At 65.6% G+C, this 113,695-nt stretch carries 103 protein-coding genes and 3 tRNA genes (1 of these 106 cut by a window edge); 47 read left to right on the forward strand and 59 right to left on the reverse strand.

Annotated features, from left to right (window positions below):
• Positions 1 to 266 precede the first annotated feature (266 nt).
• Entirely contained in the window at positions 267 to 2,402 is a 2,136-nt protein-coding gene (locus tag ASE63_RS08195; RefSeq protein WP_056799370.1) for a helicase-related protein, read from the reverse strand.
• A complete protein-coding gene (locus tag ASE63_RS08200) occupies positions 2,399 to 3,988 on the reverse strand; it encodes a dsDNA nuclease domain-containing protein (RefSeq protein WP_082609759.1) in 1,590 nt (529 codons plus the stop codon). Before ASE63_RS08200 ends, ASE63_RS08195 begins: the two co-directional genes overlap by 4 nt.
• Positions 3,989 to 4,135: 147 nt before the next feature.
• On the opposite strand from ASE63_RS08200, the gene ASE63_RS08205 reads away from it, so the two are divergent.
• Positions 4,136 to 4,609: a hypothetical protein gene (locus ASE63_RS08205; protein ID WP_056799377.1), complete on the forward strand. Its 474-nt coding sequence runs from the start codon at positions 4,136 to 4,138 to the stop codon at positions 4,607 to 4,609.
• A 42-nt stretch (positions 4,610 to 4,651) separates the two neighbouring features.
• Here the strand turns inward: ASE63_RS08205 and ASE63_RS08210 are convergent, their stop codons facing one another.
• The 6 genes from ASE63_RS08210 to ASE63_RS08230 all read right to left on the reverse strand — a co-directional run bounded on the left by ASE63_RS08210 (position 4,652) and on the right by ASE63_RS08230 (position 10,969).
• Positions 4,652 to 4,897 (reverse strand): hypothetical protein, encoded by a 246-nt coding sequence (locus tag ASE63_RS08210; protein WP_056799379.1) that lies wholly within the window; start codon positions 4,895 to 4,897, stop codon positions 4,652 to 4,654.
• A gap of 38 nt (positions 4,898 to 4,935) precedes the next feature.
• Entirely contained in the window at positions 4,936 to 5,271 is a 336-nt protein-coding gene (locus ASE63_RS08215) for a hypothetical protein (protein ID WP_056799382.1), read from the reverse strand.
• Complete coding sequence (locus tag ASE63_RS26460; protein WP_082609770.1) at positions 5,268 to 5,414, reverse strand: DUF4113 domain-containing protein; 147 nt, start codon at positions 5,412 to 5,414, stop codon at positions 5,268 to 5,270. Before ASE63_RS26460 ends, ASE63_RS08215 begins: the two co-directional genes overlap by 4 nt.
• Before the next feature lie 89 nt (positions 5,415 to 5,503).
• Positions 5,504 to 8,773, reverse strand: a complete 3,270-nt coding sequence (locus tag ASE63_RS08220; RefSeq protein ID WP_056799385.1) for an error-prone DNA polymerase — start codon at positions 8,771 to 8,773, stop codon at positions 5,504 to 5,506.
• The gene (locus ASE63_RS08225; RefSeq protein ID WP_056799388.1) at positions 8,770 to 10,293 is read right to left on the reverse strand and encodes a DUF6504 family protein; all 1,524 of its coding nucleotides are present in this window, start codon (positions 10,291 to 10,293) and stop codon (positions 8,770 to 8,772) included. The genes ASE63_RS08220 and ASE63_RS08225 overlap by 4 nt, the downstream gene beginning before the upstream one ends.
• Complete coding sequence (locus tag ASE63_RS08230; RefSeq protein WP_244491342.1) at positions 10,208 to 10,969, reverse strand: damage-inducible protein; 762 nt, start codon at positions 10,967 to 10,969, stop codon at positions 10,208 to 10,210. The genes ASE63_RS08225 and ASE63_RS08230 overlap by 86 nt, the downstream gene beginning before the upstream one ends.
• A gap of 208 nt (positions 10,970 to 11,177) precedes the next feature.
• Here ASE63_RS08230 and xth point away from each other — a divergent pair, with 208 nt between their 5' ends.
• A complete protein-coding gene (gene xth, locus ASE63_RS08235) occupies positions 11,178 to 11,987 on the forward strand; it encodes an exodeoxyribonuclease III (protein WP_056799394.1) in 810 nt (269 codons plus the stop codon).
• A gap of 237 nt (positions 11,988 to 12,224) precedes the next feature.
• Here the strand turns inward: xth and ASE63_RS08240 are convergent, their stop codons facing one another.
• From ASE63_RS08240 to ASE63_RS27125, 10 genes are all read right to left on the reverse strand, one after another.
• The gene (locus ASE63_RS08240; protein WP_056799696.1) at positions 12,225 to 12,758 is read right to left on the reverse strand and encodes a hypothetical protein; all 534 of its coding nucleotides are present in this window, start codon (positions 12,756 to 12,758) and stop codon (positions 12,225 to 12,227) included.
• 36 nt (positions 12,759 to 12,794) lie between these two features.
• Positions 12,795 to 13,094, reverse strand: coding sequence for a hypothetical protein (locus tag ASE63_RS08245; RefSeq protein ID WP_056799699.1), 300 nt, complete (start codon positions 13,092 to 13,094; stop codon positions 12,795 to 12,797).
• 289 nt (positions 13,095 to 13,383) lie between these two features.
• On the reverse strand, positions 13,384 to 13,575 hold the full coding sequence (locus ASE63_RS08250; protein WP_056799397.1) for a CsbD family protein: 192 nt from the start codon (positions 13,573 to 13,575) through the stop codon (positions 13,384 to 13,386).
• Positions 13,576 to 13,651: 76 nt separating this feature from the next.
• Entirely contained in the window at positions 13,652 to 14,485 is an 834-nt protein-coding gene (locus tag ASE63_RS08255) for a transglutaminase family protein (RefSeq protein ID WP_056799400.1), read from the reverse strand.
• Positions 14,486 to 14,616: 131 nt separating this feature from the next.
• Entirely contained in the window at positions 14,617 to 15,507 is an 891-nt protein-coding gene (locus ASE63_RS08260) for a hypothetical protein (RefSeq protein WP_056799402.1), read from the reverse strand.
• 53 nt (positions 15,508 to 15,560) lie between these two features.
• Positions 15,561 to 16,187, reverse strand: a complete 627-nt coding sequence (locus ASE63_RS08265; protein WP_056799405.1) for a dienelactone hydrolase family protein — start codon at positions 16,185 to 16,187, stop codon at positions 15,561 to 15,563.
• A gap of 38 nt (positions 16,188 to 16,225) precedes the next feature.
• Positions 16,226 to 16,465, reverse strand: coding sequence for a DUF2171 domain-containing protein (locus ASE63_RS08270; protein WP_056799408.1), 240 nt, complete (start codon positions 16,463 to 16,465; stop codon positions 16,226 to 16,228).
• Between the two features lie 328 nt (positions 16,466 to 16,793).
• Complete coding sequence (locus ASE63_RS08275) at positions 16,794 to 17,138, reverse strand: antibiotic biosynthesis monooxygenase (protein WP_082609761.1); 345 nt, start codon at positions 17,136 to 17,138, stop codon at positions 16,794 to 16,796.
• Entirely contained in the window at positions 17,138 to 17,437 is a 300-nt protein-coding gene (locus ASE63_RS08280) for a hypothetical protein (protein ID WP_156410253.1), read from the reverse strand. The genes ASE63_RS08275 and ASE63_RS08280 overlap by 1 nt, the downstream gene beginning before the upstream one ends.
• A 418-nt stretch (positions 17,438 to 17,855) precedes the next feature.
• Entirely contained in the window at positions 17,856 to 18,134 is a 279-nt protein-coding gene (locus ASE63_RS27125) for a hypothetical protein (protein ID WP_156410254.1), read from the reverse strand.
• Between the two features lie 180 nt (positions 18,135 to 18,314).
• On the opposite strand from ASE63_RS27125, the gene ASE63_RS08285 reads away from it, so the two are divergent.
• The 3 genes from ASE63_RS08285 (at position 18,315) to ASE63_RS08295 (ending at position 21,411) form a co-directional block, all read left to right on the forward strand.
• Complete coding sequence (locus ASE63_RS08285) at positions 18,315 to 18,926, forward strand: hypothetical protein (RefSeq protein ID WP_056799414.1); 612 nt, start codon at positions 18,315 to 18,317, stop codon at positions 18,924 to 18,926.
• A gap of 512 nt (positions 18,927 to 19,438) precedes the next feature.
• Entirely contained in the window at positions 19,439 to 20,611 is a 1,173-nt protein-coding gene (locus ASE63_RS08290; RefSeq protein WP_056799418.1) for a zinc-dependent alcohol dehydrogenase, read from the forward strand.
• A 14-nt stretch (positions 20,612 to 20,625) separates the two neighbouring features.
• On the forward strand, positions 20,626 to 21,411 hold the full coding sequence (locus ASE63_RS08295) for an SDR family NAD(P)-dependent oxidoreductase (RefSeq protein WP_056799703.1): 786 nt from the start codon (positions 20,626 to 20,628) through the stop codon (positions 21,409 to 21,411).
• 57 nt (positions 21,412 to 21,468) lie between these two features.
• Here ASE63_RS08295 and ASE63_RS08300 read toward each other — a convergent pair whose 3' ends face one another.
• The 3 genes from ASE63_RS08300 to ASE63_RS08310 all read right to left on the reverse strand — a co-directional run bounded on the left by ASE63_RS08300 (position 21,469) and on the right by ASE63_RS08310 (position 24,641).
• Entirely contained in the window at positions 21,469 to 22,053 is a 585-nt protein-coding gene (locus tag ASE63_RS08300) for a DNA-3-methyladenine glycosylase (protein WP_244491333.1), read from the reverse strand.
• Positions 22,054 to 22,123: 70 nt separating this feature from the next.
• Positions 22,124 to 22,768: a DUF6766 family protein gene (locus ASE63_RS08305; RefSeq protein ID WP_244491334.1), complete on the reverse strand. Its 645-nt coding sequence runs from the start codon at positions 22,766 to 22,768 to the stop codon at positions 22,124 to 22,126.
• A 79-nt stretch (positions 22,769 to 22,847) separates the two neighbouring features.
• A complete protein-coding gene (locus ASE63_RS08310; protein WP_056799420.1) occupies positions 22,848 to 24,641 on the reverse strand; it encodes a thiamine pyrophosphate-requiring protein in 1,794 nt (597 codons plus the stop codon).
• Positions 24,642 to 24,975: 334 nt separating this feature from the next.
• Between ASE63_RS08310 and ASE63_RS08315 the strand changes: the two genes are divergently transcribed.
• Positions 24,976 to 25,836, forward strand: coding sequence for an SDR family oxidoreductase (locus ASE63_RS08315; protein WP_056799423.1), 861 nt, complete (start codon positions 24,976 to 24,978; stop codon positions 25,834 to 25,836).
• 15 nt (positions 25,837 to 25,851) lie between these two features.
• A complete protein-coding gene (locus ASE63_RS08320) occupies positions 25,852 to 26,139 on the forward strand; it encodes a SemiSWEET transporter (RefSeq protein ID WP_056799711.1) in 288 nt (95 codons plus the stop codon).
• 81 nt (positions 26,140 to 26,220) lie between these two features.
• Here the strand turns inward: ASE63_RS08320 and ASE63_RS08325 are convergent, their stop codons facing one another.
• The 12 genes from ASE63_RS08325 to ASE63_RS28305 form a co-directional block, all read right to left on the reverse strand.
• Complete coding sequence (locus ASE63_RS08325) at positions 26,221 to 27,069, reverse strand: glycosyltransferase (RefSeq protein ID WP_244491335.1); 849 nt, start codon at positions 27,067 to 27,069, stop codon at positions 26,221 to 26,223.
• A complete protein-coding gene (locus ASE63_RS08330; protein WP_056799429.1) occupies positions 27,066 to 27,656 on the reverse strand; it encodes a class I SAM-dependent methyltransferase in 591 nt (196 codons plus the stop codon). The genes ASE63_RS08325 and ASE63_RS08330 overlap by 4 nt, the downstream gene beginning before the upstream one ends.
• A complete protein-coding gene (locus tag ASE63_RS08335; protein ID WP_082609771.1) occupies positions 27,628 to 28,308 on the reverse strand; it encodes a PIG-L family deacetylase in 681 nt (226 codons plus the stop codon). The genes ASE63_RS08330 and ASE63_RS08335 overlap by 29 nt, the downstream gene beginning before the upstream one ends.
• A 38-nt stretch (positions 28,309 to 28,346) precedes the next feature.
• On the reverse strand, positions 28,347 to 29,453 hold the full coding sequence (locus tag ASE63_RS08340; RefSeq protein WP_056799433.1) for an acyl-CoA dehydrogenase family protein: 1,107 nt from the start codon (positions 29,451 to 29,453) through the stop codon (positions 28,347 to 28,349).
• Positions 29,454 to 29,484: 31 nt separating this feature from the next.
• Positions 29,485 to 30,234: a glycosyltransferase gene (locus ASE63_RS08345; protein WP_348271347.1), complete on the reverse strand. Its 750-nt coding sequence runs from the start codon at positions 30,232 to 30,234 to the stop codon at positions 29,485 to 29,487.
• 305 nt (positions 30,235 to 30,539) lie between these two features.
• On the reverse strand, positions 30,540 to 31,586 hold the full coding sequence (locus ASE63_RS08350; RefSeq protein WP_082609762.1) for a glycosyltransferase: 1,047 nt from the start codon (positions 31,584 to 31,586) through the stop codon (positions 30,540 to 30,542).
• Complete coding sequence (locus ASE63_RS08355; RefSeq protein WP_056799439.1) at positions 31,550 to 33,646, reverse strand: catalase; 2,097 nt, start codon at positions 33,644 to 33,646, stop codon at positions 31,550 to 31,552. The genes ASE63_RS08350 and ASE63_RS08355 overlap by 37 nt, the downstream gene beginning before the upstream one ends.
• 30 nt (positions 33,647 to 33,676) lie before the next feature.
• Positions 33,677 to 34,753 carry a glycosyltransferase family 4 protein gene (locus tag ASE63_RS08360; RefSeq protein WP_056799442.1) on the reverse strand — a complete coding sequence of 359 codons (1,077 nt, stop codon included), beginning with the start codon at positions 34,751 to 34,753 and terminating at the stop codon, positions 33,677 to 33,679.
• Between the two features lie 301 nt (positions 34,754 to 35,054).
• On the reverse strand, positions 35,055 to 36,827 hold the full coding sequence (locus tag ASE63_RS08365; protein ID WP_082609763.1) for an ABC transporter ATP-binding protein/permease: 1,773 nt from the start codon (positions 36,825 to 36,827) through the stop codon (positions 35,055 to 35,057).
• Between the two features lie 134 nt (positions 36,828 to 36,961).
• Positions 36,962 to 38,047, reverse strand: coding sequence for a PHB depolymerase family esterase (locus ASE63_RS08370; RefSeq protein ID WP_056799449.1), 1,086 nt, complete (start codon positions 38,045 to 38,047; stop codon positions 36,962 to 36,964).
• Positions 38,048 to 38,064: 17 nt separating this feature from the next.
• Positions 38,065 to 38,457 (reverse strand): CopG family transcriptional regulator, encoded by a 393-nt coding sequence (locus tag ASE63_RS08375; protein ID WP_244491336.1) that lies wholly within the window; start codon positions 38,455 to 38,457, stop codon positions 38,065 to 38,067.
• A 194-nt stretch (positions 38,458 to 38,651) separates the two neighbouring features.
• Positions 38,652 to 39,146 (reverse strand): hypothetical protein, encoded by a 495-nt coding sequence (locus tag ASE63_RS28305; protein ID WP_244491337.1) that lies wholly within the window; start codon positions 39,144 to 39,146, stop codon positions 38,652 to 38,654.
• A 21-nt stretch (positions 39,147 to 39,167) separates the two neighbouring features.
• On the opposite strand from ASE63_RS28305, the gene ASE63_RS28310 reads away from it, so the two are divergent.
• Positions 39,168 to 39,698, forward strand: coding sequence for a sensor histidine kinase (locus ASE63_RS28310; protein WP_244491338.1), 531 nt, complete (start codon positions 39,168 to 39,170; stop codon positions 39,696 to 39,698).
• On the opposite strand, the gene ASE63_RS08385 is transcribed toward ASE63_RS28310, so the two are convergent.
• The 3 genes from ASE63_RS08385 to ASE63_RS08395 all read right to left on the reverse strand — a co-directional run bounded on the left by ASE63_RS08385 (position 39,699) and on the right by ASE63_RS08395 (position 41,620).
• Positions 39,699 to 40,055, reverse strand: coding sequence for a response regulator (locus ASE63_RS08385; protein WP_056799459.1), 357 nt, complete (start codon positions 40,053 to 40,055; stop codon positions 39,699 to 39,701). It abuts the gene before it with no gap.
• 109 nt (positions 40,056 to 40,164) lie between these two features.
• A complete protein-coding gene (locus tag ASE63_RS08390; protein ID WP_056799462.1) occupies positions 40,165 to 40,677 on the reverse strand; it encodes a ferritin-like domain-containing protein in 513 nt (170 codons plus the stop codon).
• A 37-nt stretch (positions 40,678 to 40,714) separates the two neighbouring features.
• Entirely contained in the window at positions 40,715 to 41,620 is a 906-nt protein-coding gene (locus tag ASE63_RS08395; RefSeq protein ID WP_056799464.1) for a hypothetical protein, read from the reverse strand.
• A 130-nt stretch (positions 41,621 to 41,750) separates the two neighbouring features.
• Here ASE63_RS08395 and ASE63_RS27130 point away from each other — a divergent pair, with 130 nt between their 5' ends.
• Together ASE63_RS27130 and ASE63_RS08405 are read left to right on the forward strand one after the other, a co-directional pair.
• Positions 41,751 to 42,083, forward strand: coding sequence for a hypothetical protein (locus tag ASE63_RS27130; RefSeq protein WP_156410255.1), 333 nt, complete (start codon positions 41,751 to 41,753; stop codon positions 42,081 to 42,083).
• Between the two features lie 69 nt (positions 42,084 to 42,152).
• Positions 42,153 to 44,072, forward strand: coding sequence for an AAA family ATPase (locus tag ASE63_RS08405; protein ID WP_056799471.1), 1,920 nt, complete (start codon positions 42,153 to 42,155; stop codon positions 44,070 to 44,072).
• A gap of 468 nt (positions 44,073 to 44,540) precedes the next feature.
• On the opposite strand, the gene ASE63_RS08410 is transcribed toward ASE63_RS08405, so the two are convergent.
• On the reverse strand, positions 44,541 to 48,263 hold the full coding sequence (locus ASE63_RS08410; RefSeq protein WP_056799474.1) for a vitamin B12-dependent ribonucleotide reductase: 3,723 nt from the start codon (positions 48,261 to 48,263) through the stop codon (positions 44,541 to 44,543).
• Positions 48,264 to 49,004: 741 nt separating this feature from the next.
• Between ASE63_RS08410 and ASE63_RS08415 the strand changes: the two genes are divergently transcribed.
• Positions 49,005 to 49,415 carry an NADH:ubiquinone oxidoreductase subunit NDUFA12 gene (locus ASE63_RS08415; protein WP_056799477.1) on the forward strand — a complete coding sequence of 137 codons (411 nt, stop codon included), beginning with the start codon at positions 49,005 to 49,007 and terminating at the stop codon, positions 49,413 to 49,415.
• 176 nt (positions 49,416 to 49,591) lie between these two features.
• The gene (locus ASE63_RS08420; RefSeq protein WP_082609772.1) at positions 49,592 to 50,164 is read left to right on the forward strand and encodes a DUF2155 domain-containing protein; all 573 of its coding nucleotides are present in this window, start codon (positions 49,592 to 49,594) and stop codon (positions 50,162 to 50,164) included.
• A 22-nt stretch (positions 50,165 to 50,186) separates the two neighbouring features.
• Here ASE63_RS08420 and aat read toward each other — a convergent pair whose 3' ends face one another.
• The 5 genes from aat to ASE63_RS08445 all read right to left on the reverse strand — a co-directional run bounded on the left by aat (position 50,187) and on the right by ASE63_RS08445 (position 54,387).
• Complete coding sequence (gene aat / locus ASE63_RS08425; protein WP_056799483.1) at positions 50,187 to 50,867, reverse strand: leucyl/phenylalanyl-tRNA--protein transferase; 681 nt, start codon at positions 50,865 to 50,867, stop codon at positions 50,187 to 50,189.
• Positions 50,868 to 51,063: 196 nt separating this feature from the next.
• Positions 51,064 to 52,428, reverse strand: coding sequence for an acetyl-CoA carboxylase biotin carboxylase subunit (gene accC, locus ASE63_RS08430; protein WP_056799485.1), 1,365 nt, complete (start codon positions 52,426 to 52,428; stop codon positions 51,064 to 51,066).
• 26 nt (positions 52,429 to 52,454) lie between these two features.
• Complete coding sequence (gene accB, locus ASE63_RS08435; RefSeq protein WP_056799488.1) at positions 52,455 to 52,913, reverse strand: acetyl-CoA carboxylase biotin carboxyl carrier protein; 459 nt, start codon at positions 52,911 to 52,913, stop codon at positions 52,455 to 52,457.
• Between the two features lie 70 nt (positions 52,914 to 52,983).
• The gene (aroQ, locus tag ASE63_RS08440) at positions 52,984 to 53,442 is read right to left on the reverse strand and encodes a type II 3-dehydroquinate dehydratase (protein WP_056799490.1); all 459 of its coding nucleotides are present in this window, start codon (positions 53,440 to 53,442) and stop codon (positions 52,984 to 52,986) included.
• 114 nt (positions 53,443 to 53,556) lie between these two features.
• Positions 53,557 to 54,387, reverse strand: coding sequence for a DsbA family protein (locus tag ASE63_RS08445; RefSeq protein ID WP_244491339.1), 831 nt, complete (start codon positions 54,385 to 54,387; stop codon positions 53,557 to 53,559).
• Between the two features lie 203 nt (positions 54,388 to 54,590).
• On the opposite strand from ASE63_RS08445, the gene ASE63_RS08450 reads away from it, so the two are divergent.
• Positions 54,591 to 55,793 (forward strand): aminotransferase class I/II-fold pyridoxal phosphate-dependent enzyme, encoded by a 1,203-nt coding sequence (locus ASE63_RS08450; protein WP_056799493.1) that lies wholly within the window; start codon positions 54,591 to 54,593, stop codon positions 55,791 to 55,793.
• A 218-nt stretch (positions 55,794 to 56,011) separates the two neighbouring features.
• The gene (locus ASE63_RS08455; RefSeq protein ID WP_056799496.1) at positions 56,012 to 58,171 is read left to right on the forward strand and encodes a mechanosensitive ion channel domain-containing protein; all 2,160 of its coding nucleotides are present in this window, start codon (positions 56,012 to 56,014) and stop codon (positions 58,169 to 58,171) included.
• 9 nt (positions 58,172 to 58,180) lie between these two features.
• Here ASE63_RS08455 and ASE63_RS08460 read toward each other — a convergent pair whose 3' ends face one another.
• Positions 58,181 to 58,534 carry a hypothetical protein gene (locus tag ASE63_RS08460; RefSeq protein ID WP_056799499.1) on the reverse strand — a complete coding sequence of 118 codons (354 nt, stop codon included), beginning with the start codon at positions 58,532 to 58,534 and terminating at the stop codon, positions 58,181 to 58,183.
• Between the two features lie 59 nt (positions 58,535 to 58,593).
• Positions 58,594 to 61,434 carry a ribonuclease E/G gene (locus ASE63_RS08465; protein WP_056799502.1) on the reverse strand — a complete coding sequence of 947 codons (2,841 nt, stop codon included), beginning with the start codon at positions 61,432 to 61,434 and terminating at the stop codon, positions 58,594 to 58,596.
• A gap of 698 nt (positions 61,435 to 62,132) precedes the next feature.
• On the opposite strand from ASE63_RS08465, the gene ASE63_RS08470 reads away from it, so the two are divergent.
• The 7 genes from ASE63_RS08470 (at position 62,133) to ppx (ending at position 73,206) form a co-directional block, all read left to right on the forward strand.
• Positions 62,133 to 63,335, forward strand: coding sequence for an N-acetylmuramoyl-L-alanine amidase (locus tag ASE63_RS08470; RefSeq protein ID WP_056799505.1), 1,203 nt, complete (start codon positions 62,133 to 62,135; stop codon positions 63,333 to 63,335).
• A gap of 140 nt (positions 63,336 to 63,475) precedes the next feature.
• Positions 63,476 to 65,923, forward strand: a complete 2,448-nt coding sequence (locus tag ASE63_RS08475) for a penicillin-binding protein 1A (protein ID WP_056799508.1) — start codon at positions 63,476 to 63,478, stop codon at positions 65,921 to 65,923.
• 181 nt (positions 65,924 to 66,104) lie between these two features.
• Positions 66,105 to 67,233 (forward strand): peptide chain release factor 2 gene (gene prfB / locus ASE63_RS08485; protein WP_156410256.1). Its coding sequence is split into 2 segments (ribosomal slippage): positions 66,105 to 66,173 and positions 66,175 to 67,233, totalling 1,128 coding nucleotides; the frame shifts between segments, so codons are not numbered across the junction.
• 330 nt (positions 67,234 to 67,563) lie between these two features.
• Positions 67,564 to 68,673, forward strand: a complete 1,110-nt coding sequence (locus tag ASE63_RS08490; protein WP_056799518.1) for an AI-2E family transporter — start codon at positions 67,564 to 67,566, stop codon at positions 68,671 to 68,673.
• Positions 68,666 to 69,358 carry a hypothetical protein gene (locus tag ASE63_RS08495; RefSeq protein WP_056799523.1) on the forward strand — a complete coding sequence of 231 codons (693 nt, stop codon included), beginning with the start codon at positions 68,666 to 68,668 and terminating at the stop codon, positions 69,356 to 69,358. The genes ASE63_RS08490 and ASE63_RS08495 overlap by 8 nt, the downstream gene beginning before the upstream one ends.
• Positions 69,359 to 69,497: 139 nt before the next feature.
• Positions 69,498 to 71,693, forward strand: coding sequence for an RNA degradosome polyphosphate kinase (locus ASE63_RS08500; protein ID WP_056799527.1), 2,196 nt, complete (start codon positions 69,498 to 69,500; stop codon positions 71,691 to 71,693).
• Complete coding sequence (gene ppx / locus ASE63_RS08505; RefSeq protein WP_280137441.1) at positions 71,629 to 73,206, forward strand: exopolyphosphatase; 1,578 nt, start codon at positions 71,629 to 71,631, stop codon at positions 73,204 to 73,206. The genes ASE63_RS08500 and ppx overlap by 65 nt, the downstream gene beginning before the upstream one ends.
• Positions 73,207 to 73,376: 170 nt before the next feature.
• Here ppx and rnd read toward each other — a convergent pair whose 3' ends face one another.
• Positions 73,377 to 74,516, reverse strand: coding sequence for a ribonuclease D (rnd, locus tag ASE63_RS08510; protein WP_056799530.1), 1,140 nt, complete (start codon positions 74,514 to 74,516; stop codon positions 73,377 to 73,379).
• Between the two features lie 154 nt (positions 74,517 to 74,670).
• Between rnd and aspS the strand changes: the two genes are divergently transcribed.
• The 3 genes from aspS to ASE63_RS08525 all read left to right on the forward strand — a co-directional run bounded on the left by aspS (position 74,671) and on the right by ASE63_RS08525 (position 78,073).
• Positions 74,671 to 76,449 carry an aspartate--tRNA ligase gene (aspS, locus tag ASE63_RS08515; RefSeq protein WP_056799725.1) on the forward strand — a complete coding sequence of 593 codons (1,779 nt, stop codon included), beginning with the start codon at positions 74,671 to 74,673 and terminating at the stop codon, positions 76,447 to 76,449.
• Between the two features lie 7 nt (positions 76,450 to 76,456).
• Positions 76,457 to 76,828: a hypothetical protein gene (locus ASE63_RS08520; RefSeq protein ID WP_056799533.1), complete on the forward strand. Its 372-nt coding sequence runs from the start codon at positions 76,457 to 76,459 to the stop codon at positions 76,826 to 76,828.
• 360 nt (positions 76,829 to 77,188) lie between these two features.
• Entirely contained in the window at positions 77,189 to 78,073 is an 885-nt protein-coding gene (locus ASE63_RS08525; RefSeq protein ID WP_056799536.1) for a glycosyltransferase family 2 protein, read from the forward strand.
• A gap of 18 nt (positions 78,074 to 78,091) precedes the next feature.
• Here ASE63_RS08525 and ASE63_RS28315 read toward each other — a convergent pair whose 3' ends face one another.
• Together ASE63_RS28315 and ASE63_RS08535 are read right to left on the reverse strand one after the other, a co-directional pair.
• Complete coding sequence (locus ASE63_RS28315) at positions 78,092 to 78,715, reverse strand: CatB-related O-acetyltransferase (RefSeq protein ID WP_244491344.1); 624 nt, start codon at positions 78,713 to 78,715, stop codon at positions 78,092 to 78,094.
• A gap of 92 nt (positions 78,716 to 78,807) precedes the next feature.
• Positions 78,808 to 80,640, reverse strand: a complete 1,833-nt coding sequence (locus ASE63_RS08535) for a hypothetical protein (protein WP_156410257.1) — start codon at positions 80,638 to 80,640, stop codon at positions 78,808 to 78,810.
• A gap of 291 nt (positions 80,641 to 80,931) precedes the next feature.
• Between ASE63_RS08535 and ASE63_RS08540 the strand changes: the two genes are divergently transcribed.
• From ASE63_RS08540 to ASE63_RS08570, 7 genes are all read left to right on the forward strand, one after another.
• Positions 80,932 to 81,342 carry a DUF192 domain-containing protein gene (locus tag ASE63_RS08540; RefSeq protein ID WP_244491345.1) on the forward strand — a complete coding sequence of 137 codons (411 nt, stop codon included), beginning with the start codon at positions 80,932 to 80,934 and terminating at the stop codon, positions 81,340 to 81,342.
• 156 nt (positions 81,343 to 81,498) lie between these two features.
• Positions 81,499 to 81,575: transfer RNA gene (locus tag ASE63_RS08545), tRNA-Pro, on the forward strand.
• A gap of 95 nt (positions 81,576 to 81,670) precedes the next feature.
• Positions 81,671 to 81,976 carry an ETC complex I subunit gene (locus ASE63_RS08550; RefSeq protein ID WP_056799546.1) on the forward strand — a complete coding sequence of 102 codons (306 nt, stop codon included), beginning with the start codon at positions 81,671 to 81,673 and terminating at the stop codon, positions 81,974 to 81,976.
• 96 nt (positions 81,977 to 82,072) lie between these two features.
• Positions 82,073 to 82,149 (forward strand) — tRNA-Arg (locus tag ASE63_RS08555).
• A gap of 344 nt (positions 82,150 to 82,493) precedes the next feature.
• Positions 82,494 to 84,182 (forward strand): glycosyltransferase family 39 protein, encoded by a 1,689-nt coding sequence (locus ASE63_RS08560; RefSeq protein WP_056799549.1) that lies wholly within the window; start codon positions 82,494 to 82,496, stop codon positions 84,180 to 84,182.
• A 76-nt stretch (positions 84,183 to 84,258) separates the two neighbouring features.
• Positions 84,259 to 85,023, forward strand: coding sequence for a glycosyltransferase family 2 protein (locus ASE63_RS08565; RefSeq protein WP_056799552.1), 765 nt, complete (start codon positions 84,259 to 84,261; stop codon positions 85,021 to 85,023).
• Entirely contained in the window at positions 85,023 to 85,367 is a 345-nt protein-coding gene (locus ASE63_RS08570; RefSeq protein ID WP_056799554.1) for a lipid-A-disaccharide synthase N-terminal domain-containing protein, read from the forward strand. The genes ASE63_RS08565 and ASE63_RS08570 overlap by 1 nt, the downstream gene beginning before the upstream one ends.
• A 23-nt stretch (positions 85,368 to 85,390) precedes the next feature.
• Here the strand turns inward: ASE63_RS08570 and metC are convergent, their stop codons facing one another.
• Positions 85,391 to 86,581 carry a cystathionine beta-lyase gene (gene metC / locus ASE63_RS08575; protein WP_056799556.1) on the reverse strand — a complete coding sequence of 397 codons (1,191 nt, stop codon included), beginning with the start codon at positions 86,579 to 86,581 and terminating at the stop codon, positions 85,391 to 85,393.
• 260 nt (positions 86,582 to 86,841) lie between these two features.
• Here metC and ASE63_RS08580 point away from each other — a divergent pair, with 260 nt between their 5' ends.
• The 6 genes from ASE63_RS08580 to ASE63_RS27135 all read left to right on the forward strand — a co-directional run bounded on the left by ASE63_RS08580 (position 86,842) and on the right by ASE63_RS27135 (position 93,068).
• Positions 86,842 to 87,867 carry an amino acid ABC transporter substrate-binding protein gene (locus ASE63_RS08580; protein ID WP_056799559.1) on the forward strand — a complete coding sequence of 342 codons (1,026 nt, stop codon included), beginning with the start codon at positions 86,842 to 86,844 and terminating at the stop codon, positions 87,865 to 87,867.
• Between the two features lie 160 nt (positions 87,868 to 88,027).
• Positions 88,028 to 89,050, forward strand: a complete 1,023-nt coding sequence (locus tag ASE63_RS08585) for an amino acid ABC transporter substrate-binding protein (RefSeq protein ID WP_056799562.1) — start codon at positions 88,028 to 88,030, stop codon at positions 89,048 to 89,050.
• A 135-nt stretch (positions 89,051 to 89,185) separates the two neighbouring features.
• On the forward strand, positions 89,186 to 90,370 hold the full coding sequence (locus ASE63_RS08590) for an amino acid ABC transporter permease (protein ID WP_244491346.1): 1,185 nt from the start codon (positions 89,186 to 89,188) through the stop codon (positions 90,368 to 90,370).
• A 10-nt stretch (positions 90,371 to 90,380) separates the two neighbouring features.
• Positions 90,381 to 91,760 carry an amino acid ABC transporter permease gene (locus tag ASE63_RS08595; protein WP_056799568.1) on the forward strand — a complete coding sequence of 460 codons (1,380 nt, stop codon included), beginning with the start codon at positions 90,381 to 90,383 and terminating at the stop codon, positions 91,758 to 91,760.
• Positions 91,761 to 91,779: 19 nt separating this feature from the next.
• Positions 91,780 to 92,574, forward strand: coding sequence for an amino acid ABC transporter ATP-binding protein (locus tag ASE63_RS08600; protein ID WP_056799571.1), 795 nt, complete (start codon positions 91,780 to 91,782; stop codon positions 92,572 to 92,574).
• 221 nt (positions 92,575 to 92,795) lie between these two features.
• Positions 92,796 to 93,068, forward strand: coding sequence for a hypothetical protein (locus ASE63_RS27135; protein ID WP_156410258.1), 273 nt, complete (start codon positions 92,796 to 92,798; stop codon positions 93,066 to 93,068).
• 85 nt (positions 93,069 to 93,153) lie between these two features.
• On the opposite strand, the gene ASE63_RS08605 is transcribed toward ASE63_RS27135, so the two are convergent.
• Together ASE63_RS08605 and ASE63_RS27885 are read right to left on the reverse strand one after the other, a co-directional pair.
• A complete protein-coding gene (locus ASE63_RS08605; protein ID WP_056799574.1) occupies positions 93,154 to 94,326 on the reverse strand; it encodes a glycerophosphodiester phosphodiesterase in 1,173 nt (390 codons plus the stop codon).
• Between the two features lie 105 nt (positions 94,327 to 94,431).
• The gene (locus tag ASE63_RS27885; RefSeq protein ID WP_200962541.1) at positions 94,432 to 94,575 is read right to left on the reverse strand and encodes a hypothetical protein; all 144 of its coding nucleotides are present in this window, start codon (positions 94,573 to 94,575) and stop codon (positions 94,432 to 94,434) included.
• Between the two features lie 252 nt (positions 94,576 to 94,827).
• On the opposite strand from ASE63_RS27885, the gene ASE63_RS08610 reads away from it, so the two are divergent.
• Positions 94,828 to 96,126, forward strand: coding sequence for an RsmB/NOP family class I SAM-dependent RNA methyltransferase (locus tag ASE63_RS08610; RefSeq protein WP_056799731.1), 1,299 nt, complete (start codon positions 94,828 to 94,830; stop codon positions 96,124 to 96,126).
• A 49-nt stretch (positions 96,127 to 96,175) separates the two neighbouring features.
• The gene (gene guaA / locus ASE63_RS08615; RefSeq protein WP_056799576.1) at positions 96,176 to 97,744 is read left to right on the forward strand and encodes a glutamine-hydrolyzing GMP synthase; all 1,569 of its coding nucleotides are present in this window, start codon (positions 96,176 to 96,178) and stop codon (positions 97,742 to 97,744) included.
• 162 nt (positions 97,745 to 97,906) lie between these two features.
• On the opposite strand, the gene ASE63_RS08620 is transcribed toward guaA, so the two are convergent.
• Positions 97,907 to 97,996: transfer RNA gene (locus tag ASE63_RS08620), tRNA-Ser, on the reverse strand.
• Between the two features lie 429 nt (positions 97,997 to 98,425).
• On the opposite strand from ASE63_RS08620, the gene ASE63_RS08625 reads away from it, so the two are divergent.
• The 7 genes from ASE63_RS08625 to ASE63_RS08655 all read left to right on the forward strand — a co-directional run bounded on the left by ASE63_RS08625 (position 98,426) and on the right by ASE63_RS08655 (position 105,909).
• The gene (locus ASE63_RS08625) at positions 98,426 to 99,562 is read left to right on the forward strand and encodes a septal ring lytic transglycosylase RlpA family protein (RefSeq protein ID WP_348271348.1); all 1,137 of its coding nucleotides are present in this window, start codon (positions 98,426 to 98,428) and stop codon (positions 99,560 to 99,562) included.
• A 48-nt stretch (positions 99,563 to 99,610) separates the two neighbouring features.
• Positions 99,611 to 100,852, forward strand: a complete 1,242-nt coding sequence (locus ASE63_RS08630; protein WP_082609767.1) for a D-alanyl-D-alanine carboxypeptidase family protein — start codon at positions 99,611 to 99,613, stop codon at positions 100,850 to 100,852.
• A gap of 8 nt (positions 100,853 to 100,860) precedes the next feature.
• On the forward strand, positions 100,861 to 101,511 hold the full coding sequence (gene tmk / locus ASE63_RS08635) for a dTMP kinase (RefSeq protein ID WP_244491340.1): 651 nt from the start codon (positions 100,861 to 100,863) through the stop codon (positions 101,509 to 101,511).
• Between the two features lie 86 nt (positions 101,512 to 101,597).
• Complete coding sequence (locus ASE63_RS08640) at positions 101,598 to 102,668, forward strand: DNA polymerase III subunit delta' (RefSeq protein WP_056799585.1); 1,071 nt, start codon at positions 101,598 to 101,600, stop codon at positions 102,666 to 102,668.
• Between the two features lie 20 nt (positions 102,669 to 102,688).
• Positions 102,689 to 104,248 (forward strand): methionine--tRNA ligase, encoded by a 1,560-nt coding sequence (gene metG / locus ASE63_RS08645; RefSeq protein ID WP_056799587.1) that lies wholly within the window; start codon positions 102,689 to 102,691, stop codon positions 104,246 to 104,248.
• A complete protein-coding gene (locus ASE63_RS08650; protein WP_056799588.1) occupies positions 104,248 to 105,048 on the forward strand; it encodes a TatD family hydrolase in 801 nt (266 codons plus the stop codon). The genes metG and ASE63_RS08650 overlap by 1 nt, the downstream gene beginning before the upstream one ends.
• A 12-nt stretch (positions 105,049 to 105,060) precedes the next feature.
• Entirely contained in the window at positions 105,061 to 105,909 is an 849-nt protein-coding gene (locus ASE63_RS08655; RefSeq protein ID WP_056799591.1) for an MBL fold metallo-hydrolase, read from the forward strand.
• Positions 105,910 to 105,965: 56 nt separating this feature from the next.
• Here the strand turns inward: ASE63_RS08655 and ASE63_RS08660 are convergent, their stop codons facing one another.
• The 6 genes from ASE63_RS08660 to ASE63_RS08685 all read right to left on the reverse strand — a co-directional run bounded on the left by ASE63_RS08660 (position 105,966) and on the right by ASE63_RS08685 (position 111,753).
• Positions 105,966 to 106,781, reverse strand: a complete 816-nt coding sequence (locus ASE63_RS08660) for an ABC transporter permease (RefSeq protein ID WP_056799595.1) — start codon at positions 106,779 to 106,781, stop codon at positions 105,966 to 105,968.
• The gene (locus ASE63_RS08665) at positions 106,778 to 107,734 is read right to left on the reverse strand and encodes an ABC transporter permease (protein WP_056799598.1); all 957 of its coding nucleotides are present in this window, start codon (positions 107,732 to 107,734) and stop codon (positions 106,778 to 106,780) included. The genes ASE63_RS08660 and ASE63_RS08665 overlap by 4 nt, the downstream gene beginning before the upstream one ends.
• 12 nt (positions 107,735 to 107,746) lie before the next feature.
• Positions 107,747 to 109,276 (reverse strand): ABC transporter substrate-binding protein, encoded by a 1,530-nt coding sequence (locus ASE63_RS08670; protein WP_056799601.1) that lies wholly within the window; start codon positions 109,274 to 109,276, stop codon positions 107,747 to 107,749.
• Positions 109,277 to 109,384: 108 nt separating this feature from the next.
• Entirely contained in the window at positions 109,385 to 109,822 is a 438-nt protein-coding gene (nikR, locus tag ASE63_RS08675) for a nickel-responsive transcriptional regulator NikR (protein WP_056799737.1), read from the reverse strand.
• Positions 109,823 to 109,918: 96 nt separating this feature from the next.
• Positions 109,919 to 111,151, reverse strand: a complete 1,233-nt coding sequence (locus ASE63_RS08680) for an MFS transporter (protein WP_056799603.1) — start codon at positions 111,149 to 111,151, stop codon at positions 109,919 to 109,921.
• Positions 111,152 to 111,261: 110 nt separating this feature from the next.
• A complete protein-coding gene (locus ASE63_RS08685) occupies positions 111,262 to 111,753 on the reverse strand; it encodes a class I SAM-dependent methyltransferase (protein ID WP_056799606.1) in 492 nt (163 codons plus the stop codon).
• Between the two features lie 206 nt (positions 111,754 to 111,959).
• Here ASE63_RS08685 and ASE63_RS08690 point away from each other — a divergent pair, with 206 nt between their 5' ends.
• The gene (locus ASE63_RS08690; protein WP_056799616.1) at positions 111,960 to 112,949 is read left to right on the forward strand and encodes a tripartite tricarboxylate transporter substrate binding protein; all 990 of its coding nucleotides are present in this window, start codon (positions 111,960 to 111,962) and stop codon (positions 112,947 to 112,949) included.
• A 27-nt stretch (positions 112,950 to 112,976) separates the two neighbouring features.
• On the opposite strand, the gene ASE63_RS08695 is transcribed toward ASE63_RS08690, so the two are convergent.
• Together ASE63_RS08695 and arfB are read right to left on the reverse strand one after the other, a co-directional pair.
• Positions 112,977 to 113,543, reverse strand: coding sequence for a regulatory protein RecX (locus tag ASE63_RS08695; RefSeq protein WP_056799619.1), 567 nt, complete (start codon positions 113,541 to 113,543; stop codon positions 112,977 to 112,979).
• On the reverse strand, positions 113,543 to 113,695 hold the 3' portion of the coding sequence (gene arfB, locus ASE63_RS08700; protein WP_056799621.1) for an alternative ribosome rescue aminoacyl-tRNA hydrolase ArfB. Its footprint extends 267 nt past the window's final position; the window shows 153 of its 420 coding nt (coding positions 268-420); its start codon lies off the right edge, out of view — the gene reads right to left on this strand; it ends in the stop codon at positions 113,543 to 113,545. The genes ASE63_RS08695 and arfB overlap by 1 nt, the downstream gene beginning before the upstream one ends.

Here is a 113,695-nt window from a genome sequence, read left to right on the forward strand (position 1 = left end):
ACCAGCTCCGCCGCGCCGCCTCCTGCCACCTCAGCTCATCAAGGGGTCAAGATTGGACGCCGATCGGGGGGCAATATTGCGTGCCGTTTGACACGTCGGCGGACAGTGATCGGTGCCGCGCCTGCCGCGAAACGTCGCAATCGGGCGCATCACCCGCCTGTGAATGATGGTCGACAATAATCGCCGTGGAGGTGATTTGCACCAGGCTCGGAACCGACTGAATGGACGAGGCGATCGGCTCGAGACGCTCGGCGACGCATCCGGTGTCAGATGGCGAGCTGCGTATCGACCAGCCAGTCCCGCTCGAATTGCGTCAGATCGAGCTCGCCGCTGTCCAATCGCTTCAGCCGTGTCAGGACCCCGTCGAAATCCTCGTGAGGCGCCAGCGCGTTCGCGATCTTGCGCACGATCTGAAGTGGCAATCCGTACTCCTCTAACGCGTTCAGGGAGGCGGGCATGAACAGGTTCTCGGCGTGCTCCGCATAGAGCCCGTAGTTCCCCGGGGCGACGCCCAGCCGCAGCGCAACGTCACGCTGGATTCTGTCGATCACCATCAAGTCCTGCGAGAACTGATAGCAGACGACCCTGCGGACGAACCTCAGCACCACCTCGATCCGCGATCCGAGCGTGCTGTTGGGGTATTCCTCCTTCACGAACGCGTCGAGGAAGGACTTGAATCCATCGTACTCGAGTTGACGCAGCTTGAACGCGAGTTGCGATCCCGAAAAGACCCGGTGTTCGGCCAAGCCACCCGGAGCCCGTATGTGCCCGACAATCAGCTCGCAGGCGGCGGCGAGCTGCGGGTGGCTGCACCGCAACCCACTCCAACCATACAATTCCGAACCCTGCTTCAGCCGGTGTTCGATCTCCCGGGCGATGTCGTTCTGGATCTCGACCGAGACCGAGGCGTTGGCTCGGATCGTCTCCTCGGCGAGGAGGCTGCGGCTGAGCTCGTTCTTGATGCGCTCGGACGAATCCTCCGTGAGGTCCTCCTCCGGCAACTGGAGGAGGAGTTCCATCGGCGTCTCGTCGTCCTGGCGGCCGATCTCGTATTCCACGACGAAGGGTTCCTCCGCGGGCGGCTTCTCCAGCACATGAACCTTGCCGATGAAGTAGCGCCCCATCCGCCCGGCTCGCCCCTGTATGTTCTTGTAGGTGAAGAAATCGAAGGTGCTTCGCTTCCTGCGATCGAAGATGATCACTGTCTCGGCCGCCGTGTTCACGCCCTCGATCAATGTCGAGGTGCAAACCAGCAATCTGATCGCACCGCTGTTGAAGAGCCGCACCATCAGTTGCTGAACCGATCTCGGTAGCGCGCCGTGATGGATCCCGATCCCTGCCCGCACCGCCTTCGCCACGATCCATTCGGCGTGGAAATTCTCCGACAACCACTCGGCGGTCGGGATCGTGGCCGCGGGCGGTTCGACGATCTCGTTGCCGATCAGATGCTCGGCGATCGTCGCGGCCGAAGCCGCCGACTGGCAATAGATCAGTGTCGGCCCCGTCTTGCCGCCGAGGATCTCGACCAGCCGCTCCAGCCTCTCCGGTTTCGAGATCGACATGTCGTGATGGACGATGTCGACGGCCACCGTTGCGAAACCCGAGGGAATGAAATGCACCTCGTGCCGGTCCAATCCCCGGATCGAGTGGATGTTGGGTCCGAGCAGGTAGAACTGCGCACCCCTCGTCGCCAGCTTGTGAAAGCACAGGTTCAGTTCGATCGCCCGACGCTCGTCGTCGTCCCCCTTGCGGATGTCGAGCTTGTAGAACTCGTCGATCACGAAGAAATCGACATCGTCCAAGTCGTCGCGCTTGCGGGCACGCTCCTGCGTCAGGACGTAGACGGACTTCGCCCCAGCCGCCGCCTGTTGGGAGGGCTGGGTGATGATCTGGCGCCGCCGTCCGAACCGCCCGGTCAGGCGACGCCGGATCTCGTCGATCAGCGCGAGCGTCGGGAGGATGATGACGACTTTCCTGAATTTCCCCGACGCGATCATGGCATCGATCAGCAGACTCTTGCCTGCGCTCGTCGACGCGCTCAGCACCACATTCGATCCCGACATGAGCAGGTCGTAGATCCTCGCCTGCAAGCCATGGAAGACGACGTCGAGCTCGGCCATGTAATGGAACTGGTAGGCGAGCAGGTCGTCGTCCTCCGCGACCGCGAGCTGCTCCTTCATGTAGGGGAACAGCCCGACGGTGCGAACGAGCGAGATCAGGATCCGGCGCTCGAATTCGCCGCAGAGCGAAACCTTCGACAGGAGGCGAATGACGATGTCGCGGCCTTCGCCCAGCGTCGCCGGATTGTTCGCCAGACGCGCGGCGCCCCGGAGCGCCGCGAACATGCGGTCCGCTCCGAAGTCCGCAGCGTCAAGCTCCGCCCTGATGAGATCGTAGCTCACGTCATGCCCGCCGCCGCCTCGAAGTCCCGCGTCAGCGCATCGAGTGACTCGACCGGCACCAGCAGGAGATGGACCTGGATTTCCTCGACGCTGCTGGGAAGCCGTGCATGGTAGGCATTCCCGTGTCCGGTCAACTCGGCGACGAGCCGGGTCCGGTAATCATCACAGTGACCGGCACCGAGGACCGAGCTGTCGTAGACGACGAGAATCACGAAACGAAGGATTCGCAGGAAGCGGTCGATCGGTGCACCGTTCTCCAATGCCTGCTCCACGTCGTCCCTGCGAAGGTATTCGGGCTGGCGCAGTTCGAGAATGATCTCGCGCTCCGCGCGAAGGAGAGGCGTCGCCAGCGCATCCTCGAGTTCGGCGCAGGCCGCCTCGATCAGCGCGTCGGGATCGGGGCCGCGGAAGACATGGGTGCGACCCAACCAGATCTGGTCGCCTTCGTGGTGCTGGACGATGTGGGCGTTGTTCACCACGCCCGACGCCGCTTCCGTGCGGTAGAACAGCTTGCAGGCGATCGGCTCGCTGTCGAAGAAGGTCCGAAGGATCGAATGCAGCAGTGTTTCCGCGAGCAGCCGCTCGACACCGCGGTGACGAAGTTCACGCAGCCTGCGCAGGCCCTGGCCTGTCCGGTCCGCAAGCGTTAGATGGTTGGTCTGCGCGATCTCGCTCGCCTTCAGGACGAGTTCGGGGACCCATCGGACCAGATGGGCGGCAAGCTGCGCCGATCGCCATTGCTTACGCTCGTATTCCGCATCGTAGCCCGTGGTGGCGCGCGGCCGGGTAGGATCCGTGAACTCGTGCAACTTCACCAGGAATTGCGGTGCAGTGATCCGATAGGGAAGGGCGCTCCCCGGCCTGGATGCGATCAGTGCGTGAAGACGGTCGCGCCACCAAAGGCGCATGCGCTCGCGCGTCAGGATCTTGTCCGCCGACACCCGCCGGTCTGCGGCGGCCGCTCGTTCAACGAGCTCCAGGATGTCCCGATAGATCGCGAGGATCTGTTCCGGTCGAAGGCAACAGCCATCGCCGTCGCAAAGTCGCGAGATCTGCCAGAGGTTCTTGCTGCGAAGGTCGTCCTCCGACGACATCGCTTCCCAGAATGCGTTTCGCGCCCAATATTCCAGGTCCGACCCGCGGCCCGACACCGTCGCGTATTTCTTCATCAACCGCCCGGCCAGATCGTCGAGATCGTTCTGGCCGCGCTTCGAGACCGGCACCGTCAGCGCAGCCAGAATGGCGTGGACGCCGTTCCTCGTGACGATCCGGAAGCGACCGACCTCGGGCCCCTTGTCGCAGAGCAGGGATTTTTCGACGATGGACGTCGGACTCGCGGCGATGTCGCGCTTCGTGAGCAATCCCAACGTCCATCGGTCGACGTCATTGCTCTTCACCTGAACGTATTCGATGTGTCGATTGCCATCGACGGCCCAGCGTAACACGATGTCGTCGCTGGTTTCGCATTCGACTTGCTCGATGCGTCGATCTTCCAACATGGTCAGGACGTAACGTGCTGCCACGTGATCCTGGAAAACGAATCCTCGCCTGGCCGCGACGCCGCCCGTATTCGAAATATCGCTCACGTCGGCCCGCCGGTCCCGGTTTCGTTATTTCATTTTGCTTACGTAATACAGGTCACTGACATAAACTGAAATCGCATCAGACTGGGCGATTCGCGCTACCTTCCTCAAGGTTACGAATCATCGCCCCGTCCGAACATTGGGTGAGCAATGAAGCACATCGATTTCGGTGGACAAGACTTCGAAGCCGACGATTCCAACTCGCTGGAACTCGCGATCGAGAAATTGCCTGCAAGACTGCGTCACGCGTTCCTTGCGATCGGCAGCCTGGCCTGCGCGCGACCGGCAGACGAGATCGCGTCCGGGGCGGCCGATATGCATCCTCTCGCCGACTGGATCCCTGTCGCGCTCGTTCCCGAAGCGGCGCCGAAGAGCGGCAAGAGACGCTTCTGCCTATATCGTGGGAAGACGAGCCCGAGGCACGTTTCGTTGAACGTCGAAACCGCCGTTGCATTGATCCACCGGGGCCTGCTCTGCTCCGTCCCCGGCGAACTGACCAATCTTACGCTGTCCACTCACGCCATCGAACTCTTGCAATCCGGTAGCGTCACGATCCGGCAGGTCCGTAACATCAAACCCGCCTGGAACCACGAGGAGATGGATCGACGCTGGGCCTGTAACTGAGCGGTTGAGGGACGCTGCCGATTCGAAAAGGCTAGACGCCCTCTAGTTCAGCGGCGATCCGAAGCGTTTCCGGAAGGCATCCGCGTTCTCGGCATCAGGGAAGCTGACCCTCAATCGCTCGTGTTCGGGCTCCATAAAGATGCGAGCCTGATGCGGAATCTCGCGCTCAACCAGCCATAGCCCGATGTCGAACAGGCGCTCATTCAGCGTGCCGGGATCGAGCGGCAGGTCGACGCGGAAAGGTCCCTCCCTGCCGACGCGTGTCGTGACGTTCACATGTCTCGACATGGAGCCATCCTGCGACTGAGGCCCAGCTTCTCCTATACCTAGTGCTCGTTCCCGCATTTTTTCAGTGCTCCCGCCCATTCCGCATAGGGCGTGTTCTTGGCCATGTGGCGGTTCAGGTCAGGCGCGCCGTCGCCCCACCAGACGGGGCCGCGCTCTCCCAACGCGACCTTCGCGGCATCAACGCGGTCGCGGGCAACCCGAAGGTCGCCGTTCCCGCGCTTGGCATCCTTGACGGCCCGCCGAGCATGCATGAGCTCGACGACGAGGCGGTGACGACGCTCTTCCGGGATCGCCGGGTTGGTCGAGCGCCACAGACGGCCCGCGACCATGAAGTAGCGACCGTCAGGTGTCGTAGGGTGAACGCGCGCGTTCATGCCCGGCCCACCACGGGAATCACCTCCAGCCGTATCGTGTACCTGGCTGAGCGCATCTTGATTTTCATGATCCATGCCTTCTTCTGGCAGGCGAGGCCTGCCGCCGCCGGGAACAGAACGCCGCGCCCGTGCGCTGGTTTCAGCCACCCAGCGCCTCCCTCCGGCGTCTGGACTTCTCGCGATCGAGGCGCCGATCAGGGCGCGCTGCCAGCCTCCAGTAGGGCGCTGACCTTCATCGGAAATCCCGCGTCTTGACCTTGATCGTGTCGATGTGGAGATCGCGCACATAGATGTCCCTTGTCTTCAGCCCCTTCGGCGGGAGGCCACGTGGATCGGGCGTAGGTGACCCGTGATGGAACTCGTCGCCGCGGCCATGCGGAACGGGGAAGGGAGCATCGCGACCCCCGACGCTCGCCAACTCGGCCGAGAGGTCGGTCAACCGCTGCGCCACCAGATGCACGACCTCGCCCTCGCGCTGGATCCGGCCCCTGACCGCGATCATCCCCGCCGATAGGATCACGCGGCGATGGGCCTCAAACACCTTGGTCCAGACCACCAGATTAGCGATGCCGCTCTCGTCCTCCAGCGTGATGAACATCACCCCCTTCGTCGACCCCGGGCGCTGGCGCACCAGCACGATCCCCGCAGCCTCCAGCCAGCGCCCGTCACGGGACTCCATCGCCTCGAGACAAGTGACCATCCGTCGCCGCCTGAGATCAGCCCGCAGGAACGTGACCGGATGCTCCCGCAGCGACAGCGAGACATGGCGATAATCCTCAACGACGTCGCCGCCCGCCGTCATCGGCCGCAGCAGAGGCTCGGGTTCCTCGAACTCGGGGATGACTTGCGTCGCCCGGGTCGAAGCGGCGGCGAACAGCGGCAGCGGCTCGTCGCGCAGGCCCCGGATCGCCCAGAGCGCCTCCCGGCGGGCTAGGCCGAAACAAGGCCTGAAGCCGTCGGCCTCGGCAAGCTGCGTCAGCGCCGCCACCGGAACCCCGGCGCGACGCCAGAGATCGTCGACCGATGCGAAGGGTCGATCGGCCCGCGTCGCCACGATGGCAGCGGCATGGGCATTGGCCAGCCCCTTCACCAGACGAAGCCCCAGCCGGACCGCGAAACGACCCTCGTCCGGCGTCGGCTCCAGCGTGCAATCCCAGCGCGAGGCATTCGCGCAGACCGGGCGGATCTCGACGCCATGATCGCGCGCATCCCGCACGATCTGCGCCGGGGCGTAGAAACCCATGGGCTGGCTGTTCAACAGCGCCGCGCAGAACACGTCCGGATGCCAGCACTTCAACCAGCTCGAGGCATAGGCGATCAGGGCGAAACTGGCCGCGTGGCTCTCCGGAAATCCGTAGCTGCCGAAGCCTTCGAGTTGCCGGAAGGTCCGCTCGGCGAACTCCGCCTCGTAGCCGTTCGCCACCATCCCGGAGACGAGCTTCTCCTTGAACTTCGAGACGCCACCGGTGAACTTGAACGTCGCCATCGACTTACGCAGCATGTCGGCCTCGCCCGGGGTGAAACCCGCGCACTCGATCGCGACCCGCATTGCCTGTTCCTGGAACAGTGGCACTCCCAGCGTCTTGCCCAGCACCCGTTCCAGCTCCGGCGTCGGGAAATGCACAGGCTCCCGGCCCTCGCGCCGACGCAGATAGGGATGAACCATGTCGCCCTGGATCGGTCCCGGCCGCACGATCGCAACCTGCACGACCAGATCATAGAAGGTCCGGGGTTTCAGCCTCGGCAGCATCGACATCTGCGCCCGGCTCTCGATCTGGAAGGTCCCGAGCGTGTCGGCCTTGCGGATCATCGCATAGGTGCGCGGATCCTCCGGCGGAATCGTCGCCAGCTCCATATCGATGCCCTTGTGATCGGCCAGCAGGTCGAGTCCGCGCTTCATGCAGCTCAGCATGCCCAGCGCCAGCACGTCGACCTTCATGAACTTCAGCGCATCGATGTCGTCCTTGTCCCACTCGATCACCTGGCGATCCGCCATCGCCGCTGGCTCGATCGGGACGAGATCGTCCAATCTGTCATGGGTCAGCACGAAGCCGCCGGGATGCTGCGACAGGTGCCGCGGCGCTCCCTGCAACTGCCGCGCGAGATCGAGCGCCAACCGCAGCCGTCGATCGGCGAGGTTGAGATTCAGATCCTCGACCTGTCGGTCTTCGACGCCGTCCTCCGACCAGGCCCAGACCTGGGAGGACAGCGCGCCGATCAAATCCTCGGGCAGGCCCAGCGCCTTGCCGACATCGCGCAGCGCCCCCTTTGTCCGATAACGGATCACCGTCGAGCACAGGGCCGCCCGGTCGCGGCCATAGGTCTCGAAGATCCACTGCATGACGATCTCGCGCCGCTCGTGCTCGAAATCGACGTCGATGTCGGGCGGCTCCCGGCGCTCCTCAGAGACGAAACGCTCGAACAACAGATCGTTGCGGCCCGGATCGATCGAGGTGATGCCGAGCACGTAGCACACGGCCGAATTGGCCGCCGAGCCGCGGCCCTGACAGAGGATGTCCCTGGACCGGGCGAACCGGACGATCGCATCCACCGTCAGGAAATACGGCGCGTAGGCGAGCCTCTCGATCAAGGTGAGCTCGTGGTTCAGGCTGGCGCGCACGCTGTCCGGCACGCCTTCCGGGTATCGCTCCTTCGCCCCCTCCCAGGTAAGCCTGGCAAGCGTCTCCTGCGGCGTCAGCGTCGGGTCGTCGCGCTCCTCCGGATACTGGTAGGCGAGTTCGTCGAGTGAGAACCGGCAGCGATCGGCGATCGCAAGCGTGCGCGCCATCGCCTCGGGATGGCGATCGAACAGCCGGTGCATCTCGTCCGGCGTCTTGAGATACCGGTCGGCATGGCGCTCACGCCGCTCCCCCAGCGCATCGATGGTGACATTGTGCCGAATGCAGGTCACCACGTCCTGGAGAATCCGCCGCGCCGGTTCGTGGAAGAGCACGTCGTTGGTGACCACCGTCGCCACCCGCATCCGCGCCGCCAGATTCGACAGCTCGTGCAATCGCAGCCGGTCGTTGGGACGCCGGCGCAAGGTCAGCGCCAGATGGGCTTGGTCGCCGAACGCCTCACGCAGCCGCCTAAGCCGGAAGGCGCACTCCTCGTCGGCGAGGTCCGGCACCAGCACGGCGACCAGGCCCTCCGCATATTCGGCGACGTCCGGCCAGTCGAGACGGCATCTGGCCTTGCCGCCACGCCTCTTGCCGATCGAGAGCAGCCGGCACAGCCTCGAATAGGCCGCCCGGTTGGTCGGATAGACCAGGATCGCCGTGCCGTCCTCGAGATCGAGGCGGCAACCGACGATCAGCCTGACCCCGGTGGCCTTCGCCGCCTCATGCGCCCGGACGATCCCCGCCAGCGAATTGCGATCGGCGATCGCCACCGCCTCGAAGCCAAATGCGGCAGCCTGCGCGAACAGCTCCTCGGCCGAGGAGGCGCCGCGCAGGAAGCTGAAATGGCTGGTGACCTGGAGCTCGGCATAGCGCGCGCTCATCCGAACACCCCGTGCAGGAACCAGCGATGCGACCCCGTCGCGGCGTCCTCGCCGTCGCCGGCGCGGTAAAGCCAGAAGCGCTCGCCCGCCTCGTCCTCGACCCGAAAATAGTCCCTGACCGCAGCGAGTTCCGCCTCGCGCTTCCACCATTCCCCGCAGACGCGTTCCGGGCCGTCGGCCCGCTTCACCCGCCGACGGATGCCGCGCCAGGTGAACGAGGCTGGCGGGTGGTCGGGGAGCAGCGCCAGCGTCTCGACCGGCTCCGGTCGCGGCAGCAGCCTGGCAGGCCGCGGCCAGTGATCGGGCCAGATCGCTCCGGTCTCGAGGGCCAGCGCCGGCACCCGCGCGACGCTGCGCTCCGGCACGTCGCTGGCGACCGCCGCGAAACGATAGACAGCGCGCTCGCCGACACGGTTGGTCAGCGTGTCGATCAGCCCCGAGATGTCCGGCTCGGCCTCCTGCATCAGGCCGCCGGCGAGCTGCCGCTCCTCCAGCGGCTCGGCAAGAACCGCTGCCAAGGTCATGATCTCGATGCCGAACCCGGGCTCGATCGTCTCGATCCGGTCGCACAGCAGCCGGGTCAGGCGCTTCGCGTCGCGCACGGGTCGCGCGAGGCCGATGCGGATCGCCTGCACCCCACCGTCGACGCGGTGGCAAGCCAGATCGAGGCGACGACCGCCGAGCCCGGCCGCCTCGAGCCGCCCGCACAGGGCCACGACCAGCTTGCCGATGTTGCGCGCGATCGTCTCGGCCGCACCGATCGGCTCGGCGAAGGCGCGCCGGACCTCGATCATGTCGGGCGGGCGGATCGCGACGATCGGTTCGGGGAGGCGGCCGAGTGCCTCGTTGAGCCGGCGCCCGAGCTCCGGACCGAAACGCAACGCCAGCGGCGCGCGCGGCCGATCGGCGAGATCGCCGACCGTCGCGAAACCGAGGACGCGCAGGTCGCGTGCCAGAATGGCCGGGATCCGCAAGCATTCCAGCGGCAGCGGACCCATCCGCGCCATCGCCTCGCCTTGGGATGCGACCAGCGTCGGTGCGGCGACATGGCGGGCGAGAGCATGTGCCGCGCCCCATGTCTCGGCGATCGCCGCGCGCGCCGCGATGCCCGACAGGGCGAGACGGCCGACGATGCCCTCGAGCATCGCCGCCTCGCCGCCATGCAGATGGTCGGCGCCGGTCGTGTCGATAACGATGCCGTCGGGCGGGTCGGTCGCGACCACCGGGGCGATGCGCCCGAGCAGCCAGGCCGCCAGGCGCACGAGCTCGTCCTCGTCCGCCGCAGGGTCGGCGTCGAGCAGCGAGAGCCCAGGGACGAGCGCCTGCGCCTTGGCCGCCGGCATGCCGACACGCAGGCCGGCGGCAAGCGCCACGGCGTTCGCCGCCGCGACCTGCCGCCTGCCGCCGTCGCGGCCGATCAGGACGAGCGGAACCTCAGCGCGAGGCGCCGCGTCGCCAGCCTTGCGCCGGAACCGATCGATCGACCAGCTCGGCAGGAAGACCGAGACGACCCTTGCCATCGCAGGCCTCCAGTTCAAAATCCGCACTCTCGCCGGCCCGTGCCCGGATCAGCTCGACCAGCCAGCGATGGCGACCCACGCCCGGCACCGGCAACGCCGTCGAGGGCAGGACCGAGACCCGCCAGCGCGTCATCGCCGCCGTCGGCTGCCCGAAATCCGAGGCCTCCGCCTGGCGACGCCAGCGCCTGAGCGCGATCCCCAGCGTCCCGGTGCCCTCGGCCGCCAGTTGCAGGCGCCGAGACGCCGTCATCGATAGTCGCGCCACCTCGCCGACCACGGAGCCGAGCCCGCCATGGCGAAGCCCTTCCTCCATGCAGGCCAGCACCGTTCCGTCATCCCCAGCCTCGACATGGACCACCCGGTCGGGCCCCAGACCTGCCTGCGCCAGAGCCGGGGCGAAGAGATCGCCGCGCGTCAGGCACCACAGCACCTTTCCCCGCGTCCGCGCCGCGATGCCCGCCCCGAACAGGGCCGCAGCAGCCCCGTCGATCGCGCCGTCTCCGCCGCCCGCGACCTCGTGCAAGGCCCCGAGCGCCAACCCGCCGCCGGGAAGACGGGAATCGACCGCGGCGATCCCGAACGGAAGCACGCTGCGTTCGCGCGCAGGCCGTCCCTCGATCCGTTCGATCCGGTCGCGCAACGACTGAAGGGCGGGATGGGGCCGCACGATGGGGATGACCTGCAATGCGTGTTGTGTTCCTTCTTTGTTCTAGTTCGGTTCCTCGGAGTCAAGCGCGGCGCAATGCCCCGGGGCGGGCCCGTCCGGCCCGCCTCCGATCCGGACGGGGTTTCGTGCGTTGGATCGGCTGTGGATGAAGGGAGCCAGCGATGTCAGAGCGGGAACAGAGCGCGACCGCGGCGAACGCAAGCGCTGAGCCCGCCGGGTGAGGATCGCGACCTTCAACATCAACGGCATCAACGGTCGGCTTGCCGTGCTGCTGCGTTGGCTCGCCGAGACGAAGCCCGACATCGTCTGCCTTCAGGAGCTGAAGGCGTCTCAACGGAACTTCCCGGAAGCCGCGTTGAGGAACGCCGGCTACGGAGCAATCTGGCACGGCCAGAAGAGCTGGAACGGTGTCGCGATCCTCGCCCGCGATGCCGACCCGATCGAGACCCGCCGCGGCCTGCCCGGCGAGGGGGAGGACGACCAGAGCCGCTACATCGAGGCTGCCGTGAAGGGCGTCCTGATCGGCTGCCTCTACCTCCCGAACGGCAATCCCGCCCCGGGGCCGAAATTCGACTACAAGCTGCGTTGGCTCGAGCGCCTAAAGAGCCATGCCGACGAACTACTGGCGCATGAAATCCCCGTCGCGCTGGTCGGCGATTTCAACGTCATCCCGACCGCGCTCGACGTCTACAAGCCCGAGCGCTGGGAAGGCGACGCTCTGTTCCGCCCCGAGGTCCGCGAGGCCTATCGACACCTGGTCGAAACCGGCTGGACCGATGCCCTGCGCGAACTGCATCCGGGTGAGCGCATCTATACTTTCTGGGATTATCTCCGGAACGCTTGGGGTCGGAACGCGGGCCTGCGTCTCGACCACCTGCTGCTCAGCTCGCAACTGGCCGGCCGGCTTAAATCCGCCGGCGTCGACGCCGATGTCCGCGGCTGGGAGAAGGCGAGCGACCACGCACCGGTTTGGATCGAACTTTCGAAACACGGGACCGCCGGATCGGGAAGGCCGTCGAAAGCGTAATGGCGGATCCACGGCCCCATTTTGGCTGCGATCAATCAGGATGTGCTGGACGGCAGAGGCGGGGTTAATAAGAGCTATGCACGGAGCAGCTCCAGAGCGACCTTCGCGCCCCGTTAACGGCCAACCAAGCCGCTTCGGCTCATTGCTTCGCGCGGTCGTTCCATGTGTCCCGTAAGCACGAGAGCCAACGAAAACGGCCCCGGACTCCCGGGGCCGTCCTTCACCTGAACGATGCGATCAGACGACCGGCGGGCGATACGGGCCGGCGTTCTCGTCGAAGCGGTCCCAACCCCCGGCGCGATACTCCGCCTCGCGAGACGAGCGATCGATCGGGGTAGCGCCGTCCAGGATGGCTTCAACGGTGGCCTCATGCTCCGGCTCGGTGCGGACCGAGACGACGGAGCCTCCGCGGCGAACCGTCTCGGCGTAGTATTCGGCCTCTTCCTTATCGTGGCCTTCCTTCACGAACGAGCCAACCAGGCCACCAGCGGCCGCGCCGGCGACAGCGCCTGCTGCGGTCGAGGCAAGCCAGCCCGCGGCTACGACGGGGCCGATGCCCGGGATGGCCAGCAGGCCGATGCCGGCGAGCAGCCCGGCGGCGCCGCCGACGCCAGCGCCGATGCCTGCGCCCTCGGCGGCATTGGTCTCGCCGTCGCCGTTGCGACCGACGATGCTGACGTCGCTGCTCGAAATGCCAGCAGCCTCGAGCTGGTCGACGACGGAGCGCGCGGTTTCATGGTTATCGTAGGAACGCGTGATGGTGCGAGTCATATTCGTCTCCAAGGTTCGTGGTGCGAGCGGCACGGATCAGTTGCGGGTGATGTTGCCGCGGTAATCGACTGAGACGTTCACCTGCGCGCCGGTGTGCGTGGCCGTTCCCTTCCAGACGCCGTTGTCGTCCTTCTTGAGGGCGCCGACGTTAGAGTAGCCGTTGGCTTCCAGGCGGCTCTTGGCCTGGCCTTCGGTGAAGCTATTGGCACCCGGGAGCGGCGCGTTCTTATCAGCATCGGCATTCGGCGCAGGCGTTGGGGCCGTTGTCGACGTCTGAGCCATGGCACCGAAGGACGTGGCGGAGGCGATCAGCGTGGCGATGAGCAGCGTCTTCATGATGGTCTCCTGCAAGGCGGGCGGCACGTGCCGCGATGCACAATCCAACCGCAAAATGCCCATGAAAGTTCCAGGTGGGCGGGTACGCGCTTGAAGGAGAAGACCTCGCTCGACGGCTGTCTGGGGTCGACTAGCCCCCCGCCGACGCGCCAACCCATGACTACAAAACCAAAGCTCCCGAGGCCGTCTCAGGCGACACCGGGACGTCGCCGAGAACTGTTACCGCGTACATGAAAAGCGAAACGGGCCGCCTTTCGGCAGCCCGTTCGATCCGGTCAACGTGGCCTTATCAGGCCTTATCGACGACTTTCTTGACGGCTTCCTTGCCCTTGCCGAGCGCCTGCTGGGCTTCGCCCTTGCGCTCCTGCGCCACGCCTTCAGCTTGAAGACCGGGCTTGTCCATCGCCTTCCCCGCGGCCTGCTTGACGTTGCCGGCGGCCTCGTTGGCGATGCCCTTGACCTTGTCCGTGGTGCTGCCCATCGCGCTTCTCCTGATGCGGTGCCGCCTTAGGGCGGCGTCGGAGCTGAAACGCGAGCTGGCCGGGTGAGGTTCCGGTTCAGGCCCGGGTGGCAGCCAACTCCTCGGTGACGATCTCAAATCTTTGGAGAAGATGGGGGCCGAAGGTATGAATCATCGGCACGTCGGCGGCGTCCCGTCCCCGCGCCACCAGGATGCGACCGATGCGCGGCATGTTGTGGCGAGCGTCGAAGGCATACCATTTGCCGCCCAGATAGGCCTCGAACCAGGCGTTGTAGTCCATCGGCGCTGGATCCGGCGGAACTCCGATGTCCCCGAGGAATCCGTTGCAATAACGGGCAGGGATATTCATGGCGCGGCACAACGCGATGGCGAGATGCGTGAAGTCCCGGCAGACGCCCACACGCTCGTTCATCGCCTGGGCCGCGGTGCGCGTATTGCGGGCGAACTGGTAGTCGAACCGGATCTGCGCATTCACGTAATTACAGATCTGCTGGACACGGTTCCAACCCGGAGCGAATGAGCCGAACAGATTCCACGCCGTGGCCGACACCTCGTCAACCTCGCAATAGCGGCTCGACAGCATGTACTCGATGACCTCGGATGGCAGGTCGTCCGGCAGAATTTCGGGCGCCTGCTTGTCCCACTGGTCGGGTATGCCTGCATCGCGAACGACCAAATCGCTGGTGAAGAGGACGCCCCCCGCGGGGACGAGAAGCCGTCGGCACCGGTTACCGAAGCCATCAGTGTATTCACGCACCCGCACTTCCGACCCGTCAGCTAGCGAGGTCACCCGGGGCCTCGGCAAGCTGACCATGTCACCGTCGCGGCTGGGGTGCGGATCGAGCAGGGTCATGCACGAGACAGGCTGCGCCGTGGTGATCTCGATCTGATAGCCGACGCGGATTTCCATGCTCTGATCTCGTCGCTGAACGTGAGAGCCCAACACCGCAGGAAAGGCGCTGTTCCTGAGGGGCTTGGCCAGATTTCAGGCATTGAGCCCAGCGCGTGTTCAATGCGAATTGCGGTCGCGGCAGAGGCCCCTCATGCCAGCCGGGCGCTCCGCGTGGCCGCCGCCCGTTCGATCGACTTCGCTTTCCGCCGGGCCTCGCGCAACTCCTCGAGCGTCGGCTGCCACCACCCCCTGGCTCGTTCCGGCATATCGGGCTCCCGTCGCGCCGGCCAGGTCCGAATGAGTTCCTCGAGAGTCGGCGAACGCCAGAAGATCCAGACATGATCCTCGGTGTCGGCAGCGGCTTCGGCCCCGTCCGCCCCACCGACATCGACAAGTTCGCCATCACTGCCGGTCACCACGACGATGCCCCTCACCGTCATCACCGGTCGACCCGGGGGTGGGAGTTGCGAAGCCGGAACGGCCAGCCGCTTGCGCCGCCTCTCCGCTTCGCGTTGCTTGATGTCCGCGAACTCCGGCGAGCGCTTCAGCTCCTCACGGCGCCGTTTGCGTTCGCTGGGTTCCGCCCGCCGTGCAGCGATCTCGATGGAGAGCCAGCAAGATCTCAACGCCTCGAGAGATCGATACGGTACGCGCCAGACCTTCCCCTCGCGATCCCACGCCGCCCAAGGAACGCCGCGGAGGTTGTCGATGACGGTGCGGGAATACGGTGTTCTGACGATCACGTCTCCGTTCGCCTCAAGATATTCGCTCTCGATCGGATCGAATGAGAATGCATCCCGGCCGCGCTCGTCGGCAAACGCGAGGTGCTCGGGCAGCTCGCGTTGAAGCCAGACCGCAACCCGGCGCTCCGCGGTTGTCCCGGGGACGAACCAGGCGCAGGCATGATCGCTCCATCGTGCTGCGGGAAAACGAGCGCGGAAACGTTCCACAAGCGCCGCATCATAGGGGAAGGCAACGATCGCGCCCGCGTCTTCATCGGCAGCTCGGATTTCGATCCGATCGGGCGGCTGAGCTGGCATCTTCGGATTCTACCGGATCGATCAAGTCGTGACGAAACACGGCATCGGATCGGTTAGAGATGTTGTCGAAGGAAATCCTGCGTCCTTCCGATGGCATCCGGCAATGTCGTAAGCGACAGCCCATGTCCCTCGCCGGGATAGATGCGGCTCTCGACGGTCCCGCCCTGCGACCTTATCAGGCGTTCGATCGCCGTCGCATTGGCCACCGGTACGACGCGATCGGCGTCGCCATGCAGGATCAGTGTCGGCGGGAGCATGCGTCCCGCGCCGAGGCTCTCAGGCTCGAAGCCGAAGAAATCGACGACAGCCCGAATCCGCGATGAGCGCGAGGCGAGGGACAGCGCAAGAGCGCCGCCCAGAGAGAAGCCAACGACCGCAACGCGGTCTGCCGCGGTGCCGCGCGGAGGGTCGGCAATGATGGCCTCAAGCGTCCGCAGCCAGGTCGCATATTGGGACCGGATGTCGCCATAGCGCGCTCGACTGTCGCCGGTCGCTTCGAAATAGCGCGGCAGCAGCACCGCATAACCGGCGTTTGCGATCGTCTGCGCCGCGAATTGATAGCGCCCGGCATTGGTCAGCCCGTCCGAGCCGTGCAGCAGGTAAACGGTCGATCCCGACGAACCGAACCTGTCGACGCCGATCCGCGTGTCCGCACTCGAACGCTTAGCCGTTCCAATCATGCAGGCGGCACCAAGGAGGGTTCGACGATCGATCCCTCTCATTCGGCCGCCTCGGACCAGCGTTCCTTCGCTTCGGCAGCCGGGACGATAAGCTTGATGGTATCTCCCTCGACGGCCACGACGAGGCCGATATCGAGATAGTGGTGCGCTCCACCGGATTCGGGATCGTTCTTCTTCAGCTTGAGAAGCTGTCCGCTCAGGCCGTCGATCGTCCCGACGTGGCCACCGTCCGCGCCGATGACGCGTTGGCCTTCCTTGATCTGCTCTACGAACATCATGACGGACTCCTCTTGCACGATCCTTCGCTGCGGCAACGGGACCGCGGCGACGAAGTTCCGCGGTTCCGGAGCTCAGATGCGAAAGGTCGGACTGAGGTCCGCGGGGCTACTCGGCTCGGCTTTACGGAACCGCATGAGACCGCGCGGTTGCCGCTTTGAAAAACGCACTAAGGATCCTGCTGATCGCCGCGCGGCGCGATGCGCAATCAGATCTGGCCGGAAGGCTGAGACTTTTAGAGGCAAGGACGAGATGCTCGACCGAAAGCCCGATCAACGGCGCCAGGATGCGTTTGCAAAGAGCGAGACCAGTCAATCCCATCAGGTCTTTTCAGGTGACTCGGGATGGCAAGGCCAACCCGTCGATGACTACGTCGCAGTGTTCCACCGTATCGGGCTTCTCCAGCAGGTACCGGTCGTCCTCGGGGTAGTAGCGTGCGCGCTGATGATCCTCGCCTGCGAACGCCTTGATAGCGTCGATCGACGCCCACCAACTGATGGTGACCACCTCGGTGATGTCATCGCGCAGATCGCGCAGCATCAACTGAAAGCCGAGATTACCGTCCGTGGCGCCGTAGTCACTGACACCCGTCCGACGGACATAGTCGGTATATGCCGCCTTGTCCCGAGTGCGAATGATGGACGCCCAGCGTCTCGCGATCACGGTTTCGGCCATCAGTCTCTCGGCCCCCGAGCGAGTTCTGCTGCGGGATCCGGCGCGTCCGATCCGACCTCGAGATCGTCTTCGGTCCTGGCCTCAAAATGCAGGTCAGCCTGGTAGATGTCCTTCCCGGTCTCATCGGCCACCTTGACACCGAAATCTGCGCGCTTGCCGTTCGGCAACTTGTCTCGGGCCATCTCGGCCAAGGCAATCTGTGCGTCGTCGGTAGCAGCCTTGATGTCCGGAAATTCCACCGGCTCGTCAATGCCTTCCGGCCCGTTACCCGCGTCTGTGATGATGTTGAATTTCGGCATCGACGTCCGACCCATTGGCCCCCGGGGTCGCAACCAGAATTTCATTCTGAAGTTCCGAAATCCGGCGCTGAAACTCCTCCCGGAGCCAGGCAGCTCTTGCTGAGACGGGTCCCTCGTACATTCGAGGGCCGATTTCGACGGACCTATGGACGAGACCGGCGCCTAGCCTGCCTTCGCCCCTTCCTGTTCGCGGTCTCGGCCGTGCCCGTTCCCCGTTGTCGCATCACCATCGCCGGAGAGCACGACGGGGTTCGCACTCACCAATCCGCCGGGATTGGGAGATGCGCGCGGTGAGGCTGCGTACTGACCGGCGGCATCTCGTTTTGCGGGTTCCGGGGAGGCCAGGGCGTCCCCTTGATGTTTCTTGGCATCTTTTCCACGGTTGGGCATCGACGTCTCCTGAAACGAGTGGACGGGGCTAATCCGTGTTGAGCTTCCCGAGGTTGCCGGGCAGGCCCACGATGGGGAGATCATCCCGTGCCATTGCGTCACCGCGCTGCTCGGGCTCGCCGTCCATTTCCGAGGCGGCTTTCATGACCGCGTCCGGTGGGGCCATATCTTCCTGTAGGTGCCACTCGACCGTATCGCGATCCATCCCGGAGCGTTCGGATAGCCGCGCTATCCAGTCCTGACCGGGAAATTTTCTCGCGAAGGCGACCGCCAGTTCACGTCCGGTAGGCAAGGATGGATGTGGCATGTCGAGGCTCCCTTTCGAAGGGAACGCAACAAGGCCGTAGGGGTTGCGCCGCCGGGTCGAAGGAGGCTTGCGGACGCCAAAAGAACGCAGGGCATGGCGTTCCTGCACGGTGCCAGCCGGTCATCCGGAACCGAGGACAGATGCTCGAGTTCGAGGGCATCAACCATTCATGGAGCGCACATGAGCCTGTCCACCATATCGCCGCATACTCAGTCGGTGCCTGATCTGGTTCGTCCGTTGTCGCCCGGCGATTTCCTCGATCCGCCGATCCTCCTCGCCGGCGCGGTCGACTATGCGATGTATGCTTTCTTTCGTGATCGGCTGGCCTCCGCTCCACGTGAGGGCATCGTCGTCATCGAGCTCAGCACGCTTGGAGGCGATCCAGAGGTGGCGCGAATGATGGGCGAGGACATTCGCTATCACTCAGAGCACGAGCCCAGTCGACGGTTCGTATTCCTAGGCAAAGCCGCGATTTACTCTGCGGGAGCGACCTTCATGAGTTTCTTCGCGCGCCCTAACCGCTACCTGACCCGCGGCACACGCCTTATGATCCATGAGCGCAAGCTGCAAGCCAACATCACGCTAGACGGGCCGCTGACCGCCTGCATCGCCAACCTCAAGGCTAAGCTGAACGAGATAGACCACTCGATCCAGATCCAGAACGAAGGCTTCCAGAACCTGATTGCGGGATCAGCGGTCACGATGGAGGAGGTTCTGAAGCGGGCGCCCGAGAACTGGTACATTGAGGCCACCGAGGCCAAGAGCCTCGGTCTCATCGAGGGGGTTATCTAGCCGGTCTCGGGGGCGGGTTGGCAGGTGCGACCGTTCCCGTCCGAGCGCCCACTCGTAGAGCGGCCGCCAAGAGACAGGCTGGGACGATGGCTTCGCTGCCAAGGCACCACCGAATGTAATCTATAGAGCGGCCCAGCTCGCTGGCCAGTATCTCTTCCAGCTCATCCGGAGGGAGAAATGAGGTCAGTGTCCGGTGCATTGCCCGCCCGGTCGGTGGACGCTCGCGCCAGCGGCTGATGATGATGGAGGGATCGGGCGATGAATGGAAGCCTCGCAGTCTCCAAAGCCTTCAACGTCCGGTGCTCGGTAAGGTTCAACGGTGATTGCGCCCACTTAATAAGGCTCCGGTCGTAGGCCTCGGCGTTCGAACCGTGGGGCGCCGAACAAGCTTGTCGCGGCACGGTTTCCCACCATCTCGGCGAGCGACAAATAATTGAGTCGCAAGGATATTTTACGGAACGGTCACCGGCAGGCCGCGTTCGCAGAGTGGGGGGTCACCAAGGACCCACGACATGAAAGCACTCTGCTGGCACGGCAAGGGCGATATTCGCTGCGAAACGGTGCCCGATCCACAAATCCAGGATGCCGGCGATGTCGTGATCAAGGTCACGGCCTGCGCGATTTGCGGCTCCGACCTGCACGTCTATGACGGCTACACGCCGACGATGGAGGCAGGCGACGTACTTGGACACGAGACCATGGGGGAGGTCGTCGAGGTCGGGCGCGACGTCCGGAACCTCAAGGTCGGCGATCGGGTCGTGGTGCCGTTCAACATCGCCTGCGGCGACTGCTTCTTCTGCCGCAAGCAGCTTTTCTCGCTCTGCGACCGTTCCAATCCGAATGCGGATCAGGCCAAAAAGGCGATGGGTCAGTCACCATCCGGCCTGTTCGGCTATTCCCACATGCTCGGCGGCTTCCCGGGCGGGCAGGCGGAATACCTGCGAGTGCCCTATGCCGATGTCGGGCCGATCAAGGTGCCGAACGGCATTCCGGACGAGCAGGTGCTGTTTCTCTCCGATATCTTCCCGACCGGGTACATGGCGGCAGAGAATGCGGAGATCGAGGAAGGTGACACGGTGGCGGTCTGGGGCTGCGGTCCGGTCGGGCAGTTCGCGATCCAGTCGGCCTGGATGTTCGGCGCGGGTCGCGTCATCGCGATCGACAACGTTCCCGAGCGGCTTGCGCTGGCGGCGAGCAAGGGTCGGGCTGAGACGATCAATTTCGACGATGTCGGCGTCTACGACCGCCTCATGGAAATGACCAAGGGCCGTGGCCCCGATCGCTGCATCGACGCGGTCGGTGCCGAGGCCCATGGCAGCGGCTCGTTCGATGCCGTCATCGACAAGATCAAGGCCGCAACCTACCTGGCGACCGATCGTCCGCATGCGCTCCGGGAGGCGATCATGTGCTGTCGCAAGGGCGGCACGATCTCGATGCCCGGCGTCTATTTCGGTTTCCTCGACAAGATCCCGATGGGCGCCTTCATGAACAAGGGGCTGACGCTCAAGACGGGACAGACGCACACACACCGCTATCTCGCGCCGCTTCTGGAGAAGATCATGTCCGGCGAGATCGACCCCTCCTTCGTCATCACGCACCGGGCGGGGCTAGAGGATGGGCCGGGGCTTTATCAGACATTCCGCGACAAGGAGGACGGCTGCATCAAGGTCGTTCTCAAGCCGTGAGCGAGGAGAACGACATGACGAATGGAACGGGAAAACTGGCCGTTGTCACGGGCGCGTCGAGCGGCATCGGCTTCGAGCTGGCGCAACTCGTCGCCGCTGACGGCTACGACCTGATCATCGCGGCGGACGAAACCGACATCCACGACGCTGCCGCGAAGCTTAAAGACGAGGGCGCCAACGTCGTCTCGATCGTTGCCGACCTTAGCGACGAGGAGGGGGTCGAAGAACTCGTCGCGGAGATCGCTAAAGCGGGACGACCGGTCGATCTGCTCTTCGCCAATGCCGGGCGCGGCCTCGGACACGGCTTCCTTGACCAGGACGATGCTGAGTGGCTGCGCGTGATCGACACCAACATCGTCGGCACGCTGTTGCTGATCAAGAAGGTTGGCCGACAGATGCGGGAGCGGGGAGAAGGCCGCATCCTCTCGATCGCCGGGTTCATGCCCGGCACCTTCCAGGCCGTCTACAACGGCACCAAGGCCTTCATCGATTCCTTCTCATTCGCCCTGCGCGAGGAGTTGCGGGATACGGGCGTCACAGTCACTTGCCTAATGCCAGGGCCGACCGAAACCCGCTTCTTCGAGCGCGCCGGGCTGCTCGACACCAAGGTGGGGCAGGACGAGAAGGACGATCCGGCCGACGTCGCCAAGGCAGGTTACGATGCGGTTCTCGCTGGAGAGGGCGACGTCGTCAGCGGCTGGAAGAACAAGATCCAGTCGTCGCTGGCCAACGTCACTCCGGCCGAGACGCTCGCCAAGCAACACCGGAAGATGGCGGAGCCGGGCTCGGCGGATCGCTGAAGGTATGATGTCATTCCGCGGAACAGCGGTCCGGGACGGAGGGTCACGAACCTTCCTTCACCGGATCGGCCGACTGAGGAATGCCGAGCCGGCAAGGCCGAAACGCCAGGGAACATCCGACGCCCGCGATAAACCGATGCGCGTTCCGACATCAACCTGAACGATAGGCGGCCCTGACGACATCGAGAACGGTGGTCGCCTGAGGTCATGACCATCCCAAGTGCCGTCGATCCCCAAGGCTGCGCAGAGACGACCAGGACCCGAGCAGAGTTGCCGCTCGGGCAGGTTGCCTCTGCGGATTCTCATGTCTTCGACACCGACTAGTGGCTGGATTGCACGAATAAGGACAGCGGCACCCGGGGTCAGGCCGCATACCACGTTCAGGCACCAGTGAAGTCCGTAGGAGCGATAGACGTAGGCATGACCGGGAGGGCCGAACATGCTGCGATTTCGCATGTTCGGCCCGTTCACGCTGTGGGAGGCCGGGTCCTCAAGGTCATAGGCCTCGGTTTCGACGATCAGACCGCCCGCGCCCTTGAACAGGAGTGTCGCGCCGATCAGGTCTCGCGCCACCGCCTGCACCGGCCTTCGATAGAAGCTATCCGCGCGGGCCGAAAGGTCGAGCATGACGTGATCAGCCATTGGGTCCTGTCCAGCAGCGACAAGGGAGCGAGATCGAACGCGGCTCCCATCGAACCGCGATCATCCAGCCTCAGGCCCCGGTCTCGGAATGATCGGCCGCCACCGGCTTCGACTCGGGCGATCCTCGTTGACGAAGGAAGATCGACAGCACGACCAAGAGGGCCGTGGACAGGAATTCGGACTGCCAGTTCTGAAAGGATTCGAACCAGAGCTGAGCGTCGGTCAGATAGCCGAGCATCGTCTCGAGTTCGCGCCCGTGGAGTGCCGCCTCATTGTTGGCGGCTATGGCGCTGAACCACCAGTGGAGCGCGAAGGAGGCGATGAAAAGGCCAGCGAGCGCTAGCCCCAGCGAATGCTCATAGAGCCAAGCAAGCCTGGGCTGTTGCGCGCGCCAGGGCAGGTCATCATTCTCTCGCTCCGGAGCGTCGGGATCGCGGGACTCCGCCGACCCCCGTTGGAACAGCATCGCGGTCAGGACGACGTAAGTCGCCATCTGAAGGAACTCGCTCTCCCAATTCTCAAAGAGGGCCGAGAGGAAAGGTCCGCTCGTTAGGTAAGCACCGAGAGGCATGGCCTGTCGTCCGTGCTGCACGAGTTCCTGGTTGTGCGAGGTAAAACCGGTGAGCGCCATGCCACCGAGCGAGACCAGGAACATCCCGATAAGCGCCAGGGTCAGACCGTTGTTGCGTACGAATTGGGTCATCGGGATACCCATCTATCGCCACTCAATCGGAATAACGCCGGCGACAACGGCCTAGATCCGCGCGGTGAATCGGGGAGGTCGAGCGAGCAGTTCACCGATTCTTCTGCGTCGGCAGCAGCGTACCGAGCAGCGAGCGTGCCGTATTCGCAATGACGCTACCGGCATCCGGGTCGCCGCCGGCCAAAGCGCCGACCAGGCCGCGTGCCTGAGCGAAGGTGATGTGCGGCGGCAGTGGCGGAACGTTTGGATCGGTCACCATGTCGAGGACGAAGGGCCGATCGGCCGCCAGCGCCTCATCCCAGGCCGGTCCGACCTGTTCGGGATCCTCGACCCGCCGCCCGGCAAGTCCCATCAACTTGGCGATCTCGGCATAGGGAAGGTCCGGCAGCTCCTGGCTCGCCGGCCATTTCGGATCGCCGGCCTGGATCCGCTCCTCCCAGGTCACATAGGCGAGCTCCCGGTTGTTCAGTACCATGATGACGAGACGCGGATCGGCCCAACGCTTCCAGTATTTCGCGATCGTCACCAGTTCGGTGATGCCGTTCATCTGCATCGCGCCGTCTCCGACCAGCGCGATGGCCGGACGATCAGGATGCGCGAACTTCGCCGCGACGGCGTAAGGAATGGCGCAGCCCATCGTCGCCAGCGTGCCCGACACCGAGCCCATCATGCCACGCCGGAAGCGCAGATGGCGCGCGTACCAGACCGTGGTTGTGCCGCTGTCGGCAGTGACGATACAGCGCTCCGGCAGGCGCTCGGACAGTTCAGATGCGACGCGCTGAGGATTGATCGGCGAGGCCTCGACCATTGCGCTGTCGGCCACCTCCTGCCAGCCATCGCTGACATTGGCCTCGATCGTCGCCCTCCAATCGTCGGCGGCCTTGGGCTTCAGCAACGGCAGAAGGGCTTCGAGTGTCGCGGCTGCATCGCCGATAAGGTTGACCTCCATCGGATAGCGCAGTCCCAGCATGCCGGCATCGATATCGATCTGGACGCCGCGCGCCTGTCCCGGTTTCGGCAGGAACTCCGTATAGGGAAAGCCCGACCCGATCATCAGCAGGGTATCGCAGCCCTGCATTAGGTCCCAGCTCGCCTTCGTCCCGAGCAGACCGATCGAACCTGTGCAGAACGAGACTTCGTCGGGCACCGCGGCCTTGCCAAGGAGGGCCTTGGCAATTCCTGCCTTCAACTTCTCTGCCGTGGCGAGCACCGCGTCGGTCGCATTGATCGCGCCGGCGCCCACCAGGATGGCGACCTTCTCGCCCGCATTCAGCACCTCGGCCGCACGCTGGAGAGCCGTCGCAGCAGGAACCACGGGCGACAATTCGATCCCGACCCCCGAATGGGTCATGCCGTGTTCCTGAGACGGCTCTACCATCTCCTCGAGCTGGAGATCGTTGGGCAGGATCACGCAGGTGACGCGCCGCTCGGCGATGGCGATCCGGAAGGCGCGATCGATCAGATGCGGCACCTGCGCCGGCACCGAGGCCGTTTCGACATAGGCGCCGGCGACATCCTTGAAGAGCGATTGCAGGTCGAGATCCTGCTGGTAGTGCGAGCCCATCGCCGAGCGAGCCTGCTGACCGACGATGGCGACCACCGGGCGGTGATCGAGGCGCGCATCGTAAAGACCGTTGAGCAGGTGGACCGCGCCGGGTCCCGAGGTGGCGATGCACACCCCGACCTCGCCCGTAAATCGGGTTTCGCCTGATGCCATCAGGCTCGCGGCTTCCTCATGCCTGACCTGGACGAACTCGATGTCGTCTTCGCGTCGTTGCAAGGCAGCGATGAGGCCGCCGATGCCGTCACCCGGATAGCCGTAGACGCGTTTCACGCCCCAGTCGTGAAGACGCGTCCAGATGAAGTCGGAGACGGTGCGGGCCATGATGATGTCCGAAGACGAGGAAGGATTCGCTGGCCTCTCGCCGGCCAGCGTTCCTGGATTCGACGCAGGAAGCTAGCAGCCGGGACCGAAGGGTTCGTGGAGAGGGAACGGCGGCCATGCCGGCATGTTCCGTCCAGTCGCCCTTCGGTCATTTCGTGGAAGCCGCGGAACGCCGACGGCCTTGAGGGGTTGGCTGTTCATCACCCCGGCCCTTGGGGGTTTCCTGAAATTCGAGAGACGTAGAGCGGCAGTCGTCTGAGCTTTGCCGCCGGGCTCTGCTCCGGAAGGCCAGCATTCGAGCATCAACACGTTTCTGATCGGCGGAGGATAGCTCATGACCGAATACCCGAAGCCGCCGTTTCCTCATCAGCAGCAAGCGATGCCGGGCTCGACCGACAAGATGGAGCCTCGCCCCGATCATGGCGAGACCTCCTACCGGGGCTCGGGCCGTCTTGCGGGCAAACGCGCGATCATTACCGGCGGCGACAGCGGCATCGGCCGGGCTGTTGCGATCGCCTATGCCACCAGGGAAGGTGCCGATCTCCTGATCTCCTACCTTGATGAGGATCACGACGCGGCCGAAACCCAGCGCTGGGTCGAGGAGGCCGGCCGTAAGGCGGTTCTGGTACCCGGAGACATCCAGTCGGCGGCGCACTGCCGCCGGATCGTTGAGACCGCCATGGCGGAGCTGGGCGGGATCGACATTCTCGTCAACAACGCCGCCCATCAGGCGACCTTCGACGACATCAGCGAGATCTCGGACGAGGAGTGGGAGCTTACGTTCCGGGTCAACATCCACTCGATGTTCTACCTGACCAAGGCGGCGGTGCCGCACATGCCCGCAGGCAGCGCGATCATCAACACCGCGTCGGTGAACTCGGATATGCCGAACCCCACCCTCCTTGCCTACGCGACGACCAAGGGGGCGATCCAGAACTTCACCGCCGGGTTGGCGCAGCTCCTCGCCGAGAAGGAGATCCGGGCGAATTCGGTCGCCCCGGGTCCGATCTGGACGCCGCTCATTCCCTCGACGATGAATGAAGAGCGGGTCTCGAATTTCGGCAAGCAGGTGCCGATGAAGCGTCCCGGACAGCCGGCGGAACTCGCCACGGCCTATGTGATGCTGGCCGATCCGCTATCCAGCTATATTTCCGGCGCCACGATCGCGGTGACCGGGGGCAAACCGATCCTCTGACGACGGATGGTGGCCATGGACTGGGTGACCATCATCGGGTTCGGCGCGGCGCTCTGCTCGACAGTCAGCTTCATGCCCCAGGCTTGGCGGATCGTGAAGACACGCGACACATCCTCGCTTTCTGCCCCGATGTACGCGATTAACACGATCGGTTTCCTGCTCTGGCTGATCTACGGCTTGATGCAGGGCCAATGGCCGCTGATCCTGACCAATGGCATCTGCCTCGTGCTGGCAGCCTTCATCCTGATGATGACGCTGGCGTCGTCGAAGCAGAAGGCCAAGATCTCGGACGCGCTGGAGTGAGCTTGGGCCGGCTCGGGACCGTTTTGGCTTCCGCGAAAGTTCAAACTGTTTCACGGACGATCTGCCTTACCTGCCTAGGGGTCAGAACGGCTGGCTGCGTGGACGCATGGCGTCGCGAATGTCCTGGACGGTCGGCTGACGCTTGATCTCGACTTGATCATCTTTGAGGATCAAGAGGCCCCGATCTGCGAAAGCATCAAGCCATCCTAGCATCGGCCATGCACCCCATCGGGCATGGAAGACGCGGGCGTTGCGGACGATGTCCTCGAAATGCTGGAGGGGCGGGTCGAAAACGCCGTGGTGCTGGTGATAGGCGCACGTGCCGCCAAGGAAAAAGAGATCAATGCCGGTCTCCCGAGCGCGAAAGGCGAAGTCGGTGTCCTCGCCGCCGTAGCCGGTGAAAGCGTCGTCGAATCCGCCGATGCGTTTGAAGGTGCTGGCGGAGATGCCGAAGGCGAGCGACCAGAACAGTCCGAAGTTTCGTTCCGCAGCCAAGCCGGCTGGTGGAAACCACCGCGCGGGGTGCGACACGCCGGCTGCGCTGAGCGAGGCATGCGACCAATTCCCTTCGGTGGCATCGCCCGCGGTCAAGTAGCGGATCTCTGCGCAGATCAAGGCATCGCGCTGATTCAAGGCATCGGCCATCGCGGAAACCAGGCCCGGGCCAGGGATACAGTCGACGTCGAGGAACAACAGGGAGGGCGAGCTCGCATGAGAGGCCGCAAGGTTGCGGGCCTCCGCCAAGGCCAAACCCTCGGTCGCGAGGCGGATGAGCCTGACTGGAAAATCCGCGGTGGGATGCGCGACCGGCGTGTCGCTCATGTCGACGATGACGAGTTCGGCGGGCGCCCTGTCACTGCGCCGCAAGCCTTCCACGAGGTTTCGCAGATGCGCCTCTCGGTTCTTCACCAAGGTGAGGACGCTGATCACGCTGGGCTCCGGCGCCAGAGGTCGAGCCGGTATTCTGGCCGACGCTCATGCAGAACGGACAGAACGTCTGAGGCCATCGCTTGTTGCAAGGCTCCGACGGCGTCATCCCCGCTCTGGGGATAATCGGTCTCTCCGGTCCAGTGGACGAGCAGCAGATCTCCGCCTGGCGCGAGCAGGCCATGCAGTTGGCGGGCGGCTTGCCGGAGATCGGCGTCGTCCCAGTAATAAGCGACTTCAGAGACGACGATCAGGTCGAATGTGGCCTCGGTCGGCGCTTCGCCGGGAAAGCCCATGAGGGCGAAGCGAACTCCGTGGAATTCGGAACACCGGTCTCGCGCGCTGGCGAGTGCCGTCTCACTGACATCCACGGCGAGCAAATTGTCGCAATGCCGCGCCAACTGACGCGTGAGAACGCCGTTAGCACATCCGATCTCGAAGCCCTGGCGGTAATGGTGGCCGCCCAGTGCCGCGATGCTGTGCTCGTACTTGGCCCGCTCATAGGGGCTCGTCTCGAAGCCCCAGGGGTCGGGCGTGCCCGCGAACATCCGCTCGAAGTACTCAGGGGGCAGGCTTTTCCGCGCGCGCATTGAGCCCGGTCCTTTCATAGAGCAGGTCGGATGCGGGCATGCGCAGCTTCGCTGCCGGCAACCTGAAGCCCTCGCCGAATTGCGGGGTGAGCTGGCTGATATGAGCCGCCAGCGCGGCGTTGCGGAGGCCGATCAGAATCGGCGGCGTGCGCAGCGCCCGGTAGCCTTCGCCAGGCGGCTCGGGCGCCCAGACGACGTACTCGAAGACCGTGACGGGACGCATGGCGCTCGAAGCAACGGCGCTGGCCAGCCGATAGGCGGCCTCGTGATCGCAATGCGGCTCATGCCGCGCCGTCACGGCCAGCGCATCGACCCGGCGCTGGCGGCAGAGAGCGGTGAGCCGGCGCCTTGCCCGTTCGAAGCCGGGTTCGCCTGCCGCAAAGGGCTGCGCGTCCGGCCAGTCCAGGAAGAGCGGCGGCGGATGCGCCGGGCCGGCCAGCACCCTGACGGCACGGGCGGCCTCCCGACGCCGGGCTGCAACAAGGCGAGCGCGCGAAGCCGGGCCGTCGTGGCTGTGCGAGCCGACCCCATCGGTGACGATGACCACGCCAGCGAGCGCACCCCGCGAGGCTGCGTCCGCGATCAGCGCTCCGCAGCCGAGTGTTTCGTCGTCGGCGTGAGGCGCCAGTACGAGCCACCGAGCAATTGCCATGGCACTCGAAGCGAGCGCCCGCGCGGACAGCGGCCGCGTCACCACAGCCGGTCATCCTCGCCCCAGACATCATGGTCGAGCCAAGCCATGGCTGCCTGATCGCGAGCATAGTCCGGGCCGGCCTGACGCAGATAAAGGCTCAGATCCCGGATGATCTTGTCGATCCGCTGGCCGTCGAAGGCGCTGCGCGTGCCGACGATCCGGGCCGAGAGCTCCATGACATCGAGAGCCGCCCGTTCGACGACGCCGCGGGTCATGCGCACGAAATCCGGGGCATCCACGATATCGTCGGCAGCACGTTGCGCTGCCTCCCGGACCCAGAGATAGGCCGTTCGGGTCGCGGCGACGGCCTCGCCGAATTTGACCCGCTGGAGCGGATCGGTGCGGGCGGTCTCCGACATCGCTGAGCGTGTTTCGGCAAGCAAGCCTTCGATGCCGCCCAACTGGACCGCGAGAAAGCGCCATGCACCCGCAGTAAAGCGCGGCTCAGCCGTATAGTCTCCGGGAGCGCCCAAAAGCTGGTGCTCCCTCGGCTGCATGCCTGTGAGATCGTAACTACCGCTGCCGGTCGCACGCATACCCCGCACGCGCCAGGCCGACAGATCGGTGCGGGTCGCGACATTCGCCGGGACCACGACGAGCTGCGTGCCGTCTTCCTCGCCCCGTGCGGTGATGACGGCGAAGGCCAGACCGCCAGCCCCCGTCGCGAAGGCCTTGGCGCCGGTGAGGAGCCAGTCCGTGCCGGAGCGACCGAGGGTGACGCCTGGGGGCGGCTCGGTCGCCCAGACGCCATAGAACGCTCCATCGCTGAGCGTCGACGCGAGCTCCACCTTCTGCTCGGCAGAGCCGAACCAAGCGAACAGCTTCAGCGCGTTGACATGGCCCTCGAAGATTCGACCGAGGCTCAGGTCAGCACGACCGATGATCCGGAGGACGCCGAGAAGTGACGCGTTCTCGACTCGCGCATCGGCGAAGCTTTCGCCGCCGCTCTCCAGAGGGGCGAACAGGCGGTGCAAGCCGATGCTGCGCAGGGTCTCGATGCTTTCCTGCGGATAGAGCGGTGCTGCGTCGTAGCGCGCGCCGGATGCAACCAGATGCTGGAACACCGCTTGGAGGCGCGGCCTGAAATCCTGCTGCGACGGCACGGGAGACGGCGCCTCTCCGAGTGTTTGTCGATCACGCTGATGCACGGGGCATGCCCTCCCGGGCCGTTGCGAGGAGAAAGTCGGCCGCGCGGCGGGCGCCGTCGGGTTCGTGCAGCCTGTTCAGAACGCCGGGGTCGAGGTCGCGCGCGGCAGCGATCAGCCCCAGCCAGTCAGAGGCTTGGGGCCAGCGCTCGATCACGACCGCGGCGCCTAGTGCGGCAAGACGGTGCGCCTTCGAGACCTGCTCGTCGAACGGGCGCGGCTCGGGGAGGCAAATAAAGCGGCTACCCGTTGCGATCACCGCGTTGACGAGGCCGTCGCCGGCCGCGCCGACGACGAGGTCGGCGCGCGCAATCTCGCTCTCGGCTTCCTCTACCCAGCCGAGGATGGAGAGGTTGTCGGGGCATGACGACGGCTGCGAAACCGGACCGATCACGCGCCAGTCCAATCCGGGAGAGGCACGCGCGGCCGCCGCGAGCGCATCCCCGTCGCCGCCGGCTCCTCCCTTGCCGTAGACGACAAGGATGGTGTCCCGTCGCCTTGGCTCCACCGATCGAGATGAAGCCGAAAGCCCGGGGCAAAAGCGCGTCTTCGCGCGCACCCAGTCCGGCATGCCGGGATCGTCGAGCTCGCGATGGAAGGGGGAGAGGATCACGCTGGCGCCCCGAAATGCCTCGAGATGAGCGGGATCATCGCGCAGGCCGCTGAGCCGGACATAGACGGTCGGTGTAGCGGCCAGTCGCGCCAGCATCGCGATCTCGACCGAAACATCGACCACCATCAGCGACGGCCGCTCTCGCGCGATCCAGCTTGTCAGCAACGCGGCACGGCTGCGGATACCGCCATGATGCGAAGGGGCATAATGCAGGGCGAGAGGTCGGTCGGCGGTGTCGTCGCGCCCGTCGAAGACGCGATTGTCGGTCAGCCGATCATCGGCCAAGTCGAGATAGGGAAGGTCCTCGGTTCGGCCTGCAAGTCCCGTTCCGATCAAGGTGAACCGACCATGCGGGGCCGCTTTCGCGATCGCCAAAGCGCGCTGCCGATGCCCATCGCCATGGTGATGGACATAATATCCGATCGGCCCGATCACCGGCCGCTGCCCGCGTCGGAGTCGGCGGTTCCGGTCCAATCGATTTCGGCCAACACGGCGTCGTGTGGCATCGAAGGCAGGGCATGCTCGGCCGCGATAAAGCGGCTCGCCCCGCAGACGTCCTGCCGCGTCTCACGACGCCACAGGGCACGCTCGCGCCAGTGGCGCAGCGCCGGTGCCATCTCAGCCTCGCCGCTCGACGCCGTATCGCTCATCCGCCGCATCATCTCGGCCATGCCACCTGCCGCGCGACCCAACTGCCGGGCCGAGACCCGTGTCCAGACCTCCGGTGGATGGATGAGGCGCCCACCGGCAACGATGGCTGCCTCGACGAAGGCTCGATCCTCGCCCGAGGCGATCAAGGGAACGCCGCCCGACCGGCGATACATCTCGGTGGTGATCGCCAGGCTGCCGCCGGTGTGGTCTCCATGGCGAGGTGGCGGATCCCAGGGACAGGGATCGATCTCGTCCTCGATCTGCCGGACCGCGGCCCAGTAGCGATCCCACAGCGCCCGGCTGGCGACGACGCCCGGAGAGATATCATCGTCCTCGTCGAGAACCAGACGACCGCCGACGATATCGGCGCCCTGCGCAATCGCTTCGAGATTGGCGGAGATCCAGTTGGCTGGAGGACGCGCATCGGCGTCGGTGGTGATAAGCACCCCGCCCGACGGCTCGAGACGCGCCATGCCGGCAGCCATCGCCGAGGCTCGTGCCGAGCCTGCATGGGCTAGTTCGAGCGGGAACGTCACGACGTCCAGGGCAATGGCTAGTCGGTCGCGATAGCGCCAGGAGACGGTCGCGATGACTTCCGCGGACGCATCGGTGGTGTTGTTGAGGCAGATCGCTATCGGGACCGGACCCTGGACATCCTGTTTGGCCAGGGCCTCGAGCAGGAGCGGCAGTCGCTCCTGCTCATTCCGGGCAGGAACGCATACGCAGAACGGGAGGCGGGGCGAAACACTCCCACCCGCCGAAATGGCGTCTGCGACGCGCGTTGCCACTGTCAGGCGAGGATGCGGACATTGGGCTCCCGCGCCCATTGCCGCGTCCGTGCCGGCGCGAGGAACGCATCCTTCGCCGTGCCCAGTTCGACGATGCCGTCGTCGGGCTCGACGCCCGCCTTGTCGAGCAGGGGCTTTGCCTCTTGGCTGTAGCCGATCGCCTTGAGATGGCCGAAGGCGTGCTTGGCGAAGTCGATCGCCGCGCCTTCCTTCATCAGCATCGCGCAACCGTCTTCGGAGAGTATGATCGCCACCGCGTCGAAGATCACCGAAGGCGTTCCGGCAAGCTGGCCGTCGACCTTTAGCATCTTGCCGTCCTTCAGCTTCACGCCGCCGATCTTGAGGGCAACGATCTTCACCGTTCCGCCTTCGCCTTCGACAGATGTCTTGACCGCAGCGACCAGTGCTCCGTCAGCCCCGTCGGAGACAAGGATGCCGACCGCCCGCCCTTTCAGCGTCTCCGGGTACTTGCCGACGATGCGAAGGGCGGGGGAAGGCTCCATGTCCGAGGTTTCGACAGCCGCGGGGGACGCCTTGGGCAACGGCATGGCGAGACCGTCCGCGACGCGCTGGGCCAGGGTCTCGTCGACATTGGCGAGGTTGGCCATCACCCGAGTGCGGACGTGTTCGAGCGTGACCTTGGAGAGCTCGAATACGAGCGCGCTGGCGAGATGGGCCTGCTCGATCTCGCTCTGGGAGCGGAAGAACAGCCGCGCGTGGCTGTAGTGGTCCGCGAAGCTCTCCGGCCGCAGCCGCACCTTGTGCTCCTCGACCGGCACGGCCGTCGTCCGGAACCCGCCGACCGGGTCTTCGCGCGGGCCGCCAGCTTCTCCGGCTTGGGCGAGGCTGTTGGGTTCGTAGTTCGCGCGGCCTTTGAACACCTGCGTCTGCATGTGTCCGTCACGCTGGAAGTTCTGGAAGGGGCAGCCCTTCGCCTTGTTGATCGGCAGTTGGTGGAAGTTGACCGTGCCGAGCCGCGAGAGCTGCGTGTCCTGGTAGGAGAACAGGCGGCCTTGCAGCAGCGGATCCTCGGAGACGTCGATGCCCGGCGGCATGTTGGTCGGAAGGAAAGCTGACTGTTCTGTCTCGGCGAAGAAATTGTCCGGGTTGCGGTTCAGGACCATGCGGCCGATCACGCGGATCGGCACGAGTTCCTCGGGGATCAGCTTGGTCGCGTCGAGGATGTCGAAAGGCAGGGCGTCGGCTTCCACCTGGCTCAGCAACTGCACGCCGAACTCCCATTCCGGGAAGTCACCCTTTTCGATCGCCTCGAAGAGATCGCGACGGTGGTAGTCCGGGTCGGCACCCGCGATCTTCACGGCCTCGTCCCAACAGGTCGACTGCGTGCCGAGCTTCGGGCGCCAGTGAAACTTGACGAAGGTCGGCTCGTCGTCATCGTTGAGCAGGCGGAACGTGTTGACGCCGAAGCCCTCGATCATGCGCAGCGAGCGCGGGATCGTACGATCCGACATCGCCCACATGATCATGTGGGTCGATTCCGGCATCAGGCCGATGAAGTCCCAGAAAGTGTCATGCGCGCTGGCGGCTTGGGGATAGCCGCGATCCGCTTCCATCTTCACCGCGTGGACAAGGTCGGGAAACTTGATCGCATCCTGGATGAAGAAGACCGGGATGTTGTTGCCGACGAGGTCCCAATTGCCCTCCTTGGTGTAGAACTTGACCGCAAAGCCGCGCACGTCGCGCGGGGTATCGACGGAGCCGGCGCCGCCGGCCACCGTCGAGAAGCGCGTGAACACCTCGGTCTTGACGCCGACCTCGGTAAGGATCTTCGCCCGCGAGAACTCCTCGAGGGAATCCGTCAGTTCGAAGAAGCCATGGGCCGCCGAACCACGAGCATGGACAATGCGCTCGGGGATACGCTCGTGGTCGAAATGCTGGATCTTCTCCCGGAGGACGAAGTCCTCGAGCAGCGTCGGTCCGCGGACACCTGCCTTGAGCGAGTTCTGGTTGTCGCTGACTGGGGCGCCGTGATTGGTCGTGATCCGGGTCTCGGGCGTCGAGGCGGTCTGGTGAAGCTCGCCACCGTTGCCTGGCTGAGCGTCTGGTGCCTTCGTGTCGTCTCGCGGAGTACGGGCCATGGGAGAATCCTTCCTTGGCTTGGGGTCTGGTCAGGCGGCGAATTTCGTCTCGGAGGAGGCCTCGATCAGGTTGGCGTAGAGCGCCTCGTACTCGTCGATCATCCGCGAGGCGTCGCAGCGGCGCTCGGCGTGTGCTCGACAGGTTTGCCGGTCGAGCTTCTGGGCGGCGATGCCCGCCTGCGCCAGCGAAGCGGGGTCATCCGGGATGGCAAGGACGCCAGTGGCGGCATCGAGCAGCTCGGGGATGGCGCCGCGAGCAAAAGCAGCCACGGGAACGCCGCAGGCCAAGGCCTCGGCGACGACTAGGCCATACGGCTCGTCCCAGCACGGCGTGCACACGAAGGTCCGTGCGCCCCCGATGACGCTGGCGAGTTCGGAATGCGGAAGATGTCCGAGATACCTGGCCCGTTCGTCGAGCCGCGGAGCGATCTCACGATCGAAATAGTCCTGATCGGAGATCGGGCCGGCGATCAGCAATGTGGCTCCGGTAAGCGCCGAAGCTGCGATGGCGTGGTGGAGTCCCTTCTCGGGAACGATCCGACCGTACCAGACCCAGTAGGGCTCGACGGCCGGCTCGGCTCGGAAGGCAAAGCGATCGAGATCGATACCGTTCAGGACGACGTGGTCGATCGAGGCGACCCTGCTCCATGTGCGGCGGATCGACTCCGAAACGGCGACGAAGGTTGCGTGCGGCGCCTTGCACAGCCGCACCCCGCTCTCGAGCCAAGCGAAGGGTGGGGTGTGGAGCGTGGTGACCATCGGCATCGGCAGCGCGTCGGCCATGGCGACCGGCAGATAGTGCAGGGAGTTGTTGTGGATCAGGTCGAAGCGCCGGTGCCTCAACCCGTTCATCAGCGACAGGTACGCGTGATGCTCCTGGAAGAACACCTTGTCCGGGGCCTCGTCACAGCCGATTTCGGTCAGTGAAGTCTCGTCGCAGATCGCCTCGACGCAAGTCTCCGGTTCAGAGCGCGACGAAGCGAACACCGTGACGTCATGACCCCGGCGCTGAAACGCGCTCTGCAACATCGAGGTGTGCATTTCCAGTCCGCCCGCGAATGGCTCCCGGATGGCATGCTTGAGGTGAGCAATGATCCCGATACGCAACTGTTCCGCTCCGGTGCCTGCGGGCGAGCACCATCGCTTCACCGCTGAGCCGCGGTGTCGCTTCGAGCTTGGCCTGACCTATGGAAGCCTCCGCCAGAGCGGAATGATACAAGAACTAGTTTTGAACGATTTTAGTTCCCGCGAAATCTTTGATTTCGCAAATAAAACTGTGAGCCTTGAGCGATTATTTTCCAAGAATTATGTCTTTTGCTATTGCGTGCGGATCAGCGTCCCATCCGGGCTTCAAGCTGGCACCGGGTAGGTCTCTGCCACAAGCGATCAAGAACCTGAGCGCCTTGGCTTACGGTGTCTCAAGTTCGAAGACGCCGAGCCTGGCGTTCAATGTCGTGGATACGATCACTGCGCCCTCGGCGGACTTGAGCATTGTGAGCCTGCGATCGTGGAATGCATCGAGGCTTGGTCGGTGGCCTACGCTCACCAGGGTCGCGGCGCTGAGTTCGTCACTGAACAGCGCCAACAGGGATGACTGGCTCGCTTCGTCCAGCGCCGATGTCGCTTCGTCCATGATGATGATGTCCGGCATCTGAACGAGCAGCCTCACGAAGGCGATGCGCTGGCGCTCGCCACCCGAGAGAAGGCGGTCCCACGGCGCAATCTCGTTGAGCCGGGCGCCCATCTCGCCGAGCCCACAGCGCTTCATGATCGCGACGAGACGCTCATCCGATGGCGAACACGCAGCGTGCGGGTAGAGAAGCACCGTACGAAGGTCGCCGATCGGCAGATAGGGCTTCTGCGGCACGAACGCCATCGAACGCCCGGTGGGCAGGACGATCGTGCCGCTGCCCCAAGGCCATAACCCGGCTAGGGCTCTGATCAGCGTGCTTTTGCCGACGCCGCTCTCACCTGTGATGAGCACTCGTTCGCCGCGCGCGATCACCAGGGAGGTCGGGGCGAGGACCGGCGCGCTGTTGGCATGATGCAATGAAAGCTTGACCAGTTCGATCGTGTCGACCGGGAGATGGACCAGCCCCAACGATCGCTCGGGGACGGTTGCTGCCGCATCATCGAGTTCATCGAGAGCCTGTTGCAGTTCGTTGACGCGCGCCACGGAGGCGAACCATTCGGCAAGCCGCAGGAAATTGTCGACGAACCAGATCAGGGCGGCTTGTACCGCCATGAACGCCGCCACGATCTGCATCACCGCACCGAGCGACACCTCGCCGGACACGAATTTGGGCGCGATCAGCAGCAGCGGCACGATTGGGAAGAAAGCGCTGTTGGCATTGAGGACCAGCGCGACGATGCCCTGCTGGCGCATGACGCCGAACCAGACCGAGACCACGCGCCCGTAGTTCAGCATTACCGACAGCCGCTCGTCGGCGTCGCCACGGATCAGCGCAATGCTTTCGGCGTTCTCGCGCAGGCGCGTCATCTCGGCTCGAAAGCGGGCCTCCGCCTCGTTCTTCCCCGAGATCCGTTTCACGAGGGGCCAACCTGCGAGATAGGCGGCATAGGATGTCACGGCGGCATAGACGATCGCCGACAGGGCCATGTAGCTGGGAATCACCACCTCGGTGCCACCCAGCGTGAAGTTGGCCGATCCCGCCACCCGCCAGAGGATGGTTGCGAAGGTCAGAGCGCTGACCGCGGCGGTGATCAGTCCTATGACGAATTCGACGAGCGGTTCGACGGAAAGTCTGCCGTCCTCGGCGATCCGATATTCGGGAGCAGGCAGGTCAGGCGCCGAGAACTGAAGGTGGTAATAGCGTTGGTGCGATACCCACCGGCCCACTAGCCTGGTGGTGACGAACTGGCGCCACCGGATCTGAAGGGCGATGCGACTTATAACCAGGGCCGACAGGACCACCGCGGCCGTCGCGACGAGGGCCGGAAGCCAGGCGACGACCGCCCATATGGCCGGGGGATGACGCGTTTCGAGAGCGTCGAAGAACTGCCGATTCCAGGTGTTGATCCAGACCGCGACGCTGATTTGTGCTGCCACGCACCCTGTTACGGCTGTGGTTAAGAGCCATGCTTTGAGCGCCGTATCACCGGTCCAGAACCCGCAGGCCATCCTGAAGAACTTGCGCGCGTTCGGATGGTTGGCTGGCACGGATCGACTTCCGTTTGACACAGCCAAAACGCGAAATGGCCGATTGGCGGGGAACTAGCGCATCGATTGAACGCGCCGGGGTTTGATAAGTTCGAGCCGTTCCCTTCCCGGTCGATAATCATAGTGAGGAACAGCTAGGATCGCAGGAAGAACGCCACCATCTCCCGGGAGGCATCGGGCCCGATCGGATCGGCATAGCTTCCGCCAGCATCGCCGCCAGACCAGGCATGACCGGCGCCCTCGATCTGAAGGTACTCCGCCAGAGTCTCGCCCGACGCGCCGAGCAGGATCTGACGTGTCGCTTTACGACCCGCGGTCTTGTCGTCGTTTAGGACGATCGATGATCCCCGATGCCGAGAGCGCATACCCTCGAAGATCTCGTCTCCGTTCGAACAATGGACCGTAGTATCGGCAGTCCCGTGAATGATGATCTTGCGGCTGACATGCCCGGGAGCGCCCCGTCTGCCGGACTTTCCATCGCCTTTCATGGCAGCGAACGCTGACATCACATCATGGGCGGCGAGATGCGGCAGGCCCGAATGGAGGCCAACCCGGGAGAAGACGTCGGGATAGGTTTCCGCGAGAACATCCGCCATCGCCGCCCCGGCAGACAATCCGGCGGCGAAGACGCGCTCCGGAGCGATACCGAATTCCTGCGACAGCGTCCGAGCCAACGCCGCCAGCATTGCCGGCTCGCCGGATCCGGCGGCCTGGTGGCGGCGATCGAACCAGTTCCAGCAGCCGTTGGCGTTGGCGGAACGCGGCTGGTGGGGATAGGCAACGATGAGGCCGAACTCTTCGGCCAACTGGTTCATCCTCGTCCCGCGTGCGAAGTCGTCGGGATCCTGCGTGCAGCCATGCAACATCACGACGAGGGCCACCTCCCGGTCGCTATGCTCGGGGACGTAGAGCTTGTAACCCAGTGTCCCCGCCGCCGAGGTCAGTGAGCGCGAGGTGAAGCGCGGATCGTCCCCAGCCGGAGGCCGGGTCGGGCGGGACATCGGGGAGGGGACCTGGCCTCGGCGCGTCTTGAGCGCATTCAGCACGTCGCAAAGTCCTAGTGCTACCGGGCGGCCGAAGGAATGGCCAGTCGGCGCGCGCAATGTGGATGAGCTGCCACCGATGAGCGCGTCACGGATCGCGGTGGTGGCGCCGGCGACATTGGACGTCTTGAGGCGCGCCATCGCATCGGCGACGGCATCCTGGATGCGGAAGGTCATCGTGTCGTCCTTGCGGGTTAGGAGAGGCGGTCCGCCAAGGCGGCCTTGACCTCAGGAGTTGCGTGAAACGCGCCAAGTACCGTGATCGAAGCGATCGTGTCGCGAGCCAAGGCGGGCGTGACGTCGTCGGCTATGATCGCCAAGCCGAGGACGCGGATGTCGAGGCGCTCATTCGCCGCCGCCACGGCCTCGAGGTCGGAGCGGGTGTACGTGCGCAGGCCCAGTTCGAGCGAGAGGCGGTTCGTTGCATTGGTTGCGACGTCGGCGTGGGTCACAAGTTGGTTGCGGATGGCGGTGCGGATAAAGTCGGATCGGTTCGAATAAAAGCCGTCCCTGACGAGCAGATCGATCCTGCCGAGATCGACGAAGCCGAGATTGATCGTGAGTTTCTCGCTGTCAGGGGTCTTCATTTTCCATCCAAAAGCCATCCAACAGGATGGTATATGGATGCCGTACGATGCGGTTTCAAGGCGGCTCGTGGATCGTCCGCGCCTTGTGATCCCCTCTACCGAGGGTGCGTTGGCATGGTTCCTCTGGCTAACGGCATGCCCAGAGCGAAAGCTCACCCTACGTTCGAGATGCCATCCCCAAGTACCCATCTCGATTAGGTCGCGCAGGCGCCGCATGCCATAACCGCGATGCCGGGTACGGCCCGGTCCCTGGAAAGATCGGATCCGTTTTGACATCGCAGGAATTTCGTGACGCCCGCTTCATGCGTAGCCTGCTGGCGGCGTCCGACGATTGCATCAAGGTCATTGATCTGGACGGCAAGCTCTCCTTCATGAGCGAAGGTGGACAGCGAGTCATGGAGGTCAGCGACTTCAATGCGATCAAGGGGTGCCCCTGGCCGGATTTCTGGGCCGATCAGGGCAACGTCGACGCGAAATTCGCACTCGAGGAAGCGCGCGCCGGGCGCAGCTTTCGTTTCCAGGGTGCCGCCAAGACGGCAGCGGGCACCCCCCGCTTCTGGGATGTCCAGATCGCGCCCATCATAGGCCCGGACGGCAAGCCTGAGGCGATCCTGTCGGTATCCCGGGATATCACCGTCCTCAAGGAAGCCGAGCAGCGCCAGCGGCTGCTTGCCCTCGAACTGAAGCATCGGATGAAGAACACGGTCGCCATGATCCAGGCGATCGCGAACCAGACGATCCGCGGCGGACCCGAGGTCGATGCCGTCAAGGAAGCCTTCGTCGCCCGGCTCAACACGATGGCATCGGCACAGGATATCCTGACCCAGACCGTGTGGGCCAAGGCAAGTCTCTCTTTCCTCGTGGAGGAATCCTTGAAGGGGCACGGCACACCGACGCGCTTCCGGATCAACGGGCCGGCGGTCGAGCTGTCGTCCAGGACGGCTCTGGCAATGGCTCTCGCCCTGCATGAATTGGCGACCAACGCGACCAAGTATGGCGCGCTCAGCCGCGATACCGGACGAATCGACATCTCATGGTCGATCGAGGGCGAAGAGTTCATTTTCGAATGGCGAGAAAGCGGCGGCCCTGTCGTCGAGGCACCTACCCGACGGGGCTTCGGCTCGCGAATGATCGAACGCGCCTTGGCGGGCTATTTCAATGGCACGGCCCGGATGACTTATGCCCCGACTGGCGCGATGTTCTCGCTTCGCGGGCCCGTCGAAGCACTGACGGCCGATTGATCAGGGCGCTTGCCGCAAAGCCTCGATCACTTCGGCGGGTCGATATGGCTTCGGGAGGAAGCGGACATTGTCCGGCAGTACACCAAGAGCCGGGACCACCCGACCGCTCGCGACCACGATCACAATGGGAGGCCAGCCGGTCCTGATGACGTGAGCGAGCTTTATGCCGTCCATCGAGCCAGGCATCTCGATGTCGGTGAACACCACGGCGACGTCCTGTCGCGATTTCAAAATTGCGATGGCGTCATCGGCATGTGCTGCCTCTAGTGCCTCGAACCCCGCTTCCTCGATGAAATCAATGGCGTCCATGCGAAGGAGCGGCTCGTCTTCGACGACCAGTACGACAAGCTTTGGCATTGCGCGCTTTCGGTGCCGGGCGTTGCGGCAGCTTGCTGAGCGACACCATTTGAGGAAAGACGAGACCCGCCGAGCCTTACTCGGCGGGTCTCAGACATGCCCGCAACGATCAGGCGGCTTTCGCCTTCGCGACCGCGGCGGAGTTCGTCGAGCCGCTGATCTTGGTCAACAGCTCGTCGGTCTTGGTTTCCTCGGCCAGCGTCGCGTCGAGGAGCGTCACCGCGTCCTTATGGCCGAGCTGCTGGGCCCAGGACTTGAGCGTGCCATAGCGGGTCATCTCGTAGTGCTCGACGGCTTGAGCCGAGGCGACGAGTCCGGCATCGAGTGCCGGGCTATCTGCGTAGTCCTCCATGACAGCCTTGCCTTCCTCGAGGATGCCGAGGATGGCGTCGCAGGTCTTCCCGCGAGGAGCCTTGCCGATCGCCTCGAAGACGTCACCGAGACGCTCGACGTGCCCTTCAGTCTCTTCTCGATGGGTTTCGAATGCCTTCTTCAGCTCGGGCGACTTGGCTGCCTTCGCCATCTTGGGCAGCGCCTTCAAGATCTGCTTCTCGGCGTAATAAACGTCCTTCAGCATGTCGTGGAACAGATCGTCGAGGGCTTTTGGGGTGTTCGTGGCCATGGTTTCTCTCCGGGTTCGGGTGGTGGTCGTTCGATGATCAGGGTTCGAACTTGTCGCGGGCGCGGCCGCCGAGGGTGGCGCCGTAGCTGGAAGCAAGCGCTCCGATCAGCATTGCGATGAAGGAGGCCAGGGCGAAGGACGCGGCTGCCTTGCGCGCCGTGTCCGCCGTTTCGCGGGCGGTCTGCTCGGCCTTGGCGGCGGTCTCCTTGGTCTTGGCGATGCCGTCATCGATCCGCTTCTCGGCGTCGGCCTGGCTGATGCCCGTCTGCGCGGCGATGACACTGGCCACGTAAGTCTTGTCGGCGGGCGCGATCTCGCCGTTGCGGATGCTCATCGCCACGATCCGGCCGACCTCGGCGCGCGCCGGCGCGGGATCGGTCGGGGAGGGAGCAGGCTTGTCCGTCCGGAACAGCGTGTCGGTCACGTAGGCCGACGGATCGAGGTTCGACATGTCGACGCGCCCGGCCGCCTGGCTTGCGGCGCCGGATACGGCCGAGCCGAGTCCCGATGCGGCGCTGGCGCCGAGGCGGGCGGTGCCGCCGACGATCGCGGAGGTCGCCGAAGCGATTAGCATGACGCTGACGATCGCGCTGACGGCCCAAGTCATGAAACCGTGGGCCGTGTCGCGGAAGGCGACCTCGTCGGTGTGGAGCCCGACCCGCTTGGTGCAAAGGCGGCCCGCAAGGTATCCGCCCGCACCCGCCGCGATGAGATGAACGATGGCGAGCCAGGCCAGGGCCGCGATTCCGAAGGTCGTGGCGGTGACGCCCGCATTGCTCCACGGCGAGACCGAAGTGAAGCCCAGCCCCGCACCGGCGGTGAGCAGCATCAGGGAGACGGCGGCGCTGACGACCGCGCCGCCCAGGATGGCTCCCCAGGAGACGGCGGAGGACGCGCGGGCGGTCGCGGCGTCGGCGACGCCACGGGAGGTATAATCTGTCATGGCGTTGGTACTTCAAGGGCGTCGCCAGAGTGGCGAGCGCGTTGCACGCGGCCGGTCGGCCGCTCGATTACAGTGCAACTGTCGCGATCGTGAACAGTTCCTTGGACGCGGACGGATGGTTGAGCGTCGGATGGCCGCGTGGACCAGGTCCGACGATCATGAACGGATTGAAGCTGTTCCTTTGCGCTGGATTAACCGGGTGAACCTATGGGTGGCGTTGCGCGGACTTGGCCCGGCAGAGGACCATCACGCCTCGGACAATGTCCCTCCGTCCGATGAGGTGCTCGTCACCTTGTCGCTGGCCGAACTCTTGGAACTCGTCGAGCTCGTCATCAAGCCGACGACGTTCGGCGAAGCTCTCCGGGAAATCGGTTTCAAGCCGGCCAAGGGCGCACGGCTGGCGCCTCGAGAGCCTCATCCAATGCGCCGCGGACCGCTGCCACGCAGCCCGAAGGACGACTAGGGCGATACCCCGACGCTCAGCCATCAGCTCCCAATCGCAAACCGAACCGAAGACGGGACGTCGACGACCATGAAATGGGGTTCACTGGCCAAGCAGCACCGCAGAGCGTTGACGCGGTCCGTCTGTCGCTTCCTGGCGTATTGCGACTTGATCCGGCATTGCCGACCTTACGTCGACGCCCATAGCTCGTTTGCGATCGTTGTCGTGTTGCCTCCAGGAGGGAACATCGACCAATACAAGGAAGCCGCCATCGTCGCTTTTGCGGAGCCCGAGCCGCGAACGCGCTTCGACTTCGAGAAGACAAACGTCCTGATCGCCGACAAGGATTGGCAAAGGAAAGAGAGGCTCACCCTCGAGGCGCTGGTTAACTACGATCGGCTCGTCGTGCTCGCGAAGACCCGCTCGGACGTTCACGAGAAGGCGCTCGCGGTAGCCGATGCCGTCATATCGCTCGGTGCGCCCGAGGTCGGTCACGTCGTGGCCGCGGCCCGTCTCTGCCTGAGGCAGCGTATCGGCGAGAACCTCGCGCGCGAACTCGCGGGCATACCCCTCGACCTGATCGCGGTGACGGTTCGACGCGGTCGGCCCGTGGAACGGTCCGTCGAAATGGTCCGGATCATGACGCAGAAGGCTGACAAGCCCGAGGCCGGTCAGGTTGGCGTCGAGTCCCTCTACGGGTTCGGCGAGGCCGCCACCTGGGCAACCGAGCTCGCGACCGATCTGAAGGACTGGCAGGCAGGCCGTATCGGTTGGGCCGACGTCGACCGGGGGATTCTGCTTAGTGGTCCGCCTGGCGTCGGGAAGACGACCTTCGCCCGGGCCCTGGCGAGTACCACCGGAGCTCATCTCGTCGTCGGTTCCATCGCTAGATGGCAGGCTCGCGGGCATCTCGGCGACCTGTTGAAGGCGATGAGAGCGGCGTTCGACGAGGCGAAACAGCGCGCCCCCGCGATCGTGTTCATAGACGAGATCGATGCCGTCGGCTCACGGGAGGATTTCCGCGGGCATAGTGCGCAGTATTCCACGGAGGTCGTCGCCGGGCTGCTGGAGTGCATCGACGGCGTCGAGGGGCGTGCCGGCGTCATCGTCGTGGGCGTTTGTAATCATCCTCATAAGCTGGACCCTGCATTGATCAGGCCCGGAAGGTTGGACCGGCATGTGAGGATTCCGCTTCCCGACACCGTCGCCCGTGAGGGGATTCTCCGCTTCCATCTCGCCGGAGACCTAGCCGGTCACGACGTCGGCCCAGTTGTCCGGCGGACGGAAGGGTGGAGCGGTGCCGGCCTGGAGAAGGTCGTTCGAGAGGCCCGTCGCATTGCGAGGCGCGAGCGTCGAGCCGTGTCGTCATCGGACCTGGAAGCATCGCTGCCGAAGCGAATCGCCATTCCGGAAGAGCTGGTGCGACGAGCCGCCATCCACGAGTGCGGTCACGCCATCGCGTTCATGTCGTTCGGGCGGCCGTTCGAGGCGCTGGAGCTGACCGACGTGTCAGAGGGAGCGGACGGATACCAGCCGCTGGGGTTCATTCAGATGACGGGCTCCGAGCCGCGAGCCTCGACCGCCGCCACCATTCGCGATGACATCTGCGGATTGCTCGGGGGCATGGCGGCCGAGGAAGTCCTCCTCGGCGCCAGATCCGCCGCCGGCGGCGGCGCCCGAGATAGCGATCTGCATCGGGCCACCCTTGCCGCTGTGCGCCTCGAGGCAAGTTTCGGTCTCGGCTCGGGGATGTCGTTCATCGCGGAGGATCGCGAGACGGACCTGATGTCCGCGCTCAGGCTGTCCAACGAACTGCGTTCGAAGGTCGACAAGACCCTTGCGACGGAGATGGCTAGGGCCTGTGCCATCGTCGAAGCGCATCAGCAGACGCTTTTGAGGGCTAGTGATGCGCTGTTGGCGAGACGGCGGCTTTCAAGCGCTGAGTTCAGCCGAATGATTGCCCCAGAGGATTTGCGGAGAGCCGAGGACGACTTTTCTCGCAGCCTCTAGCCACCGCGCATTCCCGGCACGCAGCGATTGGATTTCCGCAGTCCTGTCCCGCGAGGGCGTCGAGTCGCGCACAATGCCAAGATCAAGACCACCGTCGCACCGTAGCTCCCACAAGGAGTTGTTTAGCTGACGTGAGCCCGACGCGCGCTTTCACGGCGCCGACAGGCATGGCCAAGCAGCGCTGCTTCTGCTGTCGCGCTCTTTCCGGGATACGCTGGATTGAGAACGAAGCGATCGATCCTGCGAAGGGTGGCAGGATGGGGCGCACCAGTGCTGCATCCGAACCGGGCTGCACACAACCTGGCCCGGCTACGGCGCTATTGAGGGCGCGCCGGGCCAGGCCGTGCACAACCCTCGTCGTCGAGCTTCAGTCGAAGGCTACCTTTTGAGCGGCCGGAATAAGCGTCGACGTTGTTGTCGTCGACGTCCATTTCCGCGAAAAACCGCCTCCCGAGTTCCCCGGAATAACTATGAGCACCCGGTTGTAGAACCGCATGTATTGCACTTCAAGCAGGTTCCGTTCCGCACCAGCGTGAAATTCCCGCACTCGCCGCAGCTGTCGCCGACATAGCCCTTCATGATCGCCTCGGCCCGGCGTTCGGACTGGGTCGGCTGAGCCGCGGGGGCCGAGAATCCGAGCGTGGCCATCTCGGCCTCGCCGTATTCCTCTGGTGCTTCCTTCAGTGCCGTCGCGCCCGCCGTGGCCAAGGCCGTGACGTTGGAGACCGAGCGCGCGACCGTGTCGAGAGGGGCGGGGGCGCCGCCCTGGATCGCGTGGAAGTTGATCGGCTTGCCACGGCGGAAGCCGGTCGAGGCGAGCGGGCTCGAGGTCAGCGGTGCGACCACGTCAGGAGCCTTGTCCTGACCGACGCCGCCGCCGATCACGTCATGGCCGATCTCGCTCGGGTCGATATGGGCGAGGTCGTGCCGGCCGAGATAGGAGATCGCCAGCTCGCGGAAGACGTAATCGAGGATCGAGGTCGCGTTCTTGATCGACTGGTTGCCCTGCACGAAGCCCGAGGGCTCGAAGCGGGTGAAGGTGAAGGCCTCGACATACTCCTCCAGCGGCACGCCATATTGCAGGCCGAGCGAGACCGCGATGGCGAAGTTGTTCATCATCGCCCGGAAGGCAGCGCCCTCCTTGTGCATGTCGATGAAGATCTCGCCCAAGCGCCCATCGGCATATTCGCCGGTGTGGACATAGACCTTGTGGCCGCCGACGACCGCCTTCTGGATGTAGCCGGTGCGGCGGGAGGGCATCTTCTCGCGCTCGCGCACCAGCTTCTCGACGATGCGCTCGACGATCTTCTCCGAGATCTGCGTCGCACGCGCTGCCATCGGCGCCTGGATCAGCGCCTCGACCGCGTCGTCCGCATCCTCGTCCTCATCGGCGATCAGGGCCGAATTCAAGGGCTGCGACAGCTTCGAGCCGTCGCGGTAGAGGGCATTCGCCTTCAGCGCCAGCTTCCAGGAGAGCATGTAGGCGCTCTTGCAGTCCTCGACGGTCGCGTCGTTGGGCATGTTGATGGTCTTGGAGATCGCGCCCGAGATGAAGGGCTGCGCCGCGGCCATCATGCGGATATGGCTGTCGACCGACAGGTAGCGCTTGCCGATCCGACCGCAAGGGTTGGCGCAGTCGAAGACGACGTAGTGCTCCACCTTGAGATGCGGGGCGCCTTCCAGCGTCATCGCGCCGCAGACATGGGCGTTCGCCGCCTCGATCTCGGCCTTGCTGAAGCCGAGGAAGGGCAGGAGCTCGAACGACATGTCGTTCAGCTTCTCGGCCGGGACCTTTAGCGTCTGGGTCAGGAAATCCTCGCCCAGCGTCCATTTGTTGAAGACGAACTTGATGTCGAAGGCGCTTTTCAGCCCCTTCTCGACCGCGTCGATCTTCTCATCGCTGAAGCCCTTGGCCCGCAGCGACCCCGGATTGATGCCAGGCGCCTGCTTCATCGAGCCGTGGCCGACGGCATAGGCCTCGATCTCGGCGATATCAGCCTCGCGATAGCCGAGAGCGCGCAGGGCGTCCGGCACGGCGCGGTTGATGATCTTGAAGTAACCGCCGCCGGCGAGCTTCTTGAACTTCACCAGCGCGAAGTCGGGCTCGATGCCGGTGGTGTCGCAATCCATGACGAGGCCGATCGTGCCTGTCGGCGCGATCACGGTCGCCTGGGCATTGCGGTAGCCATAGCGCTTGCCCTGGTCGAGCGCCTCGTCCCAGACGATGCGGGCGCGCTCGGACATGGTGACGGCGGAACCGCCGAGGCGGGCCAGCGTGCCGTGGTCGAGCGGCACCGGCGTGACCTGCAGCCCCTCATAGCCGTCGGCCTGGCCGTGGGCCGCGGTGCGGTGGTTGCGGATGACGCGCAGCATGTGGCTGGCGTTCTTCTTGTAGCCGGGGAAGGGGCCGAGCTCACCCGCCATCTCGGCCGAGGTCGCATAGGAGACGCCGGTCATGATCGCGGTCAGCGCGCCAGCGAGCGCACGGCCCTCGTCGGAGTCGTAGCCGAGGCCCATGGTCATCAGCAGGCCGCCGATATTGGCGTAGCCGAGGCCGAGCGTGCGGTACTCGTAGGAGAGCTCGGCGATCTCGCGGGACGGGAACTGCGCCATCGTCACCGAGATCTCGAGCACGACCGTCCAGAGCCGGCAGAGATGCTCATAGGCCGCGACGTCGAAGCTCTTGGTCTGCGTGTCGTAGAACTGCAGCAGATTGGCCGAGGCCAGGTTGCAGGCCGTGTCGTCGAGGAACATGTATTCCGAGCACGGGTTCGAGGCGCGAATCCGCCCCGAGGCCGGGCAGGTGTGCCAATCGTTCATCGTCGTGTTGAAGTGCAGGCCCGGATCGGCCGAGGCCCAGGCGGCGTGGCCGATCTTCTCCCAGAGATCGCGCGCCTTGAGCGTCTTCATCACCTTGCGGGTCGTGCGGCTGGTGAGGTTCCAGTCTGCATCGGTTTCCACCGCGCGCAGGAAGTCGTCGGTCAGCGAGACCGAGTTGTTCGAGTTCTGGCCGGAGACGGTGAGATAGGCCTCGGAATCCCAATCGGTGTCATAGGTGTCGAAGGCGATGTCCTTGTAGCCCTGGCGGGCGAACTGGACGACGCGCTTGATGTAGTTGTCGGGCACCATCGCCTTGCGGGCGAGCTTGATCTCGCGCTTCAGGGCAGGGTTCTTCTCGGGGTCGAAGCAGGAGTCGCCTTCGCCCTCGCAGTTCACGCAGGCCTTGAGCACGGCCTTCATGTGCTTCTGGACGGTCTTGGAGCCGGTGACGAGGGCCGCGACCTTCTGCTCCTCCTTCACCTTCCAGTCGATATAAGCCTCGATGTCGGGATGGTCGGCATCGACCACGACCATCTTGGCGGCGCGGCGCGTGGTGCCGCCCGACTTGATCGCGCCAGCCGCGCGGTCGCCGATCTTGAGGAAGGACATCAGGCCGGACGAGCGGCCGCCGCCGGCGAGCTTCTCGCCCTCGCCACGGAGCATTGAGAAGTTCGAGCCGGTGCCGGAGCCGTATTTGAACAGGCGCGCCTCGCGGACCCAGAGGTCCATGATACCGCCCTCGTTGACGAGGTCGTCCTGCACGCCCTGGATGAAGCAGGCATGGGGCTGCGGATGCTCATAGCTCGACTTCGACTTCACCAGCTTGCCGGTCTTGAAGTCGACGTAGAAATGGCCCTGGCTGGGGCCGTCGATGCCATAGGCCCAGTGCAGGCCGGTGTTGAACCATTGCGGCGAGTTCGGCGCGACGCGCTGGGTCGCGAGCATGAAGCGCAACTCGTCATGGAAGGCCGCGGCATCCTCCTCGGAGGAGAAATAGCCGCCCTTCCAGCCCCAATAGGTCCAGCAGCCGGCAAGACGGTCGAAGACCTGCTTGGAGGAGATCTCGGAACCGTAGCGCTCGCCCTCGGGCAGCTCTGCGAGAGTGGCCTCGTCCGGCACGGAGCGCCAGAGGAAGGAGGGAAGGTCGTTCTCCTCGACCTTCTTCAGGCGCGCGGGCACGCCCGCCTTGCGGAAATACTTCTGTGCGAGCACGTCGCTGGCGACCTGCGACCAGGCCTCCGGCACCTCGATGCCGTCCAGCCTGAACACGATCGAACCGTCCGGGTTCTTGATCTCGCTGACGGCCGAGCGGAACGGAATCGCGACATAGGGCGACTGTCCGGCGGAGGTATAGCGGCGCTCGATGCGCATGATCTGTCGTCCCTTACATGTGCCGCGAGCGAAGAATGCTTCGCCCGGCCGGCATCTGCCGGCGCTGTCTTCTGAAACTCGGTTCGATGCGTTCGGCTCCGTGACGATACTTCCGCCCACGGAGCCGGCCGCCACCAGAAAGGCCCGCGCGCGCTCCCTCGCTCTGCACTTTCGTGTAGATGCTGGGCCGGCCCTGACCACTCTGGAAACTCGGTTCGCAGCTATCCAGAGGCGTCGCCGCCACCCGTCATGCGATGTCCAAAATCTAGTGCGGAATGCGGGGGTAAGTCAAGGAATAGTGTGCCGGCAAGGCGTTGATCACGACATATAGTGGGTATCTGTGAAGTCAGGGGATAAGTTTCAAGGCCCGGGGCAAGCCTCGGAAATCGCAGGCAGAATCATGGCGTCCTCGCTGAAGGTGCCATGGCGGGGCCGGCCGTGGAGCCCCTAAAATGCGGCCGAGTTTGGTTAACTGTGTCTTTCCTGCATTGCCCATGCGTCAAGCTGACGGCGGCAAGGCAGGATCGACGCACAAGCATTTGAAAGGCGGGCCTTTCGGCAGGCCGAACCGGAGCGAGGCGGTGGCCGAAAGGTGGTCGAATCATGGCCATCGTCGGCCGTCCGAAATTCGCAGGTCCCGCGAATCCTGTGGACTGGACAGGGCAGGGCGCTGGCGCCATAAGTCGCCCATAACCGCGCGCACCCGTGCGCGCTCGATCGAAGCGTTGCGGATCGACGACGATGAAGCCTTGGCTGCTGCAGATCTTCACCTGGTGGAACGGCCAGACCATCGGCACACGCTTCCACACCTGGCGCTTCGGCGAGCGCGTCGGCGCGGACGAGTTCGGCAATGTCTATTACCGCACCAAGGGTGGGGTGAAGGACAAGGCGCTCGGCTATCAGCGCCGCTGGGTGATTTATAACGGTGAGGCCGAGGCCTCGAAGGTCCCGCCCGGCTGGAAGGGCTGGTTGCAGCACACCGTCGAGGTCGCGCCGTCCGAGGAGAGCTATCAGCCGCGCGAGTGGCAACTGCCGCACGAGCAGAACTGGACCGGGACCGCGCTCGCCTACCGTCCCAAGGGGTCGATCCTCGGCGAGGGCGAGCGCCCGGCCGCGACCGGCGACTACGAAGCCTGGACGCCGGGCCGCTGAGACGACTGCGGGTGGCGCGGGCAGCCGCCCTTTTTCCGCTGCGATTGGCGTGTTACTGGCGCGCCGTCGCGGTTCGGCCGCGCCCTCGCAGAGATTCGCGCGCCCTCGCAGAAATCCATAAGGCTACCATGCCGTCGCCCCACCGCCTTTCCGTTCTGGCCGGCCTGCTCTCGACCATGTGCCTGTCGCTCGCGCTGACTGGCCAGGCCGCTGCGGACCGCATCCGCAATCCGACCGCGGTGTTCGCCGGGCTCGACAAGATCACCGGCCGGATCATCTCTTTCGAGGTCGCGGTCGACGAGACCGTGCAGTTCGGCGCGCTCCAGTTGACGCCACGCGTCTGCTGGACCAGGCCACCGACCGAGGCGCCCCAGACGACCAGCTTCACCGAGGTGGACGAGGTTACCTTCAACAACGAGTACCGGCGCATCTTCACCGGCTGGATGTATGCGGCGAGTCCGGGCCTGCACGGCGTCGAGCACGCGATCTACGACGTCTGGCTGACCGACTGCAAAGGCGGGACGGAGCTGGTGGTCGATCCGAAGGAGCCGGAGCCGCCGGTCGTCGAAGAGCCGCGTCGGACGCGGCCAGCGCCGGCCCGGGACGTCAACCAGCAGCCCGGCCTGCCGCCGCCTGGCCAGCGCATCGACGTTCTGCCGCCGCAGGGCGTGCCGGTCGCGCCGCGCCAGGAGCCGAGGCAGCGCTTTTTTCCGACCAATCCCGGCCGCGATCCATCGGGCAGCAACTGAGGCCCAGTCGGGCCCCGGCACCTCAGCCAGGCTGGAGCGCCATTAGGGCCTGCGTCCCGGTGATGTGCGCGCCCGGAGGCCAGGCGCCCCAGTTCCCAGGCATGGCGAGCGCACGCTCGAGCAACAGCTGATAGACTGCGCGCGGAACCTCCTGCGTTCCGAACTGGGCGAGATGGGCGGTCTGGAACTGCGCGTCGAGCAGGCTGTAGCCGCCCTGACGCAGGCGCGCCACGAGATGGACGAGCGCGACCTTCGAGGCGTCGGTCTCGCGGCGGAACATGCTCTCGCCGAAGAAGGCGCCGCCCAAGGACATGCCATAGAGCCCCCCGACGAGACGGTTCTCCCGCCAGCACTCGACCGTATGGACATGGCCGAGCCGGAACAGCTCTCCGAAGATCTCGCGGATCCGGCCGCTGATCCAGGTTTCCGGCCGGTCGTCCTGCGCTTCGGCGCAGGCGTCGATGACGGCCTCGAACGCCGTGTCGACCCTGACCTCGAACCGCTCGCTGCGCACCGTGCGGGCGAGCCGCGAAGGCAGATGGAAACGGTCGAGCGGTATGACGCCGCGCTGCTCCGGCTCGACCCAAAACAGGTTTGGATCATCGGCCGCCTCCGCCATCGGGAAGATGCCGGCCGCATAGGCGCGCAGCATGATCTCCGGCGTGATCTCAGGGGCGCGGACGGGAATGGAGCGAGCCTTCATCACGGCAGGGGAGCGCGGGGCGGCGGGCTATGTCAAATGCGGGCTATGTCAAATGAATGAGGATCTCGGTCTCGTCATGGTCGCTCTTCTCCCGGCCATCCACGTCGTCCGTGGTCGAGACCAATGTTCAAGTCGTGCATGCTCGCCACAAGGGCGAGCATGACGGGCGGAGCTGATCGCCTTGACGTGGCCGCCCTCAGGCCGTGCCGTTTTCTTCCATGCCGCCGGCGGCCAGGAATTTCTCCAGCCAGTGGATGTTGTAGTCGCCATTCAGGATATCCGGGTTGCGGACGAGCGTCCGGAACAGCGGAAGGGTCGTGTCGACGCCGTCAACGACGAATTCGTCGAGGGAACGGCGCAGCCGCATCAGGCATTCGGCCCGGTTGCGGCCATGCACGATCAGCTTGCCTACGAGCGAGTCATAATGAGGCGGGATCGTGTAGCCCTGATAGGCGGCCGAATCGACCCGCACGCCGAGGCCACCCGGGGTATGGAACGAGACGATTTTGCCGGGAGAGGGGCGGAAGCTCGCGGGATGCTCGGCATTGACGCGGCATTCGATGGCGTGGCCTTCGATGACGATGTCGGCCTGCTTCAGCGAGAGCGGCGCGCCCGCTGCGATGCGGATCTGCTCGTTTACAAGGTCGATCCCGGTGATCATCTCGGTGACCGGATGCTCGACCTGGATGCGGGTGTTCATTTCGATGAAATAGAACTCGCCATCCTCATAGAGGAACTCGATCGTACCGGCACCGAGATAGCCGAGCTTGGCCATCGCGTCGGCGCAGATCTTGCCGATCCTGTCGCGCTCGCCGGCATTGAGAGCGGGCGACGGACCTTCCTCCCAGACCTTTTGGTGGCGGCGCTGCAGCGAGCAGTCGCGCTCGCCGAGATGGATGGCGTGGCCCTGGCCGTCGCCCAGAACCTGGATTTCGATATGGCGCGGCTTCTCGAGATATTTCTCGATATAGACCGCATCGTCGCCGAAATTGGCCTTGGCTTCGGTGCGGGCGGTGGAGAGCGCAACCGACATCTCCTCTTCGCTGCGGACCACCTTCATGCCCTTGCCGCCGCCGCCGGAGGCCGCCTTGATGATGACCGGGAAGCCGATCTCGGCGGCGATGCGCAAGGCTTCGCCGTCATCCGTGACGCCGCCCTCGGAGCCAGGGACGCAGGGAATGCCGAGCGCCTTCGCCGTGCGCTTGGCCTCGATCTTGTCGCCCATGCTGCGGATATGCTCGGCCTTGGGGCCGATGAAGGTGATGTTGTGACGCGCGAGGATCTCGGCGAAGCGGGCATTCTCGGAGAGGAAGCCGTAGCCCGGATGGACCGCATCGGCGCCGGTGATCTCGCAGGCGGCGATCAGGGCCGGAATGTTGAGATAGCTGTCGCGGGCGCTGGGCGGGCCGATGCAGACGCTTTCGTCGGCAAGGCGCACATGCATGGCGTTGGCGTCGGCCGTGGAATGCACCGCGACGGTGGCGATGCCGAGTTCCTTCGCGGCGCGAAGCACGCGCAGCGCGATCTCTCCACGGTTGGCGATCAGGATCTTGTCGAACATCTTCGGTTCGCCGCTCGCAGGTCCGGTCACTCGATCACCAGAAGCGGCTCGCCGTATTCGACGGGCTGCCCATCCTCGACCATGATCGCGACGACCTTGCCGGCACGCGGCGCGACGATGTCGTTGAAGGTCTTCATCGCCTCGACCAGCAGAACGCGCTCGCCGGCCTTCACCACCGAGCCGACCTCGACGAACGGCTTTGCATCCGGCGAGGGGCGGCGATAGGCCGTGCCGACCATAGGCGAGGGCACCGCGCCCGGGTGGGCAGCGGCGGGCTTGCCCTCGACCGGCGCGGCGACTGCGGCGACGGGGGCCGCGGCGAGAATCGGCGCGGCGGACGGGACCTGGACGGTCGTCGTCAGGCTGCGCGCCACGCGGACGCGCAGATCGCCTTTCTCGACCTCGATCTCGGTGAGATCGGTCTCGTTAAGGAGCTGCGCGAGCTCGCGCACAAGTTCGGGGTCAATCGGGCTTTTGGTCGCCATGGCGGTTTCACCGTCTTCGTGGTCTTGGATGGGGCACCGGAGGCGCCCGCTGTGGATGGGGTCCGCGGCCTTAAGCCGCCGGTTTCGTCGCGCGCTTCTGCAGAAGCGGCACGATCGCGTCGAAAGCAATTTCGTAGCCCGCCGCCCCGAAACCGCAGATCACGCCAACGCAGACCGGAGCCATGTAGGAATGGTGCCGAAACTCCTCGCGGGCATGGACGTTCGAGACGTGGAGTTCGATCGCCAGGGCATCGGCCCCCTTGATCGCGTCGCGCAGCGCGACGGAGGTGTGGGTATAGGCGCCGGCATTGATGACGACGCCCGCGCCGGCGAGGCCGGCCTGCTGGACGAAGGTCACCAGCTCGCCTTCGTAATTCGTCTGCTTGAAGGCCAGCTCGACGCCGGCGGCGGCCGCCTTCGCCTTGAGCCGCTCCTCGACATCCGCCAGCGTCACCGCCCCATAGGTTGCGGGTTCGCGGGTGCCGAGCAGATTGAGGTTGGGCCCATTGAGAACGTGGACGGCGACCATGGTGCGGATGGTTCCGGCGCCGCGCGACGGCGGCAGAAGCCGCCCTCATAAACGCTGCGGGCCGGCAGGGGAAGCCTGCCGGCCCGGTTGCGTGAGGCTCTTCGCCCGCTCGGCTCAGCCGCTGCAGCTCGCCTTGCCGCATTTGCGGACGGATTCGATCTTCTGCTTCAGCGCCGGAGCGCCGACCGCGCCGAAGACCACTTCGTCGCCGAGGATGAAGGCGGGCGTGCCCGTGAGGCCGAGCCTGTCGCCGAGTGCGACCGTTTCCTCGATCACAGCCTTCGTCTGGGCCGAATCCATGTCCTTCTTCAGTCGCTCGACGTCGGCGCCTGCCTCCTTGGCGACTTCGAGCGCCTTGGCGCCGTTGATCCGGCCCTTCGTCGCCATCAGTTTATTGTGGAAATCAAAGTACTTCGCCCCCTGAAGTTGCGCCATCGCTGCAACCGCGACGCGGCTCGCCTCGAGCGAATCCGGGCCCAGGATCGGGAAGTCCTTGATCACGACCTTCAGCTTGGGGTCGTCCTTGACCAGCGCACGGACGTCCTCCAGCGCTCTTTTGCAGAAGCCGCAATTGTAATCCATGAACTCGATCAGCGTGACGTCGCCCTGCGGGTTGCCGATGATCGCCGAGGTCGCCGGATCGATCAGGCGGGCCCTCTCGGCGGTGACGGCGCTGCGCTGCGCCTCGGCCTGCGCGACCGTGTTGCGGCGCTCGAGCTCGACCAAAGCTTCCTGGATCAGTTCGGGGTTTTGCAACAGCGTCTCGCGAATCAGCCCGACCACCGCCTTGCGCTGCTCCGCGGTCAAAGGAGCCTGCGCCTGTGCCGTCGGGGCCTGAGCCTGGGCGAATGCCGGAACCATCGGCGCAGCAAGCCAGAGGCCTAGCGCCAGGCCCGCATGCCGCAGCGCGGAGCTCAGCCGAGGGGGCAGGGTGGGGAGGGCCATGTCGTCATCCTTCTTTGTTCCGGCTTCACAGCCGGGGCGGCTTGCGCGTCACTGTTTCTCGGGCAGCTTCCTTGGCGCAGCTTCTCGGCTGTCATGTGGCGGCCGTCAAATCACAGCTTAGCCAGTGGTTGCAGGCGGAGCGGTTGCGGGCCGAGGGAGGGTCGGTTACGCCGCCTGGAGCACGGTCATTTGCGGACGAGACGATGTCAGATCAGATTATCACGCCCGCCCTTGCGCCGCAGGAGATGCTGCTGCCGGCGGAGCGCGCCGCCCGCGTCCAGCCCTTCATCGTCATGGACGTGATGAGCCAGGCGGCCGCGATCGAGCGGGCGGGTGGCACGGTGGTCCATATGGAAGTCGGCCAGCCTTCGGCACCGACACCGGCCTCTATCCGCGCCGCAGCCTCTCGCGCGCTCGAGGACGGCCGCATCGGATACACCCAGGCCTTGGGCACGGATTCGCTCAGGGAGCGCATCGCGCGCCATTACAAGGACGCCTATGGCGTCGATGTGCCGGCTGAGCGCGTGGTCGTCACGACCGGCTCCTCGGGCGGCTTCATCCTGGCCTTCCTGGCCTGTTTCCAGCCGGGCGCCCGCGTCGCGATCACCGCACCGGGCTATCCGGCCTATCGCAACATCCTGATTGCGCTCGGGCTCGAGCCGGTCGCGATCGAGGTCGGCCCCGAGACTCGCTTTGCGCTGACGCCGGAGCTGATCGCAAGAGCTCACCGCGAGAAGCCTCTCGCGGGCGTGCTGACGATGAGTCCGGCCAATCCAAGCGGCGTGGTGATGGCGCCTGACGCCATCGCGGCCGTCGCGGCGGAGTGCCGGCGGCTCGGCCTCTGGTACATCTCCGACGAGATCTATCACGGCCTGACCTATGACCAGCCGGCGACGACGGCGCTTGCGGCCGATCCTGACGCGATCATCGTCAACTCCTTCTCGAAATACTACTGCATGACCGGTTGGCGCGTCGGCTGGCTCGTAGTGCCGCAGCGGCTGGTCCGGACGATCGAGCGACTGCAGCAGAATTTCTCGATCTCCGTGCCCTATCTGAGCCAGGTCGCGGGCGAGGCGGCTTTCGACGCGAGCGACGAGTGCGAGGCGATCAAGGCCGGCTACGCGCAGAACCGGGCCTATCTGCTGGAGGCCTTGCCGAAGATCGGCCTCGGCGATTTCCTGCCGGTGGACGGCGCGTTCTACATCTACTGCGACATCGGCCGTTATTCCAACGATTCCATGACGTTCTGCCGCGACGTTCTCAACGGCGCGGGGGTCGCGATCACGCCGGGGCTCGATTTCGACGAGGGGCGGGGCGCCCGTACCATCCGCCTCTCATTCGCGGGGTCTCTGGCGGAGTGCGAGGAGGCGGTGTCGCGCCTCGGAGGCTGGCTCGCGCGCCGCTGAGCGGCGGCTGGCACTCCCACTTGCCAAGTGCGCGGTGCCGTCCGCATTCTCTGGACAGACGGTCGACAGACCGCAGTCCAGCCGGGCGGAGAACGACGGTGCAGCACGGTGTTCGACGGTGGGCCTTGTCCGCGGTGCCGCAGTGTTGCGCTACGCTAGCACTGGTAGCGCTGTGCTGGCTGATCCCATCCCAGGCCTCGGCACAGGCGGACGCGCCCGTGACGCTGACGCTGCGGGGTGATGAAGCGCCCGAGGCGGTACGCAAGCTGATCGATGCGCTGGCTGCTGGCGGGCGCAAGGTCGAGATCAGGCTCTCGCGGTCTGATGCCTCCGAGGCATCTGGTCCTGCACCTGCTCCCGTTCCTGCGGCGGCAGCCGCACCACCGGCGCCTACGCCTGCCGCCACAGCGGAAACCCGCATCGAGGAACTCTGGAACCATTTCGTTGAAGGCTTCGACTATGGCAACGCGGCCATCCCTCATGTCGTGGAGGTGCCGGCAGGCTGGGAACGAAGCTGGGCCAGCAATCGGAATGGCGTGACCGGCCCGTCGGCCGGGCTGCGCATTCTGGCTGGCGTGATGATCGCCCTTGCGGGCGCCTTGCTGTTTCGCCTGGCGACCGCAGGATGGTTCGCAACGCGGCTCAAACCGGCCGGGCCGGAATTCGGCCCTCGCTTGGTCGCTTCGGCCTACGGGCTGCTGCAGGATCTCGCCTGCATCGCGCTGGCGCTGGCGCTGGCGCGGCTGACGCGAATGCTGTGGTTGCCGGATGCCGACCTCGCGCTGACCACGTTCCGGACGGCAGCCAATGGTGCCGCGATCGGCGCGACCTACATCGCTGTCGGCCGCTTTCTGCTTGCCCCCGGCGCTGCCGAGCGGCGTATCTTGCCGCTGCCGCGTGCGGACCGGCATTTTGCCATCCTAACGGCCTATGCGATCGCGACCCCGATCGTGGTGACGAGCGCGTTGCTGGTCCAGGAAACGGCGACGAGCCGCCTTGGTCTCGCCGGTCTGGTCGCGATCACCGGCGCTGCTATTACCCTGTTCAAGATCTGGTGGTTTTTCGACGCGCGTCACGATCTGACCACGCTGGTCCTGCGCTATGACACCACGCCGTCCCCGATGCTGCGCCTGCTGGCGGCGATCACGCCGTGGTTCTACATCGCCACCGCGATCGCGATCTGGATGGTCGGCCGGGCAGCGCCGATGATGGCCGGGGGCGGTCGGTTCGTCGAAGCCGCTGGCCTGACCCAGATCATCGTGGTGTTGGCGCCAATCCTCGCCGTCGGGGTAACGAGCTGGATCGCCTGCCACCAGGCGTCGCGGGCTGCCATCCACCCGCCATCGCCGATGACGCGGGCGGCGGGTGCAGCGCTGCGCGCTGCCGCAGGCGGGCTGATCTGGGTCGGCGGTCTCTATGTCATGGCGCGTCTCTGGGCGAGCTTCCTGCTCGGCGTCAGCTCGGCGCAGTTCGCCGAGTTCATGCGCCAAGCGGCAGGTCTCGCGCTCATGATCTTTCTGGGATGGGTCGCAATCGTCTTCCTCCGCGCCTTCTTCGATGCCTACACGCCGCGGCGTAGGGCGAGCGGCCCCATCATCGACGAGGACGCCGTGGTGGAGGAGAGCGTGCCGACCCGGCTGGCGACGGTCATGCCGGTGCTGCGCGGCGTCGTGCTTGCGGCGGTCTTCGGCCTGACCGGGCTCGTCGTCCTGTCGCGGCTCGGCGTCGATATCGGGCCGCTGCTCGCCGGATTCGGCATTCTCGGCCTCGCGATTTCCTTCGGTTCGCAGGCCTTGGTGCGCGATATCGTCTCCGGCTTCTTCTTCATGCTGGAGGACGCTTTCCGCGTCGGCGAATATGTCGACACCGGTCGGCTCAAGGGCACGGTCGAGAAGATCTCATTGCGCTCGATGCAGCTGCGCCACCAGAGCGGGCAGATCCACACCGTGCCGTTCGGCCAGATCCAGTCGCTGACGAATGCGAGCCGCGACTGGGCGACGATCAAGTTCAACGTCCGGCTCGACCATTCGGCCGATATCGAGCAGGCGCGCAAGACGATCAAAAAGGTCGGGCTTGCGCTACTGGAGGATCCCGAGTTCGGGCCGCATTTCATCGCCCAGCTCAAGATGCAGGGCGTGGCCGACATCACCGACAGCGCCGTGGTGATCCGGCTGAAATTCACCTCGAAGCCGGCCTATGCCTCATCATTGCAGCGCGAGGCCCTGAAGCGCGTCTATCGCGGGCTGAATGAAGCGCATGTCCCGTTTGCGTCGAACCTGGTCACGGTGAGGGGTGGCGAGGCCGGTGCATCGAGCGGAGCGGCGGCCGCGATCGCGACCGTGCCACCACCAAGTCCGCTCGCACCGGCTGCGGGCTAAAGCCTCGGTTCAGGCCAGAAACAGCATCCCGAACCCGACGGCTGCAAGCCCGACTCCCGCGAACAAGGCAATCCGGGTCGCCGAGAGCAAATTGGCGACGTCGAAACGTCGCCCGGCCCGGTCGCGCTCATTCGCATGCGCCTCGTCGCGGTACTGGCTGGCATAGAGGCCTGGCGTCATCTGCGGGCCGACAGGCCGGTCGGCCTCCAGATCGACGCGGATGGCGACAAACAGCACGAACAATCCGAGCGTGCCCACGCCGAGCCAGCCGACGATCCCGAAAGCGAGCCATGCCAAGCCGCTGAGACCGACCAGGCACAGCCCCGCCATGACCATGCGTTCCAGGCGGCGGGGCGGCGGCATGCGGTCCGTCCTTTCACATGAAAAAGGCCGCTGCGGTCTCCCGCAGCGGCCCTGTTTGATCAGCCTCGTCCTGCCAGCTTGTTCCACCAGCCGCCGCGCTTGGGGCGGTCCGGATCGGGCGGCGTCAGCACGACGGCGATCGGTTCCTCGACCACGCGTGGCGCAGGAGCGGGAGCGGGCTCCGGCTCGACAGCCTCGGTCTGCGCAGACGCTCCGACCTCGGTCGGTGCGGGCGCGGCGGCTTCGGGCTCAGCCGCAGGAGTGGCGGGCTCGGCAACAGCGCCGCCTTCTGTGATCGGCACGACCTTCTTGCGCGAGCGGCTGCGCTTGGGCTTCTCGGCCTCGGCGGGAGCAACGGCGGCTTCGGGCGCCGGCGGTGCCTCGGCGGAGACGGTCTCGGCAACCACCTCCAGCGGTGCCGCCTCGGCCTTCGGCTTGCGGGTGCTGCGGCGCGCGCGCTTCGGCTTCTCCGCGACGACAGCTTCGGGTTCCGCGGAGGCAGCCTGCTCGGCGACGGCCTCCGACTGCTCGGAGGGAGCAACTTCCGTCACGGTCGCGGCGGGCGCGGCCTCGTTGGTCGCGACGTCGCTGGTCGGCTCATCGCCATCCTCGTCGCCGTCCTCGTCACCATCGGCTTCGTCGCTGCCGCCGTCGAGACGCACGCCATTGGCGTCGCGCTCGCCGCCACGCCGCCGCCGACGACGACGGCGGCGCTTGCGTCCGCCTTCGCCACGGGCCTCGCTTTCGGCCTTGGCATCGCGCGGTCCGCCATCGGTGGCCTCGCTCTCGGCCGGCTCGTTCTCGGCATCACGCGCCTCGGCCTCGGCCGCGGCATCCAGGGCCTCGTCGTCGATATCGGACAGGACGGGCTCGGCCTTGATGACGCTCGGGACGACACGGTCCTCGTTGCCGATGAACTCGCCGCGCTCGACTTCGAAGTATCGGGTGCCGAGCAGCGCCGCGTCGGTTGCGATCGTGATGGCCACGTTGAAGCGCGCCTCGAGCTCGGCGAGATGGGCGCGCTTCTGGTTGAGCACATAGAGCGCGACCTCCGGACGGGTCCGGACGTTCAGGTTGTGGGCGGCGCTCTTGATCAGCGTCTCCTCCAGCGCGCGCAGGATCTGCAGCGAGACCGAGGAGGTCGAGCGCATCATGCCGGCGCCGGCGCAATGCGGGCAGGGCACGGAGGAGCTCTCGAGAACGCCGGTGCGGATGCGCTGGCGCGACATCTCGAGCAGGCCGAAGGCCGAGATGCGACCGACCTGGATGCGGGCGCGGTCGTCCTTGAGGCAGTCCTTGAGCTTCTTCTCGACGGAGCGGTTGTTGCGGTTCTCCTCCATGTCGATGAAATCGATCACGATGAGGCCGGCAAGGTCGCGCAGGCGCAACTGGCGGGAGATTTCCTCCGCCGCTTCGAGATTGGTCTTGAGGGCGGTGTCCTCGATATTGTGCTCGCGGGTCGAACGGCCCGAATTGATGTCGATCGCGACCAGCGCCTCGGTCTGATTGATGACGATATAGCCGCCGGATTTCAGCGTGACGGTGTTGGAGAACATCGCATCGAGCTGGCTCTCGATGCCGAAGGAGGCGAAGAGCGGCGTCTGCTCGCGATAGGCCTTCACGCTCTTGGCATGGCTCGGCATGAGCATGCGCATGAAGTCCTTGGCCTCGCGATAGGCCTCCTCGCCCGCGACGTGAACCTCGTCGATATCCTTGTTGTAGAGGTCGCGGATCGAACGCTTGACGAGGTTGCCCTCCTCATAGACCAGCGCCGGCGCGACCGAGGCGAGGGTGAGTTCGCGCACGCTCTCCCACATCCGCATCAGATACTCGTAGTCGCGCTTGATCTCGACCTTGGTGCGCGAGGCGCCCGCCGTGCGCAGAATCAGGCCCATCCCCTCGGGAACCTCGAGTTCCTGGGCGATCTCCTTGAGGCGCTTGCGGTCCTCCGTGTTGGTGATCTTGCGCGAGATGCCGCCGCCCTTGCCGGTGTTGGGCATCAGCACGGAATAGCGGCCGGCGAGCGACAGATAGGTGGTGAGTGCGGCGCCCTTGTTGCCGCGCTCCTCCTTGACGACCTGCACCAGGATGATCTGCCGGCGCTTGATCACCTCCTGGATCTTGTACTGGCGACGCGACTGGCGCTGGGGGCGCTCGGGCATGTCGTCGAGGGCGTCACCGCCGCCGAGCTGCTCGGGCTGCTCCTCGGACTCATCGCCATTCTCGTCGGAATCGTCCGCCTCGTCGCCGTCGGGCGTCCGGGTCTCGCGTGCCTCGGCGGCGGAAGCGACGTCGGCCTCCGCCCCTTCGGACGTGACCTGCTCTGCAGACACGACCGTTTCGAAGGTCAGAGGCGCAGCATTCTCGACCACGGCCTCGTCGGTCGATTCGGCGACGGCCGGAGCGAAGGATTCGCCGAAGGCGGGCGCGCCCTCGTTGACCATCGCGGCTTCCTTGCCGTCGGTCTCGACCGCGCCATTCGCGTCGATCTCGGCCGTTACGGTTTCGTCGGCGGCGGCCTTCTTGGCCCGGCCGTCACGCTCTCCCCGGCGCCCGCGGTCGCGGCGCCCGCGCTTCTCGCGCTTCTCCTCGTCGCGCTCTTCCTCGCGGTCCTCACGGGCTTCGTCGGCCAGCAGGGCCTGACGGTCGGCGACCGGGATCTGGTAATAGTCGGGGTGAATCTCGGAGAAGGCGAGGAAGCCGTGGCGGTTTCCGCCATATTCGACGAAGGCGGCCTGAAGCGAAGGCTCCACGCGCGTGACCTTGGCGAGGTAGATGTTGCCGCGGAGCGGCTTGCGGCTTGCGGCCTCGAAGTCAAACTCCTCGATACGCGATCCGCGGACGACCACGACCCGGGTCTCTTCCGGGTGAGTGGCGTCGATTAGCATTTTGTTGGCCATCGGGATTTTCCATGGGCGCGGCCGCCAGCGATACCCGCCGGGCTGCGGACAACGATCCGCTGCAGCGGGCAGGGGCGCCGCGCAAAGGCCGGCGAGCGCCGGCATGTTGCAGGAGGGAGGATTCGATCGAGACAGAAAGGGGGCTCGGGCAAGCCGGCCGGGGCGGAAGCCCGGCGCAGTCCCGCAGGTAGCGACGATTCACCGATAATCTATGCGGCGTCGAGTGCCCCGACATCTGTCCTGACCTGCGGCACGACTGTCCAACAAGACGAGCCGCTCCGCGTTGCACGCTCGCGCGACCTGGCCTGGCGCTGAAACTCTGGCGCTGGGCTCCGGCCGTCTGCGGACGATCCGTTGTGGTTGTCTCCCGCCGGCGACCCCGAAGAATCGGCCGGCCAGCATGCCCCGGACGCCGACGGATCCTCGGATCCGGATGCGCACCATGGGCCGCTTTGCGAAGCAACCATTTCCATTACAGACAGGTGACAGTGATTTGCAAGCTACATCGCGTCGGCATCGCTCGGGCGGTCATCGTGCCGGTTTTCCTGTCGATGGAGGCGTGGTAACCGGCCGTTAGGATTTCGCGCTGCAATGGTTAAGTCTTGGTAATATTTTTCGGGATGATTGGGGTGAGGCGTCCGAAGACACGCGCTGATCGCGGCTCCCGCTTTTGCGGCGCGTTGCGGAAGGGTTGCCTGGTGCTCGGCTTCGTCTTGGGCCTCGCCGGTGCGGCCACGGCGCAGGGCAACGGCCGATCCCAGAACGACCTGCCGGTCGCGACCGATGCCCGGCTGGAGCAGTCCGGCGACACGGTGCGCCTGACCATGGCGCTGTCGCGCCCGCTCGAGGTTTCTGCCTCGGTGATGGCCGGCCCGGACCGCGTCGTTATCGACATGCCTTCGACCAATTTCCAGGTCCAGCCGGCGGCCGCGCGCAAGAGCGCCGGCTTCGTCGGCGCCTTCCGCTTCGGCCTGTTCACCGCCGACAAGGCGCGGATCATCATTGACCTCACGCATCCCGCCATCGTTGCGAAGGCCGAATCGCGCCCGATGCGCGGCGGTTTCGGCGAACTCGTCATCGAACTGCGTCGGGCGACACGGGCTGAGTTCCAAGCCGCTGTCGCGAAGACGCCGCCCGACGCCGATGCCGCAACCGCGGTTCCGGTGCCGCCCAAGCCGGCGGGCGAGACCCGCCAGACCGTCGTGATCGACCCCGGCCATGGCGGCATCGACCCTGGTGCTGTGGTGGCATCGATCACTGAAAAATCCGTCGTGCTCGCCTTCGGGACGACGCTGAAGGAAGAGCTCGAGCAGAGCGGGCGATACCGCGTACTGATGACGCGCGACGATGACCGCTTCGTCCCGCTGGCCGAGCGCGTCGGCATTGCCCGGGCGGCCGGGGCCGACCTCTTCATCTCGATCCATGCCGATTCGCTTACGCAGGCGCAGGAGGTTCGCGGTGCAACGGTCTACACCGGCTCCGAGCGCGCCACTGACGCCGAGGCTGCAAGGCTCGCGGCAAAGGAAAACCAGGCCGACGCGGTGGCAGGGCTCGACGCCAGTGAGGACACGCAGGACGTCGCCGGCATCCTGATGGATCTCGCCAAGCGCGAGACGCGGACCTTCTCCGCCGTGTTCGCGCGCAATCTGGTCGAAAAGCTCGGTGGCTCGGTGAAGATGCACAAGGTGCCGCTGCGTTCGGCCGGTTTCCGCGTGCTCAGCGCGCCGGACGTGCCCTCGGTGCTGATCGAGCTCGGCTACATGTCGAGCCCAAAGGACGCGGAGCTGCTCAATTCGGCCGAGTGGCGCACCAAGGCGGTCGCCGCCGTCGCGACAGCGGTGGATGGCTATTTCAGCGCGGCCCGAGCCCCTGTCGGGAAGGCGGCAGCCAATCAGCGCTGAACGCACAGCCTTGGCAGCAGGGTTACGCGAATGTGGTTCCAAGGCCACGGTTCCGCCACGTCCGTCATGCTATAGACGTGATTTGCGAAACGCCGCTTTGAGGGGTAACCGGGCGGTAACGGCAAGGGCCAGGGCCTGAAATGCGCTTTATCCTGAGAATGTTCGGGTGGTTGTTCGCCGCCGGCACGATCGTCTTCGTGGTCGGGGCTGTCGCCGCGGGCGGGTTGATCTGGCACTACTCCAAGGACCTGCCGGACTACGCGCAGCTGCGCAACTACGAGCCGCCGGTGATGACCCGCGTCCATGCGGGCGATGGCTCGCTGATCGCCGAGTTCGCCCGCGAGCGCCGGCTCTACCTGCCGATCCAGGCCGTGCCGAAGCTTGTCGTCGACGCCTATCTCTCGGCCGAGGACAAGAATTTCTACAGGCATATGGGCGTCGATCCCGAGGGCCTCGCCCGCGCCGCGATCTCCAATTTCCGCAATCGTGGCTCGGGCCGACGGCCGCAGGGCGCCTCCACCATCACCCAGCAGGTCGCGAAGAACTTCCTGGTCGGCTCCGAGCAGAGCCTGGAGCGCAAGATTCGCGAGGCGCTCGTCGCGGTTCGGCTGGAATCGGCTTATTCTAAGGACAAGATTCTCGAGCTTTACCTGAACGAGATTTATCTCGGCGCGCCGGCGCCCGGGCAGGGCAGCTATGGCATCGCGGCCGCCGCGCTCAATTATTTCGGCAAGTCGGTACACGAACTGAACCTTCAGGAGGCCGCCTACCTGGCGGCCCTGCCGAAGGCGCCGACCGACCTCCATCCTTTCCGCAATCGCGAGCGCGCCATCGAGCGCCGCAACTACGTCATCGACCGCATGGTCGAGAACGGCCTTGTCACGCGCGCCGCCGGCGATGCGGCCAAGAACCAGCCGCTCGGCGTTAATCCGCGCACCGTCTCGCCGAACAACATCGCCGCCGGCTATTTCGCGGAGGAGATTCGCCGCGAGCTACAGGATCGCTACGGCGAGAAGAAGCTGCTCGAAGGCGGGCTTTCGGTGCGCGCGACCGTCGACCCGAAGATGCAGCTGATGGCACGCAAGGCGCTCGTCGACGGGCTGGTGCGCTTCGACGAGGCGCGCGGCTGGCGCGGCGCTATTCAAAAGCTCGACCTCGGCGCGCGCGATTGGGGCCTCACTCTCGGTGAGTTGCCGGTCCTAGGCGACGTCGCCCCCTGGCGGCTCGCCGTCGTGCTTGAGGTCAGCGGCGACAGCGCCCGTCTCGGCCTGCACCCACTGCGCGAGAATTCCGGGCATCTGAAGACCGACCGCGACACGGTCACGCTGGGCGGCGAAGGCATCAAGTGGACCCGTCGAGCCCGCGTCTCGCAGGCGGTTTCGGTCGGCGACGTCGTCTATGTCGAGCCGATGGACAATCGCCCCGGCCAGGTCCGGCTGCGCCAGTTGCCCGAGGTCAACGGGGCCATCACCGTGATGGATCCGTTCTCCGGGCGTGTGCTCGCCATGGTCGGCGGATTCAGCCACGACCAGTCGGAATTCAACCGCGCGACGCAGGCGCTGCGCCAGCCGGGCTCGTCCTTCAAGCCCTTCGTCTATGCGACCGCGCTCGACAACGGCTACACGCCGTCCAGCATTATCTTGGATGCTCCGATCGAGATCGACCAGGGCGGTGGGCTCGGCGTCTGGGCTCCCAGCAACTACGACGGCAAGTCGACCGGGCCGCGCACCCTGCGCTACGGCATCCAGTTCTCGAAGAACCTGATGACCGTGCGCCTCGCCAAGGATGTCGGCATGCCGCTGATCGCGGAATATGCCCGCCGCTTCGGCGTCTATGACGACATGCTGCCGGTGCTCTCGATGTCGCTCGGTGCCGGCGAGACCACGGTCATGCGGATGACGGCCGGCTATTCCATGTTGGTCAACGGCGGCAAGCGAATCCGCCCGACGCTGATCGACCGCATCCAGGATCGCTTTGGCTCGACCATCTTCCGGCACGACCAGCGCGTTTGCGAGGGGTGCGTCGCCGAGAAATGGTCCGACCAGCGCGAGCCGCGCCTGATCGACAACCGCGACCAGGTGATCGACCCGCTGACCGCCTACCAGATGGTCTCGGTCATGGAAGGCGTGGTCAACGCCGGCACGGCGACCGTGGTCAAGTCCGTCGGCAAGCCGCTCGCCGGCAAGACGGGAACGACCAACGATGCCAAGGACGTGTGGTTCGTCGGCTTCTCGCCGGACCTCGCGGTCGGCGTTTATATGGGCTTCGACAAGCCGAAGTCACTCGGCACCTCGGCGACGGCGGGCCAATACGCCGCGCCGATCTTCCGCGACTTTATGATGGCGGCCCTCAAGGACAAGCCTGCAACCCCGTTCCGCGTTCCGGCCGGTATCAAGCTGATCCGGGTCGACCCCAGGACCGGCATGCGCTCGGGCGGCGAGGGCGGCATCCTCGAGGCCTTCAAGCCAGGCACGGCGCCGCCGGACAGCTACTCCGTCATCGGCGCCGCCGGCGATGGCTCGGCCCCGTTCAGCGTGGCGCCGGGCGGCGGGCGCGGCGTCGGCTCCGGTACGGGCGGATTGTACTAACAGACCTGTCCGTCATGGTGGGGCTTGTCCCGACCATCCACGTCTTCGCTCGTCGGGACCTGTGCTCAGGATGTGGATGCTCGCCAAAAGGTCGAGCATGACGGGTGAGTTCGTCATGCCGTTTACAGCGGCTCCGTTCAGCCCTATCCCAACCCTTCGTTTTCCATCCAAGGCCTTTTGCATGCGCCCAGAGATCCAGACGCAACACGACAACGCCAAGCAGTCGATCGGACTGCTGAGGAGGCATCTTTGACTGGGATGTCGCTCAACGCCGCCTCGCGGAACTGAACGCCCTCTCCGAAGGCCCCGATTTCTGGAACGATGCCGACGCCGCGCAGAAGCTGATGCGTGAACGCACCTCTCTGGAGACCCAGATCGAGGGCATCACCAAGCTCGAGCGCGACCTCGACGATGCGCTGACGCTGATCGAACTCGGCGAGATGGAGGATGACGCCGCCTCGATCACCGAAGGCGAGCAGGCGATCAAGGCCGTCGAGGTCGAAGCGGCGCGGCTGCAGGTCGAAACCCTGCTGTCCGGCGAGGCCGACATGCTCGACACCTACATCGAGATCCATCCCGGCGCCGGCGGCACGGAAAGCCAGGATTGGGCCGAGATGCTGCTGCGCATGTATCGGCGCTGGGGCGAGCGGCGGAAGTTCAAGGTCGAGACGCTCGAATACCAGGATGGTGACACGGCCGGCATCAAGTCGGCGACGCTGCAGTTCAAGGGTCACAACGCCTATGGATGGCTGAAGACGGAAAGCGGCGTGCACCGGCTGGTGCGCATCTCGCCGTTTGATTCAAATGCTCGCCGCCAGACCTCGTTTGCGTCGGTCTGGGTCTATCCGGTCGTCGATGACCGCATCGTCATTGAGATCAACGAGTCGGATTGCCGGATCGACACCTACCGGGCTCAGGGCGCTGGTGGGCAGCACATCAACACGACCGATTCTGCAGTGCGCATCACCCATATCCCGACGGGAATCGCGGTGTCGTGCCAGCAGGAGCGTTCGCAGCACAAGAACCGTGCCAAGGCCTGGGACATGCTGCGCGCACGCCTCTATGAGGTCGAGCTGAAGAAGCAGGAAGAGAAGGCGAATGCCGAGCAGGCCTCCAAGACCGATATCGGCTGGGGCCACCAGATCCGCTCTTACGTGCTGCAGCCCTATCAGCTGGTGAAGGATCTGCGGACGGGGGTCAGCTCGACCGACCCCTCCGAGGTGCTGGATGGAGCGCTCGATCCGTTCATGGAGGCCTCCCTGGCCCAGCGGGTCTACGGCACGGAAGTCGAGGTCGAGGATATCGATTAGAGAGTGCTCTGATTTCGTGCGGAACCGTGCCGTCATCCCGGGGTTGCTTCGCAGGCTGTCAGGGATGATGGCGTGTTTTCGAGAGAACCCAGCATGCTTTGGGGCATCGGCGGATACCGCCATCCGAGGTGGCGACGAAGCCATCCAGCGCCGCCGGGTGAATACCAAATCGCCGCGTCAACAGCGGCCGTGTTGTTGACGCGGGCTTCGATGCCAGCCTAGCTGACCTTCTGGTCTTGCCCTATGGCAGCTTGCCCGCAGCCGGTTGAACAAGCGGCGGCTGCCTCTGTTTGACAAGCGCGCACAGCCGGATCCGCGAAAGGCCTGGAAATGACCCTGCAACGCCAAATCGGCTTCTGGCTGGCCTCGCTGGTCGTCTTCGTCCTGCTGCTCCTTCTGCTGCGCGATGTGCTGCTGCCGTTCGTCGCCGCGTTGGCGCTCGCCTATCTGCTCGATCCGCTGGCCGACCGGCTGGAGAAGGCGGGAATGAGCCGGCTCGCAGCGACGATCGCGATTCTCTTCGTCTTCCTGCTGGTCTTCGTGCTGGCCCTCGTCCTGCTGGCGCCGTTGCTCGGGCAGCAGCTCGCGGGCCTCGTGGCACGGTTGCCGGCCGATGCGGCCAAGCTTCAAGCACTGGTGATCGAGCAGGGCGGCCCCTGGATCGAGCGCTTCGGTGGCACCAAGCTGACGGAGGAGGCGCAGAACTCGCTCGGCAATCTCGTCGGCGAAGCGACCAAATGGGTCGGCGGGCTGCTTCAGTCGCTCTGGACCGGCGGCACGGCGATCATCGGCGTGTTCTCGCTTCTGGTCCTGACACCGGTCATCGCCTTCTATCTCCTGATCGACTGGGACAGGATGTGTTCCACGGTCGATAGCTGGCTACCGCTCGAGCACCGCGAGACGATCCGCGGATTGCTGCGCGAGATGGACGTCGCGATTGCCGGCTTCCTGCGCGGGCAGGCATTGGTCTGCCTGCTGCTGGGTCTTTTCTATGCGGTGGGCCTGAGCCTGCTCGGCGTCAATTTCGGCGCCCTGATCGGCATCATCTCGGGCTTCCTCTCCTTCATCCCCTATGTCGGCTCGCTGACGGGCCTGGTGCTTTCGGTCGGCGTCGCCATCGTCCAGTTCTGGCCGGAATGGACCTGGCCGCTGGCCACGCTCGCCGTCTTCGCGGCGGGGCAGTTCCTCGAAGGCAATATCTTCCAGCCGAAATTCGTCGGCGATTCGATCGGCGTGCACCCCGTCTGGCTGATGTTCGCGCTGCTTGCCTTCGGCTCGCTGTTCGGCTTCGTCGGGCTCCTGCTGGCGGTGCCGCTGGCGGCCGTCATCGGCGTGCTCTGCCGATTTGCGCTCCGACAATATCTGGCAAGCAACATTTATCATGGCGGCGATGCCACGCGCGCCGCGGAGGTACAGGCACGGATCGATTCCGATGGCTGAGCTGCAGGGCCGCCCTCGTCAGCTCGCCTTGGACCTGCCAATCGATAGCCGCTACGGCGTCGAGGATTTTCTTGTCGGTCCCTCGAATGAGGCGGCCTATGGCCTCGTCGAAGCCTGGCCGGCCTGGCCGGACGCCTGGCTGCGGCTCGTCGGCCCCGAAGGCGCCGGCAAGACCCATCTCGCCGCGATCTGGGCCAAGGCCGCCCATGCCTGGACCGTGCAGGCCTCCGAAGTCGTGGACGCCAATGTCCCGCATCTGGTTTCGGGCGGGGCATTGGTCGTCGAGGATTGCGACCGCGGCCTGAGCGACGAGGCCGCCCTCTTCCACCTGATGAACGCGGTGAAGGCGCGTGGCGGCTTCCTGCTGCTGACGGCGCGCGAGGCGCCGGACCGCTGGGGACTGCGCGTCCCGGACCTGCTGTCCCGGCTTCGGCTTGCGCCCCAGGCGACGATCGAGCCGCCGGACGACGCGCTGCTGCGGGCCGTGCTGGTGAAGCTCTTCATCGACCGTCAGCTCGTCGTCGATACGGGCATCATCGACGCGTTGGTGCTGCGGATGGAGCGCTCCTTTGCCGCCGCACGGGCTCTCGTCGACGCGCTCGACCGCTTGTCGCTCGAGCGCGGGCGCCGCGTCACGAGGGCGCTCGCAACCGAGGTGCTGGCCGGGCTCGTTGCGGAAGAGTAAGGCGCTGCCCGGATCGGGGTGGCAGTCCGGCCGGAAATGATGTGTCCTGCGTCATCGAACCGTCACGCTAGGATGGCTCAAGACCCTGCAAAGGGAGACCGACGTGGCCAGAGCAGCAACCGGAACGAGAGCCAAGAGCATGAACTCGCAGCAGAGCGCCATCGAGGCCGTGGAAGCCGTTCCCGCCGACGGAACCGTCCCGTTGCGGCAGCTGCCCGACCGCTTCATGAACCGCGAGCTGTCCTGGCTGCAGTTCAATCGCCGGGTGATGGAGGAGGCTTCCAACCGCAATCACCCGCTGCTGGAGCAACTGCGCTTCCTGTCGATCTCGGCCGCCAACCTGGACGAGTTCTTCATGGTGCGGGTGTCGGGACTGCGCGAACAGCTCAAGGCCGGCGTCGTTACCCCAAGCCAGGATGGCCTGACCCCGGCCGAGCAGCTCGGCCAGATCGGCCGGGCGGTCGCAGCGCTGACCGACGATCAGCAGGCTCGCTGGAGCGAGCTCAAGCACGATCTTCACGCGAATCGGCTCCATCTTCTCGGCCCGGGCGACATCGGCGCGCAGGAACGCGTCTGGCTGGAGGATTACTTCCTCAACTACGTCTTTCCGGTGCTGACGCCGCTGGCCATCGATCCGGCGCACCCCTTTCCCTTCATCCCCAATCTCGGTTTCACCGTAGCGCTGGCGCTCGAGCGCATCAGCGACGGCCGCCAGCTCGATGCGCTGATCCGGGTGCCGAGCAAGATGGATCGCTTCATCGAGCTGCCTGATCTCGCGCGCGAGGGCCTGCGCCGCTTCATCACGCTCGAGGATGCGGTCTCGCTCTTCATCGCCAAGCTGTTCCCGGGCTACGACGTCAAGGGCACCGGATCCTTCCGCGTCATCCGCGATACTGATCTCGACATCGAGGAGGAGGCGGAGGACCTGGTGCGCGTCTTCGAGACGATGCTCAAGCTACGTCGGCTCGGCGTCGTCATCCGTCTCGAGATCAGCAGCGGCATGCCGGCGCATCTGCGCAAGATGATCGTGCGCGAGCTCAAGGTCGACGAGGACGAGGTCGTTGCCGTCGACGGCATGATCGGCCTGAACGAACTCGCCCAGCTCGTCGGCGTCGACCGGCCGGACCTGAAGTTCAAGCCCTACAACGCCCGCTTCCCCGAGCGGATCCGCGAGCATGGCGGCGACTGCTTCGCGGCGATCCGCCAGAAGGACCTGTTGGTCCATCACCCCTACGAGTCCTTCGACGTCGTCGTGCAGTTCCTGCAGCAGGCGGCGCGCGATCCCAGCGTCGTCGCGATCAAGCAGACGCTCTACCGGACCTCGTCCAACTCGCCGATCGTCAAGGCGCTGACCGAGGCGGCGGAGGCCGGCAAGTCGGTGACGGCGCTGGTCGAACTCAAGGCGCGCTTCGACGAGGAGGCGAACATCCGCTGGGCCAAGGAGATGGAGCGCGCCGGCGTCCAGGTCGTCTACGGCTTCATCGAGCTCAAGACCCATGCCAAGCTTTCGCTGGTGGTCCGGCGCGAGGCGGGGCAGCTGACGAGCTATTGCCATATCGCGACCGGCAACTACCACCCGATCACGGCGCGCATCTATACGGACGTCTCGTTCTTCACGGCGGATCCGGTGATGTCGCAGGACGTCGCCCGCGTCTTCAACTTCATCACCGGCTATGCCGAGCCGGCGGAACTCGAGCTGATGTCGGTCTCGCCATCCGGGCTGAAGCAGCGCCTGCTCGCCGACATCGCCGAGGAGGTCGCGCATGTCAGGGCGGGCCGGAAGGGCGCGATCTGGGGCAAGTGCAACTCGCTGGTCGACCCCGAGATCATCGACGCGCTCTATGATGCGAGCCAGGCCGGCGTCGAGATCGATTTCGTCGTTCGCGGCATCTGTTGCCTGCGGCCGGGCATTCCGGGGCTTTCCGAGAACATCCGGGTCAAGTCGATCATCGGGCGCTTCCTCGAACACACCCGCGTCTATGCCTTCGGCGCCGGCCATGGGATGCCGTCGCCCAAGGCGAAGCTCTACATCTCGTCTGCGGATCTGATGCCGCGTAATCTCGACCGCCGCGTCGAGGCGCTGACGCCGATCCTGAACCCGACGGTGCACCAGCAACTGCTCGAGCAGATCATGCTGGCGAACTTCCTCGACAACGAACAGAGCTGGACGATCTTGCCCGATGGCGGCTCCCGACGCATTGTCCCGGCGCCGAACGAAGAGTCGTTCAACGCCCACAAATATTTCATGACGAACCCGAGTCTGTCAGGACGTGGAAAATCACTCTCCAATTCAAGCCCCCGGTCTCTTTCACGGCGAGGCAGCCGCAAGGGCTGAGGTCCTGAACGCGCCTGGCCGCCTCGGGCTGGGCGACGGCTCGCTGGCGATCGTCGATATCGGTTCGAACTCCGTCCGGCTCGTTGTCTACGAGATGGTCGCGCGAGCGCCGGCGCAGGTCTTCAACGAGAAGGAGATGGCCGGGCTCGGGCGCCAGGTCGCCAGCACGGGCCGGCTGGCGACGGATGCGATGGAGAAGGCTGTCGCGGCACTGATGCGCTTCCGCATCCTGTGCGAGGCCATGAATGTCGGCGCCATCCGGGTGATCGCCACCGCCGCGGCACGGTATGCGAGCAACGGCCCGGAGTTCATTGCACGCGCCGAGGAGGCGATCGGTCAGCCGATCGAGCTGATCTCGGGCGATCGCGAGGCTGAACTGTCCGGGCTGGGCATCCTCTCGGGTTTCGACAATCCGGACGGCGTCGTCGGCGACCTCGGCGGCGGCAGCCTCGAGCTGATCTCGGTTGCCGGGGGCAAGACGGGGCGGGGGGCGAGCGTACCGCTCGGCGGCCTCGCCCTCCTCGATCGCTCGAAGAATTCGCTCAGGCAGGCCGAGAAGATCGTCAAGGACGAGCTGGACAAACTGCCTCAGGTCGCGGCGATGCGGGGGCGGGATTTCTACGCCGTCGGCGGAACCTGGCGGGCGCTCGCGACCCTCCACCAGCATCAGGTGAACTACCCGCTCAACGTGATGCACGGTTATGCGCTGTCGGCGCGCGATGTCGCCGATTTCGTCAAGCTGGTGGAGAAGGCGGACCTGACGGGGCTCGACTCGATCGACTCGGTGTCGTCGGCCCGGCGCCCGCTGCTCGCCTATGGGGCACTGGTCCTCGACGAGTTGATCAAGCGCGGCAGGCCGCGCTCCATCATCATCTCGGCGCAAGGGGTGCGCGAAGGCCTGCTGCACGAGCAGCTTTCGCCGGCGGAACGCGCCGCCGATCCGCTGTTGCGCTCGGCCCGAGACTACAACCATCTGCGGGCGCGCGATCCGCGCCACGCCGACGATCTCATCGCCTGGAGCCGCACCATTCTGGAGTCGGCGGGCCTGCCGACGCACGGCCTTTCCGAACGGATGATCGAGGCGGTCTGCCTGCTTTCCGACATCGGCTGGCGCGCCCACCCCGACTATCGCGGCGAGCAGAGCATGAACGTCATCGCCCACGCCTATTTCACCGGGGTCGATCATGTCGAGCGGGCTTTCCTGGCACTGTCGATCTTTCACCGCTATGCCGGGTTGAAGTCATCGTCGGCAGCGGCTGCCGCCTTGCGCTCCCTGCTTCCGCCGCCGATCCTCGAACGGGCGCTGCTGCTGGCCGCGATCTTCCGCGTTGCCTATCTGCTCTCGGCTGGAATGGCGGGCCTGCTGCCGCGCATGCAGGCATCCTGCGTCGACGGCCGGCTGGTCCTCCGTTTGCCGGAGGATTTGCGCCAGCTCGCGAGCGAACGCGTCATCGGCCGGCTGAAGCAGCTCGCCAAACTGCTCGGACGCGAGCACGAGATCGCCCGGCTCTGAAGGTTCTCGAAGGCGGCCGATTTTGCGCCGAGCCGCAGCATCAGTCCGGGCTTGATCCGGATCGACCGACGGGCGCTCAGGCCTATGTAAGTCGCGGCTTCAGCGGACGCCTGCTGAGTTAAGTCAACTGATGGTGGGCGTGATCCGAGAGGCAGCGCGGCCCTGCGGGATCAGCCCACGACGACCCGGCCGCGCATGACGCGAAGGCCGAGTTCGCCGCTCTTGAGCGCCAGCGCCTTCTCGCCGAAGACGCCACGGCGCCAGCCCTGCAGGGCGGGAACATCGGCCTCGTCATCGGCCGCGATGGCCTCGAGGTCATCGGTCGAAGCGATGATCTTCGGCGCGACGCGCTCGGCTTCCGCGACGGCCTTGAGCAGCACCTTGAGCAGATCGAGCACGGCACCGTTGCCGCCGCGCCCGCGGTCCCGCTCCAGCCGGGGCAGGGTCTTCGGGTCCAGTGCCAGCCCGCGCTCGATCGCGGCCAGAACCTCGCCGCCGGAGCGCGAGCGCTCGAAGCCATTGGGCACCGAGCGGAGCTCCGCCAGCGCCTCGACCGAACGCGGCGCGCGCTGGACGATGTCCATGAGCGCATCATCCTTGAGCACCCGCTGGCGCGGCACGTCGCGCGTCTGCGCCTCCCGCTCGCGCCAGGCGGCGAGCTCCATGAGCACGGCGATTTCCCTGGGCTTGCGGAGGCGGCCCTTGAGCCGCTGCCAGGCGTTCTCCGGCTTGACCTCATAGGTTCCGGGCGAGGTCAGAACTGCCATCTCCTCGGCGACCCAGCTCTCGCGGCCAGTGCCTCCGAGATCGGCTTTCAGCGCTAGATAGACGTCGCGCAGATGGGTGACGTCGGCCTCGGCATAGGTGAGCTGCGCCTCGTTGAGGGGCCGGCGCGACCAGTCGGTGAAGCGCGACGACTTGTCGATCCGCGCCTTGGCGAAGTCGTTGGCGAGTTGCTCGTAGCCAACCGAGTCGCCGTAGCCGCAGACCATGGCGGCGACCTGCGTGTCGAAGAGCGGCGTCGGGATCAGCCTGCCGATCATCCAGACGATCTCGAGATCCTGCCGCGCGGCGTGGAAGACCTTGACCACGGCGGGGTTGCCCATCAGCGCCAGGAAGGGCGCCAGGTCGAGCTCGGGGGCCAGCGGATCGACCAGGACGGCCTCCTCGGGCGAGGCGAGCTGGATCAGGCAGAGCTTCGGGTAATAGGTCGTCTCCCGCAGGAACTCGGTGTCCACGGTGACGAAGGGGTGCTCGGCCAGCCGGGCGCAGGCATCGGCAAGGTCGGCGGTGGTGGCGATCAGGTTCATGAGGCGCTCATAGCAGAGTGAACATCGCCATGTCGCGGGCGTTCTTGACATTCGGGCCGCCCGCGTGTGCTTACGCGAAAGATTGCCTGCGCGACCAAGCTCGCTAGAGCGTCCTTGCGTCCGAACGATTTCCGAAGAGAGCAGCTCCGTGACCCTGCATCGCTACCGTTCCCACACCTGCGGCGCCCTCCGCGACAGCGACATCGGTTCGCAGGCCCGCCTCTCGGGCTGGTGCCATCGCATCCGCGACCATGGCGGCCTGCTGTTCATCGACCTTCGCGACCATTACGGCATGACGCAGGTCGTGATCGACCCGGATTCGCCGGCCTTCGCCACGGCCGAGACGCTGCGCTCCGAATGGGTCGTGCGCATCGACGGCAAGGTCAAGGCGCGCCTCGCCGGCACCGAGAACGCCAACTTGCCGACCGGCGCGGTCGAGGTCTTCGCGACCGCGATCGAGGTTCTGGGCGCGGCCGGCGAGCTGCCACTGCCGGTCTTCGGCGACCTCGAATATCCTGAGGACACGCGGCTGAAGTATCGCTTCCTCGATCTGCGCCGCGAGAAGCTGCACAACAACATCATGCTCCGCACCAAGGTCATCGACTCGATGCGCCAGCGCATGAAGGATTCCGGCTTCTCCGAGTTCCAGACGCCGATCCTGACGGCTTCCTCGCCGGAAGGCGCACGCGATTTCCTTGTGCCGAGCCGGCTGCATCCGGGCAAGTTCTACGCGCTGCCGCAGGCGCCGCAGCAGTACAAGCAGCTGCTGATGATGGCGGGCTTCGACCGCTATTTCCAGATCGCACCCTGCTTCCGCGACGAGGATCCGCGCGCCGACCGCCTTCCGGGCGAGTTCTATCAGCTCGACGTCGAGATGAGTTTCATTGAGCAGGAGGACGTGTTCGCCACGATGGAGCCGGTGATCACCGGTATCTTCGAGGAGTTTGGCAACGGCAAGTCAGTCACGAAGGGCTGGCCGCGCATTCCCTACGCCGAGGCGATCGCGAAATACGGCTCCGACAAGCCAGACCTGCGCAACCCGCTGGTTATGCAGGACATCTCCGAGCATTTCCGTGGTTCCGGCTTCAAGGTCTTCTCCCGCATCCTCGAGGGCGAGAAGAACCGCGTCTGGGCGATTCCGGGACCGAAGGGTGGAAGCCGCGCTTTCTGCGACCGGATGAACTCCTGGGCGCAGGGCGAAGGCCAGCCGGGCCTCGGCTATCTGATGATCAAGGAGGACGGCGAAGGGCAGGGGCCGATCGCCAACAACATCGGCCCCGAGCGCGTCGCCGCGATCGTCAAGCAGATGGGCCTGAAGCCGGGTGACGCCTGCTTCTTCGCCGCCGGCGACCCGGACAAGTTCTACAAATTCGCTGGTCTCGCCCGGAACAAGGTCGGCCAGGAACTCGGGCTGATCGACGAGAACGCTTACGCTTTCGCCTGGATCGTCGATTTTCCGATGTTCGAGTACAACGAGGACGAGAAGAAGGTCGATTTCTCGCACAACCCCTTCTCGATGCCGCAGGGCGGGCTGAAGGCGCTCAACGAGGAAGACCCGCTCTCGCTCAAGGCCTTCCAGTACGACATCGCCTGCAACGGCTTCGAGCTCGCCTCTGGCGGCATCCGCAACCACAAGCCGGAAGCGATGGTGAAAGCCTTCGAGATCGCCGGCTATGGCGAAGAGACGGTGATCGAGCGCTTCGGCGGGATGTATCGCGCCTTCCAGTACGGCGCGCCGCCGCATGGCGGCATGGCGGCAGGCATCGACCGCATCATCATGCTGCTGGCCGGCGCGACGAACCTGCGCGAGGTCGCGCTGTTCCCGATGAACCAGCAGGCTGTCGATCTCCTGATGGGCGCCCCCGCGGAGGCGTCTCCGAAGCAGCTTCGGGAAGCACATCTGCGCATCAACGCTCCGGAAAAGAACGGCTGATCTGACGATGCCTGGCCTACCCGTCCTGCGGGCGCTCGCGCTCGTCTCTGCCGTGGCGGTTCCGCTCGGCGCCTGCGTCTCCGGCCCCGCCAATCCGAGTGCGGGGCGTGCTTCGGAACTGGCGAATCTGGTCTCGCGCTCTGTCGCCTGCCGGGCCGGGGCTCCGCGCGCCAGCACGCTGGAGCGCTTCATCGCCTCCGAGCGCGCGCGGGGTGCGACGCCGGAGCAGCTCGCAAGCGCCCGCGCGACCTATGTCACGATCTCAGAGGCCGAAACGATCAACCACGGCATCAAGCCGCAGGCGTGCGATCCCGAGGAACGCGCGACCATCAAGGCGAAGATGGTGCCGATCCGCGCCGGCGATTTCAGCGCTCTCTAAGCAACGCCACCAAGCCGATGCCCGCGCCAAGGCTGTTCCTTTCCTTGCCGATCTTGCTCGGGTTGGCGGCCTGCACGACAGCCGGTCCGACACCGGGCACACCTGAATTCGCGGCAGCGCGGGTCTCTCGCGCCTATGATTGCGGACTGCGGGTCGACCGGGTCCATGTGATGGCAGGACTTGGGCGTGAGGAACGCCAGCGCTTTGCGGCAGCCAATGCCGCCTTCGCCGTCAAATCCTACAAAGCACCTCGCGCCTGCAGCGCTGAAGAACGCTGGTCGGTGCAGCGCGAAGTCGGCGCGCTAGGCCGGCGTTGAATTTCGCTTGCGTCCCGCGCGTCATCGCGGCCACAAGGCGCCGATGCCGACCGCCAGCCCGATCACCGCTATCGTTGTCGCCTATGACAGTGCCGAGGTCCTGCCGGACTGCCTTTCGGCGCTGGCGGTGGAAGGTATTCCCGCGATCGTGGTCGACAATGCGAGCGAGGATGGCAGCGCCGAGGTCGCGCGGGCGCATGGCGCGACTGTCATCCGCAATCCGCGCAACGAGGGCTATGGCCGCGCTAACAACATCGGCGTGGCTGCAAGCCACTCGCCCTATGTCCTGATCGTCAATCCCGATGTCGAGATCCGGCCCGGCGCTGGTGCGAAACTACTGGCCGCGGCCGGGCGCTATCGCGATGCCGGGATGCTGGCGCCGCGCATCGTCGAACCGTCGGGCAGGGTCTTCCTGCAGCCGCGCTCGCTGCTCTCGCCGCCGCATCTCAACCGCTCGGGCGCCATGCCGATCCCGGAGGGAGACTCCTGCCTGCCGTTCCTTTCCGGCGCCTGCCTGCTGATCCCCCGGGAACTGTTCATCTCTCTCGGCGGCTTCGATCCGCGGATTTTCCTGTTCTACGAAGATGACGATCTCTGCCGGCGCATGCGCGATGCAGGGCACGCACTCGTACATGTCCACGAAGCGGAGGCAGGGCATGGGCGCGGCCGTTCCAGCGCGCCGTCGCCCGAGCGACGCTTCAAGGCACGCTGGCATCTCGCTTGGTCCGAAGGTTATGTCGCCGGAAAATACGGCTTGCGGCCGCCGTCGATCATCAGAATGTTCGAGAATGCCGCAAAGGCAGTGGGTTACGGCCTGTTGTTCAGGCGCGAGAAGATGTTTGCCCATGCCGGCTCCTGCGCCGGCGGGTTGGCCTGGCGCCGAGGTCGGTCGGCGATTTCACGCGAGGGCTTGGAGGCATTGCCCTGAGCAACCCCGCGCTGGCGCTCAAGCATCGCCCGTTGTGTGCCTCCTAGCCGCCGCCACCAGATCGTCGACGCGCTCGGACATCAGGAGCGGCATCAGTTCGTTCACGGTCATGGGCGGCAGTTCCCACCAGCGACTGGCGAGAAGCGCCGCGATCTTCTCCTCGTCGAAGCGCAGCTTGAGCACCCTGGCAGGATTGCCGCCGACGACGGAATAGGGCGGCACGTCGCGGCTGACGACGGCACGGGCAGCGACAACCGCGCCAGTGCCGATGGTGACGCCGGAGAGCACCATGCATTGCGAGCCGAGCCAGACGTCATGGCCGATTCGGACGTCGCCACGCGTTGTATGGCTGCCCTCGATGCCGGCAGCCGCCGGCCAGAGATCAGGCATTTCCGGAAACGGATAGGTCGTAGCCCAATCGGTGCGATGATTGCCGCCGAGCAAGATCTCGACCCCGTCGGCAATCGATCCGTAACGGCCGATGCTGAGCTTCGCGCCGCTCTCGGGAAAGCGCACCTTGGGCCGGCCATAGGTCCAGGCGCCGACCGCGACCTGGCCGTGCCGCCTCGCGATTAGCTTGGCGAGGTGCAGCCGCGTCTGGTTGTAGGGGTTGATGCGCTTGCGCAGGAAGCCCCGCGCCACGGGCGCAAGGCCCGCCCACCATGCGACCAACGGCCCCGGCCGCCAATCGGCGTCCTCTGCCGGCAAGGCGCCGGCCGGGTCGGGCGCGTGACTCACTGCGCTGTAGCCTTGACGTCGATCTTCTCAAGGATCTCGGTCGGGTCGGTGATCGTGATCACGTCGGCGAGGCCGAGCCCGCTGGCCGATTTGGCGCTTGCCTCGACCGTCAGCGTACCCGGCTTGGCGGCGAAACGCGACACCGCAGCCGTAAGCGCCTTGGCGGCATCGGACGGTCCGAGGATCGCGGAGAGGCCAAGGCTGGCGATCATCGCATATTGCTGCCGCATTTCCTCCGGCTTGCGACCCGCCTTACGCGCCTCGTTCGCGATCAGCTTCTCGACCAGACCGAAATTCTCGAGCTTCGCGTTGAGGCCACGCGCGGTCGCGCCCAGCGCTGCGACCTGGGCGAGGGCGGTGTCGCTCGAGAACAGGTCCTTCGTCACGTTGCCGAGCGTCGCCGAGGCCTCGAGGCGCGCCAGGTTCGCGCCGCCGATGGAGATCTGGCGAATGGCGAGTTCGTTGCGCGCCGCCTCCCAGGCAAGGTCGAGCTTTGCCGACAGATCGAGCGAGCGGATGCCCATCGCGATCATGTCGCGGGCCGCCGGGTTGCCGCTACCCTCCGTGATGGGTGTCACCAGCTTGTCGATGGTCAGGGCGAGGCTCGTCGGGATGCCGTTGAGCTGTTCGCCGGCCGTCAGTTCGAAGGTGCCGAGGCTGATCTTGATCGGCTGCCCGGTAGGCAGGACCGGCGGCGCATCGACGGAGAGGCCGGCCAGCCGGATCGTGCCGATTGTCGGGACATAGCGGCGCCAGTCGATGTCCGTCAGCTCGGCCTCGGGCTTGGTGAGATCCTCTTGAAGCGCCTTCAGCATGGAGCCGAAGGAGAAGCCGGAGGAACTGATCGAATCGATCGTGCCCTTGGCGCCGGCGCCGGAGAACTGCATGCCTTCGATGGCGACGCCGGATTTCGCCGGCGTGTCCTCGCCATAGGCGATGCGCGCCATCTTCAGGTCGACGTTCTGCGGCCCTGCCGCTTTCTGATTGGGCTTCGTCGCATCGGGCGGCACCGGCAGCGTCATCGCGATATCGCGCATTTCGCCGCTGCCGTAATCGACCGTCTCGAACAGGGAGAGAATCGACAGCCCAAGACGCTTCGAAGCCTCCTTTTCAGCCGGACTCATCTCGGCCTTGGGGTCGGCGATCGACGTGTCGAGCTTGTCGGCTTCGCTGAGGAGTTGCGCCACGACCTCGCCGAGCGGCGTCGGGCCGGGCTTCGCCGCCAGGGCTCGCGCGCTTGTCCGGCCGACCGCGATCTTGCCGCGCGGGCCCATGTCGAACGCCTGCGCCCCCTGGTCCAGGCGCCCGAGAAGCACGGTCATCGGAGCGTCGGCTCCGGCTTCAGCCTTCTCCGTGAAGATCCGCGCAGTCTGGCGCAGGTCAAAGTCCTCGAAACTGCTCTGGGCGATGGTGCCGTTCATCGGCCCCGAGCCGCCCACCGCCTTGAACGTTCCGCTCGGCGCCTCGGCCCGGCCGATCTTGCCATCGCGGATGTTGCTGAAGCGGATGTCGCGATAGGTCGTGATCTGTTTGTCGCTGCCGAAGGTCAGCTCATAGGAGAGCTGCGGCGCGGTGATCTCGGCGGCGGTGAGCCGGCCCATGCGCTGGGCGGCGCTTTCGCCGCTGGAGGCGTTGAACAGGGCAAGAAAAGCCTCGCGGTCGAGCGGCGAACCCTTCACCGCCGCTTGCGGCGCGGTGACGACGAGCGGGCCGAATTCGATGCGCAGATTGTCGATCTGAAAATCCGCCGCCAGTGCAGGCTGCGCCAGCACAAGTGCCGAGAGGGCGATAGCGGCTCGCAGCGTGAAGCGAGAGCGCGGAGCAGTCATGACGGTCTCCTGATTTGCGGCCGCGACCCTGCCGCAAGCGGCCCGGGAAGGAAAGACGACAACGACCGAGAGGCTGACGAAATGCTTGACCGGGGCGCCGGATTGCCGGGTATCTGTGCTGCGCCCGACGCGTATCTGTCGAAGAAGCGCCATATCCGCCGTCATAGGATCGGAGGATGCAACGCCATGGAGCCGAAGCCGATGCAGGCCAAGACCCGATTCCTCGCAGCCGGCCTCGCCGCGGCCATGTTCGCGCTCGCCGGCGCACTTGCCGCACCGTCGTCACCGGCTATGGCGCAGGCTTCTGCGGGGCAGGCTGTCTCCGCGCTCGAATCGCTTTCGATTGTCAGCGGCGACAAGCGCCATGCCTTCCAGGTCGAAGTGATGCGCACGCCGGAACAGCGGGCGAGGGGGCTGATGCATCGACGTTACCTGCCGGCCGACCGGGGCATGCTGTTCGATTTCGAGCGCGTGGAGCCGGTCGCGATGTGGATGGAGAACACCTTCATCCCGCTCGACATGCTTTTCATCCGCGCGGACGGCACAATCGCCCGCATCGCCGAGAACACCGAGCCGTTGTCCCGGCGCACTATTCCTTCCGGCGAGCCGGTGCTGTCGGTGCTCGAGATCAATGGCGGCGTCAGCCGGACCCTCGGGATCAAGGCAGGCGACCGCATCGAGCACGCGCTGTTTAAGCGCTGAGCGCTGGCGCCGGCGGCTGTTCCACCGGGCAGGGCCGGGTGATGGCGATACTGGTTCCCAAAGCGGTCGCGTGGTGCTATGCGGTTGCCCGTCGCAGCAGGTCCGGAAGACTGGCTGTGGTGGTTTCGCGAGTAATTCGATATACTTGCGTTCCGTCGGGGTATAGCGCAGCCCGGTAGCGCATCTGCTTTGGGAGCAGAGGGTCCCAGGTTCGAATCCTGGTGCCCCGACCATTCCGGGCGTCTCGCGGGTTTCGCATGTGCGGGCCGGTACGAAAGAGGCGCAACGAGGTAACAGCCAGGTTTCAGGTAGGAGCCGAGCGAGAGACATGAGCGCACGCATCTATCGCCCGGCCCGCACGGCCATGCAGTCAGGCACCGCCAAGACCGAGCGCTGGCTCCTGGAATACGAGCCCGAGCAGCCGCGCCAGATTGAACCGCTCATGGGCTGGACGTCGTCCGGCGACATGAAGAGCCAGCTCAAGCTCTGGTTCGACAGCGAGGCCGAGGCGGTCGCCTACGCAACGCGCAACGGCATTCCCTATCGCGTCGAGCAGCCCAAGGAGCCCGTGCGGCGTTCGATGGCCTATTCCGACAATTTCAAGTTCTCCCGTGTCGGTCAGTGGACGCATTAGTAAAAGAGTTGAGCCTGATGCCGTCCGAAAAACAGTTTCCACTTTTCGGCATCATGCTCTGAGCAGCCGACCGCGGAGGCTTTCGCCTTCGCCTTCGGGCCCGTAGCTCAGCTGGATAGAGCAGCAGCCTTCTAAGCTGCTGGTCGCAGGTTCGAATCCTGCCGGGCTCGCCATTTTTCTTCTCTGCGGTTGGGGCGTGCTAGGCCTCTTCGGTTGGCAGCGGCAGTGCCACAAGCGCCGTCGGCGCCGAGCTCTCGGTCCTCGCCGTTCCATCTGCGCCGCCGACCATAGCGGCGGCGAAGCATCAGGCTAGCAACGCCGCCGCGAGCTGTGATGTCGGGCTTCCGCTTGCCGCGACGCAGCATGCGGCGTAAACCGCGCCGGCAGCCGTTTCGGCGGCTTCGCCTTGATCACGCCCGAAAGGCCCGTCATCGCGGCGCCGGTTTTCGGGAATAGCCGGTCCCCCATTTCCGGCCTTCAGGACAGGCGCGGCCGGGCCGGGCCTTGAGGATGCATAATGCCGTCGCTCAGCCCCGCGCTTGACCGCCTCGCAGCTCTGGCTTCCGCCAGCCATGCCCGCGCCTGCGCGCTGCTCGTCCTGCTGTCTCTCGCCGCCTTCCTGCCGGGCTTCCACACATTGCAGCCGCTCGATCGCGACGAGCCCCGCTTCGCCCAGGCGAGCAAGCAGATGCTGGAGACGCACGACTTCGTCGATATCCGCTTCCAAGACGAGGCGCGGCACAAGAAGCCGGTCGGAATCTACTGGCTTCAGAGCGCGACGGTAGCCGCAGGCGAAGTGCTAGGCGTGCCGGAGGCGCGCACGCAGATCTGGCTCTATCGCATCCCCTCGCTGGTCGGCGCGATCGCGACCGTGCTGTTGAGCTACTGGGCGCTGCTGGCCTTCGTCGGCCCCCGTCAGGCCCTTCTCGGCGCCGCGTTGATGGCCGGCGCTGTCCTTCTCGGCGTCGAGGCGCGGATCGCCAAGACCGATGCGCTGCTCGCCGCCTGCGCCGTCGCGACGATGGGAGCTCTGGCAAGGACCTGGCTCGACTGGACCCGTTCGCTCGCCTTCGTGCCGAGTTCGCGCAACTGGCTCGTCTTCTGGGGAGCGACCGCGCTCGGCCTGCTGCTCAAGGGCCCGATCGTTCCGATGGTCTGGGGCCTCGCCATTCTCGTGCTGAGCGTCCGCGAGCGCAGCTTCCGCTGGCTGGCGCCGCTGCGCTTCGGCCGGGGCCTGCTGCTTTGCCTGATCGTCGTGCTGCCCTGGTTCGTCGCGATCATGATGAAGAGCGGTGGCAGCTTTCTCGCCGACAGCGTCGGGCAGGACATGCTCGGCAAGGTCGCCGAGGGGCAGGAGAAGCATTGGGGTCCGCCCGGCCTCTACATGCTGATCTTCTTCGGCACCTACTGGCCGGCGGCTGCCTTCGCCGCGATGGCCGTGCCGTTCGCCTGGGTACGGCGGCGCGAGCCCCAGGTGCTCTTCCTGCTTGCCTGGATCGTCCCCTCCTGGCTCGTCTTCGAGGCGGTGCCGACCAAGCTGCCGCATTACGTGCTGCCGCTCTATCCTGCCGTGACCGCCCTTCTCATGCTCGCGCTGGTGAATGGCGGCATCGACCGCTTCCGCCGTGGGGCTGTGGCGACGGCGCTGCTGGTGATGCTGGTGCCGCTCGCTCTGATCCTGGTCATCGTCGGGGCGAACTGGACGCTCGACGGCACTTTGCCCTATAGCGCGCTGCCCTTCCTGCTGCTGACGCTCATCGTCGGCGCCGGCGTCGTCTCGGCCTTCCGCCGCAGCGATTTCGAAGGGGCGCTCTGGCGCTGCGTGCTGGCGAGCCTGCTGCTCGGCATCGGCGTCTACGGGTTCGCGATCGAGAGCCTGCGCTCGTTGAAGCTGTCGCCCCGGCTGGCAGAGGCGGCGCGCTCGGTCGGCTGTACCGATCCGGCCGTGATGACGGTCGGCTATCGCGAGCCGAGCCTGGTCTTTCTGACGGGCACAAACCTCGCGATGGGGAACGACGGTGCGGCTGCCGCCGCGTTTCTGGCCGAGCCCGGCTGCCGCATCGCCTTCGTCGAGGCGCGTCACGCGGCCGGGTTCCAGAACGCCATCGCCCAATCGGGGCTGGCACCGCGGCAGTTCACCATGATCCGCGGCTTCAACCTGAATGGCGGTCGACGACTCGAAATGGCGGTCTATGCCCGCCCATGAGGCCGAAACCCGAAGTTCCTTGCCCTGCTGGCCTTCCTGACGCAGGTTGCGGGCCGTTTTGCCGGAAGATGCTCCGTTGACCGATCCGTCCTCTCCGCCCGAACCATCCTCCTCCACGCCTGTGATCAGCGTCGTCGTGCCCGTGCGCAACGAGGTCGGCAATGTCGGGCCGCTGCTGGCGGACATCGAGAAGGCCTGCGAACCGCTCGGCGCCTTCGAAGTGGTCTACGTCAATGACGGCTCGAGCGACGGCACCGCCGCGGCGCTGGCGGAACTAGAAGCGAGCCGGCCCTGGCTTCGCATCGTCACGCATGCGCAATCCTGCGGGCAGAGCGCGGCCGTCCGCAGCGGCGTGCGTCAGGCCCGCTCGGCCGTCGTCGCCACGCTGGATGGCGACGGTCAGAACGACCCCGCATTCCTCCCGGCGATGCTTGCGGCGCTCCAGAAGGCCGGCGCGCAGGTCGGGCTGGTGCAGGGCCAGCGTGTCGGGCGCAAGGATACCGGCTTCAAGAAGCTGCAGTCGCGTATCGCCAACGGCGTCCGTGGCTGGCTGCTCAAGGACAGCACGCGCGACACCGGCTGCGGGCTGAAATGCTTCCGGCGCGAGGCCTATCTCGCGCTGCCCTATTTCGACGCGTTGCACCGCTTCATGCCGGCGCTGATGGTGCGCGAAGGCTACATCGTCGAGCATGTCGACGTCAGGGACCGGCCGCGACACAGCGGCGTCTCGAATTACGGCTTCTTCGACCGGCTCTGGGTCGGCATCATGGATCTCATCGGGGTGTGGTGGCTGATCCGTCGCCGCCAGCGTATTCCCCAGATCATCAAGGAGACGCGCTGATGCTCGTCGATCTCCAGAACATGATCGGAGACTATTTCCACGAGGTGTTCGTCAACAACATCGACTGGTGGGTTCTCCTCGGCGTCGTCGCGCAGGGCCTCTTCACCATGCGCTTCGTGGTGCAGTGGCTGGCGAGCGAAAAGGCGCAGCGCTCTGTCGTGCCGATGACGTTCTGGTGGTTCTCGATCGGTGGGGGGGCGCTGCTGCTCGTCTATGCGCTCTATCGGCGCGACCCCGTCTTCATCGTGGGACAGGGCTTCGGCCTGTTCGTCTATCTGCGCAACCTGCAATTCGTGCTGCGCGCCCGTGCCCGGGGCGAGGACACCAACGCCGGGCCGGGCTGAAGCCCGGCGCCGGCGATGGCCGTTCAGGTCGTAGCGCGCAGCCGCGCGAAGCCGGCGTCGAGATCCGCCTTGAGGTCCTCAAGGTCTTCGAGGCCGATATGGATGCGGATCGTCGGTCCCTTGAAGCCCGGCTTCGTGGCCGTGCGATAGGCGCGGCAATCGAAGGGCAGGACGAGGCTCTCATAGCCGCCCCAGGACGCGCCCATCCCGAACAGCGTCAGGCCGTCGAGCATCGCAGCCACCGCGTCCATCGACACCGGGGCGAGTTCGATGGCGAAAAGCGACGAGGCGCCGGTGAAGTCGCGCTTCCAGATCGCGTGCCCGGGATCGTCCGGGAGGGCGGGGTGGAGCACGCGGGCGACCTCGGGTCGCGCCGCCAGCCATTGCGCCATGGCGATCCCGGCCGGCATCTGCTCCTTGAGGCGGATGGCCATGGTGCGCATGCCGCGGAGCGTCAGGAAGGCGTCCTCCGGCGCGATGATGATGCCGAGCTGTTCCCAGCTCGCGCGCAGCTGCGCGTAGAGCTCTGGCGTCCGCGCCGAGACGGTGCCGATCAGCACGTCCGAATGGCCGGCATAATACTTTGTGCCGGCTTGCACCGAGATATCGACGCCGAATCTGTGGCTGTCGAAGAACAGCGGCGTCGCCCAGGTGTTGTCCATCATCACCAGGATGTCGCGGGCATGGGCGGCGGCGACGATCGCCGGAATGTCCTGCATCTCGAAGGTCTGGGAGCCGGGCGCCTCGGTCCACACGGCCTTCGTGTTCGGCTTGAACAGGCTTTCGATATCGGCGCCGAGGCCGGGATCGAAATAGCTCGTCTCGATTCCCATGCGCTTCAGCATGGTCTCACAGAAATGGCGCGTCGGACGATAGACGCTGTCCGTCACCAGGACGTGATCGCCTGCGGAAAGATGCGCCAGGAAGGGCAGGGTGCAGGCCAGGAGGCCGGACGGCGTGACGACGGTGCCGGCGCCGCCCTCGATCGTATTGGCTGCCGCGACCAGCGCGTCGATCGTAGGATTCCCTTGCGTGCCATAGGTATAGCGCGCCTTGCGGGCCAGAAAGTCCTCGGTCGAGGGGTAGACCACCGTGGAGCCGCGCACGATCGGCGGATTGACGAAGCCGTAGCTGTCGGCGGGGTCGCGCCCGGCCATGACGAGACGGGTTCTTTCGCGAAGGCGCGCGAAGTCGGAAGGAGGCAGCTTTTTCATTGAACCGGGATCGCGAGGGCGTTTGCGGGGGATGCGGTCAGGCTTGACCACCCCCACAAACTCGCATGTGATGTATGCAGCGAACAAGGGGCGGCGCCGGCGGGGACCCTTGCTTGACGCTCATGCGGGGCTCTGGCAATCGACGAATGGGACGTCGCTAATTTCCTGTGCAATCGGGTGGGCTCAAGATCCGCCGGCGACGAGACCGACGACGGCCTGCTGGCCGAGGCGAGCAGGAGACCTTAATGGGAGAGAGTTCGATGAAAAAGTTCATGGCAGCCGCGATCGCTGGGCTCGGCCTCGCGTTCTCGGCTTCGGCGGTTTCCGCACAGACGCCGACGACGCTGGCGCAGGTCAAGCAGCGCAACATCCTCAACTGTGGCTCGAACACCGGCCTCGCCGGCTTCGGCGTGCCGGACGCCCAGGGCAATTGGCAGGGCCTCGATGTCGAGTACTGCCGCGCGATCGCCGCCGCGATCTTCAACGATCCGGCCAAGGTCAAGTTCATCCCGCTTTCGGCGAAAGACCGCTTCACCGCCCTGCAGTCGGGCGAGGTCGACGTGCTGGTCCGCAACTCGACCTGGACGATGACGCGCGACGCTTCGCTCGGGCTGCTCTTCACCGGCGTCAACTACTATGACGGCCAGGGCTTCATGGTCCGCAAGAAGCTCGGCGTCACCTCGGCGCTGCAGCTTTCGGGCGCCTCGGTCTGCACCCAGCAGGGCACCACGACCGAGCTCAACCTCGCCGACTATTTCCGGGCCAATAACCTGAAGTACGAGGTCGTCGCCTTCGCCTCGTCCGACGAGACGGTCAAGGCCTACGACGCCGGCCGCTGCGATGCCTTCACCACCGACGCGTCCGGCCTCTATGCCGAGCGTCTCAAGCTGACGGCTCCCGACGAGCACATCGTGCTGCCCGAGATCATCTCGAAGGAGCCGCTCGGCCCCTCGGTCCGCAACAACGATCCGCAGTGGTTCAACCTGGTCAAGTGGGTCCACTTCGCCATGCTGAACGCCGAGGAACTCGGCGTGACCAAGGCCAATGTCGACGAGATGCTGAAGTCGCCGAATCCGGAGATCAAGCGCCTGCTCGGCACCGAAGGCAAGTTCGGCGAGACCATCGGCCTGACCACCGACTGGGCTGTCCGTATCATCAAGCACGTCGGTAATTACGGCGAGTCGTTCGAGAAGAACGTCGGCAGCGGTTCGCTGCTGAAGATCGCGCGCGGCCAGAACGCGCTCTGGACCAAGGGCGGTCTGCAATACGCCCCGCCGGTGCGCTGAGTTACCGACCGGGCGTCGCGAGAGCGGCGCCCGGTCTTTTTCCGGGGATGGGCCGTGTATCGGCCCAAAGGAGGGCTTGCCAGGCCGGGGGGCTTGGTCCGGGACTTGCTAGGCAATCGAGAACGGGCAGGAACCCGTTCCGCCAACAGGGGAACCAGGCATGCATAAGATTTTCGCTGCGGCGCTCGTCGCCGCCGTCACGACCGTATGCGCGGGGGGCGCGCAGGCACAGACCGGGCTGTTGGCCCAGATCAAGGCCAGGGGCAACCTGATTTGCGGCGTCGGCCCCGGCCTCGCCGGATTCGGCATTCCCGACGCCCAAGGCAACTGGAGCGGGCTCGATGTCGACCTCTGCCGCGCGATCTCGGCCGCGGTCTTCAACGACCCCAGCAAGGTCAAATACATCCCGCTCTCCTCGAAGGATCGCTTCACCGCCCTTCAATCCGGCGAGGTCGACCTGCTCTCGCGCAACACCACCTGGACAATGTCGCGCGACACCTCGCTCGGCCTGAACTTCGCTGGCGTGAATTACTATGACGGCCAGGGCTTCCTCGTTCGCAAGAAGCTCGGCGTCGATTCCGCGCTGAAGTTGGCCGGTGCCTCGGTCTGCACCCAGCAGGGCACCACGACCGAGCTCAACCTCGCCGACTACTTCCGCGCCAACAACATGAAGTACGAAGTCGTCGCCTTCGGCACCGCCGACGAGACGATCAAGGCCTATGAATCCGGCCGTTGCGATGCCTTCACGACCGATGCCTCGGGCCTTTACGCCGAGCGCCTGAAGCTCTCGGTTCCGGCCGATCACATCGTGCTGCCCGAGATCATCTCGAAGGAGCCGCTCGGCCCCGTCGTGCGCCATGGCGACGACAACTGGCTCGACGTCGTGAAATGGACCCACAACGCCATGCTGAACGCCGAGGAACTCGGCATCACCAAGGCGAATGCCGACGAGATGCTGAAATCCGACAACCCGGAGATCAAGCGGCTGGTCGGCACCGAGGGCAAGTTCGGCGAGGCGATCGGCCTGCCCAACGACTGGGCCTACCGGATCGTCAAGCATGTCGGGAACTACGGCGAGTCGTTCGAGAAGAACGTCGGTAGCAACTCGCTGCTGAAGATCGCACGCGGCCAGAACGCGCTCTGGACCAAGGGCGGGCTGCAATACGCCCCGCCGATCCGCTGACAGGGCGGCGCGGCGCGCGAGCACCGCGCCGTCGCAAAGAACGGCACGGACAACAGACGACCGGCGACGGCATTTCAGGCCGTCGTCGGATCGCCGGCCGCAACATCCGATAAAGGGGCCTAACAGGTGTCGACCATTCCGATCGAGACGGCAAAACCGGGCAGGGGCTCGCTGTTCTATGACCCGAGGATCAGAGGCTATGTCTACCAGATCCTCCTGATCGCGGTCGTCGGTTTCCTGATCTGGTCAGCGGCGTCGAACGCGATCGAGAATCTGCGCGCGCAGAAGATCGCCTCGGGCCTAGGCTTCTGGAACAACGCGGCAGGCTTCGACGTCAACCAGAAGCTCATTCCGTTCAGCGCCTCCGGCTCCACCTACGGCCAGGCCTTCTATGTCGGGCTGCTCAACACGCTGCTCGTGGCCTCGATTGGCATCGTGCTGTCGACGTTCCTCGGATTCTTCGTCGGCGTCGCCAGGCTCTCCCATAACTGGGTGCTGGCGAAACTCGCGATGATCTATGTCGAGGTCATCCGCAACTTGCCGCTGCTGCTGCAGCTCTTCTTCTGGTACAATGCGGTGCTGAAGCCGCTTCCGGATGCGCGCAACTCGATCGAGTTGCCTGGCAGCATCTTCCTGAATAATCGCGGCCTGATCCTGCCGAATCCGCAATTCGCGCCCGCTTTCCAGGCCGTGGTGATTGCCTTTTTCATCGCCGTCGTCGCCGCGATCGTTATTTACCGCTGGTCCAAGAAGCAGCAGGCACGCACCGGCCGGCAATACCCCAACGGCCTGATCACGTTCGGCCTGATCATCGGCGCTCCCCTGCTGGTCTATTTCGCCGCCGGGCAGCCGCTTTCCTTCGACCTGCCCCAGCAGGGCCGCTTCAACCTTACCGGCGGCCTGCAGATCTTCCCGGAATTCGTGGCGCTCCTGATCGGCCTGACGACCTATACGGCCGGCTTCATCGCCGAGGTGGTGCGCGCCGGAATCCTGGCCGTCTCAAGAGGCCAGACGGAGGCCGCCTATGCGCTGGGCCTGCGCCCGGGGCCGACGCTGAAGCTCGTCGTGATCCCGCAGGCAATGCGCGTGATCATCCCGCCGCTGACCTCGAACTACCTCAACCTGACCAAGAACTCGTCGCTCGCTGTGGCGATCGGCTATCCCGACCTGGTCCAGGTCTTCACCGGGACCGTGCTGAACCAGACGGGGCAGGCGGTCGAGGTCGTGGCCATCACCATGGCGGTCTATCTGACTATCTCGCTCGTGACGTCGCTGTTCATGAACATCTACAACAAGCGCATGGCGCTGGTGGAACGGTGAGGGCGCAGGCATGACCGACGCAACACTCGAAAACGCACGCTACGCTTTCGTCCGCAGGGAAACGCTGGAGCAGGAGGCCGCGCCGCTCACCGTCGCCGGGCCTCTGGCCTGGATCCGGAACAACCTGTTCTCCAGCCCGCTCAACGCGCTGCTGACGCTGGCTTGCCTCTATGTCGTGGTGACCAGCGTACCGAGCCTGGTCCAGTTCTACTTCATCGACGCAGTCTGGAGCGGCACCAACCGCGATGCGTGCCTTGCGGACAAGGTCGGGCGGCCGGTCGGCGCCTGCTGGGCCTATATCGCAGACCGCTTCCAGTATTTCATCTACGGCTCCTATCCGATCCAGCAGCGCTGGCGCGTCAACATCGTCTTCGCGATGTTCGCGCTCGGCGTGGTCTGGCTGCTGTGGGAGCGGGCGCCGCTGAAGAAGGTCGGCGCTTTCTTCTTCTTCGTGCTGCTGCCGATTGGCGCCTATGTCCTGCTGCTCGGCGGCGACAATGCCGAGAGCTTCCTGCGCTTCCTGATCCTGCTGACCTTCGGGCTGGCGCTGCTCTATCTCATCCTGTCTTTCGTGCCGTCGCTGGCGCGATTCTGGGTCGGACCGGCCCTGCTGGCGGTCGAGAAGGCCGCGCCGCCATGGCAGCGCTTCCACCGGCCCAAGCGCCTGATCCTGCTCGCCATGGTAGTCTTCGGACTGATCGCAATGCTGGCGAACTCGGCCGGCCTGCCACGCGTCGATACCGGCCTGTGGGGCGGCATGATGGTGACCTTCCTGATCGCGGCGGTCGGCATCGTCTTCTCGCTGCCGCTCGGCGTGATCCTGGCGCTGGGGCGCCGCTCGAAACTGCCGGCGATCCAACTGCTCTCGGTTATCTTCATCGAGTTCGTGCGCGGCGTGCCGCTGATCACCGTGCTGTTCATGGCCAACACCATGCTGCCGCTCTTCGTGCCGCAGGAGTATTCGCCGGACCGGCTTCTGCGGCCGCTGATCGGCGTCGCGCTGTTCGCCGCCGCTTATATGGCCGAGGTCATCCGCGGCGGCCTGCAGGCGATCCCCAAGGGCCAGTACGAAGGCGCGATGTCACTCGGCCTCGGCTACTGGCAGATGATGCGGCTGATCATCCTGCCGCAGGCTCTGCGGATCGTGATCCCGGGCATCGTCAACACCTTCATCGGGCTGTTCAAGGATACGACGCTGGTCACCATCGTCGGCATCTTCGACTTCCTGAGGACAATCGAGGCAACCCTGGTCGATCCGACCTGGGCCACGCCGACCACCCGCGCGACGGGCTATGCCTTCGCCGCAATCTTCTATTTCCTGTGCTGCTGGGGCATGTCGCGCTACTCGATCGCCGTCGAGAAGCGTCTTGCCGCCGGCCAGAAACGCTGAGGGAACCACCATCATGGCAATGGCAGAGATGAAGACGACCGATTCCCGTCCCGCAGCCCTGAAGGCGACCTCCCTCAACACTGAAACGGCGGTCGAGATGGTCGGCGTCAACAAGTGGTATGGCGAGTTCCATGTGCTGCGCGACATCAACATCAAGGTCTCGCGCGGCGAGAAGCTCGTGATCTGCGGGCCGTCCGGCTCGGGCAAATCCACGATGATCCGCTGCATCAACCGGCTGGAGGAACACCAGAAGGGCCAGATCATCGTCGACGGCACGGAACTCACCAACGACCTCAAGAAGATCGACGAGATCCGCCGCGACGTCGGCATGGTCTTCCAGCACTTCAATCTGTTCCCGCATCTGACGATCCTCGAGAACCTGACGCTGGCGCCGATCTGGGTGAAGAAGCTGCCCAAGAAGGACGCCGAGGAGATCGCGATGCACTACCTCAAGCGCGTCAAGATCCCCGAGCAGGCGGCGAAATACCCGGGCCAGCTCTCCGGCGGCCAGCAGCAGCGCGTCGCCATCGCCCGCTCGCTCTGCATGAGCCCGAAGATCATGCTGTTCGACGAGCCGACCTCGGCGCTCGACCCCGAAATGGTCAAGGAGGTGCTCGACACCATGGTCTCGCTGGCGGAGGAGGGCATGACCATGCTCTGCGTCACCCACGAAATGGGTTTTGCCCGCCAGGTCGCCGACCGCGTCATCTTCATGGATGCCGGGCAGATCGTCGAGTCGAACGAACCCAACGAGTTCTTCAAAAACCCCCAGCACGAGCGAACCAAGCTCTTCCTCAGCCAGATTCTGCACTGAGGCGGATAGGCTCGGCCTCGGCTTTGGAAAGCAAAGCTCCAGACCGCACAGGCCCGTCCAACCAAAAACACGGTAGCGCGCCGGGCAATTCCGGCGCGCTACATTATTGATATGATGTGCTGTTCTGGTATTGCCGAAGACGTTTCGGCGATCGTGATGGTGGCAATCGCGGAACAATGACCTGCCACGGCCGTTGTCCTCCCCAATTGGAGGAACCAATCATGAAACGCCTGATGCCGGCTCTTCTTGCTGCTCTCATAACGACGAGCGGCGCTGCCTATGCCCAATCGATCAATATAGGTCCGGGTGGGGTCCAGGTCGATCCCCGCTCGCCCCGCGAGCGGGCCGTAGACCGCGAAATTCGCCGCGAGGATCGTTACCGTGAGCGTGAGCGCTATCAGCGGGTACGTGATCGGGGCGATTGCCGCACCGTCACGACAATCCGCGAGACGCGCCGCGGCGAGGTCCGTCGCACCGAGCGCGTCTGCGACTAAGACCGGCCTGGAATAGCAAAAAGCCCATCCTGCGACCCGCAGGGTGGGCTTTTCACGTCTCGATCATGACGGCGAGACGAGCCCGCTATCTGCCGTCGCGTGCCTTGACCGCCGTGTCAGGAAAGTCGCTGAACAGGCCATCGATACCCAAGGCGAGATAGGCCTTGTACTCGGCCGCAGGGTCGCCCTTGAAATCGGAGGCGAGCCGCTTCGGCTCGTTCCGGAAGGTCCAGCTATGGACCTGCAGCCCAACCGCATGGGCGTTCTTCACCACATCGGTCGGTGGCAGCAGCACGCGGTCGCGCTCGTCGATCACGCCATCCTTGTTGAGATCCTGCGGCTTGCCGTCCGCACCGATGACCTGTTTTGCCGACATCAGATAGCGCTTCCAGGGAGCGACGCCATCGGCATAGGTCGCGATCTCCTTGAGGCCTTCGGGCGTCACAAGGTCCTTGAACGTGCGCTTGTCGCCCGTCACGACGAAGTCATACGGCTTGTCGAAGGGAGCGGCGAGGATGATGCCGCCATCCTGGTCGACGCCATCGGCATCGACCAGCTGGAAAAGCCGAACCTGGGTCTTGCCGCGCAGATAACGGAGATTGGCGGCCTCAAAGCTCTGGATGATCACCGGCGAGGATTTCTCGGTCCAGCCGGCAGCCTTGAGCGCATCGAGCAGACGGTCCTCGAGCGGCAGCCCGATCGCAGCATGGAAGATCGGGTGCTTGGTTTCGGGATAGACGCCGATCGTGCGACCGAGGCGAGCGCCCTCCGATTTGGCGAGATCGATGATCTCCTGGAAGGTCGGGATCTGGTATTTGCCGTTATGCGACTGGTCGCGGTCGGCGAAGGCCTGCTTGGCGCGCAGCGTCTTGATCTCGGCGAGGGTGAAGTCGCCGGCGAACCAGTCGTTGGTATCGACGCCATCGAGCTTGCGGGTGGTCTTGCGGCTGGCGAATTCGGGGCGGTTCGCCACATCGGTCGTGCCGCTCATGATCGGCTCGTGGCGGGCAACCAGGACCCCATCCTTCGTCGCGACCAGATCCGGCTCGATGAAGTCGGCGCCCTGTTCGATCGCGAGCTTGTAGGCCTCGAGCGTGTGCTCCGGCAGGTAGCCGCTGGCGCCGCGATGGCCGACGATCAGCGGCTTCTGCCCGGAGAGTGGCGGCGTAGCGGTCTGGGAGTTGGCTGGCTGGGTGACCGCGGTTGCCAGGCCGAGGCAGGCGGCAATGCCGGCGGCAAGCAAGGTCTTCGTCATCATCGTTGCGATCCTTTGCTCGCGTCGTTTCGGACGCAATCCTGGTCAGGTGATGTGACAGGCGGTTGAAGCCCTGCTGCCCGCAGATCGCGGGCAGCAGGTGTTATTTCAGCGGCGCGGGCTGTTCTCGAGCGTGGTCTTGGCGTCGAGGCGCTTTGCGGGCGGCGGCGTCAGGTCGGGCTGCTGGGCGGCGCAGGCACCGAGCGCGAGCAAAAAGAGGCCGGCGATGGAAAGGCGGGCAAGCTTGGTCATGGGAGGGGCGCGTCCTGTTGTCGTGATCGCCGCGTCCCCGAAGGAACGGCGAAACGCCTTGCGCTTCCGGCCAAAACGGTGAATCGCTCCTCGCTGACGATCCGAGGCGCCGACTCCGATCCGGCCGGGCAAAGCGCCTGCCGAGGTGACGTAGCGAAACGGGTCTTCTGCCTCTGCGGCGTCGGCGTCAAGCCTTCCGCCTCAATCGACAATTAGACGATATTGAACGTTCTCGACCAATCGAAGGCCGCCATGACCCCTGCCGCCCGCATCAGCGCCGCCATCGAAGTGCTGGACGACATTATCCAGCGTCGCCGCCCGGCTTCCGACGCGCTCAAGGACTGGGGTCTCTCGCGCCGGTTCGCCGGCTCGAAGGACCGCGCCGCCATTGCCTCGCTCGTCTATGACGCGCTGCGCCGCAAGGCGTCGTCGGGTTATGCGATGGCTTCAGAGGAGTCGCGCGCGCTCGTCCTCGGCATGCTGGCGGGGTTGCGCAGGCTGCCGCTGCCCGAGATCGCCCCACTGTTCTCGGGCGAGAACCATGCGCCGGCGCCCCTCAGCTCCGACGAGACCGCGCTCCTGACCGCGTTCTCCTGCGATGGCGCGCCAGACTGGGTGCGGGCCGACGTGCCGGAATGGCTCTGGTCGTCCTTCCAGGCGAGCTTCGGCGAGGCGGCGATCGCCGAGGGCGAGGCGCTGGCGGAGCGCGCACCGATCGATCTTCGCGTCAACCGCCTCAAGGCCAGCCGCGATGCCGTGCTCACGGACCTCGCTCACTTTCAGCCTGAGCCGGGCCCCTGGTCGCCCGACGCGCTGCGCTTCCATGCCGGCCATGACGGGCGCGGCCCCTCGCTCCAGGCGGAACCTGGCTTCTTCGCCGGCGCTTTCGAGATCCAGGACGAAGGCTCGCAGCTGGTCACGCTGCTCGCCGGGGCGCAACCCGGCCAGACCGTGATCGATCTCTGTGCCGGGGCAGGGGGCAAGACGCTGGCGCTTGCCGCGCTGATGGCCAACCGCGGTAGCCTCTACGCTACGGACCTCGACAGCCGCAGGCTCGCGCCCTTGCACGAGCGGCTGGCGCGTTCCGGCGCCGGCATGGTCGAAATCCGCATTCCGCGGTCGCGTGGCCATGAGCCGCTGGCCGATGTCGAGGGCCAGGCCGATCTCGTGCTCGTCGATGCGCCCTGCACCGGTTCCGGGACCTGGCGGCGCAATCCGGATGCGAAATGGCGCGTGCGGCCGGGCGCTCTCGCCGAACGCATCAAGGACCAGGCCGAGGTCCTCGCCCGCGCCGCGCGGCTCGTACGCCCCGGTGGCCGGATTGCCTATATCACCTGCTCGGTGCTGCCGGAGGAGAACGACGACGCCGTCCGTGCCTTCCTCGGTCGCCAGCCGGAGTTCGCGCCGGTCGCCCCGATCGACGTCCTCAAGGGGGCCGAGAGCGACCTCTCTCTGCTCGCGCGCTTCGCGACCGGGCATGGCCTGCAGCTGTCGCCGCGGCGGACCGGCACGGACGGGTTCTATCTGGCCTGCCTGCAGCGCGGAGGCTGAGTCGCCGGCAGGCGTTGCGCGCGCCCCTGCGATCCATTAACGGGACGCGATGACGAGCGCTCAGCCCCACCACGACTCCATCCTCATCATCGATTTCGGCTCGCAGGTGACGCAGCTGATCGCGCGGCGTATCCGCGAGATTGGCGTCTACTGCGAGATCGCCCCTTTCCAATCAGCGGGCGAGGCATTCGCGAGGCTGGAGCCGAAGGGGGTGATCTTCTCGGGCGGCCCCGCTTCTGTGCCGGATGAGGGCAGCCCCCGCGCTCCAGCGGCCGTCTTCGCCGCCAATATCCCGCTGATGGGCATCTGCTATGGCCAGCAGACTATGGCGCACCAGCTCGGCGGCAAGGTCGAGGGCGGCCACGCTGCCGAGTTTGGCCGCGCCGACGTCGAGATCGTTGCGCCCTCGGCGCTTTTCGCCGGTGTCTGGGAGAAGGGGGCACGCTATCCGGTTTGGATGAGCCATGGCGACCGCGTCACCCAATTGCCCGAGGGCTTCTCGGTCAAGGCGACCTCGGAGAACGCGCCCTTCGCGGTGGCGAGCGACGAGGAGCGGCGCTTCTACTCGACCATGTTCCACCCCGAGGTGGTACACACGCCCGACGGCGGCAAGCTGCTGCGCAACTTCGTCGTCGAGATCTGCGGCTGCAAGCCGGACTGGAGCATGTCGGCCTATCGCGCCGAGATGCAGAAGAAGATCCGCGACCAGGTCGGCACCGGCCGCGTGATCTGCGGACTCTCCGGCGGCGTCGACTCGGCCGTCGCGGCCGTGCTGATCCATGAGGCTATCGGCGAGCAGCTCACCTGCGTCTTCGTCGATCACGGCCTGCTGCGGCTGGGCGAGGCCGAACAGGTCGTCACGCTCTTCCGTGATCACTATAATATCCCGCTTGTACATGTTGAGGCCGAAGAGCTTTTCCTCTCCGAACTCGCCAAATGCGGCGCCGATCCGGAAGCCAAGCGCAAGACCATCGGCCGGCTCTTCATCGATGTCTTCGATGCCGAGGCCGCCAAGATCGGCGGTGCCGATTTCCTGGCGCAGGGCACGCTTTATCCTGACGTGATCGAGAGCGTGTCCTTCAGCGGCGGCCCTTCGGTGACGATCAAGAGCCACCATAATGTCGGAGGCCTGCCCGAGCGCATGAAGATGAAGCTCGTCGAGCCGCTGCGTGAGCTCTTCAAGGACGAGGTCCGCGTGCTCGGCCGCGAACTCGGCCTGCCCGAGGCCTTCGTCGGCCGCCATCCCTTCCCGGGGCCCGGCCTTGCCATCCGCTGCCCCGGCGAGATTACCAAGGAGAAGCTCGACATCCTGCGCAAGGCGGATGCGATCTATCTCGACGAGATCCGCAAGGCCGGGCTCTACGACGTGATCTGGCAGGCCTTCGCCGTGCTTCTGCCGGTGCGCACCGTCGGCGTGATGGGCGATTACCGCACCTATGACCATGTCTGCGCGCTGCGCGCCGTGACCTCAGTCGACGGCATGACAGCGGACTTCTATCCTTTCGATATGAATTTCCTCGGCCGCGCCGCGACTCGGATCATCAACGAGGTCAAAGGCATCAACCGGGTCGTCTACGACGTGACTAGCAAACCGCCCGGCACGATCGAGTGGGAGTGATCCTGCGTTCCGACTGAGAAGTCGTTGAGATCGAAAGCGTTTTCTCGATAGTGGCAAAGGGCGGGCCGAACTGATCGGACCGCCCTTTGCGCTTCGCGATGGGTGATACGCGATCGGAAGCAGGGCGGCCGGACACATCTCATCGGCGAGTAACGATGGAATTGGCGGAAGGGGTGGGATTCGAACCCACGGTGGGCTTGCACCCACGGCGGTTTTCAAGACCGCTGCCTTAAACCACTCGGCCACCCTTCCAGTTCCGCAGTCAATGCCGTTCACCGAACCGTTTGGCAAGCGGTCGAAGCAAGATGCGCGGGTGGAACGGTCACTCCAAGAATACAAAATCAAACCGGTGACCCTGCGCCCACGCAGCTTCGAGCCGAAGTTGCCGCGATGTCACGGTTCCCTACAAAATGGCCGAGACCTCGCCCGGCTTGACAGTTGCCGCATTTCCGACACCTTTGTGCCCGCTCAACGGCAGGCGGGATAGCCCGTCGGCGCTGTCGCGGCTCGCGTGGCGTTGACGATCCCTTAATTGAATCGGCCGAAAACTCTGGCTTCGCCGCTTGCGGCTTGGCCGGCATATGAGTTTTTGGCCCTGAAGACGGAATTGACGGCATGATAGGCTATCGCCCTTCGGCATCGGAAACCCCTTCCGCAGCGACCGATCCCGGCGGCCTTGATTTGCCCTCTCGTAGCCTTTCCAGCCGCGTGCTGCGCCTCGGTTGCGTCGCGCTCGCCGGTGTATTCCTCGCCAATTGCGCAAATGACCAGGTCGCGCGTCGTGGCAAGTCGAAGGAAATCGGCGCCTTCCCGTCTTCCAAATATGGCCCCGCCAGCCCCCGCGTCGTCGCCGATGGCCAGGATGTGCCGAAGGGCGGCGGCCGTCAGCTCATCGGCAAGAGCTATTCCGTTGCCGGTAAGCGTTACACGCCCTACGACAAGCCGGTCGGCTATACCCGCGTCGGTACGGCCTCCTGGTATGGCGAGGCCTTCCATGGCCGCCGCACCGCCAATGGCGAAATCTATGACCGCCACGGTATCAGCGCGGCGCATCCGACGATGCCGCTTCCGGCCTATGCGCGTGTCACCAACACGCTGAACCAGCGCTCGATCATCGTGCGCGTCAACGATCGCGGGCCCTATCATGGCGGCCGCGTCATGGACGTCTCGCAGAAGACCGCCGAGGCCCTGGCCTTCCGGCATCTCGGCACCGCGCGCATCAAGCTCGAATATCTCGGCCAGGCATCGCTGGCCGGCTCCGACGACAACCTGCTGCTGGCGACGCTGCGCACCGACGGCCAGCCGGCCGCGATCCCCGGCACCAGCGCCCGCACCATGGTCGCCAGCTCGTCCGCGGTCGGTGCCGGACGGTCGCGCAGCGCCGATCTCGACGAGCCCCAGCCGGAGCCGGTCGTCGAGACGCCTGTGTCGCGCCCCGCCGCACAGAGTTATGCTACGGCCTCCGCTGCGCGCGCCTACGCGCCGCAAGGCTATTCGGCTGCGTCGGTCGAAACCGTCAGGACGATCTCGCCGGCTGCGCCGATCGCCGCCTCTCTTGTTTCGACTGCTCCTTCCGGTGGCGTTCCGGTGGCCGCGCCGCTGCCGCCGAGCCGGCCCTTCGATCTCGGCGGAAGCGCGAGGGGCGCGCGGCCACTCGTGGTTCCCGCGGTTACGCGCGCTGCCCTGCCGCCGCATCGGACCAGCGTCGCAAGCCTGTTCGCCGCGCCGGAACGCGCGCCGGCGGAGCGCTTCTCGTCGTCGCATCCGCTCAATCGCAACCTCGTGCCGCAGCCGCTGCAGCCCTTGTCGCGGAATTGATCCGACCGAGCCTTGACCGGGCACGCCCGGCTCTGTTTGAGATCGGGCATGGGTGCTTTCGGCCAGACTTCTGACAATCGCGGCATCGAGGCGGCGCCGCGCCGCCGCCGGGTGACAGCAGTGGCTCTGCGCCTTGCCGCGGTTTTTGCTCTGGCAACGACGCTCACGGCACCGGCCGCCAAAGCCCAGGGCTTCCAGTCGCCGGCACCGTTCGCCATTCTCCTCGATTCGAGCAGCGGGACCGTGCTCTACGAGAAGGCCGCCGACGAGCTGATGGCGCCGGCCAGCATGGCCAAGATCGCCACCGCACTGGTGGCCTTCGAGGAGATTGCGCAGGGCAGGCTGACGCTCGACAGCGAGATCGGCATTTCCGAGAATGCCTGGCGCAAGGGCGGCGGAGTCTCAGGCGGCTCGACGATGTTCGCCCAGCTCAACAGCCGGGTGAAGCTGTCGGACATCCTCCAAGGGATCATCGTCCAGTCCGGCAACGACGCCTCGATTGCGCTGGCCGAGGCAGTCGCCGGCGATGAGGTCACCTTTGCGCGGATCATGACGGAGCGGGTGAGGGCGCTCGGCCTGACGAAGTCGGTCTTTCGCAACGCGACCGGGATGGGCGACCCGCAGCAGAAGGTTACCGCGCGCGAACTGGCGCTGCTCTCGGACCACATCGTCAAGACCTTTCCCGACCACTACAAGATGTTCGGGCAGCGCGAGTTTACCTGGAACAAGATCCGCCAGCAGAACCGCAATCCACTGCTGGCAATGGGCATCGGCGCAGACGGGCTGAAGACCGGTAACATTGAGGAATCAGGCTACGGGCTTGCCGGCTCGGCGGTCCAGAACGGCCAGCGCCTGATCGTCGTCGTCAACGGGCTCAAGACGGCACGCGACCGCGCCAACGAAGCCCGCAAGCTCATCGAATGGGGTTTTCGTGCCTTCGAGCCGCGCCGCATTTTCGAGGCGGGCGAGATTGTGGGAGAGGCCAGCGTTTTTGGCGGCGAGAAGGGACGCGTCGGGCTCAAAGCCGGTGGGCCGGTGAGCCTGCTTCTCCCGCGCGGCAGCACGGAGCGCCTGAACGCCCGCATCGTCTATCGCGGGCCGCTGACGGTTCCGCTCCAGGAGGGCGCCGAGGTCGCCCGGCTGCTGGTGATGCGCGGCGAGGTCAAGACGCTGGACATTCCGCTCTATGCGGCCGAGACCGTCAATGCCGGCAGCTTGCAGAGCCGCGCGCTCGACGCGTTGATGGAGGCCGCTACGGGCTGGGTCCGCAAGGCCCTCGGCCGCAGTTGAGAACGATCGTGGCTACAGGACGTTTCATCACGCTCGAAGGCGGGGAGGGTGCGGGTAAGTCGACCCTGGCGCGTGGCCTGGCGCAACGCGCCGAGGCGTTGGGGTTGCGCGTGAAGGTCACCCGCGAGCCCGGCGGCTCGCCCAAGGCCGAGGCGATCCGCGAGGCCATTCTGTCCGGTCAGGTGAAGGAGCATGGCCCCTTCGCCGAGGCGCTGATGTTCTCGGCGGCGCGTATCGACCATATCGACCGGGTTATTCGGCCGGCGCTGCAGCGGGGCGAATGGGTGATCTGCGATCGCTTCATCGATTCCACGCGGGTCTATCAGGGCACCCTCGGCCGCATCGAGCCCGGGCTGCTGGCGGAGCTCGAAGCCGTTACCATCGACGGGTTGATGCCGGACCTGACCTTGATTCTCGATCTCGATCCGGAGGTGGGGCTTGCTCGCGCGGCCCGGCGGCGCGCGCCGGGCGAGGGCACCGATCGCTTCGAAAGCGAGACATTGGCGTTCCATCGCAAGCTCAGGAAGGCCTATCTCGCGGTCGCGGAAGGCGAGCCGCAGCGCTGCGTCGTGCTCGATGCCGGGCAGCCGCCCGCCTTGCTGGCGCAGGCGGCCTGGAACGCGATCCGTGATCGCCTGCCGGCGCCGCAACTGGCCTGAGGCAGCAGCGCGGCTGCGTCCGACTTGTCCGGCGCCGCGACCGAGTTCAAACAGGGCTGCGCCGACAGCGAGACGAAAGACCAGCCATGCTCCCGACCAGCGACGAACCCGACCGCCTGCCGAGCGCGCCGCATCCGCGCGAGACGTTGGCGCTGATCGGGCATGAGGCGCAGGAGAGGGCGTTCCTCGACGCGCTGGCCTCGGGCCGGATGCACCATGCCTGGCTGCTCGGCGGGCCGGAGGGCATCGGCAAGGCGAGCTTCGCCTATCGTGCGGCGCGTTTCGTTCTGGCGGCTGGGGACCCTGCGCAGCGTGCGGCGGGCGCGGCCTCTCTCGCCATGCCGGAAAACGACCCGGCGACGCGACGGGTGATGGCGCAATCCCACCCCGACCTGCATCTCCTGCGCCGTATCCAGAAGCCGGACGGCAAGAGCTATACCAGCAATATCCCGGTCGATGCCGTCCGGCGCGTGCTGGACCGTTTCGGAGCAAGCGCGGCCGAGGGCGGCTGGCGCGTCTGCATCGTCGATTCGGCCGAGGACATGGACCGTTCCGCCGCAAACGCCCTGCTCAAGCTGCTGGAGGAACCGCCGCCGCGCGCGCTGTTCCTGATCGTGGCGCATGCGCCCGGCCGCATGCTGCCGACGATCCGTTCGCGCTGCCGGCTGATGTCCTTCGGCACGCTCGGCGAAGCGCAGGTGGCGCAGGCCGGGCAGATCGCGCTCGAGCGGATGGGCGGGCCTTATGATGAAGCCGCCCTGATCCGTGCCGCGCATCTCGCGGAAGGCTCGGTGAAGCGCGCCTTGACCTATGTCGATCCCGAGACGCTGGCGCTGGTCGAGGCGGTGCGCGCGCGGCTTGACGCGCTGCCGGGCCTCGACCTCACTGCGCTGATGGCGCTGGCCGAGGATGTCGCGGGCAAGGCTGGCGAGAGCGACTTCGCGATCATGATCGAAACCGTGCAGGGCTGGCTTTCCGACCATCTCCACGCGCATGCTGCGGCGCAACCGGCGCGTCTTGCACCACTCGCGGAGGTATGGGACAAGCTGGGACACGCGGCCCGCGACGTTGAGACCTATAATCTCGACCGCCGGCCGCTGGTGATGACCATGTTTCATGATCTGTCGGATGCGGTTGCCCGCTCGCGCGCAGCGTGAAGCGAAATTCCGGATCGACCATGGCCACGGCCCCGAAATTCTACCTGACGACCGCGATTCACTACACCAATGGGCCGCCGCATATCGGCCACGCCTATGAGATGGTGGCGTCAGATGCGATCGCGCGCTTCAAGCGCCTTGACGGCTACGACGTCTTCGCGATGACGGGCACGGATGAGCACGGCCAGAAGGTGGCGCGCACCGCCGGGCAGAACGGGCTTTCACCGAAGGATTTCGTCGACGGCATCGCCGCGCGCTTCCAGCAGATGGAAGAGCGGCTCGGCTGCTCCTTCGACCGCTTCATTCGCACGACTGATCCAGACCATGTGCCATCGACCCATGAGCTTTGGCGGCGCATGGAGGCCAATGGCGACATCTATCTCGCCAAATATGCGGGCTGGTATTCGATCCGCGACGAGGCTTTCTATGGCGAGGAGGAGACGACGCTCCAGCCCGACGGTACGCGCCTGGGTGGGCAGGGCACACCGGTCGAATGGGTCGAGGAGGAGAGTTTTTTCTTCCGGCTCAAATCCTATCAGGACAAGCTCCTGAAGCTCTATGAGGAGGTGCCGGACTTCATCTCGCCGCAGACCCGCAGGAACGAGATCGTCTCCTTCGTCAAGGGCGGGCTGGAAGACCTCTCGATCAGCCGCACCACCTTCGACTGGGGTCTGCCGGTGCCGGGCGACCCGAAGCATGTGATGTATGTCTGGGTCGATGCCCTGAACAACTACCTGACCGGGACGGGCTTTCCCGATCCGGCGAACCCACGCGCGCATTACTGGCCGGCCGACGTCCACGTCATCGGCAAGGACATCGTGCGGTTCCACACCGTCTACTGGCCGGCCTTCCTGATGTCGGCCGGCTTGCCCCTGCCCAAGCGCGTCTTCGGCCACGGATTCCTGCTCTCCAAGGGCGAGAAGATGTCGAAGTCGCTCGGCAACGTCGTCGATCCCTTCGAGCTTGCCGACGTCTACGGCGTCGACCAGCTGCGCTATTTCTTCCTGCGCGAGGTCTCCTTCGGCCAGGACGGCAACTACAGCCACGAGGCGATCGTCGGCCGGATCAATGCCGACCTCGCCAACGACCTCGGCAACCTCGCGCAGCGCTCGCTGTCGATGATCGCGAAGAACTGCGAGGGCAGGGTGCCTGCGCGCGGAGCGCTGACGGAAGCCGACAGCGCCATGCTCGCTCTTGCCGACGGAGCGCTCGAAAAGGCCCGCGGGGCGATGCAGGATTTTGCGCTCCACACTGTACTGGCCGACATCTGGGCCGTGGTGGCCGAAGCCAATCGCTATTTTGCGGCCAACGAGCCTTGGCGCCTCTCCAAGAGCGATCCGGCCCGGCGCGACACCGTGCTCTATGTCACGGCCGAGGTGCTGCGGCAGGTCGTGATCCTCGTCCAGCCCGTGATGCCAACCTCGGCGGCGCGCCTGCTCGACCTGCTCGGCGTCGCGGCCGGCGCCCGCAGCTTCGCCTCGCTCGGTGCGGCCGGTCGCCTTGCGCCCGGCACGCCGCTGCCGGCGCCGAGCGGCATCTTCCCGCGCTATGTCGAGCCGGAAGGCGGCGAGGGCGCCTGATGCTGATCGACACGCATTGCCATCTCGATTTCCCTGACTTCGCCGACGAACTCGAGTCTTATGTGGCGCGGGCCGAAGCAGCCGGTGTCAACCGCATGGTCACGATCTCGACGCGGGTTGCGCGCTTCCAGACCTATGCGGCCATCGCCGAGCGCTTTGCCTCCGTCTGGTGCACCGTCGGCACGCACCCCCATGGCGCCCATGAGGAGCTGGACGTCACCGCCGAGCAACTCGCCGATCTCTCGCGCCATCCGCGCTGCGTCGCCATCGGTGAGGCGGGGCTCGACTATCACTATGACAAGAGCCCCCGCGAGGCGCAGGCGCAGGGGCTGCGCACCCATATCGCGGCAGCCCGCATGACTCAGCTGCCGCTCGTCATCCACGCTCGTCAGGCCGATGACGACATGATCGCGATCCTGCGCGAGGAGACCGGGAAGGGCGCCTTCCCGGCGATCCTGCATTGCTTCACGGCCGGCGAGGCCTTGGCCATGGCCGGCGTCGAGCTCGGCTTCTATGTCTCGTTTTCCGGAATCCTGACATTCAAGACCTCGGAGGATCTGCGCCGGATCGCTCGGCTCGTGCCCCGCGATCGCCTGCTGGTCGAGACCGATGCGCCCTATCTCGCCCCGGTTCCGTTCCGGGGCAAGCGCAACGAACCCGCCTATGTCGTTGAAACGGCTAAAGTTCTTGGTGACGCCATTGGTATTTCCTTCAATGAGATCGCAAGCCTGACCAGCGAGAATGCCCGCCGCTGCTACTGGAAGATGGATCAGGTCGCGCCTGTGGCGCAGGTCGCCTGAGGCGGCCCGGAGATGGCTCAGATACTGACGATCCTCGGTTGCGGCTCCTCGGGTGGCGTGCCCAAGCCGGGCAGCGGCTGGGGCGCCTGCGACCCGGCCGAGCCGAAGAATCGTCGCAGGCGCTGCTCCATCCTGGTCGAGCGCGCGGGGCCCGGCGGCACGACGCGGTTGCTCGTCGACACTTCGCCGGATCTGCGCGAGCAACTGCTCGATGCCGATGTCTCGGACCTCGACGCGGTATTGTTCAGCCACGACCATGCCGACCACACGCATGGGATCGACGATCTGCGCGCGCTCGTGCTGCACAACCGCAGGCGTGTCCCGGTCTATGCCGATGCCGCCACGGCGCAGTCCCTGGCTGCGCGCTTCGCTTATCTCTTCGAGACCCCGGCGGGCAGCCTCTATCCGCCGATCCTCGACATGCTGCCGCTGGAAGATGGAAAGCCCATCACCGTCCAGGGGGCCGGCGGCGAGATCGCCGTGCTGCCCATCGCCGTCGAGCACGGGCCGAACTATCAGGCACTGGGCTTCCGTTTTGGCCGCCTTGGCTATGTGCCCGACGTCAGCCTGATTCCGCCTTCGGCCAAGGCGGCGCTCATCGGGCTCGACATCCTGATCCTCGACTGCCTGCGCGAAACGCCGCATCCGAGTCATTTCACCTTGGACCAGGCACTGGCCGCGGTCGTTGAGTTGAAGCCAAAGCGCACGATCCTGACCGACCTGCATGCCGATCTTGATTATAACCGTCTTCGCAACATGTTGCCCCCGGACATTGAGGTCGCATTCGATGGCATGCGCGTCTCGTTCGACGCCGGCGCAGACAATGCGATCCGGGCTGCAGCATCTATTTCAGTTCCATAATATGTCTTATGCGAATCGCGGATTGGGCCGTCTGCTCGGGCGACGAGCAGCCTGAGCTAGGCCGGCGCTCGCCCGGGCAATGGCCCTGCCCGGTGCGCAGCGAGCGACCTGGCGAACGATAGCGCGAGCATGGTGAGCGCGAACAGGAACATGCCGGGCACGATCGCGAGCCAAGGTGCGCGCGCGAAATACGGCCTCGCCTCGGCGATCATCGCGCCCCATTCCGGGGTCGGCGGCTGAATGCCGATGCCCAGGAAGCCGAGCGCGGCGATGTTCAGGATGCTGTGGCCAAACTGCAAGGCAGCCAGCCCCGCAAGAAGCGGCAGGACCTGCGGGACGATGTGGCGGATAAGGACATAGGAGGAACCGCCGCCGGCAGCGCGTGCGGCCGTGACGAACTCACGCTCACGCAGCGAGAAGGCCGCGGCGCGCGCGATCCGGGCATATTTCACCCAGCCGGTCAGGCCGAGCGCCAGAACCAGCGGCAGTGCGCCACCGCTCAGATGCACGGCGAAGATCAGCGCGATCACGATCTGAGGCAGCGCTGTCAACACGTCCATGACCAAGGACAGCGCCTGGTCGACCCGCCCTGACAACTCCGCGGCGACAAGGCCGGTCGCAAGCCCCAGCACGAAGGACAGAGCGACAATCGCGGATGACAGGCCCACATCGATCAGGAAGCCATGCGCGATCCGCGCGAGAATATCGCGCCCGAGTTGGTCGGTACCGAGTGGAAATGCCCAGCCCGGTGGCTGAAGGCTGTTGCGCAGGGAAGCCTCGATCGGGTCAAGCGTCAATCCGTAGGCGATCGGGAGCGCCAGCAGGACGACCAGCGCGGGCCTCGCCGCGGACAGGTGGCGAAGACGCGTCACGCCCGCCCTCTTCCCAGCCGGATGCGCGGATCGAGCCGGGCCACAACCAGGTCCGCGATCAGGTTGGCCAAAGCCACGGCGAGCGCGATCACGGCAATCGCGCCGAGGAATGCGGGGCCGTCATGGCTGTCGAGCGCGTCCATGAGATAAGCGCCGAGGCCGGGTATCGTGAACAACCGCTCGACCACCACAACGCCGCCGATGAGGAAGGCGAACTGGAGAGCGAGATAAGGGATGAACGGCACGAGCGCATTCGGCAGCGCGTGCCGGGCGAAGACGGCGTGCTCGTCCAGCCCCTTGGCCCGCGCGGTCGCAATATGCGGCGCGGCATAGGCTTCGTTGAGAGCGTCGTCGAGCAGGATGACGTTGAAGCCGAACTGGCCCAGCGCAAGCACCGTAACCGGCAGGACGAGATGGGCCCAGCTCGAGAAGCCCGAGACCGGCAGCCAGTCGAGCTTCAACGCGAACAGGATCACCAGTACCACGCCGAGGTAGAAGGACGGCAGCGCAATCGTGCCGATTGCGAACGTATCGATGACTGCGGCCACCCTTCCGCTCCGGGCTCGGCGCTTCAGCGCCACCGATGCGAAGGTCAGGGCGAGCGCTGACAGCGTCGCAAGAGCGGCAAGCGGCAGTGTGGCGGAGAGCCGCCAGCACAACTCGGTCAGGACCGGCCGCCCGGTGCGGATCGAGACGCCGAGATCGCCGGTCAGCGCTCCGGAGAGCCATCGCCCATATTGCAGCAGGATCGGAGCATCGAGCCCATACCGTTCGGCGATCCGCGCAACGTCGGCGCTGGAGACCGTGGCCGCCTGGTCCTGAACGAAGATGCGGGTGAGGATCGCCCTCGCCGGCTCGCCAGGTACCAGACGCAGCAGCACATAGGTCAGCAAGGTCGCGGCCAGCACGGTTACGAGGGCAAGCATCAGGCGCCGCAGCACATAGGCGGCCATCGGATAAGCTCCTCAGGGCTCGATCGCCATCCGCGGATCGAGCATGTAGTCATGGGCGATCGGGTTGAAGGCGTAGTTGGTGATGCTCGGCTTCATCACGACGTTGACGCCGTAATGAGCGATGGTCAGGCAGGGTTCTTCCTCCGCGACGATGCGCTGCACGAGATCATAGGCCCGCTTGCGCTCCGCTTCGTCGCGCGACGTGATCGCTGTCTCCAGCGCCGCGTCGACCTGCGCATTGGCATAGCCCCAGCTATTGGTCGCTCCCTTGGAATGGTAGGTCTGGCGCAGGTAGAAATCGGGATCGGGATACACCGCCGAGGCGAGCGCGGCGAGCCGCGCATCGCCCGGCTTCATCTCCTTGGCGATGGCCGCAAAGGTCGTGACCTTGATGTCGACCGCCACCCCGAGCTTGCGAAGCTGGCTCTGGATCGCGCTCGCGATCGGTACGAGTCCGGGGCGCTGCGGATAGGTGTAGAGCGTGAAGGAGAGCGGCTCGCCATCCTTGGCCATGGCGCCCCCCTGCCCTGGCGCGTAGCCGGCTTCCGCGAGCAGCTTCCTGGCGGCGGCGAGATCGCTCTTCGGCACGACGATCGAAGCATCGGCGAAAGCCATGGTGTCGGGAAATGGCGCGATGCCGGGGCGGCCCATGCCGAACAGGACATATTGCGCAATCTCCTCGCGGTCGATCGCGAGCGAGAGAGCCTTGCGGACGCGGCGGTCCGAGAAGGGCGTGTCCGTCAGGCGCCCAAAGTTCAGGACATAGTTGCGGGCCGTCACGTTTCGCGAGACCGCAAAACCCTTGGCTGCCAGCATGTCGAGGTCGCCATAGGGAACCTCGGCGGTGAAATCGATGCTGCCCTTCTGCAATTCGAGCGAGCGCGTCGTCGGGTCGGGAATGCCACGGAAGGTGACCGCCGGGATCGCCGCCTTCTCCCCCCAGTAGCCGTCGAAGCGTTCGACGGAAAAACTGTGTGCTGCCGGCTGCCAGCTTGTCACCTTGAACGGGCCGGTGCCGATCGGCCGCTCGATCGTGCCGTCGGCCAGCTTGGGCGAGGCGGGCGAGACGATGGCTGCGCTGGCATAGACCAGCGCAGCCGGCAATGCCGGAAACGAATCTGATGTGGTGATCTCGACGGTGCCGGCGTCTCGCGCCCTGAGCGCGGCGATCTTGGTATAGCTTCTGACCGTTCCACCGCGCTGAAGCGCAGCCGAGAGACTGGCCACCACCGCCTCGGCGGTCAGCGGCGAGCCATCATGGAACTTCACGCCGCTGCGCAGTTTGAAGGCCCAGATCGTCTCGCTCTCGCGCGTCCAGGAGCTGGCGAGCCCCGGTGCCAACGTGACGTCGGGCTTGCCCGCCACCAGCGTCTCGGTGACCATGGCCTTCTCCTTCATCAGGGTGCCATCCTGTGTCGGATCGAGCGTCGGGATCTCCCAGATCTCGGCAACGCGCAGGGGTCTTTCCTGCGCAAGCGCTGCGGAGGCCGCCATCGCGGCCAAGAAAACGATAGCGAAGGGACGGAACGAAGGGCGCAGCATCGCCGGGTCTCAGTATGAGTTTTAGATCAGAAACTCATACGACATCTCGAGTCGTCTGTACCGCTCAAATGTCGGGCAGCGATGCCCCGCTCGTAGCGCCGCGCAGCGTCAGTCGTCGTGGCTGTGGGGATCGTCGTGGGCCTGGCCGGGCGCACCCGGCAGGAGGTGCAGATTTCCGTGGCGGACGCCGCGCTGGCTGATGACGCCATCGGCGAAGGCGCGAACATCGCCGCTCGTGCCTCGCAGCACGGCAACCTCGAGGCATTCGTGCCGGTCGAGATGAACATGGAGCGTCGCAACCGAGAGATCGTGGTGGTCGTGCTGGCGATTCGTCAGTCGCCGCGCCAGATCGCGCGTCTCGTGATCGTAAACATAGGAGAGCGTCGCGACGCAGGGTGTGTCGGGCGATGCGCCGATCTCGGCCTTGGCGGCCTCGCGCAGCATGTCGCGCACGGCCTCGGAACGGCTGCCATAGCCCTTCGCAGCGCTCAGGCGGTCGATGAAGGCGAGCAGATCGGCGTCGATCGTGATCGTGATGCGTTCCATGGCCGCCTTCATCCGCGAGATCGTTGGAGCGGGTACGGGCTTAGAAGGTTTGGCGTCCGCCGGAAAGACGGAACGCGATCACCGAACAGCGGCGGTTTAGGCTGCCGCGCCGACCTTGCGCGCCAGGACGAACAGCGCGAGCGCTGCCGCTCCCGAGCAGGCGATCAACAGCAGCAGGCTGGGCCCCTGCCCCGCGCGTTCGACGAGAACCGCGAAAGCGAGCGGCGCGGCCGCCCTGATGACCAGGCCCGGCGCCGAGAGCTTGCCCAGCATCGCGCCATAACCGGCCGGGCCGAAGAGCTGCAGCGGCACGGTTCCCCGCACGATCGAGCCCAGCCCCATGCTGACGCCATAGGCGATGGCAAACAGCCCGGCGAGTGTCGCTGCTGGGCCTCCGGCAAGCAAGAGAGCGAAGCCCAGCGGCATCAGCAGTGCCGAGGTCCAGGCCGTGGTCACCGGCTGCAACGAGGTGCCGAACAGCATCTCTATCAGCCGTCCCGCCACCTGGGACGGCCCGACCATGGCGCCGATGGCGACCGCGGCGGCAGCGCTCAGACCCAGCCCCTGAAGCAAGGTCAGCAGATGGACCGACATCGCCGAGACGACGAAACCCTGCAGCGAAAAGGCCAGCGCGAGCAGCAGAAACGCAATGCGCCGCGCATCGCCCTGGAGATAGCCGCCGGCATCAGCGTGGCCAGCCGGCCCGGCCTGCGCGGCATGGGCCGGCGAACGAACGCGCCCCGGCAACAGGAGCAGATGCAGCGGCAGGCACAAGACGAAGTGGAGCAGTGCGTAAAGCCGGTAGATCTCGCGCCAGTCGAACTGCCCGAGCAGCATCGTGGTCAGCGGCCAGAACAGCGTCGATGCGAAGCCGCCGATCAGGGTCAGCTGGCTGATGGAGCGACGAGCTTTGGACCCTTTGGCCTGCGTCAGCGCCGCGAAGGCCGCGTCGTAGAGAACCATGGTCGCGACGGCTTCGAGGACGATCATCGCCGCGAAATAGCTCATGGGCCCCCTCGCCTCGGCCAGCGCCAGGACAGACAGGCCGGCCAGCGCCGAGCCGATGCTCATGATCAGGCGCGTTCCGTAAAGGTCGATCAGACGCCCAACCACGGGGGCGACCAGGCCGCCCGCCAGGAGCCCCGCCGCGAATCCGCCATAGGTCCATTCCGGCGCCCAGCCGAAGCTGGCGGTCATCTGCGGCGCGAGCACTGCGAAGGCGTAGTAAAGGGTGCCGTAGCCGATCACCTGGGTCAGGCCCAGTCCGACGATCAGGGCGAGGCCGCTTGCGTCCGCTGATGCGGGCGTCGGACTGGAGGGGTTGGGCATCAGGCTTCGACGACCTCGCGAGCGCCGCCGACATCGCTGCAGTCAGGCGCTCATCGGGGTGTAGAAGCCGCACGCAAAGGCGGCAAGCGCGCCTGCAACATGGCGGGGCTTCAGCCGCTGCGACGATAGGCATGGTAGCGGCCGGGCGGGACGCCCTCCGGCAGGGCGACAGCGGCCAGTGCCGGGTGTTGAAGCTCCCAACCGCTGAGCACCAGCGCATAGGGCGCGGCAAGAGCTGCGACATGGCCGGGCAGCCAGGCAAACAGCAGGCGATCGCGCTCGGGCACGCCTGTGGTCACGTCGACATGGATCAGCACGGCGCTGCGGCCATGCCGCGCCGCGAATTCCGGCAGCGTCACCGCCATGTCTCCCTCGATCAGCATCGCCGCGGGCGGCATCGAACGCGGATTGGCGCTGACCTTGCGCTCGAAGACGTGGATATCGCGCCCGGGCAGGATTTCACGAAGATGGTCGTAGGTGCGACCATTGCCGAGGCCGAGCTCGAGCACCCGGCCGGGGCGCCGGGCGATCTCCGCCGCTGCCCAGTTCAGCATGCGGCGCTGGGCCTCGAGGCGGCGGATGAAACTGTCGAGCCGGCTCATGCCAATTCCGCTCCTGACAGGCTTTCCAAGACGAGACTCCGCATAGCAGCCTGGTGGCCGGCACGACACCCTCCGAACGTCATGCTTGTCAGGACGATCGGCGGATGCCCTAATCCGCAACAATCGACGACCTCGCCGCTTCGGTGGGGCACCAGCGGCCGCGAAGAGCCGCGCGAGAGATGATCCCAGGGGAGGTATCTGTCATCATGAAAACGTCTCGTATCCTTGTCACGCTCGTCGCGGCGGCAGGGCTCAGCTTCGCTGCGGCCGGCGCCGCCCAGGCCCAGGGGCAAGCGTCGAACTGGCCGCAAAGGCCGATCACCTTCATCGTGCCCTTCCCGGCTGGCGGCGGCACCGACGCCTTCGCCCGTCCGCTCGCGGCCCAGCTCGACCAGCAGCTCGGCCAGCGTATCGTGATCGAAAATCGCGGCGGGGCCGGCGGAACGGTCGGCGCCTCGGCTGCCGCCAAGCTCGCTCCGGACGGATACGGCTTCTTCGTCGGCGCGGCGCATCACGCCATCGCCCCGGCGCTCTATCCGAAGCTCGACTACAACATCCAGACGGACTTCATCCCGATTGCGGTGATCGCGCAGCCGCCGCAGGTCATTGTCGTCCACCCCAAGGTTCAGGCCAAGACCGTCGCGGAGCTGATTGCCTTCGCCAAGGCAAATCCGGACAAGCTGAACTACGCCTCGGCCGGGAACGGCACGACCCATCACCTCGCCGGCGAGCTGTTCAAGCTGCAGACCAAGACCAGCCTGACGCATGTCCCCTATCGCGGCGCCGGCCCGGCGCTGCAGGACATCGTGGCCGGCCAGGTCGACGTGCTGTTCGACGGTCTCGGCTCCTCCGCGCCGCAGATCCAGAGCGGCACCCTGCGCGGGCTCGCGGTCGCTGCCGCCACTCGTTCGGAGGCGATCCCGGATGTGCCGACCGCGAAGGAAGCGGGGCTCGAAGGCTACGAGGTCGCGACCTGGTACGCACTCTGGGCGCCGAAGGGCACGCCGGCCGAAATCGTCAGCCGCATGCGCGCGGAGGTCGCCAAGGCGTTGCAGTCGCCGGTGGTGACGGAGGCCTGGAAGAAAAACGGTTCGCCGATCCCGACGCTGGCGGGCGAAGAGTTCGGCAAATTCGTCACCTCCGAGGTCGCACGCTGGGGCACGGTCGTGAAGGACGCGCAGGTCAAGCTTGAGTGATCCGGGGCGACTGCAGGTCGTTCCCGCTCAAAGGCCCATCGGCTCTTCATCGCCCGCGCCGTCGATCACGGCGCGGGCGATTGTCATCGTGAAGCCCGCTCGCGCGAGAGCGGCCAGATCCTTCTGCCGGTCTCCGACCCGATCGCTGTGGTTCCACGGCCCGATCCGCTTGCGACGGGCCGTCTTTCGCGCCGCGGCCAGTTCATCCTCATCGTTGCTGTCGCTCGCGCGAGCCGCAAGGTCGCGCGCAACGCCTTTCGCTGCGAGGCTGGCCGCAATGGCGCGCGAGGATCGCCCGCGGCGCTGCAGGCTCGCGGCCCGTGCCTCTGCGAAACGCTGATCGTCGACGAGCCCCGATGCGACGCAGCGCGCGACGACATCGTCCAGCACCGTGCTGAAGGCGGCGGGCTCCTGCCCGTGATGACGGCAGCTCAGCGCGACCTTGCGCGCCAGCACGCGTCGTAGCTGCGCGGTCGGCGCGGCATAGCGTTCGAGGTAGTGCAGAGCCGCGCGCTGCAGATAATCGGCGGTGATGCGCCGTGGAGCGCGGCGCCCGGGCCGGTCCGCGGTCGGGCGCTTCTCGTCGAAATCCATCAATCGCTGCCCGGTCTCGCGCGGCCAGCCTTGACCGACGAGCGTCGGTCCTTGGAAGCGAGCCTACGCTCCTTCGAGGCTTTGGTCGGCTTCGTCGGTCGACGCTTCTGCGGTGGGATGGAGGCTTCGCGGATCATCTCCAGCAGGCGTTC

This window comes from Allobosea sp. Root381 (genome assembly GCF_001429395.1).
Lineage (GTDB): Bacteria > Pseudomonadota > Alphaproteobacteria > Rhizobiales > Beijerinckiaceae > Allobosea.

Excerpts from the sequence above, each read along its gene's own strand:
- ASE63_RS08205 (WP_056799377.1), top strand. The coding sequence starts at position 4,136 with ATGAAGCACATCGATTTCGGTGGACAAGACTTCGAAGCCGACGATTCC.
- ASE63_RS08210 (WP_056799379.1), bottom strand. The coding sequence starts at position 4,897 with ATGTCGAGACATGTGAACGTCACGACACGCGTCGGCAGGGAGGGACCT.
- ASE63_RS08215 (WP_056799382.1), bottom strand. The coding sequence starts at position 5,271 with ATGAACGCGCGCGTTCACCCTACGACACCTGACGGTCGCTACTTCATG.
- ASE63_RS08220 (WP_056799385.1), bottom strand. The coding sequence starts at position 8,773 with ATGAGCGCGCGCTATGCCGAGCTCCAGGTCACCAGCCATTTCAGCTTC.
- ASE63_RS08225 (WP_056799388.1), bottom strand. The coding sequence starts at position 10,293 with ATGGCAAGGGTCGTCTCGGTCTTCCTGCCGAGCTGGTCGATCGATCGG.
- ASE63_RS08240 (WP_056799696.1), bottom strand. The coding sequence starts at position 12,758 with ATGACTCGCACCATCACGCGTTCCTACGATAACCATGAAACCGCGCGC.
- ASE63_RS08245 (WP_056799699.1), bottom strand. The coding sequence starts at position 13,094 with ATGAAGACGCTGCTCATCGCCACGCTGATCGCCTCCGCCACGTCCTTC.
- ASE63_RS08250 (WP_056799397.1), bottom strand. The coding sequence starts at position 13,575 with ATGGGCAGCACCACGGACAAGGTCAAGGGCATCGCCAACGAGGCCGCC.
- ASE63_RS08255 (WP_056799400.1), bottom strand. The coding sequence starts at position 14,485 with ATGGAAATCCGCGTCGGCTATCAGATCGAGATCACCACGGCGCAGCCT.
- ASE63_RS08260 (WP_056799402.1), bottom strand. The coding sequence starts at position 15,507 with ATGCCAGCTCAGCCGCCCGATCGGATCGAAATCCGAGCTGCCGATGAA.
- ASE63_RS08265 (WP_056799405.1), bottom strand. The coding sequence starts at position 16,187 with ATGATTGGAACGGCTAAGCGTTCGAGTGCGGACACGCGGATCGGCGTC.
- ASE63_RS08270 (WP_056799408.1), bottom strand. The coding sequence starts at position 16,465 with ATGATGTTCGTAGAGCAGATCAAGGAAGGCCAACGCGTCATCGGCGCG.
- ASE63_RS08275 (WP_082609761.1), bottom strand. The coding sequence starts at position 17,138 with ATGGCCGAAACCGTGATCGCGAGACGCTGGGCGTCCATCATTCGCACT.
- ASE63_RS08280 (WP_156410253.1), bottom strand. The coding sequence starts at position 17,437 with ATGCCGAAATTCAACATCATCACAGACGCGGGTAACGGGCCGGAAGGC.
- ASE63_RS27125 (WP_156410254.1), bottom strand. The coding sequence starts at position 18,134 with ATGCCACATCCATCCTTGCCTACCGGACGTGAACTGGCGGTCGCCTTC.
- ASE63_RS08285 (WP_056799414.1), top strand. The coding sequence starts at position 18,315 with ATGAGCCTGTCCACCATATCGCCGCATACTCAGTCGGTGCCTGATCTG.
- ASE63_RS08290 (WP_056799418.1), top strand. The coding sequence starts at position 19,439 with ATGAAAGCACTCTGCTGGCACGGCAAGGGCGATATTCGCTGCGAAACG.
- ASE63_RS08295 (WP_056799703.1), top strand. The coding sequence starts at position 20,626 with ATGACGAATGGAACGGGAAAACTGGCCGTTGTCACGGGCGCGTCGAGC.
- ASE63_RS08300 (WP_244491333.1), bottom strand. The coding sequence starts at position 22,053 with ATGGCTGATCACGTCATGCTCGACCTTTCGGCCCGCGCGGATAGCTTC.
- ASE63_RS08305 (WP_244491334.1), bottom strand. The coding sequence starts at position 22,768 with ATGGGTATCCCGATGACCCAATTCGTACGCAACAACGGTCTGACCCTG.
- ASE63_RS08310 (WP_056799420.1), bottom strand. The coding sequence starts at position 24,641 with ATGGCCCGCACCGTCTCCGACTTCATCTGGACGCGTCTTCACGACTGG.
- ASE63_RS08315 (WP_056799423.1), top strand. The coding sequence starts at position 24,976 with ATGACCGAATACCCGAAGCCGCCGTTTCCTCATCAGCAGCAAGCGATG.
- ASE63_RS08320 (WP_056799711.1), top strand. The coding sequence starts at position 25,852 with ATGGACTGGGTGACCATCATCGGGTTCGGCGCGGCGCTCTGCTCGACA.
- ASE63_RS08330 (WP_056799429.1), bottom strand. The coding sequence starts at position 27,656 with ATGCGCGCGCGGAAAAGCCTGCCCCCTGAGTACTTCGAGCGGATGTTC.
- ASE63_RS08335 (WP_082609771.1), bottom strand. The coding sequence starts at position 28,308 with ATGGCAATTGCTCGGTGGCTCGTACTGGCGCCTCACGCCGACGACGAA.
- ASE63_RS08345 (WP_348271347.1), bottom strand. The coding sequence starts at position 30,234 with ATGGTGGTCGATGTTTCGGTCGAGATCGCGATGCTGGCGCGACTGGCC.
- ASE63_RS08350 (WP_082609762.1), bottom strand. The coding sequence starts at position 31,586 with ATGGGCGCGGGAGCCCAATGTCCGCATCCTCGCCTGACAGTGGCAACG.
- ASE63_RS08355 (WP_056799439.1), bottom strand. The coding sequence starts at position 33,646 with ATGGCCCGTACTCCGCGAGACGACACGAAGGCACCAGACGCTCAGCCA.
- ASE63_RS08370 (WP_056799449.1), bottom strand. The coding sequence starts at position 38,047 with ATGACCTTCCGCATCCAGGATGCCGTCGCCGATGCGATGGCGCGCCTC.
- ASE63_RS08375 (WP_244491336.1), bottom strand. The coding sequence starts at position 38,457 with ATGAAGACCCCTGACAGCGAGAAACTCACGATCAATCTCGGCTTCGTC.
- ASE63_RS28305 (WP_244491337.1), bottom strand. The coding sequence starts at position 39,146 with ATGCTTCAGTTCGAGGGCAAGCAGCCGCTGGCGCTGCTCGGCTTCCTT.
- ASE63_RS28310 (WP_244491338.1), top strand. The coding sequence starts at position 39,168 with ATGATCCAGGCGATCGCGAACCAGACGATCCGCGGCGGACCCGAGGTC.
- ASE63_RS08385 (WP_056799459.1), bottom strand. The coding sequence starts at position 40,055 with ATGCCAAAGCTTGTCGTACTGGTCGTCGAAGACGAGCCGCTCCTTCGC.
- ASE63_RS08390 (WP_056799462.1), bottom strand. The coding sequence starts at position 40,677 with ATGGCCACGAACACCCCAAAAGCCCTCGACGATCTGTTCCACGACATG.
- ASE63_RS08395 (WP_056799464.1), bottom strand. The coding sequence starts at position 41,620 with ATGACAGATTATACCTCCCGTGGCGTCGCCGACGCCGCGACCGCCCGC.
- ASE63_RS27130 (WP_156410255.1), top strand. The coding sequence starts at position 41,751 with ATGGCCGCGTGGACCAGGTCCGACGATCATGAACGGATTGAAGCTGTT.
- ASE63_RS08405 (WP_056799471.1), top strand. The coding sequence starts at position 42,153 with ATGAAATGGGGTTCACTGGCCAAGCAGCACCGCAGAGCGTTGACGCGG.
- ASE63_RS08410 (WP_056799474.1), bottom strand. The coding sequence starts at position 48,263 with ATGCGCATCGAGCGCCGCTATACCTCCGCCGGACAGTCGCCCTATGTC.
- ASE63_RS08415 (WP_056799477.1), top strand. The coding sequence starts at position 49,005 with ATGAAGCCTTGGCTGCTGCAGATCTTCACCTGGTGGAACGGCCAGACC.
- ASE63_RS08420 (WP_082609772.1), top strand. The coding sequence starts at position 49,592 with ATGTGCCTGTCGCTCGCGCTGACTGGCCAGGCCGCTGCGGACCGCATC.
- aat (WP_056799483.1), bottom strand. The coding sequence starts at position 50,867 with ATGAAGGCTCGCTCCATTCCCGTCCGCGCCCCTGAGATCACGCCGGAG.
- accC (WP_056799485.1), bottom strand. The coding sequence starts at position 52,428 with ATGTTCGACAAGATCCTGATCGCCAACCGTGGAGAGATCGCGCTGCGC.
- accB (WP_056799488.1), bottom strand. The coding sequence starts at position 52,913 with ATGGCGACCAAAAGCCCGATTGACCCCGAACTTGTGCGCGAGCTCGCG.
- aroQ (WP_056799490.1), bottom strand. The coding sequence starts at position 53,442 with ATGGTCGCCGTCCACGTTCTCAATGGGCCCAACCTCAATCTGCTCGGC.
- ASE63_RS08445 (WP_244491339.1), bottom strand. The coding sequence starts at position 54,387 with ATGGCCCTCCCCACCCTGCCCCCTCGGCTGAGCTCCGCGCTGCGGCAT.
- ASE63_RS08450 (WP_056799493.1), top strand. The coding sequence starts at position 54,591 with ATGTCAGATCAGATTATCACGCCCGCCCTTGCGCCGCAGGAGATGCTG.
- ASE63_RS08460 (WP_056799499.1), bottom strand. The coding sequence starts at position 58,534 with ATGCCGCCGCCCCGCCGCCTGGAACGCATGGTCATGGCGGGGCTGTGC.
- ASE63_RS08465 (WP_056799502.1), bottom strand. The coding sequence starts at position 61,434 with ATGGCCAACAAAATGCTAATCGACGCCACTCACCCGGAAGAGACCCGG.
- ASE63_RS08475 (WP_056799508.1), top strand. The coding sequence starts at position 63,476 with ATGCGCTTTATCCTGAGAATGTTCGGGTGGTTGTTCGCCGCCGGCACG.
- ASE63_RS08490 (WP_056799518.1), top strand. The coding sequence starts at position 67,564 with ATGACCCTGCAACGCCAAATCGGCTTCTGGCTGGCCTCGCTGGTCGTC.
- ASE63_RS08495 (WP_056799523.1), top strand. The coding sequence starts at position 68,666 with ATGGCTGAGCTGCAGGGCCGCCCTCGTCAGCTCGCCTTGGACCTGCCA.
- ASE63_RS08500 (WP_056799527.1), top strand. The coding sequence starts at position 69,498 with ATGAACTCGCAGCAGAGCGCCATCGAGGCCGTGGAAGCCGTTCCCGCC.
- rnd (WP_056799530.1), bottom strand. The coding sequence starts at position 74,516 with ATGAACCTGATCGCCACCACCGCCGACCTTGCCGATGCCTGCGCCCGG.
- ASE63_RS08520 (WP_056799533.1), top strand. The coding sequence starts at position 76,457 with ATGCCTGGCCTACCCGTCCTGCGGGCGCTCGCGCTCGTCTCTGCCGTG.
- ASE63_RS08525 (WP_056799536.1), top strand. The coding sequence starts at position 77,189 with ATGCCGACCGCCAGCCCGATCACCGCTATCGTTGTCGCCTATGACAGT.
- ASE63_RS08535 (WP_156410257.1), bottom strand. The coding sequence starts at position 80,640 with ATGACTGCTCCGCGCTCTCGCTTCACGCTGCGAGCCGCTATCGCCCTC.
- ASE63_RS08540 (WP_244491345.1), top strand. The coding sequence starts at position 80,932 with ATGGCGCAGGCTTCTGCGGGGCAGGCTGTCTCCGCGCTCGAATCGCTT.
- ASE63_RS08550 (WP_056799546.1), top strand. The coding sequence starts at position 81,671 with ATGAGCGCACGCATCTATCGCCCGGCCCGCACGGCCATGCAGTCAGGC.
- ASE63_RS08560 (WP_056799549.1), top strand. The coding sequence starts at position 82,494 with ATGCCGTCGCTCAGCCCCGCGCTTGACCGCCTCGCAGCTCTGGCTTCC.
- ASE63_RS08570 (WP_056799554.1), top strand. The coding sequence starts at position 85,023 with ATGCTCGTCGATCTCCAGAACATGATCGGAGACTATTTCCACGAGGTG.
- metC (WP_056799556.1), bottom strand. The coding sequence starts at position 86,581 with ATGAAAAAGCTGCCTCCTTCCGACTTCGCGCGCCTTCGCGAAAGAACC.
- ASE63_RS08580 (WP_056799559.1), top strand. The coding sequence starts at position 86,842 with ATGAAAAAGTTCATGGCAGCCGCGATCGCTGGGCTCGGCCTCGCGTTC.
- ASE63_RS08585 (WP_056799562.1), top strand. The coding sequence starts at position 88,028 with ATGCATAAGATTTTCGCTGCGGCGCTCGTCGCCGCCGTCACGACCGTA.
- ASE63_RS08595 (WP_056799568.1), top strand. The coding sequence starts at position 90,381 with ATGACCGACGCAACACTCGAAAACGCACGCTACGCTTTCGTCCGCAGG.
- ASE63_RS08600 (WP_056799571.1), top strand. The coding sequence starts at position 91,780 with ATGGCAGAGATGAAGACGACCGATTCCCGTCCCGCAGCCCTGAAGGCG.
- ASE63_RS27135 (WP_156410258.1), top strand. The coding sequence starts at position 92,796 with ATGAAACGCCTGATGCCGGCTCTTCTTGCTGCTCTCATAACGACGAGC.
- ASE63_RS08605 (WP_056799574.1), bottom strand. The coding sequence starts at position 94,326 with ATGATGACGAAGACCTTGCTTGCCGCCGGCATTGCCGCCTGCCTCGGC.
- ASE63_RS27885 (WP_200962541.1), bottom strand. The coding sequence starts at position 94,575 with ATGACCAAGCTTGCCCGCCTTTCCATCGCCGGCCTCTTTTTGCTCGCG.
- ASE63_RS08610 (WP_056799731.1), top strand. The coding sequence starts at position 94,828 with ATGACCCCTGCCGCCCGCATCAGCGCCGCCATCGAAGTGCTGGACGAC.
- guaA (WP_056799576.1), top strand. The coding sequence starts at position 96,176 with ATGACGAGCGCTCAGCCCCACCACGACTCCATCCTCATCATCGATTTC.
- ASE63_RS08630 (WP_082609767.1), top strand. The coding sequence starts at position 99,611 with ATGGGTGCTTTCGGCCAGACTTCTGACAATCGCGGCATCGAGGCGGCG.
- ASE63_RS08640 (WP_056799585.1), top strand. The coding sequence starts at position 101,598 with ATGCTCCCGACCAGCGACGAACCCGACCGCCTGCCGAGCGCGCCGCAT.
- metG (WP_056799587.1), top strand. The coding sequence starts at position 102,689 with ATGGCCACGGCCCCGAAATTCTACCTGACGACCGCGATTCACTACACC.
- ASE63_RS08650 (WP_056799588.1), top strand. The coding sequence starts at position 104,248 with ATGCTGATCGACACGCATTGCCATCTCGATTTCCCTGACTTCGCCGAC.
- ASE63_RS08655 (WP_056799591.1), top strand. The coding sequence starts at position 105,061 with ATGGCTCAGATACTGACGATCCTCGGTTGCGGCTCCTCGGGTGGCGTG.
- ASE63_RS08665 (WP_056799598.1), bottom strand. The coding sequence starts at position 107,734 with ATGGCCGCCTATGTGCTGCGGCGCCTGATGCTTGCCCTCGTAACCGTG.
- ASE63_RS08670 (WP_056799601.1), bottom strand. The coding sequence starts at position 109,276 with ATGCTGCGCCCTTCGTTCCGTCCCTTCGCTATCGTTTTCTTGGCCGCG.
- nikR (WP_056799737.1), bottom strand. The coding sequence starts at position 109,822 with ATGGAACGCATCACGATCACGATCGACGCCGATCTGCTCGCCTTCATC.
- ASE63_RS08680 (WP_056799603.1), bottom strand. The coding sequence starts at position 111,151 with ATGCCCAACCCCTCCAGTCCGACGCCCGCATCAGCGGACGCAAGCGGC.
- ASE63_RS08685 (WP_056799606.1), bottom strand. The coding sequence starts at position 111,753 with ATGAGCCGGCTCGACAGTTTCATCCGCCGCCTCGAGGCCCAGCGCCGC.
- ASE63_RS08690 (WP_056799616.1), top strand. The coding sequence starts at position 111,960 with ATGAAAACGTCTCGTATCCTTGTCACGCTCGTCGCGGCGGCAGGGCTC.
- ASE63_RS08695 (WP_056799619.1), bottom strand. The coding sequence starts at position 113,543 with ATGGATTTCGACGAGAAGCGCCCGACCGCGGACCGGCCCGGGCGCCGC.